Origin of the sequence: Microvirga terricola, assembly GCF_011777495.1 — a bacterium.
In the GTDB taxonomy this organism is placed as follows: domain Bacteria; phylum Pseudomonadota; class Alphaproteobacteria; order Rhizobiales; family Beijerinckiaceae; genus Microvirga; species Microvirga terricola.
The window spans coordinates 286,666-398,650 of sequence record NZ_JAATJS010000004.1 but is presented as its reverse complement, the minus strand read 5'-3'; the positions used below and the strand labels follow the sequence as shown (position 1 = coordinate 398,650).

Genomic DNA, 111,985 nt, shown 5'->3' with positions numbered 1-111,985 from the left:
TCCGAGTCGACCTTGTTCGAAAGCAGACGGAAGCCGCGCGTCTGGCGCAGGCTGTCGTAGACGCTCTGAAGCGAGGTATTGGCGACGAGGTCGAGACTTAGGCGATAGGTGGTCAGCGCCGGACGCCACAATTCGTTCTTCTCGAAGATGCGGCCGAGCACGGCGAGCGACGCCGCCTCGTCGTTGCGACTGGTCGAGCGCTGGTAGGCGAGATAGGCGGCGGCGATGGCGCGCTCGCGCAGTTCCCACCGTTCGCGATAGTCGCGCGGCTCGATCGCGTTGGCGGCACGCGCCATCACGCGCCAACCGGCGGCGTTGGCAGGATCGGCGACGATTGCGGCATTGGCCTCAGGCAGCGCGCCCCGCGCATCGCCACGCGCCAGCGCGCCTTCAGCAGCCTTGAGGGAATCGACGGCGGAGCGAGGCCCTGCGGGGACTTCGCGCTTTAGCCTTTCTTCCAACCTTTGCCCGTCGGCCGCGAGATCGGTGCGGACATAAGCCTTCTGGGCGAGGGCAGGGGCGGCGGCGAAGGTCAGGCAGAGGGCGAGCGCGAGACGGGAGAGCAGGGGCATTGTCGAGTCTCTTAGGCGGCTGGGCCCCGTCGATGATGCACGCGGGACGGGAGCCGGCAGGCTATCACCCGGCAAGGGAGGTGCAAGTCGCCGTTGCAGTCGGAGGGATCGCAGCAGGGATATGGCCAGCCGGACAAGGGTTGCGGGCCGCTGCGTTCTGGCGCTCAATGCTGCTGCTTCGCTTGAGTTCGGAGACCTGATCATGCTGCCCTTGAACCGAAACCGCTTTGCGAGATGGGCTTTTGGCCGGCTTTCGTTTGCGCTTCCGGCACTGGGGATCATGTTATCTGTGGCGCTCGCCCAGGCCCCGAACCCTGCCGCCGATTCGCTGATGGTGGCCGCGCAGGCGAGCTTCGAGGCACTGCCTGAGGCCGAGCGGAAGGCGATCCAGGTCGACCTGATTTGGACCGGCCATTTCAACGGCGTGGTCAGCGGCTCATTTGGCCCGCTGACCTTCCGGGCGATCAATGCACTAAAGGACGGGCGCGGGCCGGCGGACGGTCTGCTCCCGTCGGCCGAGCGCAGCGCATTGGCGAAGGCTGCGCAGGCGGCGCGAGATGATGCCGGCTTTCGGCTCATCACCGACGATAAGACGGGTGTTGGTATCGGCATCCCGACGAAACTCTTGTCGAGGCGGGACACGACGCCCTCCGGCGGCAGCCGCTGGCAGAGCGAGGACGGCAAGGTCACGCTCGACACCTCGACCTCGCCGCCAGGCGACGAGTTGGGGCCTCTGTTCGAGAAAGCGACGGCCGGCAACGTTCAGGGGCGCAAGATCACCTACAAGCTGCTGCGGCCGGATTTCTTCGTGGTCACCGGCGAGACGGCGGCAGGCCGATACTATCGGCGCCTTGCGGCTGGTCCCGCCGGGCTGCGGGGCTTCTCGATCGGCTACGACAAAGCACTGGCCGCGAGTGTCGACAAACTCGTCATCGCCATCGCGGCGAGCTTCGAACCATTCCCGACCGGCCCTGCGCCCGGCGCGGGGGCCGCGATCGCCGACGGCGCGAGCCCGTCGCAGCTGCCCCGAGCCGCCTCGCGGAGCAACGAGCGTTACGGCGTCGGACTCGTTCTCGGCGACAAGGTCGCGCTCAGCGCGGCTGCGGCGGTTGACGGCTGCCGGAGTCTGCGTGTCGGGGGGCAGGCTGCGAAGCTGCGCGCGAAGGACGAGGCCAGCGGGCTTGTGCTGCTCGATCTCGACGGCACGGTTGCCGGCAAGCCGCCGGCCCTGCGGGGCGAGGCTTTGGGCGTGGGGGACGCTCTCGTGCTCATCGCCTATGGCGATGATGGTGGCAAACGGGCGGCGATGGCATTGCCGGGGGAGAATCGGCCGACCGCGGGCAAGGCGGCCGTCCTGGCGCCGCTGCAGCCGGGCCAAGCCGGAAGTCCGGCGTTCGATCGGCAGGGCCGCCTCGCTGGAATGGTGACGGCCAACCCGTCCGACCGGCTGCTGGTCGCCGGGGTCGCGCCCCTGCGTAGCCATGCGCTGGCCGACGGAGCGGCGATCCAGGCTGCCCTTGCCAAGATGGGCCTCGCGCTTTCCCCTGCTTCCGCTTCCACCGGCTCCGCCCTCAGCACGGGTGCGGTGGTGGAGAAAGTGTCGGGCTCCGTTTTGCCCGTCGAATGCGGTTTGTAGAGCCCTTTCCGGAACAGGGCGGCTAGCCGCTGTTGGGAAGCCGCTCGTGGGGTAGGGCGTTCTAGTCGCCTCGAAACGTTACCCTGATGTTGCCCCAAACGAAAAAACCGCCCCGAATCGGGGCGGTTTTCGAAGTAAAATCAAGCACTTAAGTGCTTGGTGATTACTTGATCTTGGCTTCCTTGAACTCGACGTGCTTCTTCGCGACCGGGTCGTACTTCTTGAACGACAGCTTGTCGGTCATCGTGCGCGAGTTCTTCTTGGTGACGTAGAAATAGCCCGTATCGGCGGTGGAGACGAGCTTCACTTTGATGGTTGCGGCTTTGGCCATGGTCAAACCTCTTGGTTCGGTGCCCCGGCTTCTTGGTTATCTTGGCCGAAACACAAAGGCCGGGCGAACCCGGCCGAGAAATTCTGCGGTTCCCTTGCCCGATTATGCCCGGGCCGTCAAGGGTTCCGGCAGGGGCATAACGCCTTTGGTCATACGCGAAGGACTTCCGCCCCCTCACACCTGCACTTGCTCCGCCATCGGCTAAAGCAATTCCCGCACAAACCGGCCGCGCACCTGGTGGTAAAACGGAACCGGCAATTCGTGGATGAAGCCACTTGCGATCCGGGATTCGAGGTCGGTCAGGACCGCATCGGTAATGTGGTGCAGATCGAGGTCGCGGGCCTCGGCGAAGGAGACCCAAACCAGATCCACCAGCTCGGAATCAGGCCCCACGACGCCGTCGACCTGATCAGCGACGGCGCTTCGGTCGATGGCGAAGAAACGGGTGTCGAAACGCTTGATCTGGCGCGGTGGGGTGATGGCCCGGCCGATCAGCTGAAGGCCCTCGAGATCGGGAAACACCCCGTGCTCCCCGAACGATTCCCAAGCACCCTTCGGGGTGCTTTCGGGGCTGCCATAGTCCTTGCTGCCAAGCAGAAGCCCGGTCTCTTCGAAGGTCTCGCGGATGGCGGCGAGCGCCAGGGTCCGGCAGCGCTGGAGGGACGGCTTCGTGACCCGCGCCATCAACGCCTGTTCCGCACGCGGATGGAGCGCACCTGCGACCGGCATAGCCCGATCCTCAGCCTCGATCCGACCTCCGGGGAAGACATATTTCCCCGGCATGAATTTGTGCCCGGCGTGGCGCTTGCCCATCAGAACCTTGGGCTTTTTCGCCTTGCGGTCGAGGATGATGAGGGTCGCGGCGTCAGCGGGCCGTAAAACCGGCGCCTTGGCGGGAGGTGGAGTGGTTTCAACCTGCGTCACGGCTTATCTCCCCACCTCGGTTCCTTGGCACGCAGAGCGGCGAAGCCATGCATGCCCAAGGCATATTGCAGGCCGACGACAGCGCCTTTGACCGGCTGGAGGAGGGCGAGGCAGAGCACGAGGGTCAGGGCAGGCCAGATGGCGAGATGCGCCCACATGGGCATCTCGAGCCGCGTCTCGGTCATCAGAATGCCGTAGCCGATGATGTGACCGACGATGAAGATGACGAGATAGGGCGGCAAGTCATCGGCCCGGTGATGATGAAGCTCGGTGCTGCACGTCTCGCACTGGGGCACGACTTTCAGGAAGCGACCGAACAGGCGTCCTTTGCCGCAGGCGGGGCAATGGTTGAGAAACCCGCGCTTCATGGCCGTGACGGCGGAGGGGGGCGGGGTGGCCTCCCATCGGCTCTGCTCGGTTGTCGGGGACATCATGCTTCCTTAACGGGTGCGGCTCTTGCGCTTGACCTTCACCTTTGGCGGCCCGCGGCGAGTCTGTCGAGACGACTTAGGCGCGCGCCCACCTTTCCCGCCTTGCGGCTTGCGGCTGTAGCGGCCCTCTGAGAGCAGCTCGAACCGCAGCGCACCGGCGACGGGCGCGACCTCGACGAGCTTCACATGCACCCGGTCGCCCAGCCGATAGGTTTCGCCCGTTCGCTCGCCGCGCAGCGAATGGGTTCTTTCGTCATAGCGATAATAGTCGGCGCCGATGGTTCCCGCCGGGACAAAACCGTCCGCGCCTGTCTCGTCGAGCTTGATGAACAGGCCGGACTTCGTCACGCCGGAAATCTGTCCGTCGAACGATGCGCCGATGCGGTCGGCGAGGAAATGGGCGATCAGGCGGTCGTTGGTTTCCCGCTCCGCTGCCATGGCACGCCGCTCAGCGCCGGAAATCTTGGCGCTGACCTCGATCAGTTCTGCGCGGGTGGTGTGGGGCGCCAGCCCGTCCTTGCCGAATTTCATCGCGGCGATGAGCGCACGATGCACGATGAGGTCGGCGTAGCGCCGGATGGGCGAGGTGAAATGCGCGTAGCGGCGCAGATTGAGGCCAAAGTGGCCGTAATTCTCGGCGGAGTACTCGGCCTGCGATTGCGTGCGCAGCACCACCTCGTTGATGAAAAGCTGATGCTCCGAACCTTCGACGCTGCGCAGGATGCGATTGAATAATTCCGGCTTGATCGGCCCTTGCGTCGGCAGCTTGAGACCGATGGAGGCGAGCACTTCGCTCAACGCCCGCATCTTTTCGAGCGAGGGCTCGTCGTGGACGCGGTAGATCAGGTCCGTATCCGCTTTCTCCAGGCTCTCCGCCGCCGCGACATTCGCGAGGATCATGAACTCTTCGATGAGCTTATGCGCCTCCAGTCGCTCGGGGACATAAACCCGGTCCACCGTGCCGTCGTGCTTGAGCTCGATCTTGCGCTCGGGCAGGTCGAGGAAGAGCGGTTCGCGGATGTCGCGGGCCTTCTTCACGCAGGCATAGGCCGCCCAAAGAGGTTTTAGGATCGAGTCGAGGATCGGCTCGGTAACCTCGTCGGGATGCCCGTCGATGGCGGCCTGGGCTTGTTGGTAGGAGAGCTTCGCGGCCGAGCGCATCATGACCCGGTGGAAGGCGTGGCTCTTCTTGCGTCCGTCCGGGCCGATGACAAGACGCACGGCAAGCGCCGGGCGCGGCTGGTGAGGGCGCAATGAGCACAGGTCGTTGGAAATCCGCTCCGGCAGCATCGGCACGACGCGGTCGGGGAAATAGACTGAGTTGCCGCGCTCCAGCGCCTCGCGGTCGAGGGCTGAAGCAGGGCGCACATAGCCCGCTACGTCCGCAATCGCGACGGTGACGATGAAGCCGCCGGCGTTGCTCTCGTCCTCGTCGCGCACCGCATGGACCGCATCGTCGTGGTCCTTGGCATCGGGCGGGTCGATGGTGACGAGAGGCACATGACGCCAGTCCTCGCGCCCGCTCAGCGAGGCGTGTTCCGCGCGCTCCGCCTCCGCCAGCGTGTCAGCGGCGAAGACGTTCGGGATGTTGTGGGTATGGACCGCGATCAGGCTCACGGCCTTCTCGGATTTGACCGAGCCGAGGCGTTCCTTGACCTTGGCGTGGGGCAGGGCGAAGTGGCCGTGCCTGACATGCGCCGCCGCGACGAGATCGCCATCCTGCGCGCCTTCCTCGTCGCCGGGACGGATCAGGAGTTCGCGCTCGCGTGATTTCTTGTCGACGCGGATCAGCCGCCCGCCGCCTTCCGGAATGGCCTTGAAGATACCAAGCAGCTGCGCGCGCTGCTTGGCGATGATCTTGGTCACGCGGCCGGAATAGTGGTGGATGTCGCCGGGCTTCAGGGGCTCGACGCGCAGAAGCGCCCGGTCGCCGACGCCCGCCACCGGCATTCCGGGGCGTGGCTTGCGCGAGGGCATGATGACGATGGTGGGCGCGGGGCCGTGCTCCTCGGTGTCCCACTCTGTCGGCTCGGCGATCAATTCGCCATCCCGGTCCCGCTTCTTGATGTCGGCCAGCACGACTGCGGACAACTGGCCCGCCTTGTGGACATTCCTGCCGCGCCGGTCGACCACGCCTTCGATCTCCAGACCTCTGAGCATCTGCTTGAGCCAGATCCGGTCGCCGCCCTTGATGCCGAATGCCTGCGCGATCTCACGCTTGCCGACCTTGCCGGAAGCCTTGGCGATGAAGGCGACGATGTCCTCACGGGAGGGAAGAGCGGGGGAGGCTTGTTTCGTTCGTTTGGCCAAGGTCACATCTTTTTGCAGCGCGCCGATGGGAACGCTCTCATATCGCGGCTTTGTCGCATGCACGCGAGGTCGCCGCTAGTGGGCGTCATGCAGGAGCAATATAGGAATGGGATAGGGCTTGCGTGAGCTTGTCAGTGAGCATCAAATTGACCGCAGCTAGCGCTGCCCAGGAGGACCCCATGCGTCTCAGTTACTCCCTCTGCCTGCCTTTTGTGCTGACTCTGTTGGCGGGGCCTGCGACGGCGCAGGATTTCGACGTGAAGGCGTTCTTTGCCAAGGCGGCGGAAGGGGGCCGTGCGGGCGTGGCACAGAAGACCAAAATCGTGGACGCCAAGCCGGCAACGTCCGGCGAGGTGGTGGTGACGATCATCCGGTCGGAGGGAATCGAGACCAAGAGCAAGCCCGCCGAGAGCGGCGATATGGTCGTGCGCAACCGCTGCCCCGAGACCGGCAACGAGCAATATCTCGTCAAGGCGGCTTCCTTTGCTAAGCGGTATGGGACTCCCCAAAGCGAGGCGGATGCGGATGGGTGGCGCGCCTACCGCCCGAACGGTGTGCCAATGCGCTATGTGATCCTCTCTGCCTCGGAAGGGCCGTTCAGCTTCATGGCTCCATGGGGCGAGGCTATGGTCGCGAAACCCGGCGACGCCATCGTGCAGGACCCCACGAACCCCACCGATACCTACCGGGTCGCTGCTGCGGCTTTTGCCTGCACCTATGACATCACCGAGAAGCCGAAGGCGGGCTCTTAGGGCCTAGCCTCCCTTCCGGCAGGAAAAGGGCGGGAAGGTGCTCGCCGTTCCCGCGTTCATGGCGGCGACGACCATCATGTTGGCGAGGGCGAATTCTTCGTCTGTCTGCGGGCAGACCGGGGGACGGTCCGTGCAGCCCGACGCCAAGAAGGTCTCGTGATTGTCGAGGAATTCTCGGCCGAGCCCTTTCGTGCCGCGCACCGCGAGAGCGTCCGTCCATGCTTTCTTGTAGCGGGCGCACTTCACCTCGGGCCAGCTTGGGGACTTGCTTTCCTGGGCGGTGGCGAGCGGGAACCCGCTCGCAATCGCGGTGACGGTCAGGGCGGCGAGGGCAGCGACCAATTTCGGAGGACGGCTCATGGCCCCGGCATAGGCGAGGATGGAGGGCCTCATCAAGCCGTCCTTGAATACGGGATAAAAAAAAGGCTCCTCGCGGAGCCTTTGTAGGGACCGGCCCGTGGGGGCAGAATGAGCCGGTGATGCCTATTAACGTAGGAGTTGAGAGAAAGGTTCCAAGGGGGATTCAAAAAATTTTACGAAAATTTTCTGCAGACAAAAAAGCCAAGAATTCGAAAGGGTTTGAGTGCATTTTCAAACGAAAAGGCGCGGAAAAATGTTTCCGCGCCTTCGCAATTTTTCAGATATCCAGCGCCGCCTCGTCGGCAAAGGCGGCGCGTTCCTGGATGAAAGTGAAACGCGCTTCCGGCTTGTTGCCCATCAGGCGTTCCACCGTTTCGCCGGTTTCGGGTCGCTCGTCGGGATCGACCGAGACCTTGAGCAGCAGCCGCTTCTTCGGGTCCATGGTGGTTTCCTTCAACTGACCCGGTAGCATCTCGCCGAGACCTTTGAAGCGCCCGATCTCGACCTTGCTGTTAGCCTTGAACGTGGTCTTGAGGTGCTTGTCCCGATCCGCGTCGTCGCGCGCATAGACAGTCTTGCCGCTGTGGGAGAGGCGATAGAGGGGCGGGACCGCCAGATAGAGATGCCCGGCATCGATGAGGCGCGGCATCTGGCGATAGAAGAAGGTGATGAGAAGCGAGGCGATGTGCGCGCCGTCCACGTCTGCGTCGGTCATGATGATGACCTTCTCGTAGCGCAGATCCGCATCGCGATATTGGGAGCCCATGCCGCAGCCGAGCGCCTGGACGAGATCGGACAATTGCTGGTTCTGGTGCAGCTTGTCCCGGCCTGCCGAGGCGACGTTCAGGATCTTGCCGCGCAGGGGCAGGATCGCCTGGGTCTTGCGGTCGCGCGCCTGCTTGGCCGAACCGCCTGCCGAGTCGCCCTCGACGATGAAAAGTTCCGAGCCCGCCGCGCCCGCATTGGAGCAATCGGCAAGCTTGCCGGGCAGGCGTAGCTTGCGGGTCGCGGTCTTGCGCGCGACTTCCTTTTCCTGCCGGCGGCGCAGGCGCTCTTCGGCCCGGTCGATCACCCAGTCGAGCAGCTTGTTGGCCTGCTGGGGCGAGGCGGCAAGCCAATGGTCGAACGCGTCGCGGATTGCGGCCTCGACGATGCGACCCGCCTCCAGCGTTGCCAGCTTGTCCTTGGTCTGGCCCTGGAATTCCGGCTCGCGGATGAAGACCGAGAGCATGGAGGCGCAGGTCGCCATCACGTCGTCGGTGGTTGCCGGGGCGATGCGCTTCTGCTGGCCGACGCGTTCCGCATGATCGCGCAGGCCGCGCAGGAGCGCGATACGCAGGCCGTTTTCGTGCGTGCCGCCTTCCGGCGTCGGCACGGTGTTACAATAGGAAGACGAGAAGCCATCCTCGTCCGCCATCCAGGCGACCGCCCATTCGAGCGAACCGTGGCCGCCCTGCTTGGTGATCTTGCCCGAGAAGATCTGGTCCGTGACCAGTTCCTTGCCGTCGATGTCGTGGACAAGATAGTCCTTCAACCCGTTGGGGAAGCGGAACGTGGCCTCCGCCGGCACGCCATCGACGCCTTCGAGCAGCGAGGAGGCGCATTTCCAACGGATCTCGACGCCGCCGAAGAGATAGGCCTTCGAGCGCGCCATCTTGAACAGGCGGCGGGGTAGGAAATGAGCGCCTTTGCCGAAAATCTGCTCGTCGGGCAGGAAGCGCACCTTGGTGCCGCGTCGATTGTGGACCTTGCCCAGGGTTTCCAGCTTGGTCTGCGGGACGCCGCGCGAAAAGACCTGGCGATAGAGCGTCTGTCCGCGCGCGACCTCAACCTCCAGCGTTTCGGAGAGCGCGTTCACCACCGACACGCCGACGCCGTGCAGGCCGCCCGAGGTCTCATAGACCTTCGAATCGAACTTACCGCCCGCGTGAAGCGTGGTCATGATGACTTCGAGGGCCGATTTCTTTGGGAATTTTGGGTGCGGGTCAACGGGGATGCCGCGCCCGTTATCCATCACGGAGAGCCAGCCGCCTTCCTCAAGCTCGACCTCGATGAAGGTTGCGTGGCCCGCGACCGCCTCGTCCATCGAGTTGTCGATCACCTCGGCGAAGAGGTGGTGCAGGGCCTTCTCGTCCGTGCCACCGATATACATACCGGGGCGGCGGCGCACGGGCTCCAGGCCTTCCAGCACCTCAATGGCTGAAGCGTCATAGCCGCTTTCGCCCGGCGTGCCTTGCGGCGCGGTGGCGCGGGCGGCCTTGGCGGTAGCAGCTTTTGCGGGGGTGGCGGCGCGCTTCACGGGCGCAGCTTCGCCGTCTCCGAAGAGATCGTCATTATCAGTCATTGGGACCTTGGTCCGGGATGATTCGCGTTTCTTTGCACTATAACCCATCCTGAAACTCATACGTGAACGAAACGGAAACGAAAAGAGCGTCGTCCAGTCACAAGCTTTTTAGGCAATTCAGGGGCTCATAACGCAAGAAGCCCGACGGCCAAAACGGCACGTCGGGCTCTTAGGCATTTCCCGGAGGAAAGCCTTGTGAAAAAAGGCGGATGCGACGAGGATCAGCGGGCCGTCGCGACGACCGCCGGCTTCGAGGCCGCAACCGACTTGGTTGTCGCGAAGACGTTCCAGACAAAGATCAGCATCGAGGCGAGGGTCAGGAGCGAACCGACGCCTGCCAGAGGCTCCATCTCCGGCTTGCCGAGGTGGATGCCTGTGACGCCAGCGATCATCACCAGGAAGCCGGGCAGGGCGACGTAGTAGTGGATCTTCGCCAGTTTCGAATCCGCCGCCGGGACGACGTGATAGTAAAGCCCGAAGAGGAACATCGATGCCCAGCCCACGAGATTGATGTGGGCGTGGACGCTGTGCAGGGTGTGGTCCTGCGCGATGGCCATCGAGATGCCGAGGGCTATGCCGCAAAGGGCTGCGAGAGCGCCTGTTCGTAGGAAGAGTGAACTTGCCTTCATAATGATCCCCCTGTGCCAACTTGGCAGTGAATTCTATAGCACGCATCGTGTGCTGTAGAAACGTTACGCAAGGTTAGAGCTTTGCAATGTGCGCTTGCGCATACTCTCGTCGGCGGGCTCACAGGAACCGTTTGGTTATCGTTCACGTTTCGCCTTTAAGCTTGAGGCTAGCAAAAGGGAGATTCGGCGTTGACGACACGGATCATCGGTACCGCACGGAACCTGCACCTTGCTCGCGCAGCCCGCGGGGCCGGAGAGGCCTTTGCTTTCAACGAGCCGGATGCCAGGCCGGCGGCCGAGAGCCGTTCGCTTTCCTCAAATGCATTATGGCTGATTGTGGCCTTGGTCGCTGCCGGCGCTCTTTGGGTCGCCTTCTGATCCGGCCTGATCCGGACCCCCGAGCATCCGTATCAGGGCGTATTCAAGCGGCTTGCCCACGGTCAAAAGCAGCAGGGCGATGATGATTCCCGTAAAGGTGATGAACCAGGCGCCGAGCCCGGACGTAATGCCGAGCGCCGCGGCGATCCAGACGGTGGAAGCGGTCGTGAGACCGTGGACCTCAAAAGTGTCCTTGCCACGCATGATCACGCCCGCGCCGAGAAAGCCCACACCGGTGAGAATGCCCTGCATCACGCGGCTGGCTGCATCCTGCTGGAAGTGCTCGCCGAAGACTGTGCCGGAGAGCACGACCGCTGCGGCACTGAGCGAGACAAGCGCTAGCGTCCGCATTCCGACAGGCTTGTTGTGCCGGTCGCGGTTCAGGCCAATGACCATTCCCGCGAACGTCGCGACCAGGAGGCGTAGCAGAATGGTGATGTCGCTTTCATAGGCAGCAAGCTTCGGTAAAAGCCATTCCATCGGTTCGCTCGTGTGAGGCAAGGTGCGTCTTGCGACATCATACGAGACGGTTGGGCATCCTGACAAAGATCGAAAGACGGGGAGAGATATGACCGAGGTTGCACTGCGCCGAGCGCAACAGGGCGACGCGGAGGCAATTGCGCGATTGCATGCCCAAGTGTGGCGCGAAACCTACCGCCATCTTGCTCCGGAAGCGGCCTTTCAGGCGCTCGATGAAGCTGCACGGCTTTCTCGTTGGCGGGACATTCTGGCGATGCCGTCGAGCGAGAAATCGGTGCTGCTGGCTGAAATACGGGGGCGTATTGCCGGTTTCGGATTGGCGGGCGCACCGTCGAGCGAGGCCTTTGGATCGCGCGGCGAGATCAAGTTTCTCTACGTGGATAGCGCCTGTAAAAGACAAGGCATCGGCCGACGGCTTCTCGCCGCGCTGGCGCGCGACCTGCGCAGCTTCGGTTATGCGAGCGCGGCTCTCGGTGTCGTGGTCGGAAACGATCCGGCCATCGCGTTTTACGAGGCATTGGGAGGCAGGCCGATGGACCGGTACACAGACCCCGGACCTCTGTGGCGCTCGGAAAACATCATCTATGCCTGGGATGATCTCGAGCGTTTGATCGCCGCGTGAGCAGCGGGGGCGCCGAGCGCCCCCGAAACTGCAACATCAATCGGCAGCACTTGCCTTTGCCGCGGTCTTCTTTGCTGCGGCCTTCTTGGTGGCAGTCTTCTTCGCCGGCGCTTTTTTCGCGGGAGCCTTCTTGGCCGCAGCCTTCTTAGCAGGAGCCTTGGCGGCCGCCTTCTTGGCTGGAGCCTTGCGGCCTCGCGCCTTCTTGCTCGGGCCAGCTGCGCGACGCGCGGCGAGAAGGGCGATAGCCTCCTCGAGCGTCACGGCCTCCGCCGTCACGGCCTTCGGCAGCGTGGCGTTGGTTTCGCCATCGGTGACATAAGGACCGAAGCGCCCAGCCTTCACTACGATGGACTTGCCGGAAGTCGGGTCCTCGCCCACCGGACGGCCCGGATCAGCTGCGCCGCGACGGAAACCGCCCGCGCCGCTTTCCTTGGCGATGATGAGGTCAATGGCCCGGTTCGCGCCGATCTCCAACACGTCATCGTCCTTGCCGATATTGGCGTAGGTCTTGCCGTGCTGAACATACGGCCCGTAGCGGCCGATATTGGCGAGGATCGGCTCGCCCGTTTCCGGGTGCATCGCGACCGTACGGGGCAGTGCCAGAAGCTTGAGCGCCTTTTCCAGATCGACGGAAGCGGGCGAGGTGCCACGAGGCACGGACGAGCGCTTCGGCTTGTCGCCTTCGCCAAGTTGGACGAAGGGGCCGAAGCGGCCATCGCGGAGCGTGACCTGAAGGCCCGTTTCCGGATCATCACCCAACACCTTCACGCCCGGCGTGCCGCCGTTCTCAGACGATCCTTCGCCTTCGCCGCTCACGCCGGCAGCGGCGAGTTGGCGGGTGTATTTGCATTCGGGATAGTTCGAGCAGCCGATGAAGGCGCCGAACTTGCCGAGTTTGAGCGAGAGCTGGCCCGTGCCGCAGGTCGGGCAGGTGCGCGGATTGGAGCCGTCGCCCTTGTCAGGGAAGATGTGCGGACCCAAAAGCTCGTTGAGCGCATCGAGCACCTCCGTCGTGCGCAGCTCCTTCGTCCCGCCGATGGCGGCGGAGAAGTCGCGCCAGAAGTCGCGCAGCACCTGCTTCCAATCGATCTCGTGATTGGAGATGCGGTCGAGCTGCTCCTCCAGATCCGCCGTGAAGTCATATTCCACATAGCGGCGGAAGAAGCTTTCCAGGAACGCGATGACGATGCGGCCCTTGTCCTCGGGGACGAGGCGCTTCTTGTCGATGCGCACATATTCGCGGTCGCGCAGAACCTGCAACACGGCGGCGTAGGTCGAAGGCCGTCCGATGCCGAGTTCTTCCATGCGCTTGACGAGGCTCGCCTCGGAGTAACGCGGCGGCGGCTCGGTGAAATGCTGGTTGGCGAGAATGCGGCGGCGCTCGAGCGGGTCGCCGGCCTTCATCGGCGGCAGGCGGCCTTCCTCCTCGTCCGTCTCGTCATCCTTGCTCTCGTTGTAGAGCGTGAGGAAGCCATCGAACTTCACGACCTGGCCGGTGGCGCGGAGATCGAGCTTGCGCGGGCCGACCTGCGCCGTGATGTCAGCGGTGGTGCGTTCAAGCTCCGCCGATTCCATCTGGCTTGCGATCATGCGGGTCCAGATGAGGTCGTAGAGCTTCGCCTGCTCGGGCTCGAGATATTTCGCGACATACTTTGGCAGGCGAGACATGTCCGTCGGGCGGATGGCCTCGTGTGCTTCCTGCGCGTTCTTGGCCTTCGTCGTGTATTTGCGCGGTACGCCTGGCACGTACTTTTCGCCGTATTCCTTGCCGATCACACGGCGAGTGGCCTGCACGGCCTCCGGAGCGACGTCGACACCGTCGGTACGCATATAAGTAATGAGGCCAACCGTCTCGCCGCCGATATCGACGCCCTCATAAAGCCGCTGCGCAATACGCATGGTCTGTGCGGGAGCGAGCCCGAGCTTGCGCGAGGCCTCCTGCTGCAGGGTCGAGGTGGTGAAAGGCGGGTAGGGGTGGCGCTTGGCGGGCTTGGCCTCGACATTCGCCACCGAAAAGGTCGCGAGTTCCAGATCGCGCTTGAAGGCTTCGGCCTGTTCGCCGTTGCCGATATCGAGGCGCTGGATCTTCTTGCCGTCCGCGCCGACGAGGCGGGCGTCGAACACGCCGCCGTCCTTCGTGGCAAGCGTCGCCAGGATCGACCAGTATTCCTGCGTCTTGAAGGTCTCGATCTCGAACTCGCGGTCGCAGACGAGGCGCAAAGCCACCGACTGCACACGCCCGGCCGAGCGCGCGCCCGGCAGCTTGCGCCACAGAACCGGCGAGAGATTGAAGCCGACCAGATAGTCCAGAGCACGGCGGGCGAGATAGGCATCGACCAGGGCCTGGTCGATCTCGCGCGGCTGGCGAAGGGCGGTCTGCACCGCGTCCTTGGTGATGGCATTGAAGGTCACGCGCTCGACGGGGATGTCCTTGAGCACTTTCTTTTCGCGCAGCGCTTCAAGAACGTGCCAGGAAATCGCTTCGCCTTCGCGATCCGGGTCAGTGGCGAGGATGAGCTTTTCGGCCCCCTTGACCGCCTTGGCGATGTCGGAGACGCGCTTCGCGCCCCGATCCTCGAGGGTCCAGATCATGCGGAAATCGGCGTCCGGGTCGACCGAGCCATCCTTCGCGGGCAGGTCGCGGATATGCCCGAAGGACGCCAGGACCTCGTAGTCCTTGCCGAGATATTTGTTGATCGTCTTGGCCTTGGCAGGCGACTCGACGACGAGGACCTTCATGGAACGACTTCCTAAAAGCGGCCCCGAGCGGATGCTCGATGGTCACGGGAAAACCGGCGGTCAACCCTGACCGCCAAGAGGCGGGATAAGTGGGTATGATGGCCAACGAGTCAAATCGACTCGCCGCGCAACGCGGTTATATGGCTGCAAAAACCCGGTCCAGCAAGGGTTTGGTCGCGGAGCCCAAGTCGTTCGCGCCCGGCAACCGGGCCGGAGAGGCCAGCCGGGTGAGGGCGTAGGCTTCCGCAATGTCGGCCGGGGCCGAGCGCGCGAGCGCGGCGGTTGCGGCCAAAGTGAAGAGCCGGTCGGCGATCAACCGGGCTTTGGCCTCCGCCTCCGGCGAATGGAGCGCCATCACGATGTCCCGCGCGGCGTCGGACGCGCCCGGCAGCGTTCCAACCTCGCTCATGAGACGGTCGAGAACCGAGGTCGCAACCTCCGGCTCTCGGTTTTCCGCGCGCAGAATGTCGAGTGCGATGACATTGCCCGAGCCTTCCCAGATCGCGTTCACCGGGGCCTCGCGGTAGAGACGGGGCAGGGGGCTTTCTTCCACATAGCCGTTGCCGCCAAGGCTCTCCATGGTCTCGTAGAGCAGGCGCGGAGCCGCCTTGCAGATGCCGAACTTGGCCGCGGGCGTCATCAGGCGGGCATAGGCCGCCTCGTGCGGGTCGCTTTGGGTAAGGTCGAAGCTGCGCGCCAGTCGCAGGGCCAAAGCCGTCGTGGCCTCGCTTTCCAAAGCGAGATCCGCCAGCACCGCACGCATCGCCGGCTGGTCGATGAGCTTCTTCTGGAAGACGCTGCGATGCTGCGCGTGGTGATGGGCGAGCGCCAGCCCCATCCGCACAAGCCCGGCGGAGGCGACGGCACAATCGAGGCGGGTCAGCTGCACCATATTGATGATGGTGCGCACCCCGCGTCCCTCCTCACCGACGCGCCATCCGAAGGCGCGCTCGAACTCGACTTCCGAAGATGCGTTCGAGCGGTTGCCGAGCTTGTCCTTCAGCCTTTGCAGGTGAAGGCCGTTGAGCGACCCATCGGGGCGGAAGCGCGGAACGAGAAAGCATGTCAGTCCGCCCGGTGCCTGCGCGAGCACCAGAAAGGCGTCGCACATCGGGGCGGACATGAACCATTTATGGCCGGTCAGCTCATATTCGTCGCCGTTGAGAAGATCGGCGCGGGTGGTGTTGGCGCGGACATCCGTGCCGCCTTGCTTCTCGGTCATCCCCATGCCGAGGGTGGCGGATTTTTTCTCCCAGAAGGGGATGAAGCGCGGGTCGTATTCCCGCGTGCGGATTTTCGGCAGCCATTCCTTCAGATGGTTCGGAGCCTCGCCGAGCGCGGCGACGGAAGCGTGGGTCATGGTGAGCGGGCAGACATGGCCGGCCTCGACGCCGGACACCGTGTAAATCCGCGCGGCACGCGCCGCGTGGCCCTGGCTGACAAGATTGGTGGGCTCGGCCTCGTCCCAGGTCGATGCGTGAAGGCCGTCCTCCATGCTCGCCTGCATGAGCACATGATAGGCCGGGTGAAATTCGACTATGTCGAGCCGGTAGCCACGTGCATCGTGCGTGTGCAGTTTCGGCGGGTTCTCGTTGGCAAGCCGCCCGAAATCGAAGCGCTCCGCCGCCCCCCAGTGCTGACCGAAGACGGACAGTCCTTCCTCATCGAGATCGACCCCGTTCGCCAGCAAAGCATCGAGCAGGGGCCGGTCGGTTGCGATCAGGTTGATGTCCACGAAGGGCGGCGTCTGGTTGAAGACGTCGTCGGTACCATGGGGCTGCGAGACGTTCATGGGGCGGCTCCGCGTTCGCCGCCGGATTATGCCACATCTCGGGAGTGGATCAGAGCCCGAGTGCCTTCCTCAAGGCGGGCGCGACATCATCAAGTCGCTTCGTGAAGGTCGGATCTTTCAAAAGCGCCTCGGCGACGAGACGACCACCCTTCCGCCCAGCTTCGATGTCGGACGGGTAGTGGAAGCCGCAAACCACGCGGCTCCAGCCGTAATCGAGGCCCCGCGCCTCCAGCTCTGCCTTTCGCTCAGGCGCCACATGGGCGAGGAGGGCGGCGAACAGTGTGCCGGTTCCAGCATGGGTGGAGGGGAAGGAGCTGCTCGGCGGCAGCTTGTTGGTCGCGCAGGTTTTGATCTCGGCGCTGGCACGGAACGGGCGAGGGCGCTCGAAGTGGCTTTTGACTGGCGCCAACGCCTCTTCGAGCGCGGCTGTCGCTTCCTTGAACAGGCGGCTCGCTTTCTTCAGCTCACGCTTGTCGACATCGGTGTTCATGCCTTTGAGAAAGCCCGCCAGGGTCTGCTTGGCGTCGCGAATGGCGCGCTCCTCGCGGTCGGGTGTCCGCTCGGACTGGGTTGCGAGGACGGTCGCGAGATCGCGCGCGGTCGCGGCCTGATCCGGCGGCTGGCCGATTTGCGTCGCGTCGATTCTGACCGAAAGATGCGGCTTGTCCTTGGCCTTGGCAACTGCGGACAGGGCAAGGGCGACGAATCCGGCAAGGAGGAAAGCGTGGCGTTTCATGTCTCCTGCATCGGTCGGAATGAGGAACGCGTCAAGGAAGCGCTTAGCGTGTCAATATCGCAGTCCCGCGAGAGCGCTCTTCGCGGATAAGGGGCTCTAAGCCTAAGACCCCGCTTGCCGCTATCTCCATCTGCGCCTATAGCGATCTCTTTAAGATGAAAGACGCGCACCCCATCGCCTTCCCCCATCGTCACCTCCTCGGGATCGAGGGGCTTTCGCCTTTGGATATCAAGGCGTTGCTCGATCTGGCTGACGAGAAAGTCGAGGTCAGCCGGCAGGTCGAGAAGAAGAAAACGACCCTCCGGGGCCGGACTCAGATCAACCTCTTCTTCGAACCGTCCACCCGCACGCAATCCTCGTTCGAGATCGCCGGCAAGCGCCTCGGGGCGGATGTGATGAACATGTCGGTGGCGTCCTCCTCCGTGAAGAAGGGCGAAACGCTGATCGACACCGCGGCGACGCTCAACGCCATGCGGCCCGATCTCATCATCGTGCGCCACCATGCGGCGGGGGCGGTGCATCTCTTGGCCCAAAAGGTCGATTGCTCTGTCGTGAATGCCGGCGACGGTGCGCATGAGCACCCGACGCAGGCGCTCCTCGACGCGCTCACCATCCGCCGGAACAAGGGCCGCATCGCGGGCCTGACGGTGGCGATCTGCGGCGACATCCTGCATTCGCGCGTCGCCCGCTCCAACATGATCCTGCTTGCCGCGATGGGCGCGCACGTGCGCCTCGTCGCGCCCTCAACGCTTCTCCCGCCCGGCATCGAGCGTCTCGGTTTCGAGATGCACCGGGACATGAAGACAGGCCTGAAAGACGCCGACATCGTCATGATGCTGCGCCTCCAGCGCGAGCGCATGAACGGTTCTTTCGTGCCGTCCGTGAAGGAATACTTCCGCTTCTATGGGCTCGATCAGGAAAAGCTCAACTATGCGAAACCGGATGCGCTGGTGATGCATCCGGGCCCGATGAATCGCGGCGTCGAGATTTCGTCCGAAGTCGCGGATGGCGCGCAATCGCTTATCCGCGAACAGGTCGAAATGGGTGTCGCCGTGCGCATGGCGGTGCTCGAGGCTCTCGCGAGCCATCTGCCGAATAGATGATGCTTGAAATCCTCTCCGGTGAAGGAGAGGGAAAGGTTCAGGGCATGACGCCGCTTCAGATCCTCGTCGCCGGTCCCTATCGGTCCGGCACCGGTGACGATCCGCAAAAGATCCAGGCGAATGTGGATGCCATGATGGAGATGGCGCTTCGTCTTTTCCGCGCTGGGCACCTGCCAGTCCTGGGCGAGTGGTATGCCCTGCCTCTGATTGAATTCGCCGGGTCCGAGAGGATCGGTGACACAATTTTCGACGAGATTTTCCACGCCATCGCGCGCCGCCTTGTCGCAAAGTGCGACGCCTGCTTGCGCATCGGCGGTCCTTCGACCGGAGCGGACGAGATGGTCGCTTTGGCGAGGGAGAATGGAAAGCTCGTTTTCCATCGCTTTGAAGACATTCCGGGTTGCGCATGATCACGACCAACCGCCCCATCTTGTTCAAGAACGCGCGCCTGATCGACCCAGACAGCGGCCGCGAGGAGCGCGGTGGCTTGCTCGTCCGGGACGGCATCATTGCCGATGTTGGCCCGCAGGTCGCGGCGGCGGCTGATGCCGAGATCATCGACTGCGGCGGTCAGGTCCTCGCGCCTGGTCTGATCGACATGCGTGCCTTCATCGGCGAGCCGGGGGCGGCGCATCGGGAGACGTTGAAGAGCGCGGGCGAGGCCGCTGCGGCGGGCGGTGTCACGACCATCGTGTCGATGCCCGATACGAACCCGGTGCTGGACGATCCGGCGATCATCGATTTCGTCATGCGCCGCGCGCGCGACACCTCCATCGTCAACATCCGCCCGGCTGCGGCTCTGACCAAAGGACTCAAAGGCGAGGAAATGGCCGAGATCGGCCTGCTGCAGGATGCCGGCGCCATCGCCTTCACGGACGGCGCGCGCTCGGTCACCAATGCCCAGGTGATGCGCCGCGCGCTCACCTATGCGCGCGATTTCGATGCGCTCATCGTCCATCACGTGGAAGATCCGGACCTCGTCGGCCAGGGCGTGATGAACGAGGGCGAGTTCGCCGCCCGTCTCGGACTGCCGGGCATTCCGCGCGAGGCGGAAACGGTGATGTTGGAGCGCGACATCCGCCTCGTTCGCCTAACGGGCGGGCGCTACCACGCGGCCATGATTTCCTGTGGGGACTCGGCCGAGATCGTCCGGGCAGCGAAGGCGAGTGGACTTCCCGTCACCTGCGGCGTCTCCATCAGTAATCTCGCGCTCAACGAGAACGACATCGGCCACTACCGCACGTTCTTCAAACTCTCGCCGCCGCTCCGGCACGAGGATGATCGGCAGGCGGTGATCGACGCGCTGGCTAATGGCACCATCGACGTGATTGTCTCGGACCACAATCCACAGGATGTCGAGACCAAGCGGCTGCCTTTCGCGGAGGCCGAGGACGGCGCGGTGGGGCTGGAAACGCTGCTCTCGGCCGCGTTGCGGCTCGTGCAGGCCGAGCGCATTTCGTTGCCGAAGCTGCTGCGAGCCATGTCGACCCGGCCGGCTGAAATCCTTGGCCTGCCGGGCGGACGGCTCCAGCGCGGCGCGCCGGCTGACCTCATTCTGTTCGACCCCGAGACGCCTTATGTACTCGACAAGCGCCAGCTCCGTTCGCTGTCCAAGAATACGCCTTTCGACGAAGCCCGTCTGGAAGGGCAGGTGACGGTGACGATGGTTGCAGGCAGGATCGTCTTCGACCGCCGCACGGCTTCATGAGAATCGAATGTCCGATACCGCTTTTCTACCTGCCCTCGTTGCCCTGGCCTTCGGCTACCTTCTCGGCTCCATTCCCTTCGGCGTGATCTTCACCCGCATGGCGGGTTTGGGAGACATCCGTAACGTCGGCTCCGGCAATATCGGCGCGACCAACGTGCTGCGCACAGGCCGCAAGGGTCTCGCGGCGGCGACCTTGATCGGCGATGCCCTGAAGGGCACGGCCGCCGTCGTCATCGCCGGGCGCTGGGGTACGGATCTCGCGGTCATCGCGGCGCTCGGCGCTTTTCTGGGCCACCTGTTCCCGGTCTGGCTCGGCTTCAAGGGGGGCAAGGGCGTCGCCACCTTCATCGGCATTCTCATCGGCCTCAAGCCGCTCGCCGCGCTGATCTTCGCCGTGATCTGGCTCGGGTTGGCCTTTACGACGCGCTACTCGTCGCTCTCAGCGCTTATCGCAAGCGCTCTTTCTCCGGTCGCGCTTTGGCTCCTTGGGGAGCCGAAAATGGCCGTTGTTGCGGTGATCCTGGTGGTGCTTCTGTGGTGGAAGCATAGCGAGAACATTAAGCGCCTACTCGCCGGAACCGAAGGCAAGATCGGACAGAAGGGATGAGCGGCGTGCGCCTGACCGATGAGCAGCGTCTCGATTGGCTGCGGCTCATCCGCTCGGAGAATGTTGGGCCTCGCACCTTTCGCGCGCTGATCAACCAGTTCGGCGGAGCCTCCGCCGCGCTCGATGCGCTGCCGGGTCTCGCTCGGCGGGGCGGGCGTCTTGTCTTGAAAGTCGCAAGCCGCGCGGAAGCCGAGAAGGAAATGGCGGCGGCTGCGCGCCTCGGTGTCCGCTTCGTCGCCATGGGCGAGCCGAACTATCCCAAGACGCTTCAGGCCGTTGATACGGCTCCGCCTTTGATCGCGGTGCGCGGTTCGGTGGAGGTGTTGGCGAAGCCATCGGTCGCCATCGTCGGGTCGCGCAATGCTTCGGCGGCCGGGCTGACGTTTGCGGAACGCTTGTCGCGCCAGCTCGGCGAGGCGGGTTATGTGGTGGTGTCGGGTCTCGCGCGCGGCATCGACACGCGGGCACACAAGGCGACGCTCGCGACCGGCACGGTCGCGGTGCTCGCTGGCGGTCATGACCGCATCTATCCGTCAGAGAACGAACCGCTGCTCCACGCCATTGTGGACCAGGGCGGAGCAATCGTTTCCGAAATGCCCTTCGGCTGGGAGCCACGCGGGCGCGACTTCCCGCGCCGCAATCGGATCGTCTCAGGGCTGTCCTATGGCGTCGTGGTGGTGGAGGCTGCGCGCCGCTCCGGCTCGCTCATCACCGCCCGCTTCGCGCTTGAACAGGGGCGGGAGGTTTTTGCGGTGCCGGGATCGCCGCTCGATCCGCGTGCGGAGGGGACCAACGACCTGATCCGCGACGGCGCGACCCTCTGTGCTGGGCTCGAACACGTGACGAGCGTACTCGAACCGCTGATCGCGGTAGGTCCGAAGGATGGGCCTCACCTGTCCGAGCCGCACCACGCGGGGGTAGCTGAGGAGTTGTGGGACGAACTGGGCCTGCCCGATGTGGCCCGCGCCCCTATCGCTCCGGTTACGCTGGACGGCCTCTTCGAGGATCAGGTCGTGACGGCTGATGCCAGCATCATTGATCTGCTCGGCCCGTCGCCGATCTCTATCGACGATCTGGTCCGGCAATCGGGATTACCGATCCGTGCTGTGCAGATGGCTTTGCTCGAGCTGGAGATTGCCGGGCGTCTCGAGCGCCACGGGGGAAATGCGGTTTCGCTCTTGGCTGCTCGCTGAGGCTCAAGCCTTACGGCGGACTGCCTGCGCACCCCGCACCGCCTCCAGCCGCGCCATGTCAAGCAAATAAGCCAAAGGGTCGAACTCCGCCTTACGGGCGAGATAGGCCAGTTAGGCGGTGAAATCGGCGATATATTTGGCGGTTTCGGTGGGGGAGAGCTCCTGGCCCGTGCTCGGGGCGGCGCCCGCGTCCAGAGGGCGCTCCTGCGTTGTCGGGGCTTTCAGGGAACGAGGCGCGGCTTTGGCTTTCATAGGGACGCAATGCTGATTGAGAAAGGTCGATAGGACCTAATACCAGCACAACTAAAAATAAAACAAGTGTGTAATTAAACTTTTAATTGCATGCAACCTGACTGCATTTCCCGAGGAGGGAAATAAGGAAGGGCATGGAAATCAGGGCAACGAGGGTCTGAAGAGTCAGAATTTCGGCCATGAGGGCCGCGTTTCCGCCCATCTGGCGGGCGAGCACATAGGCGGCGCTGGCTGACGGCACGGAGGCGGCGATAACCGTCACGGCGATGTCGGTCCCGGTTACACCGACAGCCTCCGCCAGCGTCACGGCGATGACCGGCATGACCAGAAGCTTCAACGTCGTGGCGATCACATGCGGCACGCCCGGCTTCGCAAGGCGGCGAATGTCGAGGCCAGCGCCCACGATCAACAAGCCGGCGGCAAGCGCCGCGCGGCCCATCATCTCGATATATCCACCGATGGGCTTCGGGAGGGGCGGGGCGAGCAGGTTGAGCGCCAGCCCCACGGCGCAGGACCAGATGAAGGGATTGGTCGCAAACGAGCGTAAGATATCGCGCGGGCTCTGCCGCGGGCGGCCCGCAAAGCGAATGAAGACATAAAATGCCAGCAGATTGAGGAGCGGCACCATGGCGGCGATCGCCACCGCAATCAGGGCGATTCCCCGCTGCCCGAACAGGCTGCCGGCAACCGACAGGCCGACGAAGGTATTCCAGCGTGTCGCGCCCTGAAAGACCGAAGTGAAGCTCGGCCCGTCGATCCCGAAGCGGCGTTCCAAAAGCGGCCTCAGCATCAGGACGGTCGTCGCCATAAGCAGGATTGCACCGATAAGCGCACCGCCGACGCCGAACACCGGCACCGAAGTCAGATCCGCCCGCGCCAACGTATCGATGATGAGGGCAGGGAAGAAGATCACGTAAGTGACCCGCTCCAGCCCCTGCCATTGCGTGTCGCCGACAAAACCCGTCGTCCGGCACAGCCATCCGGTCGCGATGATGAGAAAGGTCGGGACGAGACTGGCGAAGATGGCGGACATGACGAGAACCGGGTGACAGAGGTAGAGCCGCCCACTGAATTTCTCAATCCCGCCGGGCTCGGCTAGAAGAAGGCGCTTAGACCGTCTCCGTCAGGGCGACAAGCGCCGCTTTCCCGTTTTTCGAGGCTCCCATGATCCCGGTGACCGATACCATCGCGCTCGATGAATCCGAGATCGAGGAGAGCTTTATTCGCGGCTCGGGTCCGGGCGGCCAGAACGTCAACAAGGTCGCGACCGCCGTTCAGTTGCGCTTCGACGCCAGACGTTCGCGTTCGCTGCCGGACATGGTCGCCATCCGCCTCATGAAGCTCGCCGGCAGTCGTCTCACCAACGACGGCGTCATCGTCATCACCGCGCAGCGCTTCCGCACCCAGGAGCGCAACCGGCAGGACGCGCTGGAGCGCCTCCTCGACCTGATCCGTCAGGCGACCGAGACGCCCAAACCACGCCGCGCGACCAGGCCGACGCTGGCGTCCAAACAACGGCGGTTGGAGTCGAAGGGGCGTCGCTCGGAGGTCAAGAAGGGACGCAGCGCTAAGCCGGGATTCGATTGAGTTTCTGCAACCGAAGGTTCAGGGCTTTTATCGAACAAATTAACGATATAACATATTTTAAATTTAGGGGCAGGTCGATGATCGATGGGGGCACCCTGATCGCATGGGGGTTCAAACCCGGTAAGTGGTTTCCGGAGGCCTTGGCTGCCGCCAACCAGATGCGGGCCAACGGCAAGTCCGACGATGAAATCTTCGTCGCCCTGCAAGGGATGATGCCGGCCGAAACCTTGATGCGCACGAACTCGCTTTCGTATGCGATGTTCCTCGACGCTGAGAACGATCTGGAACGGGCGAATGCAGCCGCGGTCGCCCAGCACATGGACGCGCTTATGCGGGTTCCAACGATCGTTGCCGGTGCGGTGATGCCCGATGCGTGTCCGGCAGGAAAGGAGATGGGGACGATCCCCGTCGGCGGCGCGGTTGCTGCGCAGGATGCCATTCATCCCGGCTTCCACTCGTCTGACATCTGCTGTTCCGTGGCGATGACGCTGTTCAAGCGCGAGGATGATCCACGGCTGGTTCTCGATGCCATGCAGCAGGTCACGCATTTCGGGCCGGGCGGTCGCGCGAAGATGCTGGAGCCGCCGCGCCTTATCATGGAGGCGGTTTCGCAAAATCGTTTTTTGTCGGGCTTCGAGAATCTCGCTCTCGGCCATTTCGGCTCGCAGGGCGACGGCAACCACTTCGCCTATGTGGGGCGCCTGCGCTCGACGGGGCAGGTGGCTCTCGTCACGCATCATGGATCGCGCGGCCTCGGCGCGCAGCTCTACAAGCGCGGCATGGCAGCGGCGAAGAAGCACACGGCCATCGTCGCTCCCAAGGTCCCTGCGCATAGCGCCTGGATCAAGGCGGCGAGCCATGATGGCGAGGAATACTGGAGAGCGCTGCAGATCGTGCGCAATTGGACCAAGGCGAGCCACTACGCCTTGCATGACCTCGTCGCGCAGAAGATCGGAAACTCCATCGCCGACCGGTTCTGGAACGAGCACAACTTCGTCTTCCAGCGTTCGGACGGGCTTTTCTATCACGGCAAGGGAGCGACGCCCTCTTGGGACGACTTCTCGCCGGATGATGACGGGCGCACGCTCATTCCGCTCAATATGGCCGAGCCAATTCTCATCGTCGGACACCGGAACAAAAAGGAATCCCTCGGCTTCGCACCGCATGGGGCGGGCCGAAATATGAGCCGCACAGCGTTTCTGCGGATGGGCCAGCCGGAGATGCCGGCCGGTATCGACGTTCGCTTCTTCTGCGGAAAGCCGGACTTTGCCGAGCTGCCGTCAGCGTACAAGAACGCTGCCTCCGTTCGGGCGCAGATCGAGAAATACGATCTCGCCACGATTTCCGACGTAATCGATCCTTACGGATCTATCATGGCCGGCGATTGGGAGCAGGATGCGCCCTGGCGCAAGAAGCGAAACGAGGCGGTCGAGCCGGCTCAACTCTCCGGCGGGTAGCGATGCTTGCCGCCGCGATAGTCGGACACTGAAACGGCCCCATCCTCATCCATCTCGACAAAGCTTGGTGCGAGCGGCGCCTTTCCGTATCCGCCCGGAACATCGAGAATGTAGGTCGGCTGGCACAGGCCTGAGATGCGTCCGCGCAAAGCGGCCACGAGTGCCTGGCCTTCTGCGATGGAGAGGCGGAAATGGCTGGTGCCGGGGGCGAGGTCGGGGTGATGCAGGTAATAGGGCTTGATCCGCGTTTCGACGAAGGCACGCATCAGCTCGGCCAAAGTGTCTACATCGTCGTTGACGCCTTTCAGGAGCACCGACTGGCTCACCATCACGATGCCGGAATCGACAAGGCGGGCGCAGGCCGCGCGCGCGTCTTGCGTCAACTCGCGTGGATGGTTGGCGTGGAGGGCGACGTAGGTCGTCTTGCCGCTGGCCTTCAGCGCTGCGATCAGCTCTGCATCGACGCGCTCGGGCTCGACCACCGGCACGCGGCTATGAAACCGCACGATCTTCACGTGTTCGATGGCACTCAGGCGCTGCGTGATCTCCGCGAGACGGCGTGGGGAGAGAACCAGCGGGTCGCCGCCGGTTAGGATCACCTCCCAGATTTCGGGATGCTCCGCGATGTAGGCGAATGCCTTGTCCATGGCTTCGCTCGAGAGCGTTCCAAGGCCCTGCGGCCCCACCATCTCGCGGCGGAAGCAGAAGCGGCAATAGACTGGGCAGACATGGACTGCTTTCAGCAGCACCCGGTCGGGATAGCGATGCACGATGCCCTCAACCGGGCTGTGGGCGAGGTCGCCAATGGGGTCGTCGCGCTCTTCTCGCGTCGTGACGAGTTCGGCTGCATCCGGCACGAATTGAAGCGCAATCGGATCGGCGGGATCGTTCCGGTCGATCAGCGCTGTCATGGCAGGGGTAATCGCGATGGCGTAACGTTCCGCTACGCGCGCGATATCGCCAAGGTGCTCGGCCTCGACGAGGTCGGCCTCCACAAGATCCTTGGGGGTCTTGAGTGGACGGGCGATTGTCATCGCGATGTCTCCGGCACGGGAGCCCACAGGACCTGATCGATACGCGCCGCGCCCGTCGCCAGCATTACGAGACGGTCGAAGCCTAATGCGATGCCGCTTGCCTCGGGCATCTGCGCGAGAGCGGCCAAAAAGTCCTCATCCACCGGATAGCTTTCGCCGTAAACCCGCATCTTCTCCGCCATCTCCGCCTTGAACCGGCGGCGCTGCTCCGCAGCGTCGGTCAATTCGCCGAAGGCGTTAGCGAGCTCGACGCCGCAGGCATAAAGCTCGAACCGCTCCGCCACGCGCGGATCCTGCGCGGTCGGGCGCGCGAGGGCTGCCTCCGCGACGGGGTATTCGTCGAGGATCGTGGCGCGGCCATGACCCAGGTTAGGCTCCACCCGCTCCACGATGACGCGGCTGAAAAGGTCGGACCACGTATCGTCATCCGCAACCCGCAGGCCCGCCTGCCGCAGGCTCGCGGCCAGATGGTCACGGTCTGTCGCGCCGTTCGGCTCGATGGAGGTCAAAAGGTCGATCCCGGCAAAGCGTTCAAACGCCTCCGCGACGCTCAGCCGCTCGGGCTCCAAAAAGGGATCGGTCGTCTGGCCGCGGAAGGTGAGAGTTCGTGTCTTGGCCGTCTCCGCCGCCAGCACCAGGATTTTGGCGCAGTCGCGCATCAGCGTCTCATAGCTTTCGCTTACCCGGTACCATTCGAGCATCGTGAATTCGGGATGGTGCAGGGGGCCGCGCTCGCGGTTGCGATAAACGTGGGCGAAGCAGGCGATGCGCCTCTCACCTGCCGCCAACAGCTTCTTGCAGGCGAATTCGGGGGAGGTGTGGAGGTAAAGCGGTGCCCGCGAGCCATCGAGCCCGATGGCCTCGGTCGCGAAGGCATGAAGATGGGCCTCGTTGCCGGGGGAAACCTGAAGCGTGGCCGTGTCGACCTCCACAAAGTCCTCGCCCGCGAAAAATCCGCGCAACGCGGCCTGAATCCGGTTGCGGGTCAACAGAAACGGGCGGCGGTCCGCATGGACATGCGGCGTCCACCAGGGGGAGGGGGCGGGTGCGGCTTCTTTCCGTTCCAAGGATTTCCTCGGGGTCAGACTGGCGAATTGCGCCAAGATGGGTTAGTGCGGCAGCGAAATTGAATTTCGCGCCACCGGGGTAAGGGCAGCCCAGCCCGACGGCGCGGCTACATTTGTCATAAGGAAAGCTTCTCGTGAAGGTCATCGCCTCTACGCTGCGCAAAGGCAATGTCGTCGACATCGACGGCCGGCTCTATGTCGTGCTCACCGCCCAGAACATCCACCCCGGCAAGGGCACGCCCGTGACCCAGCTCGACATGCGCCGCATCTCGGACGGCGTGAAGGTGTCGGAACGCTACCGCACGACCGAGCAGGTCGAGCGTGCCTTCGTGGAAGACCGCGAACACACCTTCCTCTACGAGGACGGCGAAGGTTTCCACTTCATGAACCCGGAAAGCTATGAGCAGCTCGCGGTTCAGGAAGACATCATCGGCGACCAGAAGGCCTATCTCCAGGAAGGCATGGCGGTGATGCTGAGCGTCCACAACGGCGTTCCGATCGCCATCGAACTGCCGGCCCGTGTGACCCTCGAAATCGCCGAGACCGAGCCGGTCGTGAAGGGCCAGACAGCCTCGTCGTCCTACAAGCCCGCCATTCTCTCGAACGGCGTGCGCACCCTGGTTCCTCCCCACATCACGGCCGGCACCCGCGTCGTGATCATGACGGAAGACGGCTCCTACGTGGAGCGCGCCAAGGACTAAGGCTCCTTGCCTCAGCCTTGGTCGCGGTGGCCTACCGCCGCGATTTGATCTTGAAGGATAGGATTTTCCGGGAGAGCCTGCCGGCTCCGGGGAATTCCTATCCTTTCTCATTTCTGGAGCAGCGGACATCATGACGAGCGGATTTTCGGCCCCTATCAACGCCCTCGTCGCTGATGTCGGAAGCCCGCCGATCCCCGAGGCGCAAAGCTGGACCAAGCGCTATGACGGGGCTTACGGGCCGCTCATCAATCTCTCGCAGGCCGTGCCGGGCAATGCGCCGCATCCCGGGATGCTGGAGCGCATGGCCGCGACGGCCGGTTCCGCTGCCGGTTCGCAATATGGACCGATCAATGGGGATGGGGATTTAAGGCAGGCCTATGCCGCCGACCTGTCCCGGCTCTACGAGGGCCGGATCGCCCCCGAGGACACGGCGATGACGGCGGGCTGCAATCTCGCCTTCTTCGCGGCGATGATGCTGCTCGCCCATCGCGGCGAGGCCGTGCTGCTGCCGACGCCGTGGTACTTCAATCACCAGATGAGCCTTGACATGCTCGGCATCGAGCCGCGTCCGTTGCCCTGCCGCGCGGAGGCCGGCTTCGTGCCTCGGGTCGAGGACGCCGAGCCGCTGATCGACGCGAAGGTCCGGGCCATCGTGCTCGTCACGCCGAACAACCCGACCGGGGCAGTCTATCCCGCGCATGTCATCGAAAGCTTTGCGGAACTGTGCCGTCGGCGGAAAATTTACCTCGTCATTGACGAGACTTACCGGGACTTTTTACCTAATGGCATGAACCGCGCGCACGGCCTTTTCACAAGCGATGAATGGCGTGACACGGTCATCCAGCTCTATTCGTTCTCCAAGTCCTATGCGATCCCCGGTCACCGCATGGGCGCGATCACGGCGGATGCCGATTTGATCGAGCATGTGGCCAAGATCCTCGACTGCATTCAGATCTGCGCGCCGCGTACCGCCCAGGCGGCCTTGCCCTGGGCCATCGACGGCCTCCGGGACTGGCGCGAGGAGAACCGCGCCGAGATCAACAAACGGGCCAGGGTGTTTCGGGAAGCGCTCGCACCCTTACCCGAATGGCGCATTGAATCCGTCGGCGCTTACTTCGCCTATCTGCGGCATCCATTCCCCGGAAAAACGGCGCAGGCCGTCGCGGAAAAACTCGCGACGGAGCGTGGCGTTCTGTGCCTGCCCGGAAGTTATTTCGGTCCGGGGCAGGAGGGGCATCTGCGTGTCGCCATCGCCAATGTCGGCGCGGATATTCTGGTCGGCTTGACCGAGCGTTTGCGCGGCCTGGCGCTCTGATCGCCCACAGCGCATCCCGACAAACTTACCTGCAACGCTTGGCAGGACCACGGGGTGGTTGTTACTCTGGTCGGCAACCAGGCATCCCGCGCTGGGTGCCGAAGGATTTCGTTTTGACCGTGAAGTACGATTCGATCGCCGTTTCTGGTGAGCGACGGACGAGCCCTTCTTCCGGGGGCGCGAACGGTGTGTCGTTGCTTGCGGATCACGTCAGCGCGGCCGCGAGGAAGGACCTGCGGCATAGCGTCTCGCGCAGTTATGCGGCGCTCGATCTCGGCACCAACAATTGCCGCCTTCTCATTGCCGAACCTGCCGCTGTGGGATTTCGCGTCGTCGATGCCTTTTCCCGCATTGTCCGCCTCGGTGAGGGGCTGGGGCGCGGCAACCAGTTGAGCGAGGACGCCATCGAGCGGACCTTGGAGGCGCTGCGCGTCTGCCGGGACAAGATGATGGCCAAGGGGGTCGCACGGGCGCGTCTCGTCGCGACGGAAGCCTGCCGTCTTGCCGAGAACGGGCCGTCCTTCATCGAGCGGGTTCGAGCCGATCTCGACATGGAGCTGGAGGTCGTCGACCGCCAGACCGAGGCCTATCTCGCCGTCACGGGCTGCGCGTCCCTGGCCGATCCGAGGGCACGGTCGGTGATCGTGTTCGACATCGGCGGCGGCTCGACGGAGGTTGCCTGGCTTGATGGCCTTGCACCTCACGCCATGGCCGACCCCTGCAAGCGCATCCGTGCCTGGGATTCGCTTCCCGTCGGCGTGGTGACGCTGGCCGAGCGGCATGGCGGCGTTCATGTCACGCCTGAGAGCTTCGAGGACATGGTCGAGGAAGTGTCGGAGCGGCTTGTCGACTTCGCTGCGATGGCCGCGGGGGCGGAAGAGGGATCGAACTTCCATCTTCTCGGCACGTCGGGCACGGTCACGACGGTCGGCGGGATTCATCTGGGTCTGCCGCGTTACGACCGCCGCCGCGTCGACGGCATGTGGATGCGCAGCGACGACATCTCGGCTGTCATTCGGCAATTGCTGCGTTGCAATTTCGATCAAAGAGCCGCAAATCCCTGCGTCGGCAAAGACCGCGCCGATCTGGTTCTGGCCGGCTGCGCGATTTTGGAAGCAATCCGCCGGGCTTTTCCCTCGGATCGCCTGCGCATCGCCGACCGGGGGCTCCGCGAAGGAATTTTGATGAACATGATGAGAGAGGACAGCGTGTGGCAGGAGGGCCATCGGTGACGACCAAAACCGGCTCCGGCACGCGAAACCTCAAGCAGCGGGTGAAGACGGCGAACAAGCGCTCGCTCTCCTCGCAAAAATGGCTTGAGCGCCAGCTCAACGATCCCTACGTCGCCCGCGCCAAGCGCGAAGGTTATCGCTCGCGTGCGGCTTTCAAGCTGCTGGAGATCGACGAGAAGTATCACGTCCTCAAATCCGGCCAGCGCGTGGTCGATCTGGGCGCAGCCCCCGGCGGCTGGGCGCAGATCGCGGCGAAAAAGGTGGGTGCAAAGGGCAAGGTGGTCGGCATCGATTTGCTGCCCATCGATCCTCTACCGGGTGTCGAATTCATCCAGCTCGACTTTCTGGACGAAAGCGCCCCGGGCAAGCTGATCGAGATGCTGGGCGGGCCTGCGGACATCGTCATGTCCGACATGGCCGCCAACACGACCGGGCACAAGAAGACGGACCACTTACGCATCATGGGGCTCGCGGAGGCGGCGATCTATTTCGCGCGCGAGATTTTGGCGCCGGGCGGCGTCTTCATCGCCAAGGTGTTCCAGGGCGGTACCGAGGGCCAGCTTCTCGCCGACCTCAAGCGCGACTTTGCGGTTGTGCGCCACGTGAAGCCCGCCGCGAGCCGCGCTGACTCGGCGGAACTCTATGTGATGGCGACCGGTTTCCGGGGTGCAGCGGGCGAGACGCCGTCCTCCTGACGGCTGTCGGCCACCGCTTCGGAGACAAGCGATGGCACCTCATACAATCGGAATTATCGGCCTGGGCAAGATCGCCCAGGACCAACATCTGCCAACCATCCGCGCCAATCCTGATTTCAAGCTGCTCGCGGTCTCAAGCCTGCGCGGATTATCGACTGACGACGCAAAATACACCTTCACGGATTATCGCAAGATGCTCTCCGGCGTGCCGGAACTCGAGGCCGTTGCCATCTGCACGCCGCCTCAGGTGCGCCACCGGATTGCGCGCGATGCTCTGCTTGCCGGAAAGAGCGTGCTCCTCGAAAAACCGCCCGCTGCTACTTTGAGCGAACTCGCCGACCTGGAGCAACTCGCCGACAAGGTCGGAAAAACGCTCTTCACCACCTGGCATGCGCAGTACAACAAGGGCGTGGACGAAGCGGCGAGGGCGCTTGCAGGCCAGACCGTCAAGACGCTGCACGTGACTTGGAAAGAGGATGTCCGGCGCTGGCATCCGGGCCAGCAATGGATCTGGCAGGCCGGAGGCTTCGGCATTTTCGATCCCGGCATCAACGCCTTTTCCATCGTCACCCGCATCATGCCGCAGCCGGTGTTCATCAGCCGGGCAGACCTGAAGTTCCCGGCCAATCGGGACGCGCCGATTGCCGCCGAGGTCACCCTGTCGACAGGCCAGCCGGGTGTCGATCTGACCGCTTCACTCGACTGGCGTCAGACAGGTCCGCAGACCTGGGAGATCGACGTCCAGACCGAGGCTGGGTCGCAGCTCAAGCTCTCGGACGGCGGGTGCCGTCTCGAGATCGACGGGCGCGTGGTGGTAGATGAGAAGCCCGCCGAATACGAGGGGATCTACAAGCGCTTCGACGAGCTTCTGACGGAAGGCCGCTCGGCCGTCGACGTCGCGCCGTTCCGCCTCGTCGCGGATGCCTTCATGGTCGGGCGCAGGCTGCAGGTGGAGCCGTTCGAGGAAGCCTCCACTACCGCAGGTGCAACAAAGGCCGCTTGAGCGTCATTCCGGCCAGGGTGCCACGACAAGTTCGGGCCATACCTTACGCCAACGCCCTGTTTTGGCGCCATAAACGTCCGGGATCGGCAAAGCGGGATTGGGGATCAACTCGCCGCCAAGCAGGAGGGCGAGGCCAAACGGCGCGTGAATTCTCAAGCTGTCACCGTCTCGCCGGACTCCCACCGCGACGGTCGCGCAGGGAAACTGGCCGATTCCATCGCTCGCGGCTTCCACCGGCGGAAACGGCGTGCCGAATTTCTCCTCGTACCACAGGGGGACGCGCGCCTGATTGCGGATCTGAACGCTGATCGGCAGATCGGCAAAGATTTTCGCCGCTGCTCGAATGACCTTATCCTCGGCGGCCCAGCTTGTATCCGGATCGAAATAGAAAATGTCGTAATCGAGGATGCCGTGATCGGGTTGCCGGCCGTACAGGCCGTTCCAGACCGATTGGGCAATGCAACCGGCGGTCAGCCACCAGTCCGTGACCCCGAGCTGAGCGGTGCGCTCCAGAACGATAGCGTTCCACCTGTTCGCAAGGACGAGGGCGAGAAAGCGATCCCGTTCATTATGAGACGCCAACGTTGTTTCTTCCGCCATTTCGCCCATCGATTCCTTCAGGGATTCTTGCCGCCAAGCTACGCCCCTCTGCATGGGAACGAAACAAGAATATCGGGCCACGCCCAGCAAACCGTGACGGAACCTATCCCCTCCCTCCCGCATAGTCCCGAGGTACTCGCGTGCCGCGAAGGCATTGAGAGAAAGGTTCGACCATGCAACGGTATCTCATCCTGTCCGCTATCCTCGCTGGCGCCGCCGGGCTCGCCATGGCGCAGGTCACGCCGGCGTCCGCTCTCACCATGAAGGAATGCAGCACGAAGTATAAAGCGGCTCAGACGGCTGGAACGCTGGGGACGAAGACCTGGAACGATTTCCGCAAGGCGGAATGCGGTCCCTCGGCGACCGGAGCCGTTACCGCGCCGCCGTCGCGCCAGCCGACCACGGCGCCTACCACGCCGATGGCGAAGGGCAATTTGACGCTCCCGTCGGCGGTCTCATCGAAATACTCCAGCGAATCCGCGGGCAAGGCCCGGATGCACACCTGTCTCGACCAGTACAAGGCCAATCAGGCTGCGGGCGGAAGCGGCAATGGCGGCCTGAAGTGGATCCAGAAGGGCGGCGGCTATTACTCGCAGTGCAACGCCCGCCTGAAGGGCTGAGTGCGTTTCTCTTGATCATGTCATCACCGGGCTTGACCCCGGTGATCTCGCTTGGTTGCGCTCTTCAAAACGAGATGGCCGGGACGAGCCCGGCCATGACGACTGATGGAATGTGAGCGCAATCAGCTCAGGTATTTCTTCAGGAACGCGACCGTCCGGCTCCAGGCGAGCTCTGCGGCGGATTTGTCGTAGCGCGCTTCGTTAGTATTGTTGTTGAAGGCGTGGTTCGCACCCTCGTAAACATAGATCTCGTATGTCTTGCCTGCCTGCTTGAGCGCGACCTCATAGGCCGGAATGCCTGCGTTGATGCGCTCGTCGAGACCCCCGTAATGCAGAAGCATCGCGGCGTGAATCTTCGGCACATCCTCAGCCTTCGGCTGGCCGCCGTAATAGGCGACGCCTGCTGAGAGGTTAGGCTCGGCGATCGCCAGGTTGTTGACCGCGCCGCCGCCCCAGCAGAAGCCGACAGCGCCGACCTTGCCGTTGCCGTCCGGATGACTCTTCAGATAGGCCACCGCCGCCTTGCCATAGGCGACCACGTCAGGCTGCTTCAGCTGGCCGATCATGTCGCGGCCCTTGTCCTCATCCTCGGGCGTCCCGCCCATCAGCGAGAGATAGTCGAGGCCGAGCGCGATGAAGCCCTGCGTCGCCAGACGGCGCGTGACGTCCTTGATGTGCGGATTCAGGCCCCGGTTCTCGTGGATGACGAGAACGGTCGGCAGCTTGTCGCCGGTCTTCGGCTTGGCGAGATAACCCTTGAGGCCCGGCACGCCGGGAATATCGACTGTCTCGGTCGTGATCCGCGGATCGGTGTCGGCGACGGTCTGCGCTTGAGCGTAGTTGTTCTGCAGGATCGGCAGGAGGGCGGTTGCTCCCGCGGCGCTGCCTACAAGGGCGGCGAGGCGGTCGAGAAAACTGCGGCGGTTCATGCCGCCATGGGTGAAGTCGTCGTAGAGGTCGATGATACGCTGGTCCATGAGGGCCTCCGCGAGAATGGGACCCTCAACATAGCGTCATCAGCTCAACCTTCCATCCCGTCACCCATACCTGTGGATGGCACATGGCGCTTGGCCGCGCGGTGGCCCGACATCTCTGCGCCCGCAGTCGGAGCAAGCCGCCAGAAGATGAAAGCGGACAGGGCGGAGACCACTGCCACCGCCCAGAAAGCGGGGCCGAAATCGGCCGCGATGATCGTCGTGCCGCCGCGCCATTCGGCGGCGGTCTCGAGCGCGAAAGCGCCGAAGGCAACGCCCATGCTGAGCGCAAGCTGTTGGGCCACGGCCGAGAGGCTCGTGGCATAGCTCATGTCGCGGTTGGAGATTTCCGCATAGCCGATGGCGTTGAGGCTCGTGAACTGGAGCGAGCGGAAGCATCCACCGGCCAGCAGGAACGCCATCATGAGCCAATGCGAGGTATCGGGCGTGAAGAACCCGTTGATGGCAATGAAGGCGGCACCAACAATCGCATTGATCGTGAGCAGCATGCGAAAGCCCGTGTGCTCCAGAATGCGCTTGGCCATTGTTTTCATGAACAGCGCGCCGACGGCTGCCACGAAGGTGAGCGAGCCCGAGGCCATGGCCGACAGGCCGAAGCCGATCTGCAGCATCAGCGGCAGCAGGAACGGGATCGCCCCGATGCCGATGCGAAACAGTGAGCCGCCGACGACGCTCACGCGGAAGGTCGGGATTTTCAGCAGGTTGAGTTGAAGCACCGGGTAGGGTGTGCGTTTCGCGTGCCGGACGTAGAGAAGAAGGCAGATCGCGCCGATCACGGTGAGGGCGACGGAAACCTCGATGGGGATCATGTGCCGCCCGCCTGTGGCAAAGCCGAGCATCGTGAGCGCGAGACCGATGCCTGAAAGCAGAAAGCCCGCCACGTCGAGCGGAGGCATGTCCTCTTCCTTGACGTTCGGAATGTAGATCGAGGACAGCACCATCCCCAGAATGCCGATGGGGATGTTGATGAAGAAGATCCAGCGCCAGTTCCAGTTGGTGGTGATGAAGCCGCCGAGCAGCGGGCCGACGATGGGGCCGACGAGGGCCGGAATGGTCAAGGTTGCCAGCGCTTGCACCACCTCGTTGCGCGGCACGCTTCTGAGCAGCACCAGTCGACCGACAGGCACCATCATTGCGCCGCCCATGCCCTGGATGAAGCGGGCTATGACGAAGCCTTCCAGCGACTGCGCGGCGGCGCAGGCGAGCGACCCAGCCATGAACACCGCAAGCGAGGCGCGAAAGATTGTCCGCGCGCCGAAGCGGTCGGCCATCCAGCCCGAGATGGGGATGAAAATGGCTAGGCTCACCAGATAGGAGGTCAGCGCAAGCTTGAGCGCGATGGGGTCGGCGCCGAGGTCCGTCGCGATCATGGGAAGCGAGGTCGCGATGACCGTCGAATCCGTGTTCTCCATAAACAAAGCGGTGGCGATGATGAGGGGGAGAAGACGGGTCTGCTGCATAACCCCCCGCACTTAACCCTAAGGCGAGCGGTTGCATAGAGCTTTGGTGCACGCCTGCCCCCATGAAGATGCGGGGCTTTGAGCCCTTTCCTCAACGATGCGCCCGTGCTACGGACCCTCGCCAACTCATCGCTGCATTTTCGCACCCGCACACTTGATCTTTAGGAGTTGGCCATGGCCCGCATTCTCGCCGATCAGATCATCGAGGGATTGACCTTCGATGACGTTCTCCTCCGGCCCGGCCGCTCGGAGGTCATGCCCGGCGAAGTCGACGTGGCGACCCGGCTCACCCGCTCGATCCGCCTCAACATGCCCATCGCTGCATCGGCCATGGATACCGTGACCGAGGCGCAGATGGCGATCACCATGGCGCAGAACGGCGGCATCGGCGTCATCCACCGCAATCTCGACCCCGAGGAACAGGCCGAGCAGGTCCGTCTCGTCAAGAAATACGAGTCCGGCATGGTGATGAACCCCATCACCATCTTCCCCGACGAGACGCTGGCCGATGCTTTCGCCGTCATGAAGCGCCATGGCATCTCCGGCATCCCCGTGGTGGAGCGGGGACCAAGCGGATCGAAGGGCAAGTTGGTCGGCATCCTGACCAACCGCGATGTGCGCTTCGCCAACAACACGGCCCAGCAAGTCTCCGAGCTGATGACCAAGGACCGGCTCATCACCGTCCGCGAGGGCGTGACGCAGGATGAGGCCAAGCGCCTGCTGCACCAATTCCGCATCGAGAAGCTTTTGGTCGTCGACGATCACTATCGCTGCATCGGCCTCATCACGGTCAAGGACATCGAGAAGCAGGTCGCCTATCCCAACGCCGCCAAGGACACGCAGGGTCGCCTTCTGGTCGCCGCCGCCACCACCACGGGCGAACAGGGCTTCGCGCGCTCCGAGCATCTGATCGCAGCGGGCTGCGACGTGATCGTGGTCGACACCGCTCACGGCCATTCCGTGCGCGTGCTGGAAAGCGTGACGCGGGTGAAGAAGCTCTCCAACGCAGTGCAGGTGATCGCCGGTAACGTCGCGACCCGCGAAGGCGCGAAGGCGCTCATCGACGCGGGTGCGGATGCGGTCAAGGTCGGCATCGGTCCCGGATCGATCTGCACCACGCGTATCGTGGCGGGCGTTGGCGTGCCGCAGCTCACCGCGATCATGGAGGCGGTGGAAGCCGCTTCCGAAGCGGACGTTCCGGTCATCGCCGATGGCGGCATCAAGGTGTCGGGCGATCTGGCGAAGGCGCTCGCCGCTGGTGCGTCCTGCGCCATGGTCGGCTCGCTGCTTGCTGGTACGGACGAGACCCCCGGCGAGGTGTTTCTCTATCAGGGCCGTTCCTACAAGGCCTATCGCGGCATGGGCTCGGTCGGAGCCATGGCGCGCGGCTCGGCGGATCGCTACTTCCAGGCGGAAGTGCGCGACACGCTCAAGCTCGTGCCAGAAGGCGTCGAGGGGCAGGTGGCCTATAAGGGCCCGGCTTCGGCGGTGCTGCACCAGCTCACCGGCGGCCTGCGCGCTGCGATGGGTTATGTGGGCGCGGCGACGCTGCCGGAGTTCCGCGAGAAGGCTCAGTTCATCCGCATCACCAATGCCGGCCTGCGCGAAAGCCACGTGCATGACGTGACGATCACGCGGGAAAGCCCGAACTATCCGTCCCGTAACTGAGGCGTTTCATGAGCGTTCCCGCCATTCTCGCACCGGTCTTCGCCCAGGTCGCGTTGACCTTCGTCCTCATGTTCTGGATGGGGCGTTCGCGTGTCGCCCACATCCGGGCGGGGGACGTCAAGATCAAGGAGATTGCGCTTGGCGAGCGCAATTGGCCGACGCAGGCGCAGCAGGTTACGAATGCCTACGGCAATCAGTTCGAGACGCCGGTGCTGTTCTATGTGCTGGTGATCCTGGCGCTGGTCACCCGCAAGGCCGATCTCGCCTTCGTCGTCATGTCTTGGGTTTATGTCGTAAGCCGCATGGCTCACGCGTATATCCACACCACCTCGAACCGGGTGACGAAGCGCTTCCAGGTCTTTCTGGTCGGCGCGCTGATCCTGGTGCTGATGTGGGTTCTCTTTGCGGTACGGGTCTTCTTTGCCGAGGTGGGCGTCTAGGCTGCTTCAATCATCATGGCCGGGTTAGCCCGGCCATGATGAGGAACGTGGATCAGTACTTTTTGCCGCTCTCGAGCTGCGTCTTGGCATCGGTCGCCTTGCGCGGCGGCGGGGTCAGGTCCGGCGTCGCGGTGGCAGCGCAAGCGGCGATGGAGAGGGCAAGGCCAAGGGCAACGAGGCGGGCCAGGTTCGTCATCATGGAAGAAAGCTCCGAAAAGGCAGAGTGCGGAATGCACCCGGTCGCTTTAGTACGAGTCGGATTACGGTTGAAGCTTAGCCATATTGTGGCAACTTTGTTTCTCCAGTGGAGTGTTGTTTTCCTATGACACCAGCAGCCCGCATCTCGGCCGCTATTGAGGTTCTCGGCGACATCGAAGCGCGCCGACGCCCGGCGACCGACGCTCTCAAGGATTGGGGGCTGTCGCACCGTTTCGCAGGCTCGAAGGACCGCGCCGCCATCGCGAGCCTCGTCTATGACGCTCTGCGCCGGAAGGCGTCGGCGGCCTGGATCATGGGTGAGAACACGCCCCGCGCGGTCGTACTCGGGATGTTGCGCCTTCAGCGTGGGCTGAACGCCGATGCGATTGCGGCTTTGTGCTCGGGAGATCGTTTCGCGCCGGAGCCGCTCACGGGTACCGAACGTGAAAAGCTCGACGCCGCGAAGCTCGATGACGCGCCTGCTCATGTCGCCGCCGACTTTCCTGAATGGATCGAGCCTTCTCTCACCCGGCTCTTCGGCGATGACCTTGTCGCCGAGATGCAAGCGCTCACCACCCGCGCGCCGCTCGATCTGCGCGTGAACACGCTGAAGGTCTCTTCTCGCGAAGAGGCGCACGACGCGCTGCCGCATCTGGCCGCCATCGAGACGTCTTTGTCGCCGCTGGGGCTTCGTATTATGCCGGGCGAAGACGGCCGCGGCCCGGCTGTGCAGGTAGAGCCCGAGTTCATCAAGGGCTGGATCGAGATTCAGGACGAGGGCTCGCAGCTCGCGGCCTTGCTCTCCGGTGTGAAGCCCGGTGAGCAAGTGGTCGATCTCTGCGCTGGCGGCGGTGGCAAGACGCTCGCGCTTGCCGCCATGATGGAGAACCACGGCCAGATCTACGCCACCGACGGTGACGCCCGCCGCCTCGCGCCCATCCACGACCGCCTGACGCGGGCCGGTGTGCGCAACGTCCAGGTCCGCACGCCGCGCGGTGGCGCCGATGCAGTGTCCGATCTGAATGGCAAAATCGACTGCGTCCTCGTCGACGCGCCCTGCACGGGCGTCGGCACTTGGCGGCGCAACCCGGACGCCAAGTGGCGTCTGCGCCCCGGCAGCCTTGAGGTCCGTCGCAAGGAGCAGGCAACCGTGTTGGACCGCGCCGCTTCGCTCGTGAAGCCGGGCGGGCGGATCGTCTATATCACCTGCTCGATTTTGGCCGAAGAGAACGACGAGGCGATTGAGGGCTTACTCGAACGGAAGAGCGGCGAGTTCGAGATTGTTTCCATGCCGCGTGTGCTTGAGGCCGCCGGCTTTGGCCGCTTGGCCGGCTCAATGCGTGCCACGGCTCACGGCCTCCAGATGACGCCTCTGCGGACCGGAACGGACGGCTTCTTCGTCGCGGTCCTCAAGAAGAGATGAACCCCATCGGCCAACCACAAAGCTTGAGAATACAATAGTTTCTCGCCATTGCGCCCATCGAATTAAGGCCCTAAAGACCTCGCCATGACCCAGACCCACGACAAAATCCTCATCGTCGATTTCGGCTCCCAAGTGACCCAGCTCATCGCGCGACGCGTGCGCGAGGAGGGGGTCTATTCGGAGGTCGTGCCGTTCCAGAAGGCGGCGCAGGCCTTCCATGAGATGAAGCCGAAGGGCGTGATCCTCTCGGGCGGGCCGGAATCGGTGACGATCGATACCTCGCCCCGTGCGCCGCAGGACCTGTTTGACGGCGAGGTGCCGGTGTTCGGCATCTGCTACGGCCAGCAGACCATGGCGGCCCAGCTCGGCGGGCAGGTCGAGGGCGGACACCACTCCGAATTCGGTCGCGCCGAGGTCGAGGTGCTGAAGCCGAGCGCACTGTTCACGGGCGTCTGGACGCAAGGCGAGAAGTATCCGGTCTGGATGAGCCATGGCGACCGCGTCACAAAACTGCCCGATGGGTTTGAGGTTTTGGCCGCGTCGCAGAACGCGCCCTTCGCCGTGGTGGCGGATGAAAGCCGTAAGTTCTACGGCGTGCAGTTCCATCCGGAAGTGGTGCACACGCCCCAGGGCGCTCAGCTGATCCGCAATTTCGTGCGCGAGATCGCCGGCTGCAATGGCGACTGGACCATGAAGGCCTTCCGCGACGAGGCCATCGCGCGCATCCGTGCACAGGTCGGCTCGGGCCGCGTGATCTGCGGCCTTTCCGGCGGTGTCGACTCGGCGGTGGCAGCCGTGCTGATCCACGAAGCCATTGGCGACCAGCTCACCTGCGTTTTCGTCGACCACGGCCTGCTGCGCGCGGGCGAGGCGGATTGGGTCGTCAGCCTGTTCCGCGATTCCTACAACATCCCGCTCGTCCACGTTCAGGCGCAGGATCTTTTTGTCGGCGCGCTTGAGGGCGTCTCCGACCCCGAGGTCAAGCGCAAGACCATCGGCAAGCTCTTCATCGACGTGTTCGAGGCCGAGGCCAAGAAGATCGGCGGAGCGGAGTTCTTGGCACAAGGAACGCTCTATCCCGACGTGATCGAAAGCGTGTCCTTCACGGGCGGGCCGTCCGTCACCATCAAGAGCCACCACAATGTCGGCGGTCTGCCTGAGCGCATGAACATGAAGCTCGTGGAGCCGCTGCGCGAGTTGTTCAAGGACGAGGTGAGGGCGCTCGGGCGCGAACTCGGCCTGCCGCAGGCCTTCGTCGGCCGCCATCCGTTCCCGGGGCCCGGCCTCGCCATCCGCGTCCCCGGCACGATCACCCGCGAAAAGCTCGACATCCTGCGTAAAGCCGATGCGATCTATCTCGAAGAGATCCGCAATGCCGGCCTCTACGACCACATCTGGCAGGCCTTCGCCGTGCTGCTGCCGGTCAAAACCGTCGGCGTGATGGGCGATGGGCGCACCTACGACCACGTTTGCGCGCTACGCGCCGTGACCTCGGTCGATGGCATGACGGCGGATTTCTACCCCTTCGACATGCAGTTCCTCGGCCAGGTCGCGACCCGCATCATCAATGAGGTCAAGGGCATCAACCGCGTGACCTACGACATTACGTCGAAGCCGCCCGGCACGATTGAGTGGGAGTGAGAACGGAGAAAGCCGCGCTTCGCGCGGCTTTTTAGTTTTTGGGCAGCAGGCCGAACCTGCTCATGCAGCTATACGATGCTTGATCTCCGGCGTAACGCTCGGGCGGTGGGGTCAGGTGTTCCGACGCAAAGAATGTCTTCGCTGGGGTGGAAAGCAGATACTCGGCGCGCGTCTCAACCACACAATCAGACGTTGGCGTTATCCAGCGTATGCAAAGTAAACTTTCCCTCTGATAGGGTCGACGATTGTGACGCTTCCGCCTCGGCCGTATGAATAGAACGAACCCTCCGACTGGATTGACTGGTCGGCTTCAGAGTCGCGGCCGCTCTCAATGGGTATCGTGAAGCCATACTTCTCAAGATACTCCGCAATCGTAGGGAGATGTTGCTCAGCCCGCTGTGCGGACATCATCTGCGGGTCATGGTCGTAGGGGTGCCAGCCGTTGTCGTGAGCGTTTTTAACGGGTGTCGGGTGCCATCTGGATGCACCGCCTGGGAGCATGTCACCGAGCCGGCTCCCCTGATTGCGCGCCCATTCTGCGCTTGCATTGGTGAGACGGTAGACAACAAAGCCCGTCTCGTTGTCGCCTGGCATGAAACCGACACCCCACGATTCCTCAAGTTGATATTCTACCGAAGCGACTTCAAGCGGCGCGGGGACGCGGGCGAGCAGCAATTGGTGCTCGTAGCGTTGGACGAGAAGATAAGGAACACCCACCAGAAGCAGGCCCGCTATGACGATCATCGTTCGCCTTACGGCTCTGCCCGGCTGAGGCCTTCGCCAAAGTCGATAGATGAAGTGCAAAAGGAATATAACGAAGCAAACTAGCAGCAGGGCCAGCAGAGCAAGTATCGCCAGGACTGTCAGCAACGGCAGAGTTTTCCCTATGATCGAACCGCAATACTACTACACACGGGGTGACGTTGCAGCCAAGCTTCAAATTGTGATCATTGGAGAAAATGGAGCCCTAAACGTCGCCTTTTCATGCATGGTATTTCCAATGGAATCGACAAAAAGGGATGGGCATAAGCCAAGGAAATCGTTAGTTGTTTTTGTCTTATTGACGAATGAATGGTGGAGAGGTTGAGTTGATCCAACTCGGCCAAGCCGCCAAATTGCTTCGGGAAACGGGACGACTTCTCCATGCCAGCCAGCAACCGCATCGTCCTTTCCAGCGACCACGCCGCCATTCAGCTCCGACCGGCCATTGCCGCTCATATCGCGGCGCACGGCTGGGTGGTGGTCGACATCGGACCGACGACGCATGAGAGCACACACTATCCTAAGCACGGCGAAGCGGCGGCGCGGCTCGTCGCCTCCGGCGATTGCCGGTTTGGCATCATCCTATGCGGCACCGGCCAGGGCATCATGATGGCGGCGAACAAGGTAAAGGGCATCCGTTGCGGCGTCTGCGCCGACACATTCTCAGCCCGCATGATCCGCCAGCACAACGATGCCAACATGCTGTCGATTGGCGCGCGCGTGGTGGGCGAAGGGCTGGCGCTCGATATCGTGGATGCGTTCCTGACCGCCCAGTTCGAGGGCGGCCGACATGCGACGCGGGTGGAGATGATTGGGGCGCTGGAGGGGTAAACAGTGCCAGCGAACCAAGCGACCCTCTACGGCATCAAGAATTGCGACACGATGAAGAAGGCGCGCGCCTGGCTCGATGAGCGCGGCGTCGCTTATGAGTTCCATGACTACAAGGCTGCCGGCATCGACCGCACGCGGCTCAAGGGCTGGGTGCGGTCGGTCGGTTGGGAAACGCTGCTCAATCGCGCGGGGACGACGTTTCGCAAATTGCCGGATGGCGATAAGGCCGGGCTCGATGAGGGTAGGGCCATTGCGCTGATGCTCGATCAACCCTCCATGATCAAGCGTCCGGTGCTGGAGGTTGCGGGAGGTCTCCTCGTCGGTTTCAACGTCGAGACTTACGCAAAGACCTTTGCCGGTCGTTGATCGAGGAGCGGGAAGGCTAGCGACTAGTCTTTCACGACAGCATCGCGATCCAGACGGCTGTTGCAGCGAGCAACTCTTCCATCACTTCTGCGTCCTTGCGGCCTGTCTTGGCCGGAACGTGGAAGCTGTGATCCGCGTGGTCGAGGAGTTTGAGCGTCGCTTGTGAACCAAGCTTGCGTATCACCGGCTCAAGTAGCTCGGGCTGCGCTAGCTCATCGCGTGTGCCTTGCAAGAACAGCATCGGGATCGTGACCTTCGACAAATGCCCCGCCCGATCATCGGATGGTTTGCCAGCCGGATGAAGCGGGAAGGCGAAGAAGATGAGGCCGCGTACACCAGGCAGAGGCGTGAGAGCCTGCGCTTGCGAAGTCATGCGTCCACCGAACGATCGGCCTCCCGCGAAGAGTGGCAGACTTGGTGCCAGCCGCGCCGCCTCGGCGACAGCGGCCCGCACCGCTGCGTGAGCGACTGCCGGGCTGTCCGGACGGCGTGAGCCGCGCTCCATGTAAGGAAATTGATAGCGCAACGTCGCGATGCTCCGCGCGGCGAGACCATCGGCGAGCGCCGTCATACCCTTATGCGTCATGCCAGCGCCGGCGCCGTGGGCGAGAACGAGGCACGCGCGCGTGTCGGGCGGTTCTTGCCAGAGCCCGGAGACACTCGTGCCGTCGGCGAGGGTGATCGTGATCGGTTCCGCTGGGATCATGGCGGCATCATAGCTTTGCAAATTTCATGCGATAGCCGGCCTTGGAAAGAAAAAGGGCAGGTCCGTGAGAACCTGCCCCCTTCCTGGCGGATGTTTTTATGCCGCCCCCCTGTTGAGGTCTTGATCGGAGGCCGAATGGCCGGCCTCCCGAGAAATTCTGTAATCCTTATTGAATCTTCGGCGGTTCGTCGAAGTTCAGGCCGGGCAGTCCGCCGCCGGGGGCGCCGAGGCCGGGCAGGAGCAGCTCGTCGAGCTTCTTCTGGACCGCGGCAGGATCGACCTGCGGTCCGGCGGCTTTGTAGTGCATCACGATCTGCGGGAACGTCACGACGATGGCCACCATGATCAGCTGAATGATCACGAACGGCACCGCGCCCCAGTAGATCTGTCCGGTCGTGACAGGCTCCATGCGCTTGCCGGTGACGCGGTCGATATAAGGCACCTTCGGCGCGACCGAGCGCAGGAAGAACAGGGCGAAGCCGAAGGGCGGGTGCATGAACGAGGTCTGCATGTTCACGCCCAGCATCACGCCGAACCAGATCAGGTCGATGCCGAGCTTCTCCGCTGCCGGTCCCAGGAGCGGAACGATGATGAAGGCCAGCTCGAAGAAGTCGAGGAAGAAGGCCAGGAAGAACACCAGCACGTTGGTGAAGACCAGGAAGCCGACCTGACCACCTGGCAACGAGGTAAGCAGATGCTCGACCCAGACGTGTCCGTTGACGCCGTAGAAGGTCAGCGAGAACACGCGTGCGCCGATGAGGATGAACAACACGAAGGCCGAGAGTTTCGCCGTCGCATCCGTCGCCTGGCGCACGAGGGCGAAGTTGAAGCGCTTCGGGTTGTTGTCGAGCTTGCGCTTGATGGCGGCGAGGATCACCGAGCCGAGCGCGCCCATCGCGCCGCCTTCCGTCGGCGTGGCGACGCCGATGAAGATGGTGCCGAGCACGAGGAAGATCAGCAGCAGCGGCGGCACCATGACGAAGGTGACCTGCTGCGCCATGTTGGACATCAGGCGGAAGCCGGTGAAGCGTTCCGTCGCGCCGACGACGATGGCGTAGATCACGCCGGCGAGCATCATCTCGACGAGCAGGCCGAGCGAGTCCCTGCCTTGCTGGTGAAGGAAGACGTAAGCGGCGGCGAGGAGGCCGGCCAGGATCACCGATCCGACGATCCGCCGGGCGCCGAGCATCTTGTTCATCAGCGCACAGATGAGCGCAACGACGGTGGCGACGCAGATCGTGAGGATCACGAAATCCGCACCGGCCTTGGTATTGGTCTGCGACAGCACGTAATAGCCGACGACGCCGGAGAAGGCGACGAGGATGCCGAGCTGCCAGACGCCGCGCGATCCATTGGGCTCGCGGAAGCCGATAGCCTCCGGCGGCAAGCCGGGAGCCGACTTCGGATACACGATGGACATCAGGAGGACGTAGACGGCGTAGAGGCCCGCGAGGATGATGCCCGGCAGGAACGCGCCCTCGTACATGTCACCGACCGAGCGGCCGAGCTGGTCGGCCATCACGATCAGAACGAGCGAGGGCGGGATGATCTGCGCCAGCGTGCCGGAGGCCGCGATCACGCCCGAGGCGAGGCGGCGGTCATAGCCGTAGCGCAGCATGATCGGCAGCGAGATCAGGCCCATGGAGATCACCGAAGCCGCGACGACGCCGGTGGTGGCCGCCAGCAGCGCGCCCACGAAGATCACCGCATAGGCCAGACCGCCGCGAACCGGGCCAAAAAGCTGGCCGATGGTGTCCAGCAGGTCCTCCGCCATGCCGGAGCGTTCAAGGATCAAGCCCATGAACGTGAAGAACGGAATCGCCAGCAGCACCTCGTTCGACATGGTCGCATAGACCCTGTCCGGTAGGGCCTGGAGGAGGGGCCAGGAGAGGTTGATGGTCTCAGGAGCCAGCGGTGCGAGTTCGACCGCGACGAAGAAGAACAGTAGGCCGTTGGCCGCGAGAGAGAACGCAACCGGGTAGCCGAGCAGGAGAAAGATGACGAGCGCCGCGAACATGATCGGCGCGAGGTTCTGGGCAATCAGCACAGCCATGGGAGGAAGCTCCGGGAAACGAGGTCAGGTCGCGGTCGGGGTCAGCGGATGCCGTCCCCCGGAGGTTCGGCGGTGGCCGGTGCGTTCGGATCGGCCAGTTCGGTGAGAAGGCGCTCGGCCTCGGCCTCGGCGCTGTTGCCCTCGGCGTGCTCGTCGACCAACTGGCCGCGCATGATCGCGATGCGCTTGATGACCTCGCTCACCCACTGCAAGGAGAGCGAAATGAAGCCGAGAAGGATCAAGCCTTTGGCCGGCCAGATCGGCAGGCCGCCCGCGTTGGACGAAACTTCGCCCGAGACGAATGACTTGATGAAATAGGGGAAGGAGAGCCACGTCAGCACGGCCAGAAACGGCAGCAGGAAGAAGATGTGGCCGAACATGTCGATCCAATCGCGGGAGCGCTTGGAGAGCTTGCCCGAGATGATGTCGATGCGGATATGCTCGTTCGACTTCAGGGTCCAGGCCGCGCAGAGCATGAAGACCGCGCCGAACAGGTACCATTGCAGCTCCAGCCACGCATTCGATGAGACGCCGAAGATGCGCCGGATGATCGCGTTGACCGCCGAAACGACGATCGCCACCACGATGGCCCAGGCGGCCACTTTGCCGATGCGCTCATTGATGGAGTCGATGATGCGGGATAGCTGAAGGAGCCCTGCCACCGGTTTCTTCCCTAATTTAGGCTTATGGTTTCTCAAGAGCCTAGCTAGCGAACTCGAAAGTCCAGCGCTAGGGTCGGATAAGCGCAACCATACTCGACTTAAGGCGAGTATCTGGAACGCTTTTGTGTCGCAAGCAGCCAAGTCGTTAAAAGTTTCGGTCCGTGCAACGCTTTCCAAGGCAAGGAAAAGTCGTTGTGGATGCCGAAGTTGTAGGCATTAAATCAAATCGGTTAGGATCGGCCGTCGGCTGGCAAATGGCTATAATTTGAGCACATCGGGAGATCGTCGTGACGCTGCTGATCGTTGGGCTGATTGTCTTTTTCAGCGTCCATGCCTTGACCATGGCTCGCACCTGGCGGGCGGGGATCATCGCGAAGATCGGGGAGGGGCCTTATAAGGGGCTCTATTCCCTTGTGTCGCTGGCTGGCCTCGTGCTGATCATCATCGGCTACGGCCAATACCGGCAGGCGGGGTACATCCCGGTTTGGGACCCGCCGGTCTGGACCCGGCATCTGGCTCTGCCCCTCGTGTGGATCGCCTTCGTCCTCTTTCCCGCCGCCTATCTGCCGGGGCGGATCAAGGCCGCCGTCAAGCATCCGATGATGGCGGGCGTGAAGATCTGGGCTTTCGCGCATTTGCTCGCCAATGGCGACCTGGGCTCGATCTTGCTTTTCGGCTCGTTCCTCGTCTGGGCCGTGACGGCACGGATCAGCGTGAAGTATCGCGGTGAGCCGGCGCCGGTCGCCCCTCCGGCAGGCATCCGTAACGACGTGCTGGTCGTGCTCATCGGAACGGCTGCCTATGCCATTTTCGTGATATGGCTCCATCCCCTGCTGATCGGGGTTCCCGTCTTGCCGGGCCAAAGCTAAGGCACCTATTCAGAGAAAACGCCTGCGACGCGATCAGCCCCTCGCCATAGGCGGGGCTCTATGCTAGGCGACCCAATTCGATAATGGAGGCGGTCTTTCAAGGCCGCAGAGGAAGTATGGCTCCGAACGACGAGTTCATCCGCGAGGTCGACGAGGAATATCGCCGCGACCAGATCGCCCAAATCTGGAAGCGCTACAACGGCGTCATCGTCGGCGTCGCCGTTCTTGTCGTGGCCTTGGTGGGCGGCTGGCGTTTTTGGGAGCATACCCAGGAAACCCGCGCTCAGGCTGCCGCCGTTCGCTATGAGGAAGCCCTCAAGCTTTCCCGTGAGGACAAGAGCAAGGACGCGGAGGCGGTTCTGGAATCGCTCGCCAAGGAAGACGGCTCGGGCTACGGCCAGCTGGCGAAATTCCGCCTTGCCGCCGAGCTTGGCAGCCAGAACGCGGAAAACGGCGCCTCGGCCTATGACGCTCTGTCGAACGACGCCAAGCTCAGCCCGCTCTGGCAGGATCTGGCCCGCCTTCGCGCGGCCTGGCTGCGCCTGGACACGGCGGAGCCCGCGAAGATCCGCCCGGCGCTCGAGCGCATCGCAGTTCCCGGCAACCCGTGGCGGCATTCTGCGCGCGAGCTTCTGGGCCTGTCGGGCCTGAAGGCCGGCGACATGGATTATGCCGGACGCTGGTTTGACCAGATCGCGGCGGATCGCGACACGCCTCCGGCTCTCAAGCAGCGCCTTGCCGTTTACACCGCCCTCGTGGCGGGCGGCCCGGTGCAGGTCACTCAATAAGCGAGGCATGACATGACGCCTACCGTCGCCATTGTCGGGCGGCCGAATGTCGGCAAATCGACTCTGTTCAACCGCCTCGTCGGCAAGAAGCTCGCGCTCGTAGACGACCGGCCGGGCGTGACCCGCGACCGGCGCGAGGGCGAGGCGCGTCTCGGCGATCTTGAATTCCGCATCATCGACACGGCGGGCCTGGAAGAGGCGACCGAAGAATCGCTTCTCGGCCGTATGCGCGCCCAGACCGAGGCCGCAATCGGCGACGCCGATCTGATCCTTTTCGTCGTCGACGCCCGCGTCGGCATTCTGCCCGCCGACCGGCCCTTCGCCGAAATGGTCCGCCGGTCCGGCAAGCCCGTCGTTCTCGTCGCCAACAAGGCCGAGGGCGGGGCGGGTTTGGCGGGCGCCTACGAGGCGTTCTCCCTCGGCCTCGGCGACCCGGTGCCCCTATCCGCCGAGCACGGCGAGGGCATGGCCGATCTCTTCGAGGCGCTGATGCCCTTCTTCCCCGAACCGGGCGACGAGGAGGAAGAGGAAGACACGAATAAGCCGCTTCAGGTCGCCATCGTCGGACGGCCGAATGCGGGCAAGTCCACCCTCATCAATCGCATGGTCGGCGAGGATCGTCTGCTCACCGGCCCGGAAGCGGGGATCACCCGCGATTCCATCTCGCTCGATTGGGAATGGCGCGGTCGTGCCATCAAGCTGTTCGACACAGCCGGCCTGCGCAAGCGCGCCCGCGTCGAGGACAAGCTCGAAAAGCTCTCCGTCGCCGATGCGCTTCGCGCCGTGCGCTTCGCGGAAGTCGTCGTGGTGCTTCTCGACGCGACCATTCCGTTCGAAAAGCAGGATCTCTCCATCGTCGATCTGGTGGAGCAGGAGGGTCGCGCCCTCGTGATCGGCCTTAACAAGTGGGACTTGGTCGCCGATCAGCCGGGCCTGCTGAAGGACCTGAAAGAAAAGGCGGCACGTCTCCTGCCGCAGGTGAAGGGCGCGCCGGTTGTGCCGCTCTCAGGGCTCGCAGGCAGCGGCATCGATCCGCTGATGAAAGCCATTCTTCAGGTCTATGAGACCTGGAACCGTCGCGTCTCGACGGCGCGTATCAATCAATGGCTAAGCGAGGCGCTGGAGGCAAACCCGCCGCCGGCCGTGTCGGGGCGACGCATCAAGATCCGCTACATGACGCAGATCAAATCCCGCCCACCGACCTTCGCGCTCTTCGGCAACCAGCTCGACGCTCTGCCGAAGAGCTACACGCGCTATCTCGTCAACAGCCTGCGCGAATCCTTCGACCTGCCCGGGGTGCCAGTCCGCATGTTGCTGCGCATGGGCAAGAACCCGTTCGACAAGGGGCGGGAGTAAGGGCCGCGGCCGATCGCAGGGCAACTCAGTCGCCGCGGCCGGCGCACGTCCTGCTATTATGAACATGCCACCACGGCTTGCGCGCTCTTCGACTTGTGGGAAATAGTCCTACATTTATAGTTGGCGCCCGCGGCCCGGTCTTGTCGCAGCGGGTTTCGGTCCAACCCGGGAGCGATGACCGATGGGTGAAGTGCTGTCGCATCGTAGGCTGTCGGAGTTGATCGGAGCGATCTATGACTGCGCCCTCGATCCGGGCCGCTGGGAGGCGGCCCTTGCGGATGTCGCCGATGCCTTCGATTGCACCGTCGCTTCATTGACCCTGAGTGACCTTCACAACAACCGCTTCCTGCTCAACAAGGCCGCCGGCTGGGAGCCCGCCCTGCTTCGTCTTAAGTCGGAACGGCACGTGCCTGAGATCAATGCCCGCCTGACGGAGTGGCTAGCCCTGCAAGCATCCGCCGACGAGATGTTCGTGACCTCCGTTCATCTCAGTCCCGACTATATTCAGACGTCGCTCTACGTGGAGGAGTGCCTCAAGCCGCAGGGCATCGTGGACATCATGCATATGTTTCTAATGTCCACGCACAGGCAATTCGCGGAGATCGGCCTTGGGCGGCATGCACGGCAAGGCGCCATCACGGGCCGTGAGATCGAACTGGGTCGGCTGCTCCTGCCGCACCTGAGAAAGACGGTTGCGATTAGCGATCTCCTTGATGTGCGGGCCATCGAACGCACACACATGGCCGAGGCCCTCGATGCGCTTCGTTGTGGGGTCGTCCTGACCGATGAGCGCGGAGGGATTCTGCACGCGAACCGTTCGGCGGAGCAGATGATGCGCAACGGCGGGCCGATCAGAAATGCCAATCGCTCCCTGGCTGCAGGCACGCCATCGGCAAGCCGGGAGCTCCGAAGCGCGATTGCGCTGGCGGCGCGGGACGAGACGCGGTTGGGTGAGATGCCTAGCGCTATCTGTCTCACGGATGGCAGCTTCCCCCCCGCCTACGCCCATGTGCTTCCCATGACAGTGGGGGACCTGCGCACACGTCTGCAACCCGAAGCCGTCGCCGCCGTCTTCGTCGGCAGGACCGATGAACGGAGTGGAGCCGCCCTAGTGGCCAAAGCCTTCGACCTTACCCCCGCTGAAGAGCGAATATTGGAAAGCCTTGTGGCAGGTCAGACCCTGGCGAAGGCGGCCAACCATTTCGGCATCGCTCAATCAACTGCAAAGACCCATCTGGATCACATCTTTGCCAAGACTGGCGTCTCCCGCCAGACGGAGCTGATCCGGCTTACGATGCAATTAGTCGAGCCGGTCCATTCTCAGTCTCCTGGAGACGCCTGAATTGGCCGCGCCGGGTCGACCGCTCCAAGTAGAGACGCCGGTCAAAAGCATTCGGCGGCCATTAGGATGCCCAGCGCACCCAGCACCAACCCGGATGCTTTGTTGATAAGGTTTAGGACCGTCACGCTCAGACTCGAGCGTAGGGCAGCCACACTCCCACTCACGACCAGCCACCAAGTCACCGACGCCGCAAAGACAGCTGCGACCATGGTGGAAGCGGCGCGGGGTTCTGGGAGCGCCACCGTCGGGAGGACAGCAGCTAGCAGAACGGGTGTCAGGGGATTGAACAACGCACATGCAACGGCGCTGCAATAGGAGGATATGGCACTGTGTCCATCGGCGGTAGGACCTGCAAGCGATACGGTTCGCCCAAGAATGCGGGCGCTGAACCAGAGAAGGAGACAGGCCGAGACTGCTGGGACAATTGCTTTGCTATACACGAGAGCCGAAATGATGGCGGGCCCCAAGCCGAGCACAGCGCAGGCGGTATAGATGGCGAGAACGGTTGCTGCTCCGAGACCGGTGGTAAAGCCGGCGAGGGCGCCGAACACCAGAGCGCGCTGAATGCAGAGCAAGCTCATCGGGCCTACGGGCATCGTAACGACGAGCCCTACCGTTACTCCGGACATGAATGCCGATATGCCACTCACGACCAAGCCTCGCGCAGTTGTTTTCGCCCGGTTTTTCCGCAGCTGATAAGGAAGGAAAAGCGACGGTAGCTTTTCAGGCGCTGCGCCGCGTCCACCGTTTGGTGGAGAGGGATAAATGAGGGAGCATGGAGACCGGAAAACAAAATGCCCGGCAATGAGCCGGGCATAGCTGATTAATGTAAAGCCACTTCTCTTGGCGATTTCACGCCGGCATCTGCGGCGTCAGCACTTTCCCGTCTTGCGTGAAGTCATAGATCTTGCCCGTCTGACCCCAAGAGGGCAGGGCGAGCTTCACGATGTGGGGGGCGAGGTCCTCCGGCGTCTTCAGCGTGAGCGGGTCCTCGCCCGGCATGGCGGCGCGGCGCATGGAGGTGCGCAAGGGGCCGGGATTGATGAGCATCGCCTTGACTGGCGTGGTCACCGTCTCAGCGGCGTAGGTGTAAACCAGCGCGTTCAGGGCGGCCTTCGAGATCGAATAGACACCCCAATAGGCGTTGCACTTGTTGGCCGCGCCCGAGGTCACGAAGATCGCGCGTCCCGCATCAGATGCGCGCAGCAGCGGGTCGAGGGAGCGGATCAGACGGTAATTGGCGGTGACGTTGATCGCCATCACCTCGTCCCAGACGGGCTGGTCGACGTGGGTGATGGGAGCGAGTTCGCCCAAAATGCCTGCATTGCCGAGCAGGATGTCGAGCTTGCCCCAGCGCTCGTAGATGGCTGCGCCCAGCCGGTCGAGGGCATCGAGGTCCTTCAGGTTGACCGGGACCAGCGTGGCGGACGAGCCCTTGGCACGGATCTCATCGTCGAGCGATTCCAGCGCTCCTTGCGTACGAGCGAGCGCAATGATATGCGCGCCCGCTTCCGCGAGCGCGAGCGCAGCGGCGCGGCCGATGCCGCGCGACGCGCCGGTAACAACCGCGACGCGGTTTTCGAGAGGCTTGGTCATTGAAGAAACTCAGTCGGCTTCGGCGAGAAGAGAGACGCGGCGCGGAGTGGCGACCGCGAGATCGGTGAGAGGGGTCGGATAATCGCCGGTGAAGCAATGGTCCGTGAACTGCGGCAGCGCCGCATTGCGGCCCTTCTCGCCCATAGCGCGATAAATGCCCTCGATGGACAGGAAGGCGAGCGAATCCGCGCCGATATAGGCGCGCATCTGCTCCAGATCATGGGTCGCGGCGAGCAGCTTTTCCTTCTCCGGCGTGTCGATGCCGTAGAAGTCGGGATGCGTGATCGGCGGGCTGGCGATCCGGAAGTGCACTTCCTTCGCGCCCGCTTCGCGCATCATGCGCACAATCTTCACCGAGGTGGTGCCGCGCACAAGGCTGTCGTCGACGAGCACGATGCGCTTGCCTTCGATGGCCGCGCGGTTGGCGGAGTGCTTCATACGCACGCCGAGCTCACGCACGGACTGCGTTGGCTGAATGAAGGTGCGGCCCACATAGTGGTTGCGGATGATGCCGAGCTCGTAAGGCAGGCCCGATGTCTGCGCGAAACCGAGTGCGGCGGGAACACCGGAATCCGGCACCGGGATCACGACATCGGCGTTGGCGGGAGATTCGAGCGCGAGTTCGCGGCCCATGCCCTTGCGGACCTGATAGACGTTGCGGCCGTTCACGACCGAATCCGGGCGCGCGAAGTAGATGTACTCGAAGATGCAGGGGCGGGCCGGCTGTTTCGGCGCGAAACGAATGGACTCGATACCCTCGTCGGAGATCACGACGATCTCTCCGTTCTCGATATCGCGCACGAAGCGCGCGCCGATGATGTCGAGGGCGCAGGTTTCGGACGCGAGGATATAGCGACCGTCAAGTTCACCCAGCACCAGCGGGCGGATGCCGAGCGGATCGCGCGCGCCGATCAGCTTCTTGTTGGTCAGCGCGACAAGAGAGTAGGCGCCTTCGATCTGCTGGATAGCCTCGACGAAGCGGTCGATGAAGGGCTGGCGGCGGCTGCGGGCGACGAGGTGGACGATCACCTCCGTGTCGGTGGTGGACTGGCAGATCGCACCGTCGCGGATGAGGTTGCGGCGAAGGGTCAGGCCGTTGGTGAGGTTGCCGTTATGGGCGACCGCGAAACCGCCACCGTCGAGCTCAGCGAAGAGAGGCTGCACGTTGCGCAAGATTGTCTCGCCGGTCGTCGAGTAGCGCACGTGGCCGATGGCGGAATGGCCCTCGAGCCGCTCAATGACGGAGCGATCCGAGAAGCCGTCGCCGACGAGGCCGAGCTTGCGTTCCAGGTGAAAGACGTGGCCGTCGAAGGAGACGATGCCCGCCGCTTCCTGTCCGCGATGCTGAAGGGCGTGGAGCCCCAGCGCTGTGATGGCGGCGGCATCGGGATGTCCGTAGATGCCGAAGACGCCACATTCCTCGCGCAGAGTGTCGCCATCGAGGTCGAGGTCTACCGCCTTGGGTTGGACCTGCCACGTCTCAGACCATGCAGACATCATCATTTCCCTGGATGCACGCCGCCCGGTGGCGTGAAGCCCCTATGTAAGCGGCCAAGCGCCTGCCGCCAATGCCTATTCGTGTCGCTCCCCCCGGCACACACGTGCCGAATGGATCAGCTGCGCCGCTGCGGCGAGGTCGGCGCGCCGGGAGCCGTCTGACGCTGCGGGTCGGGTTCGGCAGGCGCGCCCTGGTCTTCCGGTGCAGCGCCCTTGTTACGCAGCTTTTGCAGCAAAGTCTCGACGTTGTCCGGCAGCATGGCGATGATGTTGTCGCGGGTGTTTTCCATGGCGGGCCGGGTGCGCGAGGTCGTGGCCCAATCCGGGTTTTTGCCCTGGAGCAGCCAGCCCATGAAGGCCCAGCCGATGACACAAATCAGGAAGCCGCGCGCCGCCCCGAAGAGAAGGCCGAGCGTCCGGTCGATGGCGCCGATGCGGGAATCGAGGATCATGTCCGAGATCTGCACCGTGACGATCGACACGATGATGAGCGTCACGATGAAGATCCCGCCGATCGCAGCGATCAGCGCGACCGTATTGCTGTGAATATATTGCTGCGCAATCGGCAGCGCCGCCGGGTGCACGTACCAGGCGGCGGCTGCGGCCGCGACCCAGGCGACAATGGCCAGAACCTCACGCGTGAAACCGCGCACCGCGGCCAGAAGGGCCGAAATCAGAACGACGCCGATAACGACGAGATCAAGGACAGAAAAGGGCATGAGCCAAGCCTAACGCAATCGCAAACAATAGGGTGGGGGCCGCATTCGCGGGTTCAAGGCGCCGGCTGTATAACCTGAAGAGTGGCGCTCGTCACCTTTGGAGTGGGCTTTACTTGCTAAGCCTCTCTTGTGAACGGGAAATTCGGGCAAAATCAGGCGGATGGGCGGCGCGGCGAGACGGTAGCCCAGGCGGTCGCGTCCATTTTTTCAGGCCCGGCCCGCTTTTCACGGGCGGCGGTTATTTCCCTAACGCAAAGAGCCCCGGAGGTTCTTCTCCGGGGCTCTTCTTGCAACGGTTGGCTCTTATCTCAGACGATGAAAGGGTCGTACGCGGCGAAATTGACGAACAGGAAGTCGTCCGCGGTGAGGGTCGAACCGGGCTTCACCTTGAGAATCTGGATGCCCTTATGGCCGTGGCCGGCGCCATCAACGTCGAGGTAAACGGCGCCGTTCTTCTTGTTGTAATAGACGTAGTCGTTGCTGTCCTTGGCCTTGTCGCCGACGGTGAAGAACTTCTTGTTCAGCTTGCCGGACTTGAAGACCTTTTCGGCGCTCATGAACTTCTTGCCGTACTTGATCTTGAACGACTTCAGCGCGGTGAGATCGAACAGGAGGGTGTCGTCGGCGGAGTTGAAGTCGACAACGTGGTCGAAGTGGCCCGGCTTGACCGGGGTGTCGAACACGAAGGTGTCCTTGCCGGTACCGCCATAGAGCATGTCCTTACCCAGGCCACCGTGGATGGTGTCGTCGCCCGCCAAGCCGTACAGCTTGTCGTTTCCGGCGCCGCCATTGATGACGTCATTGCCGACCGTGCCGCTCAGCCGATCGTTCTTCGATCCGCCATTGAAGGTATCGACGACATCGGCAACGGTGATTGCAAACGTCTTTTCGAGGCTCAGCCCATCGGCGTCTTCGACAAGGACCTTAACGTTGTAGGGGCCCGACTTGCCGTATTCGAGCTTGGAGCCATCCACCAGGATCTTGGTGCCGGTGACATCGAGCTTGAACAGGCCGCCAACATCATCCGTCAGCGTAAAGGTATGCGTGTCGCCAGCATCCGGGTCGATCGCAGACAGCTGACCGACTTCCGCATCCTTGCCCGAGTGCTCATCGACAGTCAGCTTGGAGAGGCTGATATCGGTGGGGTTTTCGTTCTTGTCGGTGACGTCAATCCGGAACTCAGTCGCCGCGACCTCCGTGCCCTTGTCGCCCTTGGCGCTGATCGAAAGCAGGAAATGATTCAGTGCTTCGTCTTCGAAGTTGAAGAGGCTGACGCCGCCGGCTGCGCCCTTTTTCACATAGAGCGTGGAACCGATGATCTCAAAGCGGGCGCTGAAGCTGCTGGCCAGGGTGTAGGTGAAGACCTCACCGACCTGGCCGTCGACGCTGAGCGCGCCGATTTCCGTGTTATCGTCCGGGTTCTCGGCAACGGTATGGGCCGAGAGTGTGATTGCAGCCATTGTGGTCCCCCAGCGCGGAGCGAATCCCGCCTAGATTGCTGTCCTTTTCCGGCGTCGCTCGCCGGGCCAGATACCTATAGGGAGCTGTAATTTTGTGTCAATAAAAGACAGCGGTGGGACCTGATTGACAAGCCCTAGGCGCCCTTGCGCCGCCGCATGGCAATGCCCGCGACCAGGTCGCTGATGTGATCGAGCGAGGCCGTCGCAAGCGGGAGATTTTCCTTCTTGGCCTTCTCGGCACGCGCTGCCGGGGAAACGGCATTGGCGAAGCCGAGTTTGGCCGCTTCCTTCAGCCGCGCCTGCTCTTGGGCCACGGGCCGGATGGCCCCGGAGAGGCCCATTTCACCGAAATAGACCGTATCCGGCGGCAGGGGCGTGCCGGAGAGGGAGGACACCAGCGCCGCCGCCGCGGCGAGATCGGCGGCGGGTTCGGTGATCCGCAGGCCGCCAGCGACGTTGAGATAGACGTCGTGCATACCGAGCTTCAGGCCGCCATGGGCCTCAAGCACCGCCAGCACCATGGAAAGGCGGTTCTGGTCCCAGCCGACGACGGCGCGGCGCGGATTGCCGAAGGAGGTCGGTGCGACGAGTGCTTGAATTTCCACCAGAAGCGGGCGGGTGCCCTCCATGCCTGCAAAGACGGCCGTGCCGGGGGTCGCGAGATCGCGCCCGGCCAGGAAAAGCTCGGAGGGATTGAGCACCTCACGCAGGCCCTGATCCGACATCTCGAACACGCCGATCTCGTCGGTGGGGCCGAAGCGGTTTTTCACCGTGCGCAGGATGCGGAAATGGTGGCCCGTGTCGCCTTCGAACGAGGCGACCGCATCGACCATGTGCTCGACGACGCGCGGCCCCGCGATCTGCCCGTCCTTGGTGACGTGGCCCACGAGAATGACCGACGTGCCGGTGGTCTTGGCGAAACGGATCAGGGATTGGGCGCTGCCGCGGACCTGCGTCACCGTGCCGGGCGCCGATTCCACCGTCTCGGTCCACATGGTCTGGATCGAATCGATGATCGCGAGCGCGGGAGGTCGGCCTTGCGTCAGTGTCGCGATGATGTCCTCAACATTGGTCTCGGACGCGAGTTCGACCGGCGCATCGGAGAGACCCAGCCGCTCCGCGCGCAGACGCACCTGCGCGACCGCTTCTTCGCCCGAGATATAGGCGACGCGATGTCCCCGTTTCGCGAGCGCCGCAGAGGCTTGCATCAAAAGGGTCGATTTGCCGATGCCCGGGTCGCCACCGAGCAGGATGACGGAGCCGTGCACAAAGCCGCCGCCCGTCACCCGGTCGAGTTCCGCGATGCCGGAGGGTGTGCGCGGCGCTTCCTTGGCCTCGCCCGACAAGCCTTCGAGCGGGAAGATGCGTCCCTTGGCGCGCGCAGGGCGCGTGGCGACGGGGCCGACCATGGGGTTGGACGAGCCCGTTTCTTCGACAATGGTGTTCCATCCGCCGCAGGCCTCGCACTTGCCTTTCCAGCGATTGTAGACCGCGCCGCAACTCTGGCAGGCGAAAGAGGCTTGGCGCTTCGCCATCAGAATTCCGCTTCACGATGTGTGCGGGCGTAGCGGCGACCGAGGCTCGTCAGAATCTCGTAGCCGATGGTGCCCGCGCGGCGGCCGACCTCGTCGATCGTTAGCTCGCCGCCAATAAGCGTCACGAGATCGCCGCGCTTCACATCGTTTTCGGGAACGTCGGTGACATCGACGATGATGAGATCCATCGAGACGGTGCCTGCGAATGGGCAGAGCCGATCGGCGACGATAGCCATTCCACGCGTGGTCGCTTCACCGCTCACGCCGATGCTGCTCGCGGAGCGCGGATAGCCATCCGCATAGCCGATGGACAGCGTGGCGAGGCGACGTTTGCCGCGTGCGGTCCAGCGCGAGTTATAGCCGACGCCTTCGCCTTCCTCGACTGTCCGCAACTGGATGATGCGGCTTTGCAGGCTGACGACGGGGCGCATCGGGTTGGCCTGATCCGGCGTCGGGTTGCCGCCATAAAGCGCGTAGCCGGGGCGCACGAGTTCGAAATGCGGCTTTTCCTCGCGAAGAATGCCGGAGGAGTTCGCGAGCGAGCACGGGATGCCTGGGAGGCTCTGGCGGATCGCCGAAAAGGCTTCGATCTGGCGGCGGTTGAGCGGGTTGTCCCGCTCCTCGGCGCTGGCGAAATGGCTCATCAGCAGCGCGGGCTCAAAATCCTTCAGGCGCGAGTCGTTCTTGAGGTTCAGCCCCTGCGCGACCGTGAGGCCCAAGCGGTGCATGCCTGTGTCGAAATGCACGGCGGCCTTGAGCTTTTGACCCTGCGCCCGGCAGAACGCGGCCCATTCCTCAAACTCGTCGAGAGAGCCGAGAACAGGGCGAAGCTCGAACTCGCGATAGACCTCGCAGGTGCCCGGGGGCAGGCCATTGAGAACATAGATCGTTGCTTCAGGCGCGACTGTTCGCGCCCGGACCGCTTCACTGAGATGCGCGACGAAGAAGGTGCGGCATCCGGCCCGATAAAGCGCTGGCACCGTCGTCTCGATGCCGGTGCCGTAGGCATCCGCCTTCACCACCGCCGAAGCTTCTGCATCGCCCGCGCGGTCGCGCATAAACCGCCAGTTGGAAACAAGCGCGCCGAGGTCGATGTGGAGCAGGGAGCCAGCCTCGGCATCTGCGATGAAGCGGGCCTGTGAGGCTTTCATGATGTGGTTCAATCGCCGATCCGTTCGGGAAGTTTGTCCTCGTCCGCGAGGTCCGTGAAGCGAGTGATATCAGCCTGGAACGCCAATTGCACGGTTCCCGTAGGACCGTGACGCTGCTTGCCGATAATGACTTCTGCCTTGCCGTGGACCTGATCCATCTCAGCCTGCCACTTGAAGTATTCCTCAGTGCCGGGCTTCGGCTCCTTGTTCTTCAGGTAGTATTCTTCGCGGTAAACGAACATCACCACGTCGGCGTCCTGCTCGATGGAGCCCGATTCACGAAGGTCGGAAAGCTGCGGTCGCTTGTCGTCGCGCGATTCCACCTGACGCGAGAGCTGGGAGAGGGCGATGAGCGGCACCGAGAGCTCCTTGGCCAGCGCCTTCAGGCCGGTGGTGATCTCGGTCAATTCCTGCACGCGGTTTTCGCCCTTCTTGGCCGAGCCGGAGAGAAGTTGAAGGTAGTCGACGATCAGCACGTCGAGGCCGCGCTGCCGCTTGAGACGCCGCGCGCGCGCTGCAAGCTGCGCAATCGAGATGCCGCCGGTCTGGTCGATGTAGAACGGGATCGACTGCATCTCGCGCGCGGCTTCGGTGATCTTGTAAAAGTCGTCCTCGCGCATGTCGCCGCGGCGGATCTTGTAGGAGGGCACGCCCGATTGTTCCGCGATGATACGCGTCGCCAATTGCTCGGCGGACATTTCGAGGGAGAAGAAGCCGACGATGCCGCCGTTGACGGTCTTCATCGAGCCGTCCTGCTGCTTCTCCGCCCGATAGGCCTTGGCGATGTTGAAGGCGATGTTGGTGACGAGCGAGGTTTTGCCCATCGCCGGGCGGCCCGCGAGGATCACGAGGTCGGAGGGCTGAAGGCCGCCGAGGGAGCGGTCCATGTCAATCAGACCCGTCGAGACGCCCGACAGGCTGCCCTCGCGCTTGTAGGCTGCCGCCGCCATGTCGATGGCGGCGGTCAGTGCGTCCGAGAATTTTTGGAAGCCGCCGTCGTAGCGGCCGGTTTCCGCCAGTTCGTACAGCCGGCGCTCGGCTTCCTCGATCTGGTCGCGGGGCGAGGTTTCAACCGGCGCGTCATAAGCGACGTTCACCAGATCCTCGCCGATGCCGATGAGGTTGCGGCGCACCGCGAGGTCATAGATCGTGCGGCCGTAATCCTCGGCGTTGATGACGGTCGTCGCCTCCGCCGCGAGGCGTGCGAGGTATTGAGAAACCGTGAGGCCGCCGAGATCCTGATCACCCAAAAAGGTCTTCATGGTGATCGGGGTCGCGACCTTGCCCGCCTTGATGAGGCTCGTCGCCACCTCGAAGATGCGCCGGTGCAGATCCTCGAAGAAATGCGCGGCCTCCAGGAAGTCGGACACCCGGTAATAGGCGTCGTTATTGACCAGGATTGCGCCCAAGAGCGCCTGCTCGGCGTCGAGATTGTTGGGGGCCGCGCGAAATTGCGGCTCAGCTGCTTCGAGACGGGCGATCAGGGCTTGGGCTGAGGCCATCTGGCGCTCCGGAAAAGGGGTGAGGTGTCAGATCCCTCTTATAATCGCGTGTTCGATTCGACGGTGACCCGCGGGACACAGACGAAAATTCCCATGCGCTGACGGCAACCTTTCCTCATTCTCCCGACTATCCACACCGTCGATATTTCGGCGGCGAAGGAGCTTGACTCAGTGCCGGTTCTCAGTGCCGCGACGAAGGTTATAGGCCGTCGACCACTCTATCGAATCGATGATCAACGGCGACTGTGAACAAAATAAGAACTTTGTGCAAGTGGCGCCTCCGCCGCCATGGCCGGGACAAGCCCGGCCATGGCACATTGAAGAAGGCACTGTGGCGCCCAAAAGGAAACGCCGCCCATCGGAACCCGATGAGCGGCGCTTGATGAAAGAGAGCGGGCGGTTGCCCGCCAGCAGAAGCTTAGAGCTCCACGTCGCCAGCCTCGGCGAGGGCAGCGCCGACTTCGAGGCCGAGATCGTCGAGGTTGGTCTCTTCGCGGGTCGTGACCGACTCGCCGCGCGCCTGACGCTCGGCTTCCTCGGGGCTGCGGGCGATGTTGACCGTCACCGCGACCTCGACCTCCGGATGGAGCGAGACCGGAGCCGTGTGCAGGCCAAGAGTCTTGATCGGGGCGTTGAGAACGATCTGGTCGCGGCCGATTGAGAAGCCGTCCTTCGTGATGACCTCGGCGAGGTCGCGGGTCGAGACCGAGCCGTAGAGCACGCCGGTTTCGCCGGCCTGGCGGATGATGACGAAGCTCTTGCCGTTCAGCTTCTCACCGACGGCCTCGGCATCCTTGCGGCGCTCGAGGTTGCGGGCCTCAAGCTGGGCGCGCTGCTTCTCGAAGTGCTCCTTGTTGGCGTTGGTGGCGCGGAGCGCCTTGCCACGGGGGAGCAGGAAGTTACGGGCATAGCCGTCGCGGACCTTAACGGTTTCGCCCATCTGGCCAAGCTTGGCGACGCGCTCGAGAAGGATCACTTCCATCGGTTTTCTCCTTTGACGATTGTGATCAGGTTGAAAGAGTCGGGGGTTGCTTCGGATCCGTCTTAGTGGATCCGAAGCGGTAGCGGAGGCCGAACACCGTGTCGGCGAGGCCGAAGAGCGCCAGGGCGACGACAAGGACGCCCTGGGTGATGAGAATGAGGACGTAAAGGCCCATCAGCAGTGCAAAGCGCCCCGGCTTGCCGCGGGTCCGGTCATGGATTGCTGCCAGGCCCTGCAAGGCAAAGGCCATGAAAAGGCCGCCCGACAGCGCCATGCCGAAGACGCCGATGAAGCCGTTGAACGCTGCCAGCGCAATTCCGACAACGACGCCAAGCGCTGCCGTGCGGGGCATCATGATTTCGCAAACATTCGGCCACGGGCGCGGCAGGCGCTTCGACGCCGACACGATCTTGGCGGCGGCCCAGAGATAGAGCGCGAGAACCACCGTGAAGCCCTGCGTGGACAGGAAGGGCGTGAGCCCCGCGATCAGATCGATCAGCTCGTCGCGGAGTTCCGGAGCGAGGCTTCGCGGGCTGTTCGCCGGGAATTGCAGGTTGACGAAAACCTCCGCCGTTTGCCGAGCGGATTGATGGAAAGTCTCGAAGTTCCCGTGGGCTGAAATGACCGAGGCTGCGGCGATGGTCAGCGCGGCGGTGGCGGCGACCCAGGCCAGCAGGCGTCCGAGGGGATACCACTCGATGGCGCCGTTGCTATCCGCGCGGCCGAGGAGGGCGAGATAGGCGAGCCACCAGGCGGGTAGGCCGGTGATCAGCGCGAATCCGAGGCCGCTCATCGGCGACAGGAACAGGGCAATCGCAAGCCCGCCGACGACGGTGGCGACGAGGCCGGAGCGATGGTTCCAGCCAAGCGAGACGATCAGGACGGGGATGGGAGCGAGGAGATAGAGCAGGCCTGCCAGCAGGGTCGCCTTGAGGACCACTACCGTCAAAAGGGCCGAAACGAGGCCCGCGCCAATGCCTGTCACAATAAAGTTCATGGTCTCGCTGTCCCGCTGCTCTTCGCAGGGTTAGGGGCTTTGGCCCCAACTGACCCGGTGGGTTTTCACCGCCGGGCGACGTGGTCGAAAGCGGGCCGCGTGAAGCGGCCCGCCGAAGTCTCAATAAGTTTTAGCGGATCACGTAGGGCAGCAGGCCCATGAAGCGGGCGCGCTTGATCGCCTGGGCGAGTTCACGCTGCTTCTTGGCCGACACGGCCGTGATGCGCGAAGGCACGATCTTGCCGCGCTCGGAGATGTAGCGCGAAAGGAGCTTCGTGTCCTTGTAATCGATCTTCGGAGCGTTCGGGCCCGAGAACGGGCAGGTCTTACGCCGACGGAAGAAAGGACGACGGCCACCGCCGCCACCAGTAGCACCAAATGCCATGATTAAGCCTCCTCGCCTTCGTTGGACCCGAACCCGCCATCGCCATCGCGCTCGCGGCGCTCGCGGTCCTTGCGCTCGTCGCGGTCACGCTTCTGCATCATCACCGACGGCTCGGTCTCGAGCTCTTCGACGCGGATGGTCATGAAGCGCAGGATGTCTTCGCTGATGCGCATCTGGCGCTCCATCTCGGCAACCGCCGGGGCGGGAGCGTCGATGTTGAAGAGGGTGAAGTGCGCCTTGCGGTTCTTCTTGATGCGGTAGGCGAGGGACTTCACGCCCCACATCTCGGTCTTCTCGACCTTGCCGCCGTTCTGCTCGATGACGGACTTGTAGGTCTCAGCCATCGCTTCGACCTGCTGGGACGTCACGTCCTGGCGAGCCAAAAAGATATGCTCGTAGAGAGGCATAGTGGGCCTTTCTCAGGTTTGAGTTCAAGCCTTGGCACTGTTTTGAAGAGTGTCTTGGCCGGTTTCGCGCGTCCGATCGGCGCCAAGCCCTTCGAGCCTGCAAGGCCCGAGCGGTTGTCGAAGGCGGAGACACGGGACGACGGGTCCAAGGACCCTGTGCAGCAAGCCACACCGTCCGTTCAGCCCCCGGCCGGAGCGAACGCGAAGCGGGGTCTATAGTGGTTTGAGGGAGGAAAGGCAAGCTCGTGTTGGCGGAACCTTTAGCGATTGATGGCATAGAAGGCCTCCCTGCGGCCACTAGCTAAAATTCCTCTCTCAGCTAAAAACGGACCTATGAAAGCTCCTCCTCTTCGCCTTGGCGTCAATATCGACCACGTTGCTACCGTCAGGAACGCCCGTGGCGGGCCGCATCCGGACCCGATCCGGGCGGCGCATCTGGCGGTTCTGGCCGGGGCGGATGGCATCACGGCGCATCTGCGCGAGGATCGTCGGCATATCCGCGATCAGGATATGGAGCGGCTCAAGCGACAGCTTTTCGTGCCACTGAATTTCGAGATGGCGGCGACCTCGGAAATGATCGCGCTCGCGACCGCGCTTCGCCCGCACGCCTCCTGCCTCGTGCCGGAAAAGCGGGAGGAGCGCACGACCGAGGGCGGGCTCGACATCATCGGCGGGCACGCGCATCTGCGCCCGGCGATCCAGGAATTGAAGGCAGCCGGTATTCGCGTCTCGCTCTTCGTGGAGCCAGAGACCGAAGTCATGGACGCCGCGCGCGATCTCGGCGCTCCTGTCGTCGAGCTGCACACGGGCACCTATTGCGAGGCCGTCGCCGCAGGCGATCAGGCCCATGTCGAGCACGAGCTGGAGCGCCTGCGCCGGGCCGCTGCCCATGGGGGTGGGATCGGCCTCGAAATCCACGCGGGCCACGGCCTTGCCCTCGACTCGGTTCGTCCCGTGGCCGCCATTCCGCAGATCGTCGAGTTGAATATCGGCCATTTCCTGATCGGCGAGGCGATTTTCCTAGGATTGGATGAGGCCGTTCGCGCCATGCGGTCCGCCATGGACGAGGGGCGGGCGCAGACGGAGTAGGCCATGATCATCGGCATCGGCTCGGACCTCTGCGACATCCGCCGCATCGAAAAATCTATCGAGCGCTTCGGCGACCGCTTTACCCATCGCATCTTCACCGACGGCGAGAGGGCCCGGAGCGACCGCCGCGCCGCCCGCGCGCCGTCCTATGCCCGCCGCTTTGCCGCCAAGGAGGCGTGTTCCAAGGCCCTCGGCACCGGCTTGAGCCAAGGGGTCTTTTGGCGTGACATGGAGGTCATCAACCTACCGAGCGGGAAACCGACGATGCGCTTGACGGGAGGAGCTTTGGAACGGCTGAACGCCATGGTGCCGGCGGGTCACGAAGCTGTGATTCATGTGTCCCTGACGGACGATCCGCCGCTGGCGCAGGCCTTCGTTATTATCGAGGCCCTCCCCATAAAGTAAACGGGCCGCGTTGCGGCCTGCCTCGCCTTGGGCTAGACCGCCCACGACGACTTGGGACACTTCACATTCTCCAAGCATGGATCGATTTACGTGAACGAAAACGCCAATAAAGTCGAAGGCGACAAGGTTAAGAGCGAGGAAGGCGGCCTTTGGGAGACCATTAAGGTCGTCCTCCAGGCGCTTCTGATCGCCGTTGTCGTCCGCACAATTCTATTTCAGCCCTTCAACATCCCCTCGGGCTCCCTGATCCCGACGCTGCTGATCGGCGATTATCTGTTTGCTTCAAAGTATTCCTACGGCTACTCGCGCTATTCGATTCCCTTCGGGCCGCCGGTCTTCTCCGGCCGGATCTTCGGTTCGGAGCCGAAGCGGGGCGATATCGTGGTGTTCAAACTGCCGAAGGATAATTCGACGGATTACATCAAGCGCGTGGTCGGCCTGCCCGGTGACAAAATCCAGGTGATCGGCGGCGTGTTGCAGATCAACGGCAAGCCAGTCCAGCGCGAGCGGGTGGAGGACTACAAGACCACCGACCTCTACGGCCGCACCATCGCCGTGCCGCAGTACAAGGAGACCTTCCCTGAAGGGACCTCGCACTATGTCATCGAGCGTGACGGCGACCGCGGCTACTGGGATAACACCAACATCTACACGGTCCAGCCCGGCCATTATTTCATGATGGGCGACAACCGGGACAACTCGACGGATTCTCGCGACGAGGCGAATGTCGGCCAGGTGCCCTTTGAAAATCTCGTCGGCCGGGCGGAGATCATCTTCTTCTCCATCGATGAGGATGCGTCCTGGTTGCGTCCCTGGGAATGGCCGCAGCATATCCGTTGGAACCGTATGTTCGAACGGATCAAGTAAACCGTGGCCCGCCGTAAGCCTGATCTGGACGCATTGCTCGACAAGCTCGGCTATCGCTTCGAGAAGCCGGAGCTGTTGGAGCGCGCGCTGACGCATGTCAGCGCTCCCGGAGCGGGCGGGCAGAGCTATCAGCGGCTCGAATTTCTGGGCGACCGGGTGCTTGGTCTCTCCATCGCCGAAATGCTTTACGCCGCCTTTTCTGATGCGCCCGAAGGCGAACTCTCACGCCGTCTGGCTGAACTGGTGCGCCGCGAAACCTGCGCTGAGGTCGCTATCGCATGGGATGTCGGCCCTTATGTGAAACTCGGCGCGGGCGAGGCGCATTCGGGCGAGCGGCGGAACCTGACGATCCTCGCGGACGTCTGCGAGGCGATCATAGGCGCGGTTTTCATCGATGGTGGTTATGCGGCGGCCAAGGAGTTGGTCGAACGGTCCTTCGGCGGGCTGCTGAATGCGCCCCGCCGCGCGTTGCGCGATCCCAAGAGCGCGCTGCAGGAATGGGCTCAAGGGAAAGGGCTTCCGACGCCGATCTATGCCGTCGTCGAGCAGACCGGGCCGGATCACGCGCCGCGCTTCCGCATTGTGGTCAAGGTGAAGGGCGTCGAGAACGAATTTGGAACCGGCACATCCAAGCGCATTGCGGAACAGGCTGCCGCGCGGGGGCTTCTCCTTCGCGAGGGCGTTTGGACAGAGGAAGAACATGGCGTTGCCTGAAGAAACAAAAACAAAAGCGGGCTTTGTTGCCCTGATCGGGGCGCCGAACGCGGGCAAGTCGACGCTGCTCAACTCGCTCGTCGGCTCGAAGGTTTCGATTGTGTCGCGCAAGGTGCAGACCACGCGCGCGCTCGTGCGCGGCATCGCCATCGAGGGCGACGCGCAGATCGTGTTCGTCGACACGCCCGGCATCTTCAAGCCGAAGCGCCGTCTCGACCGGGCGATGGTGACCTCAGCCTGGGGCGGCGCGGCCGATGCCGATGCAGTGGCTTTGCTGATCGATGCCAGGAAGGGCGTTGATGAGGAGGCCGAGGCCATTCTCGAAAGGCTGCCAGAATTCAAACGACCCAAAATCCTGATCCTCAATAAGATCGACCTGATCGAGCGCTCAAGACTTTTGGAGCTGGCGGCGAGGCTGAACGAGAAGGTGCCGTTCGCGCAGACCTTTATGATTTCCGCGCTCAAGGGTGACGGCATCGATACGCTGAAGCGCCAGCTTGCCGGTCTGATGCCCGAAGGCCCGTGGCTCTATCCCGAAGACCAGATTTCGGATGCGCCTCTGCGCATGCTCGCCGCCGAGATCACCCGCGAGAAGATCTACGAGCGCCTGCACGAAGAACTGCCTTATCAATCCACCGTCGAGACTGATCAGTGGCAGCAGCGGCCGGACGGTTCTGTTCGCATCGAGCAGACGGTGTTCGTGGAGCGCGACAGCCAGCGCAAGATCGTGCTCGGCAAAGGTGGCCAGACCATCAAGGCCATCGGCCAGGCGGCGCGCAAGGAAATCTCCGAGATCGCGGAAGCGCCGGTACACCTCTTTATCTTCGTGAAAGTGCGCGAGAACTGGAGCGACGATCCCGAGCGCTACCGCGAGATGGGACTGGAATTCCCGCGCGGATAATCAACGACGGACAATAAAAATGCCCGGACATGTCCGGGCATTTTCTATTTCGATCTACGGCGAGCTTAGCGCTGCTGCCCCTGTAGGAGCGGCGTGATCCTGCGGATCGTCACGCGGCGGTTCCGGCGTTCGGGACCTTGCGTGTTGATCTTTAGATACTGCTCGCCATAGCCCTGCGTGGTGAGGTTTTCGGCGGGAATGCCGAAGCGCTGGGTCAGGATGGTCGCCACCGTTTCCGCGCGCCGGTCCGAGAGGCTGAGATTGTCCTCGTCCGCGCCGACGGCATCGGTGTAGCCCTCGACGAGGAAAATCTCGTTCGGGTTCTGCTGCAAGACGCGCTGGATCGCAGTTCCGATGCCGGTCAATGCGCCCCACTGATCGGGCGCGAGCGTCCAGGAGCCGGAGTCGAACGTCACGGTGTCGACGTCGACGCGGCGGACACGTTCGCGGAGCATCTGGCTCTGCCGGATCTCGTCGAGCGTGTAGGCGCGCGTGATCGGCATGACGGGCGGTGCGGAGAACGCCTCGTACAGATCGTCCTCTGATGCACTCTCGACATCGACAATGTAGCGCTCACGCGGGATGGCGATGACCGGAGGCGGCAGTTCCATCACGTCCCGAGGCAGGTAGCCATAGGGGAAGCGGGGGCGGCCCGGCATCTCGTTTTGGATCAGGATCACCTCGCGGCCATAAGGGTCGCGGCGAATGCGGCGGATGAGATTGCCGTTCACATCGCGCTCGGTGACGATTTCCTCGCCGTTCGGCTGGCGTATGATGGTGACCTGATTGGCGCCGCGCTGCTGCACCCGGAAATCCGCGCCGCCATAGCTCTGGCGGAAACGATCCGTCTCGTCGTGGCGGATGATGAGGCGATTACCCTCACGGATGATGGTGCGGTCGCCCGGCTCCTGAATGATCACGCGACGCCCGCCATCCTCAGCACGCTCACGCCGCTGCCGGCGCAGATCGTCGATGTTCCCACCCGGGAACATGCTGGGAACCGGAGCGCCCGCCACGGGAGGACGCTGATACTCGCCGCCCTGCGGGGGCGGATAAGCGCCCGAGGGCGGCATCGGGGCGCCGGGGCGCTGATATTCGCCGGGACGGCCCTGATAGCCGCCCTGGGGCGGGACGGGATAGCCAGGCTGCGGACCACCTGCGGGCGGGCGCTGATACTCGCCCGGACGACCGGGATATCCTCCCTGCGGAGGCATCTGCCCATTTGGGGGCGGTCCACCCGCCGGCGGCTGTTGATACTCGCCGGGACGACCGGGGTAGCTGCCCTGCGTGGGGACCTGTCCACCGGCCGGAGGCGGCGTCTGGGGCTGTTGCGCGCCGGGCGGAATGGGGCGGCCCGGCAAGGGCTGCGGCGCACCCGGCTGCGGGGCGCTCGGCTGTGATGGGGCGGTTTGCGGCGGCGAGGCCGGAGGCGTACGAGGCGCTTCCGGGGTCACCGGAGGAACTGTTGGACGCTGACCAGAGCCGTTCGGTGGCACTGGGCGCGGGCCGCCCGGAACCGGCTGGGGCTCCACCGGGCGCGGCTGGGTTGCCGGGGCCGTCGGAGCCGGAGGTGCCGGCGGACGTTCCATGCCTGGGGGACGCGGACGTTCGGGCTGCTGCACCGGGGCCGTGATCGGCGGCGCGGATGGGGCAGGCCGCTGAGGCTGCGGCTGGACTTGCGGCTCAGGCCGGTGCGGACGGGGCATCTCTACGGGTGCGCTCGGGTGATGCGGAGCTTCCATGCCGGGACGTGGTCCACGCTCTCCAGGGCCTTGCGGTCCCGGGCCCCGTTCTCCTGGGCCGCGCTGCGGCCCGCCTTCAGGGTGGCGAGGACCCTGGCCCGGATGCTGCTGGGGCCGATGTTCTTCGGAGCCCTGTTCGCCATTCCGGCGCGGCTTGCGTGGGTTGTTATCGTCGGGGGAGGCCTGCGCGACCATGAAGGAGGAGGGCTGACCGGGCGCGCTCTGGGCCGAAGCGATCGGAGCGAAGCCGATCAGGGAAAGAGCGGTCGTAGTCAGCAACAGGGAGTGAATTCGCATGGTATCCCCAGTTTTGATGTTATGAATTCTTGGTGCGTCCGAGCTCTTCGGCGCGGCTCTGGCGAGAACTCGTCCCCAACCATGGCAATTAAGTGTCGAAGCACTTTGCTCCCTGCTTGATGAACGATGGCAAAACGTTTCGGCGGTGCTTACATTCACCTCTGAATTAACGCGCCCCTCAGGCCATTTTTGATGCATTGGACCGACGAAGGCATTGTTCTCGGCGCCCGCAAGCATGGCGAAACGAGCGTCATCCTTGAGGTGATGACGCGCGAGCACGGCCGGCATCTGGGCCTTGTCCATGGCGGACGCTCCAAAACCCAGCAGCCGGTGCTGCAGCCCGGAAACAGCGTGCAGGTGACCTGGCGCGCACGGCTCGACGAACATCTGGGTGTCTTCCTTGTGGAGGGCATCGATTTGCGCGCCTCGCGCCTCATGGCGGCGCCTTTCGCCCTTTATGGCCTCGCGACCCTCTCGCATCTTTTACGCGTGCTGCCGGAGCGGGACCCGCACCAGAACCTCTATGACGCCGTGGAGCTGCTGGTGGACCACCTCGACGACGCCGACCTCGCGCCGGGGTTTTTCGTGCGCTTCGAACTCGCCTTCCTCGCCGATCTCGGTTTCGGACTCGATCTCGCCTCCTGCGCCGCGACGGGGCGCAGCGACGATCTGGCTTACGTTTCACCGAAGAGCGGCCGGGCCGTCAGCACGGCGGCCGGCGAGCCCTACAAGGATCGGCTGCTCAAGCTGCCCGGTTTCCTCATCGGTCGCCCCACAGGGAACCGGCCCTCCGTCGCCGACCTGAAGGCCGGATTTGCACTGACCGATTTCTTCCTGCATCAGAACGTGTTCGAACCGCGCGGGCAGGCGATGCCAGCGGAGCGGGCGCGTCTTATCGCCTTGGCGACGGCGGAAGACGCATAAATTCGTTTCTGATATGTTCTCGCTTCAAATGAAGATGACTGATTCGCTTTTGAGGAATTCCGTTCATGGGTAAGCCGGTCAATCCGCCCTCCGGCGGAGAGATTGAAAACGTCAATCTCAAGGACGCGCTGGAAGAGCGCTACCTTGCCTATGCGCTCTCCACCATCATGCACCGGGCGCTTCCGGACGCGCGCGACGGCTTGAAGCCCGTCCACCGCCGCATCCTGCACGCCATGCGCCTGTTGCGCCTCGATCCGCGCTCCGCACCGAAGAAATGCGCCCGCATCGTCGGCGACGTCATGGGTCAATATCACCCGCACGGCGACCAATCGATCTATGACGCTCTCGTGCGCATGGCGCAGGATTTCGCACAGCGCTATCCGCTGGCGGAGGGGCAGGGCAATTTTGGCAATATCGACGGCGATAACGCCGCCGCCATGCGCTACACCGAGGCGCGCCTGACGGAAGTCGCGCGGCTTCTGCTCGATGGCATCGATGAGGATTCCGTCGATTTCCGCGAGACCTACGATCAGGCGAACGAGGAGCCGATCGTGCTCCCGGCGGCGTTCCCGAACCTGCTCGCCAATGGATCGCAGGGCATCGCGGTCGGTATGGCGACCTCGATCCCGCCGCACAACGCGGCGGAACTCTGTGATGCGGCGCTGCATCTCATTAGCCACCCCACGGCGGCGTCCGATCAATTGCTGAAATTCGTGCCGGGGCCGGATCTGCCGACCGGCGGCATTATCGTCGATACGCCTTCTTCCATTGCCGACACCTATCTCACCGGTCGCGGCTCCTTCCGCGTCCGCGCGCGCTGGCACAAGGAAGAGGCGGGCAGGGGCCTGTGGAACATCGTTGTCACCGAAATTCCCTATTCGGTGCCGAAGTCGCGGCTGATCGAAAAGATCGCCGAGCTTCTGCAAGACAAGAAGCTGCCGCTTCTCGCCGACGTGCGCGATGAATCCGCAGAGGACATCCGCGTCGTCCTGGAGCCGCGCTCGCGCACGGTCGATCCCATCATCCTCATGGAATCGCTGTTCAAGCTGACTGAGCTTGAAAGCCGCATTCCGATGAACGTGAACGTGCTCGCCGGCGGCAAGGTGCCGAAGGTGCTGGGCCTCGCCGAGTGCCTGCGCGAATGGCTCGATCATCGCCGCGACGTGCTGCTGCGCCGCTCGCAGTTCCGCCTCAACGCCATCGACAAGCGCCTCGAAATCTTGGGCGGCTTGCTCATCGTCTATCTCGATCTCGACCGGGTGATCAAAATCATCCGGGAGGAGGACGAGCCAAAGGTCGAGCTGATGCGCGTCTTCAAGCTCACCGAGGTTCAGGCCAACGCCATCCTCGACACGCGTTTGCGTAGCTTACGCAAGCTCGAGGAGATGGAGTTGAAGCGCGAGCAGAAGAGCTTGCAAGACGAGAAAGCGACCATCGAAGACCTGCTCGGCTCCGAAAAGGTGCAGTGGAAGACGGTCGCGTGGGAGATCAAGGAAGTCCGCAAGACCTTCGGGCCGGAGACAGCTCTCGGCAAACGCCGCACCACCTTCGCGGAAGCGCCGGACACCTCCGACATCGACTTTGCGGAAGCCATGGTCGAGCGCGAGCCGATCACCGTGATCGTGTCCGAAAAGGGCTGGATCCGCGCCATGAAGGGCCACGTCGCGGATACTTCCAGCGTGCAATTCAAGGGCGACGACAGCCTCAAGACCGCGTTCTTCGCGGAGACGACCTCGAAGATCATCGTGGTGGCGACGAACGGGCGCTTCTTCACGCTCGACGCGTCCAAGCTTCCGGGCGGCCGTGGCTTCGGCGATCCGATCCGCCTCATGGTCGATCTGGAAGAGGGCGAGGATTTCATCGCCGCGTTCCCGTACAAGGCGGGCACGAAGCTTTTGGTCGCCGGTACTGACGGACGCGGGTTCATTGTTCCTTCCGACGATGTCATCGCCAATACCCGCAAGGGCAAGCAGATCCTCAATCTCGATGCGCCCGCCAAGGCGGTCATCTGTGCGGAGGCATCAGGCGACCATGTCGCCATTGTCGGCGAGAACCGGAAGCTTCTGGTCTTCCCGCTCAACCAGATGCCCGAGATGACACGCGGCAAGGGCGTGCGGCTCCAGCGCTACAAGGACGGCGGCATTTCCGACGCGAAGGTTTTCGCGATGAGCGATGGCCTGACCTGGAAGGACACTTCGGGCCGGACCTGGACCGTGGAGAAGGCCGACCTGACCGAATGGATCGGCAACCGCGCCGAGGCCGGACGCCTGCCGCCGAAGGGGTTCCCGCGCTCGAACAAGTTCGAGTGAGGCAATAACTCATCCGGCAGAAGGGGCAAGTCAGGCATGTTGGTGCAGATCGCCTTCAAGATGACACTTGTGTTGGCGGTCTGCGGATGGATCGGGACGCTGATCGGCGCGGCCCTGTCGGTTATGGCCTTCGATGCGCCAGGCTCGCAGAGCCGGTGGCAGGCGTGGGCGTTCGTGGGCGGAATGATCTTGCTCACGCTCGCGAGCCTTGCGGCGATCATCGCGGCAAAAACTGTGTTTCAGAATGACCGCGTCATGTTGGCCTTTGTCCTGCTTGCGGTCCCCGCGCTCGCAGGAGCCGTCTTCGTGGCGATGCGCTTTCTGACTTGATGGCAGATCGTGCCGAGGCTCAGGCAGCCGCTTCCCGCGTGTGTGCCGGTCCGAAATGGACACCCTTTGCCTCGAATCCGAACCCGGCAAGAAGGGCGACAATGACGCCGACGATTCCGGCGACGAGAGCCAGCGCATAGGCGTAGTCGCCGTTGTTGTGCACGGCGATGCTCGCCTGCATGGTGGCATTCGCCGAGGCGAGCAGATTGCCGAGCTGATAGACCACGCCGGGGAACGTGCCGCGCACCTCATCGGGCGACAGCTCGTTGAGATGAACCGGCACGACGCCCCACGCACCCTGCACGAAAAACTGGATCAGGAATGCGCCGATGGCGAGCACGACCGGCGTTGAGCCGTAGGCCCAGGGCCAGATCATCGGAATGGCGCAGAGCGCCGCAATCACGATGGCGGTGCGTCTCCCGATCAAATCGGACAGGTGACCGAATGTCAGACCGCCGATGATCGCGCCGATGTTGAACACGATGGCGATGAGCCCGACGGTATGGGTGTCGAAGCCGCGCTGCACCTGCAGGAAGGTCGGATAAAGGTCCTGGGTGCCGTGACTGAAGAGGTTGAAGGCGGTCATCAGCAGGATCGCCCAGATCGCGAGGCGCAGATTGCTGCGCACGACCTGCCACAGGTTCGGCCGTGCTTCTTCCATTTGCCTCGCCAGGAAGACTGGCGATTCCTCCACATGACTGCGGATGTAGAGGACGAGCAGAGCAGGGGCCGCGCCGACGAAGAACATGCCGCGCCAGCCGATGGTGGAGAAGAGCAGGAAGAACACGAGCGAGGCGATGAGATAGCCCGATGGGTAGCCGGCCTGAAGAACACCCGAGATCAGGCCCCGGATCTTGACCGGAATGGTTTCCATCGCGAGCGATGCACCGACGCCCCATTCGCCGCCCATGGCGATGCCGTAGATCGCCCGCAGGATGATGAGGACTGTCAGGTTGGGCGAAAGACCGGAGGCGAATTCGACGCCGGAATAAAGCAGGATGTTCGCCATCAGGGTGGGCCGACGCCCCCAGCGATCGGCCGCGAGCCCGAACAGGAGAGCGCCGACCGGACGCATCGCCAGAGTCAGCAGAATGGCGATGGTCACGCCCTCGATGGTGGTGGAGAATTCCGCCGCGATATCCTTGATGACGAAGACGAGGAGGAAGAAGTCGAAGGCGTCGAGGGTCCATCCCAGGTAGCTTGCGACGATGACTTTCCGCTGCTGAGGGGTCAGTTCACCCAAATCCGAGCGCAACGACATGGCCGCCTCCTTGGCAGGCATCACGCATCGACGAATGCGTAGGCTCAACCATGGGAATGAAAGCCAGTTCCAACACGACGCGGTGATGCCGCGCGATCAATCGTCCTGTGTTCCGACTGCGGCACTGGCATCTGGCGCCGCGTTTAGTCCACCCGTACCCAGCCCTCGGCCAGAAGCCGCTCCTGCGGCTTGAAACGGGCCTTGTAGGCCATCTTCTTCGAGCCCTCGACCCAATAACCGAGATAGAGGAAGGGCAGCCCCATTGTCCGCGCGCGGCGGATGTGGTCGAGGATCATGAAGGTGCCGAGGCTGCGATCATGCATATCGGGATCGTAGAACGAATAGACCATCGACAGGCCATCGCTCATCACATCGGTCAGACAGGCGGCGATGAGGTCTCCGGCGCCCTTGCCGGTGATGCCACTATCGATGCCGCGGCGGCGGTATTCGATAAGCTGCGTGTCGACGTGGCTGTCCTCGATCATCATCGAATAGTCGAGCACGGTCATGTCGGCCATGCCGCCGTCAGTGTGACGCGCGTCGAGATAGCGGCGGAAGAGCGAGTATTGTTCGGAGGTCGGTCGGTTGGGGAGAGCGACGCCCATCAGGTCCTCATTGGCCTTCAACACCCGCTTGAGATTCTCCGACGGTTCGAACTCGTCGGTCAGCACGCGCACGGAAACGCAGGCGCGGCAGGCGTCGCAGGCTGGGCGATAGGCAATGGTCTGGGAGCGGCGAAACCCGCCCTGGGTCAGAATCTCGTTCAGCTCCCGGCTGCGGCGGCCGACGATGTGCGTGAACACCTTCCGCTCCTCCCGACCGGGCAGGTAGGGGCAGGCGGAGGGGGATGTCAGATAGAACTGCGGTGCATCGCGCGGCTGGCTCGTCACGCTTAATCGCCCTGTGGTGGAACCTTGAGCGTCGACTCAACGCCCAAGGATAACATTGGTGCCGGGCTCGTCCAGAAAAAGAGGCCCCGGATGCCGCAGGCGGGTCTCACGGGCGGATGACCGTGAGGCCCGTCAGGAGATCGCGCGCGAAGCGCCGGTCGTCGCGAAACAGACCGACGAGAATGTCGCCTGCCCACAGGAGGAAAGTCGAAGCGGCCACGTAGAACAGCAGCGCATGGACCGCTGCCGCGAGCATGGAAGGACGGCCTCCGCTGTAGGCATCGATCACGCGCAGGCCCACCATCCGCATCCCGACCGTCGCCTGCGAAGGGCCGCCGATGGTAACCGCGTTGTAGATCACAAAGGTCAGGGCCACGACGGGTAAGCCGATCAGCATCAGCAGCCACGTCAATCCAAGCGTAAAGGGTCCGAGGATCACCAGCGCGAAGAACAGGAAGAGCACCCAAAGCGCGATGACCACCAGATCAACCAGGTAAGCCCAGAACCGGCGGCTTACGACGCCGCGCGTCAGGCGCCAGTCCAGCACTTCAGGCCGATAGTACATGCTCGGTACGGTGGGCCCATTGGTCATCGTCGTCTCCTCAATACGCGCTCTCGGACAGGCACCGCTGGTCGATCCGCTGGGGGGCCAGTCCGTCAGCCGCCAGGGCTTCGAACACCTCCAATGTATGCTTTCTGTCGCGCGTTTCGATGGTGATGTCGATGGAAACGCCCTTGGCCGGAACGTCGAGGAAAAGACGCCCATGCGACACTTCCAGAATGTTCGCGCCAAGCTCGCCGAGGCGGCTTGCGACGCGGCCAAGAAGGCCGGGGCGGTCCTGCGAGGTGATGCGGAATGAGGTGATACGGTCGTCGCGCTCCAGCTCGCGCACCATCACCGAGGCGAGAATGCGCGCGTCGATATTGCCGCCGCAAAGCACCACGCCGACCCGCTTGCCGGTGAAGCGCTCAGGTTTCGCGAGCATGGCGGCAAGACCGGCGGCGCCCGCACCCTCGGCCATGGTCCGCTGCAGAGTGGCGAACGCGTTGACTGCGCGCTCGATCAGCGGCTCCTCCACCAAGATGATCTCGGAGACGAGATCCTTGACAATGGGAAGCGGGAGCTGGCCGACCGCCTTGACTGCAATGCCCTCGGCCAGCGTCGCGCCGCCGATAGGGCGGTCCTCGTGCTTGATCACGTTCTGGAACGACGGGTAGAGCGCCGCCTCGACCCCGATGATCTCGATGGAGGGCTTGAGCGCCTTGGCGGCAACCGTGATGCCGGCAATGAGGCCGCCACCGCCGATAGGGACGATGATCTGATCGAGGTCCGGCACGTCGGTGAGCATTTCGAGGCCGATAGTGCCCTGGCCGGCCATGATCTTCGGATCATCATAGGGGTGGACGAAGACGAGGCCTTCCTCTGCCGCGATCTGCCGGGCGCGGTCGGCAGATTCATAGAGGGTCTCGCCGTAAAGGATCACGCGCGCGCCATAGGCGCGGGTGTTCTCCGCCTTCACCAGCGGAGCGGTTTCCGGCATGACGATGGTGGAGGGGATGCCAAGGCGCGTCGCGTGATAGGCGACTGCCTGGGCGTGGTTGCCGGCCGACATGGCGATGACGCCGCGTTTGCGCTCTTCCGGCGTCAGGCTCTCCAGCTTCGAGACGGCTCCGCGCTCCTTGAAGGAACCGGTCGGCTGCATGTTCTCATGCTTCACAAAGACGGTCGCGCCGGTGAGCTGCGAGAGGCGGGGAGCCGGGACGAGAGGCGTCCGCAGGACTTGCCCCTGGATCGTGCTCGCAGCGCGTTTAACGTCGTCGATGGTGATGGCGTAGTTTGCCAAGATTGGCCTCCGGTTGCAGTCGCCGCCCTTAGACGGGCCGTGGTGTTGGATCCTTCAAGCCGAGCAGGCCGCCCGGACGAAAGATCAGGAAAACGATCAACGCGGCGTAAAGAGCCATGTCGCGCGCTTCTATGGGTAGATAAGCCGACCACACTGTTTCAAACAATCCCACCGCCACGCCGCCGAGCAATGCGCCGGGGATAGAGCCGATGCCGCCGATGACGGCGGCGATCAGCGCCTTGAGGCCGTATTGGAACCCGCCCGCGAAGCCCAGCCCCCCATATTGGGCGACGACCAGCATGCCGGAGAGGGCCGCCATTGCCCCTGCGAGTGCGAGGGTTTGGATGAGCAGGCGAGGCGCGTTGACGCCAAAGAGCGCCGCGGCCTTGGCATCGTCCGCATAGGCCCGCCAGGATCGTCCGAACGATGTGGAGCGCATGAGCCAGAGAAGGCCGAGGGCCACCAAAAGGCCGATGCCGGATGAGATGACGGTGATCGGCGTGAGGCTGACGAGAAAATCACCCGACCGTGCCAGAGGCCAGGCCGTGGACCAGATCGGCGGCAGCCAGACGGTGACGGGGCTCTGCACGAGCCTTAAGTATTCCATAAGAAAGAGCGACAGGCCGACCGTCGCGATCAGGCTTGGCTGAGTGCTTGCGGCCTTCACGCGGGCGATGGTGAAATATCCGCCGACGGCGCTGTGGATGGCGCCTGCAGAAAGTGCGGCTGCCAGACCGACCGCAAGGCCGAGGAGGGGAGAGCTTCCGCCCGATGCGAGCACGATGGAAGCTCCTGCAACTGTTGCCGCCGATCCGACGGCGGCGAGTTCACCGAAGGCGAGGTTGATGCGCCCGCTCAGGCCGAAGATCAGCGCATAGGCCACCGCGAGCAGGGCGTAGATGGCGGTGCGGGGCAGGCTGACGAGAAGCTGCTGCGCGGAATAGGCGACGCTTTCGGGGATCTCCAGAACGTTGGCGTCGGGTTTGCTGCCGGGATCGTTCGCGACGCCCTCGGGGCTGTCGATGTAGTAGTGCTTGAGGAAGTAGAGGTTCGCCCCTGAAATCGGCCCTTCCTCGGTCGCGATGTCAGTGAGTTCCGCCTTGTTCGGGGAAAGACCAGCCGCGGCGAAGCGGCAGATGACGTATCGGTCCAGCGGCGGGCGGTGCGGGTATTCGGCCACGTAAATGACGCGCAGGCTGCGCGGAACCGGGCCTTCCTGTACGCGCTCCACGGTGATCCGCGCGCCGGGGTTCAGGGCGGGCAGGGCGGTGCGGCAGACCCGCGTCTGCTCCGCATCGGTGGAAAACCCACACCCGGCCAGAAGAGCCAAACCCAAAAGCATCGCGGTGAAGCGCCATGCTCGGAAAGGGTTGAAGCGGCTCACGGAGGCCCTGAGGTTGGTTATGCCTTCAGCTTCTCGGCGACCCGAGGCGCGAAGTAGGTGAGAATGCCGTCGGCGCCTGCGCGCTTGAAGGCCAAAAGGCTCTCCATCATCGCCCGCTCGCCATCGATCCAGCCATTGGCCGCGGCGGCTTCGATCATCGCGTATTCGCCCGACACCTGATAGGCGAAGGTCGGAACGGCGAAGGTTTCCTTCACGCGCTGGACGATGTCGAGATAGGGCAGGCCCGGCTTGACCATGACCATGTCCGCGCCTTCCTCCAGATCAAGCGCGACCTCGCGCAGCGCTTCGTCCGTGTTGGCCGGGTCCATCTGGTAGGTCCGCTTGTCGCCGATCAGGGTCGCGTTGGTGCCGATGGCGTCGCGGAACGGGCCGTAGAAGGCAGAGGCGTATTTCGCCGCATAGGCCATGACCTGCACGTCTTGGAAGCCATTCGCGTCGAGCGCCATACGGATTGCGCCGACGCGTCCGTCCATCATGTCGGAGGGGGCGATGACGTCGGCGCCCGCTTCGGCGTGGAGAAGCGCCTGCCGCACAAGCACATCGACCGTCTCGTCGTTGACGATCCGGTCTCCCACCATCAGCCCGTCATGGCCATGGCTGGTATAGGGATCAAGCGCAACGTCGGTGATGATGCCGACTTCCGGCACGGCACGCTTCATCTCGCGCACCGCGCGGCAGATGAGGTTGCGAGCGTTCAATGCCTCGGACGCGCTCTCATCGCGCAGTGAGGGATCAGTATTCGGAAACAGGGCGATGGCCGGAATGCGCAGGGCCGCCGCCTGCTCGGCGGCTTTCACCGCTTCCGTGATAGTCAGGCGCTCGACGCCCGGCATGGAGCCGATTGCTTGGCGGCCGCTCGCGCCCTCGATGATAAAAATTGGCCAGATCAGGTCATCAGCGGTGAGCACATTCTCCCGCACCAGACGGCGCGACCACTCGGCCTTGCGGTTGCGGCGCGGGCGGTGGGTCAAAGCCAGCGAAGAAGAGTTGGCGGCCTCAATGGCGGGGCGGGGGAAGGGGGTGAGCTTGGTCATGAATCCTGATCCGACGCCGGCTGGTCCGCGCCGGCGGCTGCCGATTGGGTTAGCACATTTAAATAGGTCTAAAAAAGGGTTCGAGGTCGCAGGACAGCCCTGCTTTTGTGAAATCCCTCCCAACCCCTTGTTGCATTGACCTGAATAGCCGGGCTTGTTTAAGCCCATGGGTGAACCGGGAGACGGCATGGACGAGGATGCGGAAATCGTCTGCGAGAGGCAGGGAGCGGCGGGACTCGTCACCCTCAGCCGACCGCACGCCCTCAATGCGCTGACCCTCACCATGGTCCGCAAGATGCGCCGCGCGCTCGACGCCTGGGCGGACGACGCCGCCGTGACGCGAATCGTGGTGCAGGGAGCCGGCGAAAAGGCCTTTTGCGCCGGGGGCGATATCCGGCGGCTGCACGAACTCGGCCTCGCGGGAGAGAAACAGGAGGCACTGACCTTCTGGCGCGAGGAATACCAGCTGAACGCCCGCATCAAGCGCTATCCCAAGCCGTACATTTCCCTCATCGACGGCATCGTGATGGGCGGCGGGGTCGGTGTTTCACTGCATGGCGGCTACCGGATCGCGGGGGAGCGCTATCTCTTCGCGATGCCGGAAGTCGGAATCGGCTTCTTTCCCGACGTGGGCGCAACCTATGCGCTGCCCCGGCTGCCGGGCTGCACCGGCATGTATCTTGCGCTGACGGGCGAACGGGTGAAGCGGGCCGATGCGATGATGCTGGGGCTCGCGACCCACGCGGTCGATGGCGATCTGGACAAGTTGCGCGAAGCGCTTGCCGCAGGCGAGCCCGTCGAAGCCCTCCTGGCCGCAGCAGTTGTCGATCCCGGTCCCGCGCCCCTCGCTACGCAGCGCGACATCATCGACGCCTGTTTTTCCGCCGAGAGCGTCCCCGCAATCCTTAAGCGGTTGGATGAGGCTGCCGCGAAAGGGTCCGATTTCGCGGCGAAGACCGCCGCGACCATGCGCACGAAATCCCCGACGAGTATGAGCATCGCCTTCGAGCAGATTCGCCGCGGCGGTGCGGTCACGTTCGAGGAGGCCATGAAGACGGAGTTCCGGATCGTCTCGCGGATCGTCGACGGCCACGACTTTTATGAGGGCGTTCGGGCAGTGATCATCGACAAGGACGGCCAACCGCAATGGCGGCCTGTGACCTTGGAAGAGATCGATCCGGCGGCTATTGAAGGTCACTTCGCCAGCCTCGGGGCGAATGAATTGGAGATCGCCTGATGGCAAAGTCCCCCATCCAGTCGCCTGCCTTCGACGCCGCGCGGGACTATCCGTCCGACCGGATCGAGGAGCGCCCGGCCGCCCCCAACGCCATGCGCTGGAGCTTTCTGCTCACCTGGTTCATGCGTCTCTTATCGATTTTGTGGATCATGAAGGGGTTGAGCGCCTGGTCCACGATTCTTGGCGTGTGGACCCCTCCGGGCGCTTTCGAAGCCCGGTCCACGGGCTATCAGGCCACCATCATCTATTTCGCGCTCATCGACCTGATTGCCGCCGTCGGCCTCTGGATGGCGGGTACCTGGGGCGGAATCATGTGGCTTCTGGCAGTGATGAGCCACCTCATCCTGGCGGCTTTCTTTCCCGGCATCGTCTCCAGTGGCATCATGACGATGCTGTTCTTTTTGACCCTCGTCGCAGTCTATCTCGCGGTGTCCTGGCTCGCTGCTCAGGAAGAGCAGCCATAGGAAACGATCCCGCTCTGCTCACAAAGAAGTGTATCCCCAAACACACACTCGTCGCTTAGAGATTGAAGCTGAGCGGTTGTGAGGGCCGGAAGCGGGGAGGGCGTCATTTTTGCCATAAAATGGCCCCGATGTTCCCGGTTTTCGATACCGTTCCTTAATCGTATCCCGGCATTTTCGGCCGGGTGCGAGGCCGGTTCAACGAAGAATTGTCCTGCGCCCGCGTTATTGCTCCACGTCTAACCTGAAGAAAAGCCTGCGCCCATGTTGTCTCGCCGTTCCCTTCTGACAGGATCGCTCACCCTGGTCTTTACCCCGGCGGCGGCCCTGGCCCAGCAATTCGCCCAGAACCAGAGCCAGGCGGAGTGGTCGCAGAACTACGAGGCGGTGTCCCGCACCCGCGTGCAGCGCACCTCCACGCCGATGCTGTCGCACGAGGCTCTCGCTGCGACGGAGGAGATGATCCAGCGCTATCGCGATATCGCGGCGCGCGGCGGCTGGCCGATGGTGCGGGGCGTCGACGGTCTGCGCGTCGGCTCGAAGAGCGCTGCCGTCACGGGGCTTCGTCAGCGCCTCATCGTCACCGGCGATCTCGATCCGGCGGCGGGCGAATCGCCCGTTTACGATTCTTACGTAGAGGCAGGCGTGCGCCGCTTCCAGGCTCGCCACGGCCTCAGCTCCACCGGCACCATGACGAGCGCGACCGTCGCGGCCATGAACGTGCCGGCCGACATCCGCATCCGTCAGCTCGAGATCAATCTCGTCCGCCTCCGCAGCTTCGGCAATCTCGGCCGCCGCTATGTGGTCGCGAATATTCCCGCAGCCCTCGTCGAGACGGTGGAAGACGGCGTCGTTCACACGCGCCATGCAGCGGGTGTCGGCAAGATCGACCGTCAGTCGCCGCTGATCAATTCCAAGGTCGTCGAGATCAATTTCAACCCCTTCTGGACCGTCCCGGCTTCGATCATCCGCAAGGATCTGATCCCCAAGATGCAGAAGGAGCCGAACTACCTCACCGACAACAAGATCCGCATCTTCAATGGTGCGGGGCAGGAGCTTAGCCCGAGCCAGGTCAACTGGTTCTCGGATGAGGCGACCCGCTACCGCTTCCGTCAGGACTCGGGCGGCGAGCTCAACTCCATGGGCTTCGTGCGCATCAACATTCCGAACCCGCACGGCGTGTACATGCACGACACCCCGTCGAAGGGCATTTTCGGCGACGATTTCCGCTTCGTGTCCTCGGGCTGCATCCGCGTGCAGAACGTGCGCGACTACATCGAGTGGCTGTTGAAGGACACGCCCGGCTGGAGCCGCGAGCAGATCGACGCGACCTTCAAGGCCGGTTCGCGCACCGACGCGCGCCTTGCCGTGCCGGTCAATATCTACTGGGTCTACATCACCGCCTGGGCGACGCCTGACGGCCTCGTGCAGTTCCGTGACGACATCTACAACAAGGACGGCCTCGGTAGCGCGGTCCCGGTCGCAAGCCGCGTCCCGAACGAGCCCGATCAGGAAATGTTCCTGCAGAATTGATCGCGATATGATCCGACGAGCGGCCCGCCCGAAAGGCGGGCCGTTTTGTTTTTGCGGTGCGGCGCGCTAAGGAGCCTCATCGCAGATTTCAGAATGAGGACCAACCATGGACGTGAGAGACAGCAATGGTACGCCGCTCAAGGACGGCGATTCCGTCACCCTCATCAAGGATTTGAAGGTGAAGGGAACCTCCGTAACCCTGAAGCGGGGTACCTTGATCAAGAACATCCGGCTGACGGGCAACGAAGATGAAGTCGAGTGCCGGGCCGAGAAGGTCAAGGATCTCGTTCTCAGGACGGAATTTCTGAAGAAAGCATAGCGCCTGGCCCCCGCCTCGGAGCCCTGTAAATCCAAGCCGCTACAAGCCATTTAAGCCGGGATAGCCGGCTGCGGGTGACAATGGGCGGCTTGGCGCGCTCCTTGCGGGCGTGATAAAGCCGTGAGCGCAGTCGAAGGTCCATTCTCCGCGTAGGCGGCAAAGGGTTAAGCATGAGCATGAACGAAGCGGCGCAAGGTCATCTTTCCAATAGCTTTTTCTCGGCGGGCCTCGCCGACAGCGATCCCGAAATTGCCCGCGCCATTCAGCTTGAACTTGGCCGTCAGCGCGACGAAATCGAGCTGATCGCGTCGGAGAACATCGTCTCCCGCGCCGTGCTGGAAGCTCAAGGCTCCATCATGACCAACAAGTATGCGGAGGGCTATCCGGGCCGCCGCTACTATGGCGGCTGCCAATTCGTTGATATCGCCGAAGAGCTGGCGATCGACCGCGCCAAGCGCCTCTTCGACTGCAAGTTCGCCAACGTTCAGCCGAATTCCGGCAGCCAGGCCAACCAGGCCGTGTTCATGGCATTGATGAAGCCGGGCGACACCTTCATGGGCCTGGACCTCGCCTGCGGCGGCCACCTGACGCACGGTTCGCCGGTCAACATGTCCGGCAAGTGGTTCAACGTGGTCAGCTACAAGGTCCGCGAGAGCGACCAGATCATCGATATGGACGAAGTTGCGCGTCTCGCTCGCGAGCATAAGCCCAAGGTCATCGTGGCCGGCGGCTCGGCCTATTCCCGCTTCTGGGACTTCGCCCGCTTCCGCGAAATCGCGGATGAGGTCGGCGCATTCTTCATGGTGGACATCGCGCACTTCGCCGGTCTGGTGGCGGGCGGCGCGCATCCGTCGCCGTTCCCTCACGCTCATGTGGTCACCACTACGACCCACAAAACCCTGCGCGGCCCGCGCGGCGGCATGATCCTCACCAATGACGAGGACATCGCCAAGAAGGTCAATTCGGCGATCTTCCCCGGCCTCCAGGGCGGCCCGCTCATGCACGTCATTGCGGCGAAGGCGGTGGCCTTCGGCGAGGCGCTGCGCCCCGATTTCAAGGTCTATGCCCGCTCCGTCGTCGAGAACGCCAAGGCGCTCGCCGACACCATGCTGTCGAACGGCTACGCCATCGTCGCTGGCGGCACGGACAACCACCTGATGCTGGTCGATCTGCGTCCCAAGAAGCTCACCGGTAAGGCCGCCGAGCTGGCGCTCGGCCGCGCGCACATCACCTGCAACAAGAACGGCGTGCCCTTCGACCCCGAGAAGCCGATGGTCACTTCGGGTATCCGCCTCGGCACCCCCGCCGCCACCTCGCGCGGCTTCGGCGTGGCGGAATTCCGTAAGGTGGGTGAACTGATCGTCGAGACCCTCGACGGCCTCGCCAAGCATGGCGAAGAGGCCAACAAGGCGGTCGAGGAATCGGTCAAGACGCGTGTTCACGAGCTGACCAAACGCTTCCCGATCTACAGCTGAGGCGTGAGCTGACACATGCGCTGCCCCTATTGCGGGAGCCTGGATACGCAGGTGAAGGATTCTCGGCCGACGGATGATGCTTCGGCCATCCGCCGCCGCCGCGTCTGTCCGGATTGCGGAGGTCGGTTCACGACCTTCGAGCGTGTCCAGTTGCGCGAGCTGTTCGTGCTCAAGCGTTCCGGTCGGCGCGTGCCGTTCGACCGGGACAAGCTCCAGCAATCGGTTGATGTCGCGCTACGCAAACGCTCCGTGGACCCCGACAGGGTCGAGCGGATGATCAACGGCATCGTCCGGCAATTGGAGAGCATGGGCGAGCCCGAGGTGCCGAGCGAGACGGTCGGCGAACTCGTCATGGAAGGGCTGAAAGGCCTCGACGACGTCGCCTATGTCCGGTTCGCTTCGGTGTACAAGGACTTCAGCGAGGCGAAGGACTTCAGGGAGATTCTTGGCGAACTCGCGGACGATGCGGCCGCAAAGGCCGCCTCGAAGGCCAAGCGCAAGCCCGTGCAGTCCGAGTGATGACGGCCTCCGACCCGCAGGACGCATCCCCCGACAAGCCCCACCAGGACGAGCGCTTCATGCGTCTCGCCATCGCGCTTGGGCAGCGCAACCTCGGCCTGACCTGGCCCAATCCTTCCGTCGGTTGCGTGGTGGTGGACGAGAGCGGCGATGTGCCTTTCATCATCTCGCAGGGAGTGACCCAACTGGGCGGGCGGCCCCATGCGGAGCGTGTGGCGCTTGCCGAGGCAGGCGAGCGTGCGCGGGGCGCAACCCTCTATGTTTCGCTCGAACCGTGCTCTCATCACGGCAAGTCGCCGCCTTGCACCGATGCGGTGATCGCATCGGGCGTCGCGCGTGTCGTCTCGGCGCTTGAAGATCCGGATGATCGAGTCGCGGGACTAGGTCATACGCTCCTGCGGGACGCGGGCATTGCGGTGACGACGGGATGTCTCCGCGAGCCGGCCTTCCGCATCCATCGCGGCCACATCACCCGTGTCACGAAGGGCAGACCTGCCGTCACGGTAAAACTGGCGCGCACGACCGAAGGATTTGCCGGAAGCAGCCGGGGCGCGCGGTTGATGATTACGGGTGAGGGTGCAAATGCGCGGGTGCATATGATGCGCGCGCATGCGGACGCTATCATGGTCGGCATCGGCACAGCGTTGGCGGACGATCCGCTTCTCACCGTGCGTCTGCCCGGAATGGAAGCGCGCTCGCCAATCCGTATCGTCATCGACAGCCATTTGCGCACGCCGTTGACGGCGCGCGTCGTGGCGGGTGCGCGAGAGGTGCCGACCTGGGTCGTCACGACTATCGCTGCGCCTGTGGAGGCTGAGCGGGCGCTTGTACAGCGCGGCGTCGAGGTGATGCGCGTGTCCGCCGATGCGGCCGGTCATGTTGCATTGCCGGAGGCTCTGCACCTTCTCGGCACGCGGGGACTGACGCGCGTATTTTGTGAGGGTGGTCCCGGTCTCGCCGACGCCTTGGCGCGGGCCGATCTCATCGACGAGCTGGTGCTCATTACCGGCCGCTCCGCGCGTGGGGAAGGGGACATCCCAGCTCTCGGCATGGCTCTTCAGGAAAGAATAGACGAGCTGGCTTTTATGGGTGATGACCAGGCCGAATCCGATCTGTTCATGTTCTGGGAGAGGCCCTGATGTTCACCGGCATAGTCACCGATATTGGCGAGGTCGTCGCGGAAGAGGGTTTCCAGGGCACGTTGAAGCGCCTGCGCATTCGATCGTCCTATGACGCGGAAACTATCGCGCTTGGCGCATCCATCGCCTGCGGCGGTCCGTGCCTGACGGTGGTGGCTGTGGGCGCACGTGAGGGCGGCTGCTGGTTCGATGTGGATGCTGCCGCCGAGACGCTGGAGCGTACGACCGTGCCGGATTGGGTTGCAGGCACCCGCATCAATCTGGAGCGCTCGCTGAAGATCGGCGACGAACTCGGCGGCCATATCGTCACGGGGCACGTGGACGGCGTTGCGACCATCGTGGCGGTGGAAGCGATTACCGCGACCGACAATCCCTGGGGACCGACGGCCCGTTTCGTCATCAAGGCACCGGCGGCGCTCGCCCCCTTCATCGCGGAAAAGGGCTCGGTCTGCCTCGACGGCACGTCGCTGACCGTCAATTCGGTCGAGGGTGACCTGTTTTCCGTTCTCATCATCCCCCACACGCTCGCGGTCACCACCTGGGGTGAGCGCAAGGCCGGCGACAAGCTCAATCTCGAGGTCGATTTGATGGCGCGCTATGCCGCACGTCTTGCGGATGCCCGCGGGGCGGGGTAGGGGAACGCCAACCTCATTCACGTTGGCACTGCCACCCAACCCGACGCGGCTCTGGCAGCGTCGAAAGACTTCGTATGGTTTCGCATTCTTCAAAACCCGCCGCTGCCCGCCCGCCCGTTCCCGGCGCGCGCATCCTGATCGTGGAAGCCCGCTTCTATGACGATATCGCCGATGAACTTCTGCGCGGTGCGCGCGGGGTAGCGGATGCGGCGCAGGCGAAGGTCGATGTGCTGACCGTCGATGGCGCGCTCGAAATCCCGTCGACGGTTGCCATCGCGCTCGACGGTGCCGAAAGGGCCGGAAAGCCCTATGATGCCGTCGTGACGCTCGGCTGCGTGATCCGGGGCGAGACCGGACATTACGACATTGTCGCGGGCGAGAGCGCACGGGCGCTGATGGACCTGTCGGTTGAGCGGCGCATTCCGCTCGCCAACGGCATTCTCACCGTCGAGAATGACGCGCAGGCCTGGACCCGCGCCCGCGTGAATGAATTGAACAAGGGCGGCGGCGCGGTGGACGCGGCCTTGGCCGTTCTGCGCATCAAGCGCAAGCTTGAGGAGGCCTGATCATGGCAAAGCCCGCCGAGCGCTCTGCTGCTCGCCTTGCGGCCGTTCAGGCCCTCTATCAGATGGATCTGTCCGGCAAGACGGTCGTCGACGCGCTGGCCGAGTTCGAGGCGTTCTGGATCGGCCGCGAGGTCGAAGGCATCGAGTTCCAGCCATCCGATAACGCCTTCTTCAGCAACATCCTCTCGGGCGTCGTCTCGAACCAGCGTGAGATCGACGTGAAGGTCGACAAGGCGCTGGCCGAAGGCTGGCCGCTGGCCCGCGTCGAGGCCGTGCTGCGCGCCATCCTGCGCGCGGGCTGCTACGAGCTGATCTACCGCAAGGATGTTCCGGCGCGTGTCGTGATCACCGAGTATGTGGACGTGACGCACAGCTTCTATGACGGTGACGAACCCGGCCTCGTGAACGCGGTGCTGGATGCCCTGACGAGAGAGGTCCGGGCAGGGGAACTGGAAAAGAAAGCCGCTCCAGCCAAGAGGTAGGGCGAGGCATGACCTCACGTCCCGGCGAAGACAGCCTGATTGCCCGGTTTTTCGCGCCGCTGGCCGCGCCGGGCGGGCTGGGGCTGAAGGATGACGCCGCCTGCCTGTCGCCGACGCCTGGCCACGACCTCGTCCTGACGACCGATGCGCTTGTCGAGACCGTGCATTTCCTGCCCGGCGATCCGCCGGGCTCCGTCGCGCGCAAGGCGCTCGGCGTGAATGTCTCCGATCTCGCCGCGAAAGGTGCCGATCCGGCGGGTTTCCTGTTGAGCCTCGCGCTGCCCGAGGACTGGACCGAGGCCTGGCTGACAGAATTCGCGAGAGGCCTTGGCGAAGCCGCCCGCGAGTTTTCCTGTCCGCTGCTCGGTGGCGACACGGTGAAGGCGAGGGGAGCTTTGACCCTTTCCGTCACCGCCATCGGCGAGGTGCCGGCGGGCCGCATGGTTCAGCGTGCGACCGCGAAAGCGGGCCATGCGATCTGCGTGACGGGCACGATCGGCGATGGCGCTTTGGGACTACTCGTCAGGCGCTCCCCGGCATGGGTGGAGAACCTATCGTCCGACCAAAGAGCGTTTCTCACAGACCGCTACCTCAACCCCCAGCCCCGGTATCGTCTGGCGGCCGCCCTCCGGGCCTATGCCAGCGCCGCCATGGACGTGTCCGATGGCCTTGCCGGGGATCTCGCCAAGATGCTCCGGGCGAGCGGCGTCTCCGGTGTCGTGGGGGCGGATCGGGTTCCATTGTCGGCGGCAGCTCGCAAGTCCGTGGAGGCTCAGCCGGATCTGATTGACCGGGTGCTGACCGGCGGCGACGACTACGAAATTCTCTGCACTGTGCCCGAAAACAAGCTCGACAGCTTCGCAAAAGAGGCAGATAGCGTCGGCATTGCCCTGTCCGTCATCGGCCATGTCGTCCCAGGACATGAAACGCCGGTCTTTCGGATGAAGGATTTCGAGAGACGCTACGATGTCGGTTCATTCTCGCACTTTTGACGCCACGCAGACCGTCGGGGGCGATGGCCTTGCCAAGCGTAACGCGCTGGTTCTGGCCTGCGCACAGGCCTTAGGCGGTGCAAGCCCCGCAATCGTGGTCTCGTTGGGCGGACTGGTTGGGCAGACGCTCGCGACGAACAAGGAGCTCGCAACCCTTCCCGTCAGCCTGCTCAATCTGGGCCTTGCCCTCGGCACGATTCCCGCCGCCATGCTGATGCGCCGCGCAGGACGCCGCACTGGTTACATGGTCGGGGCAGGGATCGGTGTATTGGGCGGATGCATCGCCGCCTTCGGCATCGCCTCCGCGAACTTTTTGACCTTCTGCTTGGGGACCCTGATCGCGGGCCTCTACGGCTCTTTCGTTCAGAGCTATCGCTTCGGCGCGACCGATGCGGCCTCCGAGGCGTTCAAGCCTCGCGCGATCTCCTGGGTCATGACTGGCGGCCTTGTTGCGGGGGTTATCGGCCCGCAAACGGTCATCTGGACCAGGGATATGATCGCGACGGCCCCGTTTGCCGGTGCTTTCGTTGGACATGCCTCCCTCGCGCTTCTCTCCATGATGGTCGTGTCGTTCCTGCGGCCGACGCCGTCGGTAAGCGCAGCCGGTCCCACCTCGGGCGGTCGGCCGTTGCGTGAGATCATGAGCCAGCCACGGTTCATCGTCGCCGTCGTGGCGGGGCTCGTCTCCTACGGACTCATGAGCTTTCTCATGACGGCAGCGCCTTTGGCGATGATCGGCTGCGGCCATCCCGTCGGCATGGCTGCGCTTGGGATTCAATGGCACATCCTGGCCATGTTCGGCCCGAGCTTCTTCACGGGCCGGCTCATCGGCCGTTTCGGCAAAGAGGCCGTTACAGCAGCAGGGCTTGGCTTGATCGCACTCTCCGCCGCCATCGGGCTCTCGGGTACCAGCGTAGCGCATTTCTGGGCGACACTGATTCTCTTAGGAATTGGCTGGAATTTCGGTTTTATCGGCGCAACCGCCCTCGTCACCGACTGCTACCGTCCCGAAGAGCGCACAAAAGTGCAGGCGGCTAACGATTTTCTGGTCTTCGGATCGGTCGCCATCGCATCGTTTTCTTCCGGCAAACTGCTCAATGCAGGCGGCTGGGAAAGTGTGAATTGGCTTGTATTTCCGCCGGTTTTGATCGCTCTGGCGCTGCTGGGCTGGCGGCGGCGTGTTGCTACGGTGTCCGCCTAAAGTCTTGTTCCGACATCCCTTGAAGTCACATTGCAGGGTGCCTGGTTTTTTGGCACCAAATAAGGACTTCGCTGGGGGTGGAGGCCGTTCAAGGCCAAAATTCAGGCTTTGAGCACGGCATTCTGCCTTCCCATTACAAGGATGGCACAATGGCACTTACCCTTATTATTTTGGGCGGCCTTCTTTCGGTAGCGTATGGCCTCTGGGCCATTAATGACGTCATGAAGCGCGATGCCGGCTCACAGCGCATGCAGGAAATTGCTGGCGCAATCGCCGAGGGCGCACAGGCCTATCTCCGGCGGCAATACACCACCATCGCGGTCGTGGGCGTGGTGCTGTTCCTCATCATTACCTATTTCCTCGGCCTTCGCGTCGGCATCGGCTTCCTGATCGGCGCCATCCTCTCTGGCGTGGCCGGGTTCATCGGCATGAACGTGTCCGTTCGCGCCAATGTCCGCACGGCCCAGGCGGCGACGCGGTCCCTCGGGGACGGTCTCGATGTCGCCTTCAAGTCGGGCGCGGTGACGGGCATGCTCGTCGCGGGCCTCGCGCTTTTGGGCGTCGCGCTTTACTTCACTTACCTCACCAAGATCGCAGGTCTCGCGCTGTCCGACCGCCAGGTTATCGACAGCCTCGTGGCACTTGGTTTCGGTGCTTCGCTGATTTCCATCTTCGCCCGTCTCGGCGGCGGCATCTTCACCAAGGGTGCTGACGTGGGCGGCGACCTCGTGGGCAAGGTCGAAGCCGGTATTCCAGAGGACGATCCGCGCAACCCGGCGACCATCGCCGACAACGTGGGCGACAATGTCGGCGACTGCGCCGGCATGGCGGCGGACCTGTTCGAGACTTATGCGGTGACGGTGGTCGCCACCATGGTTCTTGCGGCGATCTTCTTCGCGGGTCAGCCGATCCTCGAAACCATGCTGCTCTATCCGCTCGCCATCGGCGCGGCCTGTATCGTGACTTCCATCATCGGCACGTTCTTCGTGAAGCTCGGCCAGAACGAGTCCATCATGGGCGCGCTCTACAAGGGGCTGATCGCGACCGGCGTCTTCTCCGCCGCCGCGATTGCCGCTTTGACCTATGGCATGATCGGCTTCGGCCCTGTTGCCGGAACCACGTTCACCGGGCAGGCGCTGTTCTGGTGTGCGATCACCGGCCTCGCGGTGACGGCGCTCATCGTCGTCATCACCGAGTACTATACCGGCGTCGGCTTCAAGCCCGTTCGCTCCATCGCCCAGGCTTCGGTAACGGGGCATGGTACGAACGTGATCCAGGGCCTTGCGGTATCGCTGGAATCCACGGCGCTTCCGGCCATCGTCATCATCGCGGGCATCATCTTGTCCTTCAAGCTGGCGGGTCTCTTCGGCATTGCGATTGCGGTGACGGCGATGCTGGCGCTGGCGGGCATGATCGTCGCTCTCGACGCGTTCGGTCCGGTAACTGACAACGCTGGCGGCATCGCCGAGATGGCGGGACTGCCGAAAGAGGTCCGCAAGTCCACGGACGCTCTCGACGCGGTTGGCAACACTACAAAGGCCGTGACCAAGGGCTATGCCATCGGTTCGGCGGGCCTTGGTGCGCTGGTGTTGTTCGCGGCCTACACGTCCGACCTCAACTTCTTCACGCAGAATGCGGCGCAGTATCCGTACTTCCAGGGCGTGAAGCCGGACTTCTCGCTCACCAACCCCTACGTGGTGGTGGGCCTGCTGTTCGGCGGCCTTATCCCGTTCCTCTTCGGCGGCATCGCCATGACGGCGGTAGGCCGCGCGGCGGGTTCCGTCGTGGAGGAGGTACGGCGTCAGTTCCGCGAAAAGCCGGGCATCATGGCGGGTACGGATCGTCCCGATTACGGCCGGGCCGTTGACATGCTGACCCGCGCCGCGATCAAGGAAATGATCGTGCCCTCGCTCCTGCCGGTTCTGGCGCCCATCGTGACCTACTTCGTGATCTACTGGATCGCCGGTAAGTCGCAGGCTTTCTCGGCTGTGGGCGCGATGTTGCTCGGCGTCATCGTCACCGGTCTCTTCGTCGCCATCTCCATGACCTCGGGCGGCGGTGCCTGGGACAACGCGAAGAAGTCCTTCGAGGACGGCTTCACGGATTTCTCCGGCAACACCCACCACAAGGGTTCTGACGCGCATAAGGCGTCCGTGACGGGCGACACCGTCGGCGACCCCTACAAGGACACGGCGGGCCCCGCCGTGAACCCGGCGATCAAGATCACCAACATCATCGCACTGCTGCTCCTGGCGATCCTTGCGCACTCGTAACAAGCGGCGATATCGAAAAAACAGAGCCCCGCAGGTCACACTGCGGGGCTTTTTGCAGCCTGAAAAGCGCCGATGCTTGATCGCGGCGCGGGAAGGGACTAGGTGAGGGCAACGGTCAGCAGTTCACCGAGGCATCGCCGCCCTGACGGGCACGCTAAACCTGCATCTCGAAGATCGACGGACACCACTCATTTCGTGCCGCGTCGGAAAGGCGATCACCGGACATCCCACGTCGGATAGAGGCACGACATCGAGGATAGGTCATGTCGAGAACAGCCTTACCATTTCACGCCAAAGATATTTCCGCACTCGCGCGCTCCTTGAGATACCAACTCGCCGAGCGGGAGGCGATGCCGGGACATGTCGAACTGCTCAACATGCTTGCCCGCTCCATCGGGCATCGCAACTTTCAGCAGCTTCGCGCGCAGGCCAGGGCGGCTCAGCGCTTGAACACGCTGCCCGCAGAGCCGGAACCTGTCGATTTTCGAAGAGTCGCGCGCCTTGCACGGTGCTACGATGCGACGGGTTGCTTGCAACGGTGGCCGGGCAAGCAAAGTGAGCGGATCATCGCCCTCTGGGTCCTGTGGTCGCGTCTGCCGGCGAAGGAGGATCTTTCGGAGCCTGAAGTGAACATGCGTCTGCAAGCCATGCACAGCTTTGGGGATCACGCCCTGTTGCGGCGCGAGCTCTGCGATTTCGGCCTCATGGGGCGTACCCGCGACTGTCGGACCTACTGGCGTGTGGAGCAGCGGATGCCCGCCGAGGCGGTCGCGACGTTGCAGCATCTGAAGCTGCGCTCGGAGCGTGCGGCCAAGGCGTAGCGCTTCTTCGGCACAAAAGAAAAAGGCCGGGCGAGAGCCCGGCCATCGTAATCTTGTAAAATTCGGTCCGGCTTAGACGCCGAACGGGTTGAAGTTGTTCGTGCCGCGGAAGAGCGCTCCGAGGAAGCTCGATTCCTGACCGCCCGACGGGGTGGTGCGGCTGATGAAGTCGAACACCTTACCGTCCTGCAGACCGTAGAGAGCCACGCGCTCGACTTTCAGGTTGTTGTCGAAATAGACGGCGGTCACCCGCTGATCCACCACCTGTTCGCCAAGGAACTGGAGGGTCCGTTGCGAGGTCTGGCTGATGTAGTACCAGTTCTTGTTGCCGACTGTGGACACAGTCGAAGGCGTTCCGAGGGTCTGGAGGACCTGCTCGGCGTTCATGCCCTTCTTGACCTGGTTGACGGCGCGCTCATCCACGAGATATCCGCGATGGAACTCCTCACCGCCCAGGCATCCGGCGACGGACGTGGCGATAAAGGTCGCAGTGGCCAAGCGTACGAACAATGTTTGATATCGACGCATCGTATGGTTCTTCCAGGAATGCGGCGCGGATAAGCTTGCGCCTTCGGATCGTGATGGCGTACCTCGGAGGGATGGTTTTGACAAGGCAGGAAGGGTCCGGGCGATGATCTTCAGTCTCTTCCGCAAGAATCCGCGGCGCACCGCCATTGCGGTTCTTTACACGCGGATTGCTACCGCCTCCCGCGCGCCGGCGCTTTATACGGCGCTTGGCATTCCCGATACGTTGGAAGGCCGGTTTGAGGCCTTGTCCCTGCATGTGATTCTTGTCCTGCGAGCCTTGCGCAGCCTCCCGGCCCCGGCCGGAGACGTCGCCAGCGACCTCACGGACGCCTTTTTTCAGGATCTCGACGCGGCGCATCGGGAAATGGGGATCGGCGACACGACGGTCCCTAAGCGCATGAAAAAGCTCGCTGGCTCCTTTTATGGCCACGCCGATGCCTACGAGGCGCCGCTCAATGCATCGGACGAGGCGGCTCTGGCGGCGGTTCTAGGGCGCAATGCCTGCGGCACCGAGGCACCGGCGACCGGACTGGCGCGTTATGCCTTGGCCGCGGAACGTGGCCTCAAAGAACAAGATTTAACGGCGATCCTGGAGACGGGGCCCGTTTTTCCGAAACCCGAAGACTTTGCTTGAAGGAGGGGAGCCGATGACACCCGAAGCCGTGGGGCCGCTGTCTCGCCCGGTCGAAGTCATGAATCTGCCGCCTCAGGGCACGCAAATCCACGTCGAGGCGACGACGGAGGAATGCGCTGCGCTTGCGAAGGATTTCGGGTTGCCCGGCATCCAGGCCCTTTCCGGTGACTTCAAGCTGGTGAATTCCGCCAAGGGCGTTCACGTGATCGGCGTGGTGAAGGCCAGCATCACGCAGATCTGCGTGGTCAGCCTCGATCCGTTCGATTCCCAGGTGGAGGAGGAGGTCGAGGTGGATTTCGCGGAATCTTCCGGTATGCCGCCGGAGCCTCCGACCGAGATGCACGAATACGAACCGCCGGATGAGATCGTGAACGGTGAGGTCGACCTCGGCGCGCTGACCGCCGAGTTCCTGGCATTGGGCCTCGACCCTTATCCGCGCAAGCCGGGCGTCGATTTTGCCTACAAGGACCCGGCAGCTGAAGAGGATTCCCCCTTTGCGGCGCTGAAGACCTTGAAAAATAAGGAATAACCACACCATCCTTTTGTGGTTGTGATAACATTCCTTTGATGTCGAGGTCGTCGCGGGGCACAGGGCGCGGCGGCTGGGGCGTGCCCGATAGAATTCGGTTGCGGCGGCATGGCAAACCGCTATTTTCCGCCACCTGTCGAAGAACCAGAAGAAAGAACCGATCGTCTATGCCAAAGGCTGTGCGTATTTCGCTTGATGCGATGGGCGGGGATCATGGCCCGTCGGTCGTGATTCCGGGCGCGGCCTTGGCTTTGGAGCGCCACCCCGACATTCGTTTCCTGATGTTCGGTAACGAGGCGACATTGGCGCCGCTTCTGAACGCCTATCCGAAGCTCAAAGAGGCGACGGAAATTCGCCACTCCGAGATCGCGATCAGCATGGACGAGAAGCCGAGCCAGGCCATTCGCATGGGCCGGGGCAAGTCCTCCATGTGGAAGGCCGTGCAGGCTGTCCGCGACAATGAGGCCGACGCGGCAGTTTCCGCCGGCAATACCGGCGCCCTCATGGCGACCGCCAAGATCTGTCTGAAGACCATGGCTCATATCGAACGGCCGGCCATCGCCTGCATGTGGCCGACCCTGCGTGGCGAGAGCATCGTGCTCGATGTCGGCGCGACCATCGGCGCCGATGCGGGTCACTTGGTCGATATGGCCATTATGGGCGCCGCCATGGCGCGCATCGTGTTCGACCTCGACCGCCCGACTGTCGGTCTGTTGAACGTCGGCACGGAAGAAATCAAAGGTATCGAAACCGTCAAGGAAGCGGCCCGCATCCTGAAGGAATCGAGCCTGCCGAACCTGGATTATCGGGGTTTCGTCGAGGGCGACGATCTCGGCAAGGGCACGGTCGATGTGGTCGTGACCGAAGGCTTCACCGGCAACATTGCTCTGAAGACCGCGGAAGGCACGGCCAAGCAGATCGGCGAATATCTCCGCTCCGCCATGAGCCGGACGCTGATGGCCAAGATTGGCTATCTCTTTGCGAAGCAGGCCTTCGACGCGCTGAAGGACAAGATGGACCCGCGCAAGGTCAATGGTGGCGTCTTCTTGGGGCTCGAGGGCGTGGTGGTGAAGAGCCACGGCGGCACGGACGCCCTCGGCTTCGCCAGCGCCATCGACGTCGCTTACGACATGGCGCATTTCGAACTCATGAACACGATCCGGACGATGCTTGAGCACGGTCCGCTCGATCAACCGGCCTGAGGAAGGCGAAGAAGCTTGAAACCAATCCGTTCCATCGTGCGCGGCGTCGGCTCCTACCTGCCGAAGCGCTTGGTCACGAACCGAGATCTCGAGAAGCTGGTGGAGACCTCGCACGATTGGATCGTGCAGCGCACCGGCATCGAGCAGCGTCACATCGCCGATGAGAGCGAGACGACCTCGGTGCTCGGCATCAAGGCGGCGGAAGCGGCCCTTGCTGATGCGGGCCTGACGCCCGCCGATATCGACCTCATCATCTGCGCCACGTCGACGCCGGACCTCACGTTCCCGTCCACCGCGACGATGATCCAGGCAGGCCTCGGCATGAGCCACGGGGCGGCTTTCGATCTCCAGGCAGTCTGCACCGGCTTCGTCTATGGCGTGGCGACGGCGGACAAGTTTCTTCAATCCGGCTCGCACAAGCGCGCTCTCGTCATCGGCGCGGAGACCTTCTCGCGCATCCTCGACTGGAAGGACCGCACCACCTGCGTCCTCTTCGGCGACGGCGCGGGAGCGATCGTGCTCGAGGCGCAGGAAGGCGAGGGGACCTCGGCGGACCGCGGCGTTTTGACCTCGCAGTTGCGCTCCGACGGCCGCTATCGCGACAAGCTCTACGTCAGCGGCGGGCCCGGCTCGACCAAGACGACGGGTGTCCTCAAGATGGAGGGCAAGGAAGTCTTCCGCTTCGCGGTCGGCTCTGTGACCGACGTGATTCAGGACGCGTTCAACGCCACCGGCACCACCGCGGAAGAGCTGAAGTGGTTCGTGCCGCACCAGGCCAACAAGCGTATCATCACGGCAAGCGCCGACAAGCTCGGCATTGCCCCCGAAAAGGTGGTCATCACGGTCGACCGGCACGGCAACACCTCTGCCGCATCGATCCCTCTGGCGCTCGACGTGGCCTGCAAGGATGGCCGCATCAAGCGGGGCGATCTCGTGATGATCGAGGCCATCGGCGGCGGCTTCACCTGGGGCAGCGCCCTGATCCGGTGGTGAGGCCAAACCGGCATTGAACTCTTGTTTTCGACTGGGCGGCAACCTGAAAGGTTGACCATAGGGAGGCATCTGCATAGCGTCTCGGGTCGGGACCAAGCAGAGCACATCTCACCGCCGGGGGATCTTATGGCTGGCAAAACTGTAACCAGAGCTGATTTGAGCGAGGCCGTTTACCAGAAAGTGGGCCTGTCGCGCACCGAATCGGCTGAGCTGGTCGAGCGGGTGCTGGCCGAGATCTGCGACAGCTTGGCCGAGGGTGAGACCGTGAAACTCTCCTCGTTCGGGTCGTTCGTCGTGCGCAGCAAGGGCGAACGCATTGGCCGCAATCCGAAAACCGGCGTCGAGGTGCCCATCGACCCGCGCCGCGTGATGGTTTTCAAGCCTTCGAACGTTCTCAAGGCCTACATCAACGGCGAAGTCGTCGAGGGCGACGACTGATCGCAGACGGGCGAGCGGTGCCATGGACAAAAGCCCCGATGCTTTCCGCACCATCAGCGAGGTTGCCGAGGATCTCGACCTGCCTCAGCACGTGCTGCGCTTCTGGGAAACCCGCTTCGCCCATATCAAGCCGCTGAAGCGCGGCGGCGGCCGCCGCTATTACCGTCCCGACGACATCGATCTTCTCAAGGGCATCCGCCATCTCCTGTATGGCGAGGGCTACACGATCAAGGGCGTCCAGCGCATCCTGAAAGAGGAGGGCGTCCGCTTCGTCCACGCCATCGGCCGGGGAGAGCAGGTCGTGGCGGCGCCGCGGCCCGAGGCCGCAGACGACGATGGGGAGTACGGCGATGCTCCGCTTCCTCGCGAGGCGCAGCCCGCGCGCATGGCGTCGGCGGCAGCGTTTTCGGGGCAAGCTTTGGGACGCCTGCAGGCGGCGCTCGATGAGCTCCTGGAATGCGACCGCGTTCTCAGCTCGCTGCGCACGCCCGTCGAGACCGCCGTCAGCGAATAAGATCGACTTTCTCTCTTTGAGAGATTGCGTCCGGAAGCGTCTGGGCCTATATGGGCCGCTCAGTCGGAGCGTAGCGCAGCCCGGTTAGCGCACTAGTCTGGGGGACTAGGGGTCGGAGGTTCAAATCCTCTCGCTCCGACCATTTATTTCCCAACAATTCGATCTTCGTTCGCCGAATGCCGGCACCAAATTGTGCGGCAGGCGTGAGGCGTCTTCCAAAAAGTCCGCAAAAAAGAAAAACCCCGCCACAGATGCTGCAGCGGGGCGATCTCTTGTCGTCGAGAAGGCGGGGCTACGGATAGGTGCAGACGTACCGCATACCGTTATGGGCCAGGAAGGTGCCCGTGGCGGGATCGTAGGACCGATATTTACGGGCACAGTAGGCCGCGACGGAGGGGCTCACGGTGCCGGGAGGGGGCGGTGCGGCGGGCGCAGCTGCGGCCTGATTCGCGATTGCGCCGGCAATAAGCGCGCCTGCGGCGACCCCGGCGACGCCTGCGGCGACAGCCGCTCCGTTGTCGCGGCGATAGTAATAGTGTCGCGGATAATAATAGCCACGACGATAATAATACTGCGCATAGCTCTCGGACGGATAAGCCTTTTGCACGTCGGGAAGGCGACGGCTCGGGATCGTCTCTGCATTGGCGGGCATTGCCGAAGCGAGAGTGGTCGCGCCGATCAAAGCTGCAACGAACCTGCGCATGTCTAACTCCTCATTCGAAGGGCAGCTGAAAATTCCAACTGCCCGAGATCAAGCACGGCAGTATAGCGTCCACGGAAAGCGTGGCAAATACAGGTCGCGGGGTTGTGTGCTGGCGTACTAAAGAAAAAGGGACGCTCATTGTTCGCCCGAGACAGGAAATATGTCCGAAAACAACCGTCTGTGTGAGATGCTGCAACGGGTGGTTTCGTTCCGTTTTAAATTCATGGGCTCAATACTCTCCGAGTGTCGGAAGTGTCCGAGAGTGAGCCACCCGCTTCACACCCTTCGAAAGAAGTTGTTTAGAAAAAACGCGTCAGGATCTCTGCGGCAGATGCTAGCTTTCCCTCAAAAAATTCTTACAAGTAAACGTACATTATTATATCGCTCCGAGGGGCCCCTGATGCGCATGGCCTTATATCTCTTTTTGGTCGCACTGATGGGGGTGGGAGAGGCGGCGCTCGCTTCCGAGCCGTTGCCGGCTCCGACCGGGCCGGTCATCCTCACGATTTCAGGAAAGATCGAGCAAACGAACGCGCCGGGTGAGGCACGGTTCGACAAGGCGATGCTCGAAGCGCTCGGGAGCGCATCAATCACCACTTCCTCGGAAGTGTCTGACAAGGCGCAGTTTTTTGAGGGAGTCCCCTTAAGGGCCGTGATCGAGCGGATCGGCGGGAAAGGGGCGACGATGAAAGCCACGGCGCTGAACGATTATACGGTCGACATCCCCTTGGAGGATCTGAAATATGAGCCTCTCCTTGCTTTACGTGTCGATGGGCAGGTTCTGAAGGTTCGGGACAAGGGGCCGATATGGATCATTTATCCGCGCGACTCTGTCGCCATCCTGAAAGACGTGCGGTTCAACTCGCGGTGGGTCTGGCAATTGTCTCGGCTGCATATTGAATAGAGATGAAGCCTGCTCCGCAAAATTACAGGGTGGCCCTTGTCACGCTGCTCGCGATCGCAAGTTTGGTGGCCTGCCTCGTCCTTACTGTTGCGCGGCTGCTTTCCGTCGAGAGCGATCTGCGCAGTGAAGATACGCATGCGAAACTGTGGCAGATCACGCAGGCCCAGTTCGAGGCCGAGTTGCTGGCCGAGAGTCTCGCCCGCAAGGCGGCGAACGATCTCTTTTCCAAGCGGGACGAAGAGCCGAGCTTCAGGCTCGCCATTCTCATCAGCCGAAGCGCGATCCTGTTGGAAGGTCCGATTGGCGAACTGGTCGAGAAATTCGGCGCAATGGCCGGTCTCAAGCAGGCCTATCTCCAACTGACGCTCGCCGAGCAATTCTTCAATGAGGATCTTTCTCCCGAAAGCGCCTTGCAATTGCGAGCGCAGGCGCGGGACTTTGCCTATCAACTGCGCGACGTTGCGAACAAGATCATGCAACTCAACCGCGAGTACGGCGCCGAAACGCGACTGAAATATATGCGCGTCGTGTTCGAGAGTATGGCGTTCATCGTTGGCATCGTCATCAGCGCGGCGTTCCTGCTTGTTCGTCTCTTCAGGGGGGTGCGTGAGGCGAAGCAGGCGCGGCGTCTTCTGCGAGAGGAGCAGGAGCTGTCCGATCTGGTGATCAACAACATCAGCAATCAGGGCATCGTCATATTCGACGAGTCTCTAAGCTGCCTGCTGTGGAATCCGGGAATGCAGGGGCTTTTGGGTCTGGGGCCCGACAGTGCAGTTGGGCACCAACTCCAAGAACTCGACGCGCTTTTCCGGAAGCCCGACATCGCGAAGTCATTGGCTCTGGCGGTTCGCGGAACAAGCTCAATCTTCGAAGACGAAAACTTTTCGGAGGTTGGGCAGGAGCGCTGCCTCGAGATCAATAGCTTCCCCCTCAGCATGGCTGAGCGCAAGCTCGGCATCGCCTTCGTCCGGGACGTGACGCACCAATGGCGGGCGCGCAAACAGGCCGAACGGGAGAACTTTGACCTCGAAATCAAGGTCCAGCAGCGCACCGCCGCTCTGCGACGCGCTGAGCGCCGCTTGATCGCTGCCATCGAGGTGGCACCCGACGGTTTCGCGGCCTTCGACACGTCCGGCAAGTTGCTGTTCGCCAACGAGCAGATCTGGGCCGCCGACCCCATCGCGATCTGGTGCTGGGAAGAGATGACTTTGCAGACCTTCCTGCGCTGCTTCTCCATGTGCGAGGGCGCCGACGCTTGCCTGCTGACGACAGGGGTGCCGTCGGAGCCGATTGAACTCGACCTGTTGATCAGAAAAGAAGTCTGGGCCCGCCTTTCCGTGACCCGTGCGGATGACGGCACGATCTTCGTGCGGTTGACGGATATCTCGGACTACAAGGAGTCTGCGAGAGTCCTTCAGAACGCCCTCGACCGCGAGCGCGAGATGACGAGCGCCTATCGCAGCTTCGTCTCGATGGTCTCGCACCAATTCCGGACACCATTGGCAATTTTGGACTCGAGCGCCCAGCGCATTCTTCGGCGCGGGTCGAACCTGACACAGGATGAACTTGCGACCCGCGTGCAGCGGATCAGAAACGCGACTAGCCGACTGACGCGCCTTGTGGATAGCGTTTTGAATGCTGCAAAGCTGGATGCTGGACGCATCGAGGTGAACCCCACATCCTGCAATCTTGAGGGGCTTGTGCTGGATATCTGTGAGCGGCAAAGCGAGCTGAGTTCTCACGCGGATATCCGCTTCACGGCGACGGACACGCCGATTCAGGTTTACTGCGACCCCATCCTCGTCGAGCAGGTTGTCATCAATCTTCTCTCGAATGCCGTGAAGTATTCCGGCGACAACCCCGTCGTGGAGGTCAAGCTCTGGATGGATGGATCTCGTGCCTTCTGCTCGGTTCGGGATTGGGGAATAGGCATTCCGCCGGACGAGCTATCGAAGATCTTCGACCGCTTTTACCGTGCTCGGACGGCTTCTGGCATCGCGGGTACGGGAATCGGCTTGAATTTCGCTCAAAAAATAATGCATCTACACGGGGGAGAGATACAGGTGGAAAGTTACGAGGCGTCAGGGTCTTTGTTTACGTTCGACTTACCTGTATCGAATGCGGATCAGGCGCAGCAGGCTGCTTAATTGGCTAAATCAAGATGAAGACCCAAAAGACGATTTTGTGCATCGAGGACGAGGAAGACCTGCGGATCGACCTCGCTGAAGAATTGGCCACCGCCAACTACCACGTACTTCAGGCCTCAAACGGCACTGAGGCGCTCGCGCTTTTGGAGAAACATCGGCCCGATCTCGTGCTGTGCGACATCACCATGCCGGGCCTCGGGGGCTATGGCGTGCTCAAGGCCATGCGCGAGCAGGGTGGCCTTGCAGACGTACCCTTCATTTTTCTGACGGCTCTGGCCGGCCGCAACGACGTGCTGGTGGGCAAGCAAGCGGGCGCAGACGATTATCTCGTCAAGCCGATCGATTATGAGATTCTCCTGGCCTCGATCGAGGCGCGCCTCAACCAGGTGGAGCGCGTAAAATCCGGTGCGGTGCAGCGTGCGGAAGAGGCCTGGCAGGCGATTCTCCAGTCTTCCCGCGGGCGGACCGTTGAGGCGCTTTACAAGGCGACCTTTGCATTCGATCGCTTTCTTGTTGGTGTCGCAATTGTCGACGAGAAGGGTGCCGTTCGTCTGATGAACAAGGAGGCCGAACGCATCCTTGCGGAGGATGACGGCCTCGGCGTCTCGCAGGGCATTCTGAAGGGCTCCGTGCCGAAGCTGAACACGAAGCTGTATGACAGCATCGCGAAGGCGTTCGAGGAGGAAGTCCTGGACGAGATCGTCTCCTATCCACGCCTGTCTGGTGGGCGGCCTTATCTTGTGCTGGTTCCCGGTCAGCGTTTCTCTCAGGAGGAGAGGCCTGAAGCCGTGGTGCTGTTGCTGATCGATACGGAGCAAAGAACGAAAGTCTCGGGAGATACGCTGGTCAGGCTCTATAACCTGACACCGTCCGAAACGCGTGTTGCCCTGATGCTCATCGATGGAAAGCGACTGGATCAGATCGCCGAGGAGTTGGAAGTCGCGCAGACCACGGTGGTGTTCCACCTCAAGAACCTGTTCCGCAAGACCGAGACGAACCGCCAAGCGGATTTGATCCGCGTGCTGCTCTCGGTGCCTTTGAGGTCGGCCGACTGATATCAGGAATGTAATCTTGTTTTACGTTTCGGTGACTATGCCGACCGAAACGACTCGCAGCCTTGGCTTTGCCATGGTTCGTTCAGCTTCCAGTGAGGTTTGAGGCGCTATCCCTTTTGGAGAAAGGGAGGCGAATCGGAACCTCCTCAGGAATCAAGGTGGCGACCATGAAGATCATCCAATTCGCTTCCGGCACGCTGGCGGCTCTGGCCGTCGTGACCGGCCTGTCCGCGGCGACACCCGCCGCGGCTGCAGACCGCTTGTCGCCGGGTGCAGCGGCGGCTCTCGGCGTTTTGGGAGGTCTCGCAGTCGGCGGCGCAATCGCCGCGTCGCAGAGCCCGGTTTATGCTGCTCCGGCTCCGGTCTATGTGGCTCCGCCTCCGCCAGTCTATGTCGAGTCCGCGCCCGTCTATTACGCGCCTCCGCCGCCTCAGCCGGTTTATGTCGAGCGCTGCGTGACCGAGCGCTACAGCGAGTGGGTTCCTGGCTGGGGCTGGGAGCAGCGCCGCCGCAGGGTTTGCCGCTAAGAACACGAAAGGCCCGCTTCGCGCGGGCCTTTTCTTTATGCGCGGCTGGGATGGCTCAAACTTTGTCGGGTTTCGCCATCCAGCGAATCAATGGCAGCAGCGGGAGGACCCAGGCGAGGCCGAGGACAATATAGCCCAATGTCTGCAGGGGCTTCGGCGCATCAGTAATGCGGCCCTCGGCAACGACCATGGCGAACAGCACGTAGAAGCCGATAAAAGCCAGCATCACCACCGTGCCGATCAGCTTGCGGGTGCGCATACGCATCGCGGTCGTCCTCTCCATTCTCAAGGTTTCACGAAGCCGCCACGGTGCGTCACCGGCATTGATTGCCTCGCGAAGATGCTGCCTCTATGTGACAAGCCGCATCCGGGGTTCAAGCCCTAATCGACGACGAGAGTGAGCATGGCTGTCGCAGCCCTAGCCGAAAACGCGCCATCGGCCCGCCGCCCCGAGATCCGCTCCCTAAAGGCAGTCCGCATTTGGCTTTACATTCTGGCGGCCTTGGTCGTCGCCATGGTGGCGGTTGGCGGAGCCACCCGGCTGACCGGCTCCGGCTTGTCCATCACGGAGTGGAAGCCGGTCACCGGGGCGATCCCGCCGCTGACCGAACAGGCCTGGACGGCCGAGTTCGAGAAGTACCGGCAGATCCCGCAATACGAACTCGTCAACAAGGGCATGAGCCTGTCCGAGTTCAAGTTCATCTATGCGTGGGAGTGGGGCCACCGGCAGTTGGGGCGTCTCATTGGCTTCGTATTTTTCCTGCCGCTCCTGTGGTTCTGGGGGCGCGGCGCCATCAGGGGCAAACTGGTGCTGACGCTCGTCGGCATCGGCGCGCTCGGCGGCCTGCAAGGTGCCATCGGCTGGATCATGGTGGCCTCGGGCCTGGAGCCCGGTATGACCGCCGTCGCGCCGATCAAGTTGGCGCTTCATCTCACCGTCGCGAGTGTGATCCTGGCCTGTCTCGTCTGGGTTGCTGCGGGGCTGAAGGACCCCTCCGAGATCGCGAATGAACGCGATATCGGCCGGTTCGCGCCGCGCTTTCTGGTGGGCCTCGTCCTGCTCCAGATCGCGCTCGGCGGACTCGTTGCCGGGTCGAAGGCGGGGTTCACCTACAATACATGGCCGTTGATGGATGGGACGTTGATCCCGCCGGGTTCCGCGCTGTTCGTCGTCAAACCCTGGATCGAGAACTTCGTCGACAACGTCCTTCTCGTTCAATTCAACCACCGCATCGTGGCCTATGTCATCGTGGCCTTCGCGCTGTGGCACGCCTGGGACTTACGCCGCAAAGCGCCGGGGTCGAAGGCCGGGCGGCGCGCCCATGCGCTGGCAGGGCTGACTCTGGCGCAGATGGTGCTCGGCATCGTGACGCTGCTGCTTGTCGTGCCGCTCTGGGCCGGGTTGGCGCATCAGGTCTTCGCAATGGCCGTGCTCGGCATGGCGGTGGCGCATGCACGGGTGAGCGGGCTTAGGCCCGCTTCGGCATGAACAGGCCCGGCGCCGAGTGAAAGAGCGCGTTTAGCGCGAAGCCGATGAACATGAGGCCCGAAATGCGAGTGATCGGAATCTCATAGCGCCGGTAGGTCCTGCGCACGGCACTCGCACCGATGATGGCGACGAGAATAGCATAAGCCAGGATGCCGCCGACACAGCTCGCCACCAGAAGCGCAGGCAACATGCCCCAGGTAAGGGAGCTGGCCTTGGCCGACAGAAGCGCGGTCAGGGTCGCAACTGCGACCGGGTAGGCCTTCGGGTTCGTCATGCCGAAGGTCAGGCCATGGAGCAGGGGGCGTCGGACCGGGATGTCGATCCTGCCATCAGCGTTCCTTTTGACACGAATCGCTCTCCAGCCGAGCCAGAACAGGTAGAGGCCGCTGACCGCTCCAAGGAGGTCGAATACGAAGGAGCCGATGGTCGTCACGCCAATGATGGCGACGAGCGCGAGGGCCGACCAAAGGACATCGCCCGCCAAATGGCCTGTCAGGAATGCGGCTCCGGCCTTACGGCCACGATCCGCGCCGATGCCAAGCACCGCGAGCACACCGGGACCGGGCGTGATGCCATAGACGAAACCGGCGATACCCGCCGACAGAAGAAGTGAGAGATCCATGCGAGATACAAAAGGGCGTTGAAGGAAAAACAGCTTGCGTCAAATCTAGTCGAAGACTGGCCAGTTGCAGAAGCCCTGCTTTGAGAGAATGGGCCCCTGCGGCGCGAAGCGCGGCAGACGGGAAGAGGCCGGCCTCTTACAGTGCCAAGCGGAACCGCGCCGTCAGGGCCGCTTGGGCGGAGATATGCACAGCGTTTGGCGGCGGAGTCGCGGGCTAAAGGGTTGCTCTGCTACATAGAAGCAATGTTAATGTATGCTTCACTCAACTGCGCAGGGTCGTAGGAACAGGGTTATTGGGAGTCGGGCATGAACGTGCTGGTCTTTGCTTCGCGAAAAGGTGGCTCCGGCAAGAGCACACTCGCGGCTCATCTTGCGAGCTATATCGCTAATCCTTCCCGCCCGACGATGCTGATCGATGCCGACCCCCAGGGCTCGCTGTCGCTCTGGCATGAGCTTCGGGGTCAGGCCGATCTGGCGCTGAGGCACGGAACGCGGTCTCTCGACGACACCTTGAAAGAAGCCAAGCGCGATGGGTACCAGTGGGTGCTCATCGATACTCCGCCGAACAAATCTCACGTCGTCGTCGAGGCGATCAAGCACGCGACGCTGGTCATCATCCCGACCCGGCCGAGCCTCTTCGACATCGCGGCGCTTCAGGACACCGTTCAGATTGCCCGCGAACTGCGCAAGCCCTACGCCGCGGTCATCAACGGCGCGCCGGCCAAGCGTCATGACTCGGAAGTCGCCATCGTGTCGGACGCCCGTGGCGCGCTGAATGCGCTCAAGGTTCCCGTCTGGTCGGGGCAGATCACCCACCGGGCCGATTTCTCCCTGGCGCTGGCCGCCGGCGAGGGCGCGAAGGAGTTCGAGCCGGACTCTCACGCCGCCGAAGAAATTCAGCGCCTCTGGAACGCACTCGACCGTTCGCTCAGCGCTATCCACACCGCCTACAAGAAGGCCGGCTCGGGACGCGCGGCGGCCTGATCCAGATTCTTGCTACTCGAAATGTTTAAGGGCCCGGTCATGCCGGGCCCTTTCATTTTGGGTCGTCGATTGCTGCGGCCCTTAGAGCATTTCCGCGTTTCCCTGAAATTGCCGAAATGCTCCATCTCTTTGTTTGATTGCATTTTCTTCACGCGAACCGGTACCCACTTCACTCGAAAATGCTCTAGAAGAGCAGCTGAACGGCGCTCCGGCGCCTGCCCTCGCGCTCAGTCAAAGAGGCAAGTTCCGCCCATGTCCGATTATCTGCCTCTTCACGAAGCCGTCATCCCAGAGCTGCCGAACTATTATCGCGGCAAGGTGCGCGAGAACTACGACCTGCCCGATGGCAAGCGCATCCTGATCTCGACCGATCGGCTTTCCGCCTTCGACCGTGCGATCGCCTCGATCCCCCTGAAGGGCCAGGTGCTGACCCAGACGGCGCGCTACTGGTTCGAGCAGACCGCCGACATCTGCCCCAACCATGTCGTCGAATATCCCGATCCCAACGTCGTGGTCGGCAAGCGCCTCGAGATCCTGCCGGTCGAGATCGTTGTGCGCGGCTATCTGGCCGGCACGACCGGAACCTCGATCCTGACGCTCTACAAGCAGGGCCAGCGCGAGATGTACGGCATCACCCTGCCGGACGGCCTGCGCGACAATCAGGAGCTGCCGCAGGCCATCATCACGCCGACGAGCAAGGCCTTCGACGGCGGCCATGACGAGCCGCTCTCCGAACGCCAGATCGTCGAGGGCGGCCTGCTGACGCAGGAGCAATGGGACATTGTCTCGGCTTATGCGCTCGCGCTCTTCGCTCGTGGCCAGAAGCTCGCCCGCGAGCGCGGCCTCATCCTCGCCGACACCAAATACGAGTTCGGCACCGACGCCGAGGGCCGCATCTTCCTCGCCGACGAAATCCACACGCCGGATTCGAGCCGTTACTGGTTCGCCGAGAGCTTTTCCGAGCGCTTCGCCGCCGGCGAGAAGCCTGAATCCTTCGACAAGGATTTCGTGCGCAACTGGGTGGTCGCCCGCTGCGACCCCTATAAGGAGGCGCTGCCGCCGATCCCGCAGGACCTGATCGATCAGACCTCGGCCGTCTATGTCCGCGCCTTCGAGACGATCACCGGGCAGCCCTTCGCCTATCCCCCGAAGGGGGAGGACCCGCTGCCGCGGATCAGACGCAACCTGGCGCGGTATTTTCCATAAAGAGATTTTACGGGGAACTTCTCCGTCTTTCCGGGCTCAAGTGCAAAGCGTTGAGCCCGGACGAAGTCCCGAGGCCTTGTCCACCGCCCTAAAGCTCGGACCGAAAAGTGGAATCCACTTTTCGGAGAAATCCGATGCTCAAACAAGGGGCTAGTCTAGGCCGCGTCGAGAGCCTGATTGAGATCGTCGATCAGGTCTTCCTTGTCCTCGAGTCCGACGGACAGGCGCACCACTTCGGGGCCCGCGCCGGCCTGCTTCTTCTGCTCGTCGGTCAACTGGCGATGCGTGGTGGAGGCGGGGTGGATCACCAGCGAGCGGGTGTCGCCGATATTGGCCAAGTGCGAAAACAGCTTGAGGTTCGACACCAGTTGCACGCCCGCCTCGTAGCCGCCCTTTAGACCGAAGGTGAACACCGCGCCCGCGCCCTTGGGGCAATATTGCTTGGCGAGGTTGTGATAGCGGTCGGAACGCAGGCCCGGATAGCTGACCCACGAGACCTTGCTGTGGGATGCCAGATGTTCCGCCACCGCCAGCGCGTTGTCCGAGTGGCGCTGCATGCGGAGCGGCAGCGTTTCGATGCCGTTGAGGATCAGGAAAGCATTGAAGGGCGATAGCGCCGGTCCAAGGTCGCGCAGGCCGAGCACGCGCGCGGCAATAGCGAAACCAAAATTGCCGAAGGTCTCGCCCAAGACCATGCCGTTATATTCCGGACGCGGCTTCGAGAGCATCGGATAGCGGTCGTCACCCGCGAAATTGAACGTGCCGCCATCGACGATCAGGCCGCCGATGGAGTTGCCGTGGCCGCCCAAGAACTTGGTCGCCGAATGCACGATGATGTCCGCACCGTGCTCGAAGGGCCGGATCAGGTATGGCGTCGCCATGGTGTTGTCGACGATGAACGGGATGCGGTGCTTTTTCGCGATGGCGGCAATGGCCTTCAGATCGACGATCACGCCGCCCGGATTCGCGATGGACTCGATGAAGATCGCCTTGGTCTTCGGCGTGATCGCGGCCTCAAAGCTCGCAGGATCATCCGCATTGGCCCAGACGACGTTCCAGCCGAAGTTCTTGTAGGAATGATTGAACTGGTTGATCGAGCCGCCATAGAGCTGCTTGGCGGCAACGAATTCATCGCCTGGCTGAAGCAGCGTGTGGAACACGAGGAACTCGGCAGCGTGGCCCGAGGCGACCGCGAGTGCCGCGGTGCCGCCCTCAAGAGCTGCGATGCGCTCTTCCAGCACGGCGTTGGTGGGGTTGCCGATACGGGAATAGATGTTGCCGAAAGCCTGGAGCCCGAACAGAGAGGCGGCGTGATCCACGTCGTCGAAAACGAAAGATGTCGTTTGATAGATCGGTGTGGCCCGCGCGCCGGTCGCGGCGTCCGGGGCCGCTCCTGCATGAATGGCAAGCGTGTTGAAACCGGGCAAACGATCGGTCATTGCGGGCGCCTCTCCCAAGGAAATATTCGGATCGTTCTATTTAAAGAACGAAACGTTCGCCCGTCAAGGGAGCTATCGCGGCCGGTTGAGGCTCAGCTTCTGAAAGCCCTTGCCTGACAAAATCGGCTTCTTGGCGCTGATCATCCGAGAATTGACGCCCTGCCAGGAGATTTCCCCGGAGAGACGTCCGAACTCGATCTTCGGGCAGCGGTCCATGACGACCTGTAAGCCCTTGGCCTCGGCCCGCTTGGCGGCCTCGTCGTTGCGGACCGAAAGCTGCATCCAGATCACCTTCGGCAGCGGGTTCAGCGCCAGCGCCTCGTCGGTGATGGGCCCAGCAGCCTCCGAGTTGCGGAAGATTTCGACCATGTCGATAGGGCCGGGGACTTCGGCGAGGCTTCCATAGACCCGCTTGCCCAAAAGTTCCTGGCCCGCGAGACCCGGATTGATAGGGATGACGTCATATCCACGCTCCAGCAGATACTTCATCACGATCCAGCTCGGTCGCGCGGAATTCTGTGAGGCCCCCACCAGCGCTATGGTCTTCACGCTTTGCAAGATGCCGCGGATATAATCGTTCGGGTAATTGTCGTGGTTCATGATGGAAACGTATGGGATAAGGCAGGGCAATTCAATGAGCGCCGCCTGCTGATGACATCGCACCAACCGATCATGACCCTCGAGGAATTGCGGGCCTTCTTCGACCGGGAGTTCCCGCAGATCCACGAAGGTGGCCGGACCTATCACATCGAGGCCATCGGACCGCTCTCCGCGACCATGCGGATGGACTATCACGACCGCCATTTGCGTCCTGGCGGCACGATCTCAGGCCCCGCGATGATGGGCCTCGCGGACCTCGCGCTCTACGCCGCGATCCTCGCCCAAATCGGCCCGGTCGCTCTCACCGTGACTACGAACCTGAACTTCAACTTCATGAGGAAGCCGGACCAGCGGGCGCTGATCGCGGAATGCCGCCTGCTGAAACTTGGCAGGCGGCTGGCGGTGGGCGAGGTGTCGATCTTCTCCGAAGGTAGCTCCGATATCGTCTGCCACGCGACGGGGACCTATTCGATCCCCGACCGGCGTTAGGGCGCCGGCTGACGTAAGGCGTCGTCAATCTCTCGTGCGCGGATGGCTGCAGGGCGGCTGCTGATCCTCTGCCAATACGCCTCGAAGGCAGGCCGCTTTTCCAACGCTCCGAACATCATGCCCCAGCCGATCTGCGAACCGGCATAGACATCGGCGGCGGTGAACTGGTCTCCGGCCAGGTACTCGGACTGCGAGACGGCGTATTCCAACGCGTTGAGGACGTCTTCCATCGCGCCATAGCCTATCGTTCCGCGCCGCTCCTTCGGCACTTCGAAGCCGAGCGCCTTGTTGCTGACGGACGCCTCGACCGGCCCCGCTGCGAAAAACATCCAGCGGTAATAGGGGCCGCGCCGAGGATCCCCATGGGGCGGCGCAAGTCCCGCCTCGGGAAAGACATCCGCCAGATAGGCACAGATCGCCCCGGCCTCGGTCACGACCGTATCGCCATGTTTGATCGCCGGAACCTTCCCCATGGGATTGATCGCGAGATAGGCCGGAGCCTTCATAGTTGTCCCGAAGTCTAGAAGCTCGGTCCGATAGGGCCGCCCGACCTCCTCAAGCATCCAGCGCACGATGCGTCCGCGCGACACGGGATTGGTATAGAAGACAAGTTCGTCGGCCATAAGAATCCCTTCCAATCAGAGAGCGTGATGATGTTGCCGTCACGGCGGTTTGTGATGCAATGTTTACGGTAGAGGTTTTAGCGGAATATAGGCCAACGAACTTCCTATGAAATCTGTCCTTTCGTCCGCGTCTGCTCTTTTGGCGTCGTTTCTCGCCGCGCAGGCGGCCATGGCTGATGGTTATCAGTGGCACGCGGTAACCTTCCAAAAGAATCGCATCGAATACGGCGAGCCGGACGGCTCGGATGACCGCGCCCTCATGATTGTTTGCCATGCCCGGAAGGGAGTTGAGTTGATCGGGTCTATTCCCGGCAACGACTACGACTTCGTCGAGGGCGGCAAGATCGAGGTGACCGTTCACGCTGGTGCCTTATCGGAGCGGATCACCGGCATCGTGGTGGAATTGGGGAACGGTCTTAATTTCGACATTACGCTCCCCGTCGACAGCCCGTTCCTCGTCCATCTTGGATCAGGGCAGCCGATCGGGTTCTCCCGCGCGGATGGCGGCTTCGAGGTGCCTGGGCGGGGAGGGGAAGGGATGATCAAGGGGGGCGTCAGCGCGTGTCGGAAATGATCTGAAGGTATTTGCGGTATTTTGATACCGCAAATACGGTATTTACATACCATATCGGTCGAGATCGTTGATTTATAAGGGATTCAAAGCCCTAATACGTTTCTCTGGTTGTTGACTTGTACGTATAAACCCACTATCCACCCCTCACTCGCCGCCGCATTTCGCGGCGGTTATCGTTTTCAAAACCTGAGCCCATAGGGGCTCCAACGGGAAGCAGCGCGATGAATACGACTTCGCTGAAGCCCGCCGAGGTCGAGAAGAAGTGGGTGTTGATCGATGCAAGCGGCCTCGTGGTTGGCCGTCTCGCTACGATCGTTGCCATGCGCCTGCGTGGCAAGCACAAGGCGAATTACACGCCCCACGTCGACTGCGGCGATAACGTTATCATCATCAACGCCGACAAGGTGGTGTTCACCGGCCGCAAGCGCGAGCAGAAGGTGTATTACCATCACACCGGCTATCCGGGCGGCATCAAGGAGCGCACTGCGCGCTTCATCCTCGAAGGCCGTTTCCCCGAGCGCGTGGTCGAGAAGGCTGTGGAGCGCATGCTCCCCCGCGGCCCGCTTTTCCGCCAGATCCTGGGCAACCTGCGCGTCTACGGTGGCGCTGAGCATCCGCATGCGGCTCAGCAGCCGGAAGCGCTCGACGTGGGTGCCCTCAACAGCAAGAATGTGAGAGCCTAACCATGGCGACCCTCCAGTCTCTCGCCGATCTGGGCCAGAATGCCCAGGCCGCCGCTCCGGAAGCTCCGAAGCACGTCCAGAAGCTCGATGCGCAGGGCCGCGCCTACGCGACCGGCAAGCGTAAGGACGCCGTTGCCCGCGTGTGGATCAAGCCCGGTTCGGGCAAGATCGTGATCAACGACCGTCCGGTCGAGGTCTACTTCGCGCGCCCCGTGCTGCGCATGATCCTCGCCCAGCCGCTCCAGGTTGCGAGCCGCGATGGCCAGTACGACATCGTCGTGAATGTCGCCGGCGGCGGCCTCTCCGGTCAGGCCGGTGCGGTCCGTCACGGCCTCGCCAAGGCGCTGACCCACTATGAGCCGGAGCTTCGCGGCCCGCTCAAGAAGGAAGGCTTCCTGACCCGCGACTCGCGCGTCGTCGAGCGTAAGAAGTACGG

At 63.1% G+C, this 111,985-nt stretch carries 114 protein-coding genes and 1 tRNA gene (2 of these 115 running past the window's edge); 66 read left to right on the top strand and 49 right to left on the bottom strand.

All coding sequences use genetic code 11. The features are described 5' to 3' along the window. Positions 1-572: the 5' portion of an alpha-2-macroglobulin family protein gene (locus HB375_RS14005; RefSeq protein ID WP_167673605.1), read on the bottom strand. It extends 4,684 nt beyond the left edge of the window; 572 of the gene's 5,256 nt are visible here — the first part of the coding sequence; it begins with the start codon at positions 570-572; its stop codon lies beyond the left edge, outside the window. Positions 573-693: 121 nt separating this feature from the next. Here HB375_RS14005 and HB375_RS14000 point away from each other — a divergent pair, with 121 nt between their 5' ends. Beyond that, positions 694-2,208 carry a trypsin-like peptidase domain-containing protein gene (locus HB375_RS14000; RefSeq protein WP_167673604.1) on the top strand — a complete coding sequence of 505 codons (1,515 nt, stop codon included), beginning with the start codon at positions 694-696 and terminating at the stop codon, positions 2,206-2,208. Positions 2,209-2,371: 163 nt separating this feature from the next. Here HB375_RS14000 and rpmG read toward each other — a convergent pair whose 3' ends face one another. The 4 genes from rpmG to rnr all read right to left on the bottom strand — a co-directional run bounded on the left by rpmG (position 2,372) and on the right by rnr (position 6,204). Further along, the gene (gene rpmG / locus HB375_RS13995) at positions 2,372-2,539 is read right to left on the bottom strand and encodes a 50S ribosomal protein L33 (RefSeq protein ID WP_167673603.1); all 168 of its coding nucleotides are present in this window, start codon (positions 2,537-2,539) and stop codon (positions 2,372-2,374) included. Positions 2,540-2,740: 201 nt separating this feature from the next. Further along, a complete protein-coding gene (locus HB375_RS13990; RefSeq protein WP_167673602.1) occupies positions 2,741-3,463 on the bottom strand; it encodes an NUDIX hydrolase in 723 nt (240 codons plus the stop codon). Next, on the bottom strand, positions 3,460-3,894 hold the full coding sequence (locus tag HB375_RS13985; protein WP_167673601.1) for a DUF983 domain-containing protein: 435 nt from the start codon (positions 3,892-3,894) through the stop codon (positions 3,460-3,462). The genes HB375_RS13990 and HB375_RS13985 overlap by 4 nt, the downstream gene beginning before the upstream one ends. Before the next feature lie 9 nt (positions 3,895-3,903). Beyond that, positions 3,904-6,204: a ribonuclease R gene (gene rnr, locus HB375_RS13980; protein WP_167673600.1), complete on the bottom strand. Its 2,301-nt coding sequence runs from the start codon at positions 6,202-6,204 to the stop codon at positions 3,904-3,906. 179 nt (positions 6,205-6,383) lie between these two features. Between rnr and HB375_RS13975 the strand changes: the two genes are divergently transcribed. Continuing rightward, a complete protein-coding gene (locus HB375_RS13975; RefSeq protein WP_167673599.1) occupies positions 6,384-6,956 on the top strand; it encodes a hypothetical protein in 573 nt (190 codons plus the stop codon). A gap of 3 nt (positions 6,957-6,959) precedes the next feature. Here HB375_RS13975 and HB375_RS13970 read toward each other — a convergent pair whose 3' ends face one another. The 4 genes from HB375_RS13970 to HB375_RS13955 all read right to left on the bottom strand — a co-directional run bounded on the left by HB375_RS13970 (position 6,960) and on the right by HB375_RS13955 (position 11,147). Beyond that, a complete protein-coding gene (locus tag HB375_RS13970) occupies positions 6,960-7,349 on the bottom strand; it encodes a hypothetical protein (protein WP_167673598.1) in 390 nt (129 codons plus the stop codon). A 244-nt stretch (positions 7,350-7,593) separates the two neighbouring features. Beyond that, positions 7,594-9,660: a DNA topoisomerase IV subunit B gene (gene parE, locus HB375_RS13965; protein WP_167673597.1), complete on the bottom strand. Its 2,067-nt coding sequence runs from the start codon at positions 9,658-9,660 to the stop codon at positions 7,594-7,596. Between the two features lie 221 nt (positions 9,661-9,881). Further along, positions 9,882-10,289: a heme-copper oxidase family protein gene (locus HB375_RS13960; protein ID WP_167673596.1), complete on the bottom strand. Its 408-nt coding sequence runs from the start codon at positions 10,287-10,289 to the stop codon at positions 9,882-9,884. Between the two features lie 324 nt (positions 10,290-10,613). After that, a complete protein-coding gene (locus HB375_RS13955; protein ID WP_167673595.1) occupies positions 10,614-11,147 on the bottom strand; it encodes an MgtC/SapB family protein in 534 nt (177 codons plus the stop codon). Positions 11,148-11,235: 88 nt separating this feature from the next. On the opposite strand from HB375_RS13955, the gene HB375_RS13950 reads away from it, so the two are divergent. Further along, positions 11,236-11,769, top strand: coding sequence for a GNAT family N-acetyltransferase (locus HB375_RS13950; protein WP_167673594.1), 534 nt, complete (start codon positions 11,236-11,238; stop codon positions 11,767-11,769). Between the two features lie 36 nt (positions 11,770-11,805). Here HB375_RS13950 and topA read toward each other — a convergent pair whose 3' ends face one another. From topA to HB375_RS13935, 3 genes are all read right to left on the bottom strand, one after another. After that, positions 11,806-14,508: a type I DNA topoisomerase gene (topA, locus tag HB375_RS13945; RefSeq protein ID WP_167673593.1), complete on the bottom strand. Its 2,703-nt coding sequence runs from the start codon at positions 14,506-14,508 to the stop codon at positions 11,806-11,808. Between the two features lie 136 nt (positions 14,509-14,644). Further along, positions 14,645-16,300 (bottom strand): isovaleryl-CoA dehydrogenase, encoded by a 1,656-nt coding sequence (locus HB375_RS13940; RefSeq protein WP_167673592.1) that lies wholly within the window; start codon positions 16,298-16,300, stop codon positions 14,645-14,647. A 49-nt stretch (positions 16,301-16,349) separates the two neighbouring features. Beyond that, positions 16,350-17,036: a phosphatase PAP2 family protein gene (locus tag HB375_RS13935; RefSeq protein WP_167673591.1), complete on the bottom strand. Its 687-nt coding sequence runs from the start codon at positions 17,034-17,036 to the stop codon at positions 16,350-16,352. A 155-nt stretch (positions 17,037-17,191) separates the two neighbouring features. Between HB375_RS13935 and HB375_RS13930 the strand changes: the two genes are divergently transcribed. The 5 genes from HB375_RS13930 to dprA are packed head-to-tail and all read left to right on the top strand — an operon-like array spanning position 17,192 to position 21,647. After that, positions 17,192-18,139: an aspartate carbamoyltransferase catalytic subunit gene (locus HB375_RS13930; RefSeq protein ID WP_167673590.1), complete on the top strand. Its 948-nt coding sequence runs from the start codon at positions 17,192-17,194 to the stop codon at positions 18,137-18,139. Between the two features lie 44 nt (positions 18,140-18,183). Next, positions 18,184-18,549 (top strand): DUF4406 domain-containing protein, encoded by a 366-nt coding sequence (locus HB375_RS13925; RefSeq protein ID WP_167673589.1) that lies wholly within the window; start codon positions 18,184-18,186, stop codon positions 18,547-18,549. Next, positions 18,546-19,847: a dihydroorotase gene (locus tag HB375_RS13920; RefSeq protein WP_167673588.1), complete on the top strand. Its 1,302-nt coding sequence runs from the start codon at positions 18,546-18,548 to the stop codon at positions 19,845-19,847. The genes HB375_RS13925 and HB375_RS13920 overlap by 4 nt, the downstream gene beginning before the upstream one ends. A gap of 7 nt (positions 19,848-19,854) precedes the next feature. Next, positions 19,855-20,454 carry a glycerol-3-phosphate 1-O-acyltransferase PlsY gene (gene plsY / locus HB375_RS13915; protein ID WP_167673587.1) on the top strand — a complete coding sequence of 200 codons (600 nt, stop codon included), beginning with the start codon at positions 19,855-19,857 and terminating at the stop codon, positions 20,452-20,454. A gap of 5 nt (positions 20,455-20,459) precedes the next feature. Then, a complete protein-coding gene (gene dprA, locus HB375_RS13910) occupies positions 20,460-21,647 on the top strand; it encodes a DNA-processing protein DprA (RefSeq protein WP_167673586.1) in 1,188 nt (395 codons plus the stop codon). Between the two features lie 334 nt (positions 21,648-21,981). Here dprA and HB375_RS13905 read toward each other — a convergent pair whose 3' ends face one another. Beyond that, positions 21,982-22,932, bottom strand: a complete 951-nt coding sequence (locus tag HB375_RS13905) for an AEC family transporter (protein ID WP_167673585.1) — start codon at positions 22,930-22,932, stop codon at positions 21,982-21,984. A 131-nt stretch (positions 22,933-23,063) separates the two neighbouring features. Between HB375_RS13905 and arfB the strand changes: the two genes are divergently transcribed. Together arfB and HB375_RS13895 are read left to right on the top strand one after the other, a co-directional pair. Further along, positions 23,064-23,486 carry an alternative ribosome rescue aminoacyl-tRNA hydrolase ArfB gene (arfB, locus tag HB375_RS13900; protein WP_167673584.1) on the top strand — a complete coding sequence of 141 codons (423 nt, stop codon included), beginning with the start codon at positions 23,064-23,066 and terminating at the stop codon, positions 23,484-23,486. A 77-nt stretch (positions 23,487-23,563) separates the two neighbouring features. Next, a complete protein-coding gene (locus HB375_RS13895) occupies positions 23,564-24,943 on the top strand; it encodes an RtcB family protein (protein ID WP_167673583.1) in 1,380 nt (459 codons plus the stop codon). Here HB375_RS13895 and HB375_RS13890 read toward each other — a convergent pair. After that, complete coding sequence (locus HB375_RS13890) at positions 24,925-25,977, bottom strand: lysine-2,3-aminomutase-like protein (RefSeq protein WP_167673582.1); 1,053 nt, start codon at positions 25,975-25,977, stop codon at positions 24,925-24,927. The two genes, HB375_RS13895 and HB375_RS13890, sit on opposite strands and share 19 nt — an antisense overlap. Next, positions 25,974-27,044, bottom strand: a complete 1,071-nt coding sequence (gene epmA / locus HB375_RS13885; RefSeq protein ID WP_167673581.1) for an EF-P lysine aminoacylase EpmA — start codon at positions 27,042-27,044, stop codon at positions 25,974-25,976. The genes HB375_RS13890 and epmA overlap by 4 nt, the downstream gene beginning before the upstream one ends. Positions 27,045-27,178: 134 nt before the next feature. Between epmA and efp the strand changes: the two genes are divergently transcribed. From efp to HB375_RS13860, 5 genes are all read left to right on the top strand, one after another. Continuing rightward, positions 27,179-27,745: an elongation factor P gene (gene efp, locus HB375_RS13880; RefSeq protein WP_167673580.1), complete on the top strand. Its 567-nt coding sequence runs from the start codon at positions 27,179-27,181 to the stop codon at positions 27,743-27,745. A gap of 130 nt (positions 27,746-27,875) precedes the next feature. Then, complete coding sequence (locus HB375_RS13875; protein WP_167673579.1) at positions 27,876-29,060, top strand: aminotransferase; 1,185 nt, start codon at positions 27,876-27,878, stop codon at positions 29,058-29,060. Positions 29,061-29,254: 194 nt separating this feature from the next. After that, entirely contained in the window at positions 29,255-30,292 is a 1,038-nt protein-coding gene (locus HB375_RS13870; protein ID WP_425515184.1) for a Ppx/GppA phosphatase family protein, read from the top strand. Beyond that, entirely contained in the window at positions 30,289-30,987 is a 699-nt protein-coding gene (locus tag HB375_RS13865) for an SAM-dependent methyltransferase (protein WP_167673578.1), read from the top strand. The genes HB375_RS13870 and HB375_RS13865 overlap by 4 nt, the downstream gene beginning before the upstream one ends. Positions 30,988-31,018: 31 nt before the next feature. Continuing rightward, positions 31,019-31,990, top strand: a complete 972-nt coding sequence (locus tag HB375_RS13860; protein WP_167673577.1) for a Gfo/Idh/MocA family protein — start codon at positions 31,019-31,021, stop codon at positions 31,988-31,990. A 3-nt stretch (positions 31,991-31,993) separates the two neighbouring features. Here HB375_RS13860 and HB375_RS13855 read toward each other — a convergent pair whose 3' ends face one another. Then, the gene (locus HB375_RS13855) at positions 31,994-32,572 is read right to left on the bottom strand and encodes a nucleotidyltransferase family protein (protein WP_205800190.1); all 579 of its coding nucleotides are present in this window, start codon (positions 32,570-32,572) and stop codon (positions 31,994-31,996) included. Positions 32,573-32,763: 191 nt separating this feature from the next. Here HB375_RS13855 and HB375_RS13850 point away from each other — a divergent pair, with 191 nt between their 5' ends. Beyond that, positions 32,764-33,210: a hypothetical protein gene (locus HB375_RS13850; protein WP_167673575.1), complete on the top strand. Its 447-nt coding sequence runs from the start codon at positions 32,764-32,766 to the stop codon at positions 33,208-33,210. 122 nt (positions 33,211-33,332) lie between these two features. Here HB375_RS13850 and HB375_RS13845 read toward each other — a convergent pair whose 3' ends face one another. Continuing rightward, positions 33,333-34,187, bottom strand: coding sequence for a dienelactone hydrolase family protein (locus tag HB375_RS13845; RefSeq protein ID WP_167673574.1), 855 nt, complete (start codon positions 34,185-34,187; stop codon positions 33,333-33,335). A gap of 44 nt (positions 34,188-34,231) precedes the next feature. Next, positions 34,232-35,665 carry a DHA2 family efflux MFS transporter permease subunit gene (locus tag HB375_RS13840; protein WP_167673573.1) on the bottom strand — a complete coding sequence of 478 codons (1,434 nt, stop codon included), beginning with the start codon at positions 35,663-35,665 and terminating at the stop codon, positions 34,232-34,234. A 174-nt stretch (positions 35,666-35,839) separates the two neighbouring features. On the opposite strand from HB375_RS13840, the gene guaB reads away from it, so the two are divergent. Further along, a complete protein-coding gene (guaB, locus tag HB375_RS13835; RefSeq protein WP_167673572.1) occupies positions 35,840-37,333 on the top strand; it encodes an IMP dehydrogenase in 1,494 nt (497 codons plus the stop codon). 8 nt (positions 37,334-37,341) lie between these two features. Continuing rightward, a complete protein-coding gene (locus HB375_RS13830; RefSeq protein ID WP_167673571.1) occupies positions 37,342-37,773 on the top strand; it encodes an MAPEG family protein in 432 nt (143 codons plus the stop codon). 52 nt (positions 37,774-37,825) lie between these two features. On the opposite strand, the gene HB375_RS13825 is transcribed toward HB375_RS13830, so the two are convergent. Then, the gene (locus tag HB375_RS13825; protein ID WP_167673283.1) at positions 37,826-37,972 is read right to left on the bottom strand and encodes a hypothetical protein; all 147 of its coding nucleotides are present in this window, start codon (positions 37,970-37,972) and stop codon (positions 37,826-37,828) included. A gap of 123 nt (positions 37,973-38,095) precedes the next feature. On the opposite strand from HB375_RS13825, the gene HB375_RS13820 reads away from it, so the two are divergent. Both HB375_RS13820 and guaA read left to right on the top strand, forming a co-directional pair. Further along, the gene (locus HB375_RS13820; RefSeq protein WP_167673570.1) at positions 38,096-39,394 is read left to right on the top strand and encodes an RsmB/NOP family class I SAM-dependent RNA methyltransferase; all 1,299 of its coding nucleotides are present in this window, start codon (positions 38,096-38,098) and stop codon (positions 39,392-39,394) included. A gap of 84 nt (positions 39,395-39,478) precedes the next feature. Beyond that, positions 39,479-41,035, top strand: a complete 1,557-nt coding sequence (guaA, locus tag HB375_RS13815; protein ID WP_167673569.1) for a glutamine-hydrolyzing GMP synthase — start codon at positions 39,479-39,481, stop codon at positions 41,033-41,035. Positions 41,036-41,233: 198 nt separating this feature from the next. On the opposite strand, the gene HB375_RS13810 is transcribed toward guaA, so the two are convergent. Further along, a complete protein-coding gene (locus HB375_RS13810; RefSeq protein WP_246728497.1) occupies positions 41,234-41,779 on the bottom strand; it encodes a hypothetical protein in 546 nt (181 codons plus the stop codon). A 399-nt stretch (positions 41,780-42,178) separates the two neighbouring features. Between HB375_RS13810 and rpiB the strand changes: the two genes are divergently transcribed. Together rpiB and HB375_RS13800 are read left to right on the top strand one after the other, a co-directional pair. Continuing rightward, entirely contained in the window at positions 42,179-42,628 is a 450-nt protein-coding gene (gene rpiB / locus HB375_RS13805) for a ribose 5-phosphate isomerase B (RefSeq protein WP_167673568.1), read from the top strand. A 3-nt stretch (positions 42,629-42,631) separates the two neighbouring features. Beyond that, complete coding sequence (locus HB375_RS13800) at positions 42,632-42,994, top strand: ArsC family reductase (protein ID WP_167673567.1); 363 nt, start codon at positions 42,632-42,634, stop codon at positions 42,992-42,994. Positions 42,995-43,025: 31 nt separating this feature from the next. Here the strand turns inward: HB375_RS13800 and HB375_RS13795 are convergent, their stop codons facing one another. The 3 genes from HB375_RS13795 to HB375_RS13785 form a co-directional block, all read right to left on the bottom strand. Beyond that, a complete protein-coding gene (locus tag HB375_RS13795) occupies positions 43,026-43,700 on the bottom strand; it encodes an alpha/beta hydrolase family protein (RefSeq protein ID WP_167673566.1) in 675 nt (224 codons plus the stop codon). Positions 43,701-43,866: 166 nt separating this feature from the next. Beyond that, complete coding sequence (locus tag HB375_RS13790; RefSeq protein WP_167673565.1) at positions 43,867-45,753, bottom strand: TRAP transporter large permease; 1,887 nt, start codon at positions 45,751-45,753, stop codon at positions 43,867-43,869. Between the two features lie 41 nt (positions 45,754-45,794). Next, complete coding sequence (locus HB375_RS13785) at positions 45,795-46,415, bottom strand: TRAP transporter small permease subunit (protein WP_167673564.1); 621 nt, start codon at positions 46,413-46,415, stop codon at positions 45,795-45,797. Between the two features lie 287 nt (positions 46,416-46,702). On the opposite strand from HB375_RS13785, the gene HB375_RS13780 reads away from it, so the two are divergent. The 4 genes from HB375_RS13780 (at position 46,703) to HB375_RS13765 (ending at position 50,770) form a co-directional block, all read left to right on the top strand. Beyond that, positions 46,703-47,284, top strand: coding sequence for an NnrU family protein (locus HB375_RS13780; protein ID WP_167673563.1), 582 nt, complete (start codon positions 46,703-46,705; stop codon positions 47,282-47,284). Between the two features lie 116 nt (positions 47,285-47,400). Beyond that, complete coding sequence (locus HB375_RS13775; protein WP_167673562.1) at positions 47,401-48,072, top strand: tetratricopeptide repeat protein; 672 nt, start codon at positions 47,401-47,403, stop codon at positions 48,070-48,072. 12 nt (positions 48,073-48,084) lie between these two features. After that, positions 48,085-49,428 (top strand): ribosome biogenesis GTPase Der, encoded by a 1,344-nt coding sequence (gene der, locus HB375_RS13770; protein WP_167673561.1) that lies wholly within the window; start codon positions 48,085-48,087, stop codon positions 49,426-49,428. A 181-nt stretch (positions 49,429-49,609) separates the two neighbouring features. Beyond that, positions 49,610-50,770, top strand: a complete 1,161-nt coding sequence (locus HB375_RS13765) for a helix-turn-helix transcriptional regulator (RefSeq protein WP_167673560.1) — start codon at positions 49,610-49,612, stop codon at positions 50,768-50,770. A 41-nt stretch (positions 50,771-50,811) separates the two neighbouring features. On the opposite strand, the gene HB375_RS13760 is transcribed toward HB375_RS13765, so the two are convergent. The 12 genes from HB375_RS13760 to rpsF form a co-directional block, all read right to left on the bottom strand. Beyond that, complete coding sequence (locus HB375_RS13760) at positions 50,812-51,366, bottom strand: LysE family translocator (RefSeq protein ID WP_281409354.1); 555 nt, start codon at positions 51,364-51,366, stop codon at positions 50,812-50,814. 256 nt (positions 51,367-51,622) lie between these two features. Then, a complete protein-coding gene (locus tag HB375_RS13755) occupies positions 51,623-52,366 on the bottom strand; it encodes an SDR family NAD(P)-dependent oxidoreductase (protein WP_167673558.1) in 744 nt (247 codons plus the stop codon). Between the two features lie 9 nt (positions 52,367-52,375). Next, the gene (purF, locus tag HB375_RS13750) at positions 52,376-53,863 is read right to left on the bottom strand and encodes an amidophosphoribosyltransferase (protein WP_167673557.1); all 1,488 of its coding nucleotides are present in this window, start codon (positions 53,861-53,863) and stop codon (positions 52,376-52,378) included. A gap of 116 nt (positions 53,864-53,979) precedes the next feature. Further along, a complete protein-coding gene (locus HB375_RS13745) occupies positions 53,980-54,582 on the bottom strand; it encodes a CvpA family protein (protein ID WP_167673556.1) in 603 nt (200 codons plus the stop codon). A gap of 308 nt (positions 54,583-54,890) precedes the next feature. Further along, positions 54,891-56,042, bottom strand: a complete 1,152-nt coding sequence (locus HB375_RS18430) for a calcium-binding protein (RefSeq protein WP_167673555.1) — start codon at positions 56,040-56,042, stop codon at positions 54,891-54,893. Positions 56,043-56,176: 134 nt separating this feature from the next. Continuing rightward, a complete protein-coding gene (gene radA, locus HB375_RS13735; protein WP_167673554.1) occupies positions 56,177-57,577 on the bottom strand; it encodes a DNA repair protein RadA in 1,401 nt (466 codons plus the stop codon). Continuing rightward, positions 57,577-58,728 (bottom strand): alanine racemase, encoded by a 1,152-nt coding sequence (gene alr / locus HB375_RS13730; RefSeq protein WP_167673553.1) that lies wholly within the window; start codon positions 58,726-58,728, stop codon positions 57,577-57,579. Before alr ends, radA begins: the two co-directional genes overlap by 1 nt. A gap of 8 nt (positions 58,729-58,736) precedes the next feature. Further along, positions 58,737-60,230: a replicative DNA helicase gene (locus tag HB375_RS13725; protein ID WP_167673552.1), complete on the bottom strand. Its 1,494-nt coding sequence runs from the start codon at positions 60,228-60,230 to the stop codon at positions 58,737-58,739. Between the two features lie 418 nt (positions 60,231-60,648). Further along, positions 60,649-61,212 carry a 50S ribosomal protein L9 gene (rplI, locus tag HB375_RS13720; RefSeq protein ID WP_167673551.1) on the bottom strand — a complete coding sequence of 188 codons (564 nt, stop codon included), beginning with the start codon at positions 61,210-61,212 and terminating at the stop codon, positions 60,649-60,651. A 25-nt stretch (positions 61,213-61,237) separates the two neighbouring features. Continuing rightward, positions 61,238-62,209 (bottom strand): DUF2232 domain-containing protein, encoded by a 972-nt coding sequence (locus HB375_RS13715; protein ID WP_167673550.1) that lies wholly within the window; start codon positions 62,207-62,209, stop codon positions 61,238-61,240. Between the two features lie 130 nt (positions 62,210-62,339). Continuing rightward, complete coding sequence (gene rpsR, locus HB375_RS13710; RefSeq protein ID WP_167673549.1) at positions 62,340-62,594, bottom strand: 30S ribosomal protein S18; 255 nt, start codon at positions 62,592-62,594, stop codon at positions 62,340-62,342. A 2-nt stretch (positions 62,595-62,596) separates the two neighbouring features. Continuing rightward, positions 62,597-63,001 (bottom strand): 30S ribosomal protein S6, encoded by a 405-nt coding sequence (gene rpsF / locus HB375_RS13705; RefSeq protein ID WP_167673548.1) that lies wholly within the window; start codon positions 62,999-63,001, stop codon positions 62,597-62,599. Positions 63,002-63,334: 333 nt separating this feature from the next. Between rpsF and HB375_RS13700 the strand changes: the two genes are divergently transcribed. The 5 genes from HB375_RS13700 (at position 63,335) to era (ending at position 66,977) form a co-directional block, all read left to right on the top strand. Next, positions 63,335-64,090 carry a pyridoxine 5'-phosphate synthase gene (locus HB375_RS13700; protein ID WP_167673547.1) on the top strand — a complete coding sequence of 252 codons (756 nt, stop codon included), beginning with the start codon at positions 63,335-63,337 and terminating at the stop codon, positions 64,088-64,090. A 3-nt stretch (positions 64,091-64,093) separates the two neighbouring features. After that, on the top strand, positions 64,094-64,495 hold the full coding sequence (gene acpS, locus HB375_RS13695) for a holo-ACP synthase (RefSeq protein WP_167673546.1): 402 nt from the start codon (positions 64,094-64,096) through the stop codon (positions 64,493-64,495). Positions 64,496-64,585: 90 nt separating this feature from the next. Further along, on the top strand, positions 64,586-65,362 hold the full coding sequence (gene lepB, locus HB375_RS13690; RefSeq protein ID WP_167673545.1) for a signal peptidase I: 777 nt from the start codon (positions 64,586-64,588) through the stop codon (positions 65,360-65,362). 3 nt (positions 65,363-65,365) lie between these two features. Beyond that, positions 65,366-66,076, top strand: coding sequence for a ribonuclease III (gene rnc / locus HB375_RS13685; RefSeq protein ID WP_167673544.1), 711 nt, complete (start codon positions 65,366-65,368; stop codon positions 66,074-66,076). Then, positions 66,063-66,977, top strand: a complete 915-nt coding sequence (gene era, locus HB375_RS13680) for a GTPase Era (protein WP_167673543.1) — start codon at positions 66,063-66,065, stop codon at positions 66,975-66,977. Before rnc ends, era begins: the two co-directional genes overlap by 14 nt. A 65-nt stretch (positions 66,978-67,042) precedes the next feature. Here era and HB375_RS18525 read toward each other — a convergent pair whose 3' ends face one another. Then, entirely contained in the window at positions 67,043-68,431 is a 1,389-nt protein-coding gene (locus tag HB375_RS18525; RefSeq protein ID WP_343232420.1) for an OmpA family protein, read from the bottom strand. A 777-nt stretch (positions 68,432-69,208) separates the two neighbouring features. Here HB375_RS18525 and recO point away from each other — a divergent pair. From recO to HB375_RS13660, 3 genes are all read left to right on the top strand, one after another. Next, complete coding sequence (gene recO / locus HB375_RS13670) at positions 69,209-69,940, top strand: DNA repair protein RecO (protein WP_167673541.1); 732 nt, start codon at positions 69,209-69,211, stop codon at positions 69,938-69,940. 65 nt (positions 69,941-70,005) lie between these two features. Next, positions 70,006-72,249, top strand: a complete 2,244-nt coding sequence (gene parC / locus HB375_RS13665) for a DNA topoisomerase IV subunit A (protein ID WP_167673540.1) — start codon at positions 70,006-70,008, stop codon at positions 72,247-72,249. Positions 72,250-72,285: 36 nt separating this feature from the next. Continuing rightward, complete coding sequence (locus tag HB375_RS13660) at positions 72,286-72,579, top strand: hypothetical protein (protein WP_167673539.1); 294 nt, start codon at positions 72,286-72,288, stop codon at positions 72,577-72,579. Positions 72,580-72,598: 19 nt separating this feature from the next. Here the strand turns inward: HB375_RS13660 and HB375_RS13655 are convergent, their stop codons facing one another. The 6 genes from HB375_RS13655 to hemB form a co-directional block, all read right to left on the bottom strand. Continuing rightward, entirely contained in the window at positions 72,599-73,840 is a 1,242-nt protein-coding gene (locus HB375_RS13655) for an MFS transporter (RefSeq protein WP_167673538.1), read from the bottom strand. A 143-nt stretch (positions 73,841-73,983) separates the two neighbouring features. After that, positions 73,984-74,730 carry an arginyltransferase gene (locus HB375_RS13650; RefSeq protein WP_167673537.1) on the bottom strand — a complete coding sequence of 249 codons (747 nt, stop codon included), beginning with the start codon at positions 74,728-74,730 and terminating at the stop codon, positions 73,984-73,986. Between the two features lie 106 nt (positions 74,731-74,836). After that, positions 74,837-75,322 (bottom strand): RDD family protein, encoded by a 486-nt coding sequence (locus HB375_RS13645; RefSeq protein WP_167673536.1) that lies wholly within the window; start codon positions 75,320-75,322, stop codon positions 74,837-74,839. Between the two features lie 10 nt (positions 75,323-75,332). After that, on the bottom strand, positions 75,333-76,574 hold the full coding sequence (locus tag HB375_RS13640) for a threonine ammonia-lyase (RefSeq protein WP_205800186.1): 1,242 nt from the start codon (positions 76,572-76,574) through the stop codon (positions 75,333-75,335). A 28-nt stretch (positions 76,575-76,602) separates the two neighbouring features. Continuing rightward, positions 76,603-77,958 carry an ABC transporter permease subunit gene (locus HB375_RS13635; RefSeq protein ID WP_167673535.1) on the bottom strand — a complete coding sequence of 452 codons (1,356 nt, stop codon included), beginning with the start codon at positions 77,956-77,958 and terminating at the stop codon, positions 76,603-76,605. A 17-nt stretch (positions 77,959-77,975) separates the two neighbouring features. Further along, positions 77,976-79,013 (bottom strand): porphobilinogen synthase, encoded by a 1,038-nt coding sequence (hemB, locus tag HB375_RS13630; RefSeq protein ID WP_167673534.1) that lies wholly within the window; start codon positions 79,011-79,013, stop codon positions 77,976-77,978. A gap of 187 nt (positions 79,014-79,200) precedes the next feature. On the opposite strand from hemB, the gene HB375_RS13625 reads away from it, so the two are divergent. From HB375_RS13625 to HB375_RS13560, 14 genes are all read left to right on the top strand, one after another. After that, a complete protein-coding gene (locus tag HB375_RS13625) occupies positions 79,201-80,250 on the top strand; it encodes an enoyl-CoA hydratase/isomerase family protein (RefSeq protein WP_167673533.1) in 1,050 nt (349 codons plus the stop codon). Beyond that, positions 80,250-80,714 carry a DUF6163 family protein gene (locus HB375_RS13620; protein WP_167673532.1) on the top strand — a complete coding sequence of 155 codons (465 nt, stop codon included), beginning with the start codon at positions 80,250-80,252 and terminating at the stop codon, positions 80,712-80,714. The genes HB375_RS13625 and HB375_RS13620 overlap by 1 nt, the downstream gene beginning before the upstream one ends. Positions 80,715-80,975: 261 nt before the next feature. After that, positions 80,976-82,244, top strand: a complete 1,269-nt coding sequence (locus HB375_RS13615) for a L,D-transpeptidase family protein (RefSeq protein ID WP_167673531.1) — start codon at positions 80,976-80,978, stop codon at positions 82,242-82,244. A gap of 106 nt (positions 82,245-82,350) precedes the next feature. Then, a complete protein-coding gene (locus tag HB375_RS13610) occupies positions 82,351-82,563 on the top strand; it encodes an alkylphosphonate utilization protein (protein ID WP_167673530.1) in 213 nt (70 codons plus the stop codon). Between the two features lie 170 nt (positions 82,564-82,733). Then, a complete protein-coding gene (glyA, locus tag HB375_RS13605) occupies positions 82,734-84,038 on the top strand; it encodes a serine hydroxymethyltransferase (RefSeq protein WP_425515179.1) in 1,305 nt (434 codons plus the stop codon). 15 nt (positions 84,039-84,053) lie between these two features. Then, a complete protein-coding gene (gene nrdR / locus HB375_RS13600; protein ID WP_167673529.1) occupies positions 84,054-84,557 on the top strand; it encodes a transcriptional regulator NrdR in 504 nt (167 codons plus the stop codon). Next, the gene (gene ribD / locus HB375_RS13595; protein WP_246728496.1) at positions 84,557-85,696 is read left to right on the top strand and encodes a bifunctional diaminohydroxyphosphoribosylaminopyrimidine deaminase/5-amino-6-(5-phosphoribosylamino)uracil reductase RibD; all 1,140 of its coding nucleotides are present in this window, start codon (positions 84,557-84,559) and stop codon (positions 85,694-85,696) included. The genes nrdR and ribD overlap by 1 nt, the downstream gene beginning before the upstream one ends. Continuing rightward, positions 85,696-86,331, top strand: a complete 636-nt coding sequence (locus tag HB375_RS13590; RefSeq protein ID WP_167673528.1) for a riboflavin synthase — start codon at positions 85,696-85,698, stop codon at positions 86,329-86,331. The genes ribD and HB375_RS13590 overlap by 1 nt, the downstream gene beginning before the upstream one ends. 74 nt (positions 86,332-86,405) lie before the next feature. Next, complete coding sequence (ribH, locus tag HB375_RS13585) at positions 86,406-86,897, top strand: 6,7-dimethyl-8-ribityllumazine synthase (protein ID WP_167673527.1); 492 nt, start codon at positions 86,406-86,408, stop codon at positions 86,895-86,897. A 2-nt stretch (positions 86,898-86,899) separates the two neighbouring features. Next, positions 86,900-87,379 carry a transcription antitermination factor NusB gene (nusB, locus tag HB375_RS13580; RefSeq protein WP_167673526.1) on the top strand — a complete coding sequence of 160 codons (480 nt, stop codon included), beginning with the start codon at positions 86,900-86,902 and terminating at the stop codon, positions 87,377-87,379. An 8-nt stretch (positions 87,380-87,387) separates the two neighbouring features. Continuing rightward, positions 87,388-88,371 (top strand): thiamine-phosphate kinase, encoded by a 984-nt coding sequence (thiL, locus tag HB375_RS13575; protein ID WP_167673525.1) that lies wholly within the window; start codon positions 87,388-87,390, stop codon positions 88,369-88,371. Further along, positions 88,346-89,572 (top strand): MFS transporter, encoded by a 1,227-nt coding sequence (locus HB375_RS13570; protein ID WP_167673524.1) that lies wholly within the window; start codon positions 88,346-88,348, stop codon positions 89,570-89,572. The genes thiL and HB375_RS13570 overlap by 26 nt, the downstream gene beginning before the upstream one ends. A 149-nt stretch (positions 89,573-89,721) precedes the next feature. Continuing rightward, positions 89,722-91,845, top strand: coding sequence for a sodium-translocating pyrophosphatase (locus tag HB375_RS13565; RefSeq protein WP_167673523.1), 2,124 nt, complete (start codon positions 89,722-89,724; stop codon positions 91,843-91,845). A gap of 263 nt (positions 91,846-92,108) precedes the next feature. Continuing rightward, positions 92,109-92,666, top strand: a complete 558-nt coding sequence (locus HB375_RS13560) for a DUF2087 domain-containing protein (protein WP_167673522.1) — start codon at positions 92,109-92,111, stop codon at positions 92,664-92,666. A gap of 72 nt (positions 92,667-92,738) precedes the next feature. Here HB375_RS13560 and HB375_RS13555 read toward each other — a convergent pair whose 3' ends face one another. Beyond that, positions 92,739-93,194 (bottom strand): outer membrane protein assembly factor BamE, encoded by a 456-nt coding sequence (locus tag HB375_RS13555; protein ID WP_167673521.1) that lies wholly within the window; start codon positions 93,192-93,194, stop codon positions 92,739-92,741. A gap of 103 nt (positions 93,195-93,297) precedes the next feature. Between HB375_RS13555 and HB375_RS13550 the strand changes: the two genes are divergently transcribed. The 7 genes from HB375_RS13550 to HB375_RS13520 all read left to right on the top strand — a co-directional run bounded on the left by HB375_RS13550 (position 93,298) and on the right by HB375_RS13520 (position 97,646). Then, on the top strand, positions 93,298-93,828 hold the full coding sequence (locus HB375_RS13550; RefSeq protein ID WP_167673520.1) for a ubiquinol-cytochrome C chaperone family protein: 531 nt from the start codon (positions 93,298-93,300) through the stop codon (positions 93,826-93,828). Positions 93,829-93,841: 13 nt separating this feature from the next. Further along, positions 93,842-94,357 carry a YceD family protein gene (locus tag HB375_RS13545; RefSeq protein WP_167673519.1) on the top strand — a complete coding sequence of 172 codons (516 nt, stop codon included), beginning with the start codon at positions 93,842-93,844 and terminating at the stop codon, positions 94,355-94,357. A 167-nt stretch (positions 94,358-94,524) separates the two neighbouring features. Then, complete coding sequence (gene plsX / locus HB375_RS13540) at positions 94,525-95,559, top strand: phosphate acyltransferase PlsX (RefSeq protein WP_167673518.1); 1,035 nt, start codon at positions 94,525-94,527, stop codon at positions 95,557-95,559. Between the two features lie 15 nt (positions 95,560-95,574). Then, the gene (locus HB375_RS13535) at positions 95,575-96,552 is read left to right on the top strand and encodes a beta-ketoacyl-ACP synthase III (RefSeq protein WP_167673517.1); all 978 of its coding nucleotides are present in this window, start codon (positions 95,575-95,577) and stop codon (positions 96,550-96,552) included. Between the two features lie 126 nt (positions 96,553-96,678). Beyond that, the gene (locus HB375_RS13530; protein WP_167673516.1) at positions 96,679-96,990 is read left to right on the top strand and encodes an integration host factor subunit alpha; all 312 of its coding nucleotides are present in this window, start codon (positions 96,679-96,681) and stop codon (positions 96,988-96,990) included. Between the two features lie 22 nt (positions 96,991-97,012). After that, complete coding sequence (locus tag HB375_RS13525) at positions 97,013-97,504, top strand: MerR family transcriptional regulator (protein WP_167673515.1); 492 nt, start codon at positions 97,013-97,015, stop codon at positions 97,502-97,504. Positions 97,505-97,568: 64 nt separating this feature from the next. Beyond that, positions 97,569-97,646: transfer RNA gene (locus HB375_RS13520), tRNA-Pro, on the top strand. A gap of 150 nt (positions 97,647-97,796) precedes the next feature. Here the strand turns inward: HB375_RS13520 and HB375_RS13515 are convergent. After that, positions 97,797-98,207, bottom strand: a complete 411-nt coding sequence (locus tag HB375_RS13515; protein WP_167673514.1) for a BA14K family protein — start codon at positions 98,205-98,207, stop codon at positions 97,797-97,799. 331 nt (positions 98,208-98,538) lie between these two features. Here HB375_RS13515 and HB375_RS13510 point away from each other — a divergent pair, with 331 nt between their 5' ends. The 4 genes from HB375_RS13510 (at position 98,539) to HB375_RS13495 (ending at position 102,840) form a co-directional block, all read left to right on the top strand. After that, entirely contained in the window at positions 98,539-99,111 is a 573-nt protein-coding gene (locus HB375_RS13510; RefSeq protein ID WP_167673513.1) for a putative pterin-binding protein, read from the top strand. A gap of 2 nt (positions 99,112-99,113) precedes the next feature. Further along, positions 99,114-101,258 carry a sensor histidine kinase gene (locus tag HB375_RS13505; protein WP_167673512.1) on the top strand — a complete coding sequence of 715 codons (2,145 nt, stop codon included), beginning with the start codon at positions 99,114-99,116 and terminating at the stop codon, positions 101,256-101,258. Positions 101,259-101,272: 14 nt separating this feature from the next. Then, positions 101,273-102,313 (top strand): helix-turn-helix transcriptional regulator, encoded by a 1,041-nt coding sequence (locus tag HB375_RS13500; protein WP_167673511.1) that lies wholly within the window; start codon positions 101,273-101,275, stop codon positions 102,311-102,313. Between the two features lie 167 nt (positions 102,314-102,480). Further along, positions 102,481-102,840 carry a hypothetical protein gene (locus HB375_RS13495; protein ID WP_246728495.1) on the top strand — a complete coding sequence of 120 codons (360 nt, stop codon included), beginning with the start codon at positions 102,481-102,483 and terminating at the stop codon, positions 102,838-102,840. 55 nt (positions 102,841-102,895) lie between these two features. On the opposite strand, the gene HB375_RS13490 is transcribed toward HB375_RS13495, so the two are convergent. Then, positions 102,896-103,105 (bottom strand): DUF2842 domain-containing protein, encoded by a 210-nt coding sequence (locus HB375_RS13490; RefSeq protein ID WP_167673510.1) that lies wholly within the window; start codon positions 103,103-103,105, stop codon positions 102,896-102,898. 138 nt (positions 103,106-103,243) lie between these two features. Between HB375_RS13490 and HB375_RS13485 the strand changes: the two genes are divergently transcribed. Further along, positions 103,244-104,329 (top strand): COX15/CtaA family protein, encoded by a 1,086-nt coding sequence (locus HB375_RS13485; RefSeq protein WP_167673509.1) that lies wholly within the window; start codon positions 103,244-103,246, stop codon positions 104,327-104,329. Here HB375_RS13485 and HB375_RS13480 read toward each other — a convergent pair. Then, positions 104,310-104,951, bottom strand: a complete 642-nt coding sequence (locus HB375_RS13480; protein ID WP_167673508.1) for a LysE family translocator — start codon at positions 104,949-104,951, stop codon at positions 104,310-104,312. The genes HB375_RS13485 and HB375_RS13480 overlap by 20 nt on opposite strands. A 306-nt stretch (positions 104,952-105,257) precedes the next feature. On the opposite strand from HB375_RS13480, the gene HB375_RS13475 reads away from it, so the two are divergent. Both HB375_RS13475 and HB375_RS13470 read left to right on the top strand, forming a co-directional pair. After that, the gene (locus HB375_RS13475) at positions 105,258-105,935 is read left to right on the top strand and encodes a ParA family protein (RefSeq protein WP_167673507.1); all 678 of its coding nucleotides are present in this window, start codon (positions 105,258-105,260) and stop codon (positions 105,933-105,935) included. Positions 105,936-106,187: 252 nt separating this feature from the next. Next, a complete protein-coding gene (locus HB375_RS13470) occupies positions 106,188-107,141 on the top strand; it encodes a phosphoribosylaminoimidazolesuccinocarboxamide synthase (RefSeq protein ID WP_167673506.1) in 954 nt (317 codons plus the stop codon). A 155-nt stretch (positions 107,142-107,296) separates the two neighbouring features. Here HB375_RS13470 and HB375_RS13465 read toward each other — a convergent pair whose 3' ends face one another. After that, on the bottom strand, positions 107,297-108,580 hold the full coding sequence (locus tag HB375_RS13465) for an O-acetylhomoserine aminocarboxypropyltransferase (protein WP_167673505.1): 1,284 nt from the start codon (positions 108,578-108,580) through the stop codon (positions 107,297-107,299). Positions 108,581-108,652: 72 nt separating this feature from the next. Then, positions 108,653-109,180: a CoA-binding protein gene (locus tag HB375_RS13460; protein ID WP_167673504.1), complete on the bottom strand. Its 528-nt coding sequence runs from the start codon at positions 109,178-109,180 to the stop codon at positions 108,653-108,655. Positions 109,181-109,231: 51 nt separating this feature from the next. Between HB375_RS13460 and HB375_RS13455 the strand changes: the two genes are divergently transcribed. Then, positions 109,232-109,669 (top strand): PaaI family thioesterase, encoded by a 438-nt coding sequence (locus HB375_RS13455; protein WP_167673503.1) that lies wholly within the window; start codon positions 109,232-109,234, stop codon positions 109,667-109,669. Here HB375_RS13455 and HB375_RS13450 read toward each other — a convergent pair. Next, complete coding sequence (locus HB375_RS13450; RefSeq protein ID WP_167673502.1) at positions 109,666-110,292, bottom strand: glutathione S-transferase family protein; 627 nt, start codon at positions 110,290-110,292, stop codon at positions 109,666-109,668. The genes HB375_RS13455 and HB375_RS13450 overlap by 4 nt on opposite strands. 139 nt (positions 110,293-110,431) lie before the next feature. On the opposite strand from HB375_RS13450, the gene HB375_RS13445 reads away from it, so the two are divergent. The 3 genes from HB375_RS13445 to rpsI form a co-directional block, all read left to right on the top strand. Beyond that, positions 110,432-110,866, top strand: a complete 435-nt coding sequence (locus HB375_RS13445; RefSeq protein ID WP_167673501.1) for a hypothetical protein — start codon at positions 110,432-110,434, stop codon at positions 110,864-110,866. 221 nt (positions 110,867-111,087) lie between these two features. Beyond that, entirely contained in the window at positions 111,088-111,549 is a 462-nt protein-coding gene (gene rplM, locus HB375_RS13440; protein ID WP_167673500.1) for a 50S ribosomal protein L13, read from the top strand. Between the two features lie 2 nt (positions 111,550-111,551). Beyond that, positions 111,552-111,985: the 5' portion of a 30S ribosomal protein S9 gene (gene rpsI, locus HB375_RS13435; protein ID WP_167673499.1), read on the top strand. It continues 43 nt past the right edge of the window; only the first 434 of its 477 coding nucleotides appear in the window; its start codon is at positions 111,552-111,554; its stop codon lies off the right edge, out of view.

What these genes read in the sequence shown, in the direction of transcription:
- HB375_RS13845 (WP_167673574.1), bottom strand. Translation starts at nt 34,187, where the DNA reads ATGGACCAGCGTATCATCGACCTCTACGACGACTTCACCCATGGCGGC.
- HB375_RS13715 (WP_167673550.1), bottom strand. Translation starts at nt 62,209, where the DNA reads ATGAACTTTATTGTGACAGGCATTGGCGCGGGCCTCGTTTCGGCCCTT.
- HB375_RS13950 (WP_167673594.1), top strand. Translation starts at nt 11,236, where the DNA reads ATGACCGAGGTTGCACTGCGCCGAGCGCAACAGGGCGACGCGGAGGCA.
- radA (WP_167673554.1), bottom strand. Translation starts at nt 57,577, where the DNA reads ATGGCGAAGCGCCAAGCCTCTTTCGCCTGCCAGAGTTGCGGCGCGGTC.
- HB375_RS13465 (WP_167673505.1), bottom strand. Translation starts at nt 108,580, where the DNA reads ATGACCGATCGTTTGCCCGGTTTCAACACGCTTGCCATTCATGCAGGA.
- HB375_RS13775 (WP_167673562.1), top strand. Translation starts at nt 47,401, where the DNA reads ATGGCTCCGAACGACGAGTTCATCCGCGAGGTCGACGAGGAATATCGC.
- HB375_RS13645 (WP_167673536.1), bottom strand. Translation starts at nt 75,322, where the DNA reads ATGACCAATGGGCCCACCGTACCGAGCATGTACTATCGGCCTGAAGTG.
- nrdR (WP_167673529.1), top strand. Translation starts at nt 84,054, where the DNA reads ATGCGCTGCCCCTATTGCGGGAGCCTGGATACGCAGGTGAAGGATTCT.
- HB375_RS13840 (WP_167673573.1), bottom strand. Translation starts at nt 35,665, where the DNA reads ATGCAGCAGACCCGTCTTCTCCCCCTCATCATCGCCACCGCTTTGTTT.
- HB375_RS13610 (WP_167673530.1), top strand. Translation starts at nt 82,351, where the DNA reads ATGGACGTGAGAGACAGCAATGGTACGCCGCTCAAGGACGGCGATTCC.
- HB375_RS13505 (WP_167673512.1), top strand. Translation starts at nt 99,114, where the DNA reads ATGAAGCCTGCTCCGCAAAATTACAGGGTGGCCCTTGTCACGCTGCTC.
- thiL (WP_167673525.1), top strand. Translation starts at nt 87,388, where the DNA reads ATGACCTCACGTCCCGGCGAAGACAGCCTGATTGCCCGGTTTTTCGCG.
- HB375_RS13470 (WP_167673506.1), top strand. Translation starts at nt 106,188, where the DNA reads ATGTCCGATTATCTGCCTCTTCACGAAGCCGTCATCCCAGAGCTGCCG.
- HB375_RS13475 (WP_167673507.1), top strand. Translation starts at nt 105,258, where the DNA reads ATGAACGTGCTGGTCTTTGCTTCGCGAAAAGGTGGCTCCGGCAAGAGC.
- HB375_RS13455 (WP_167673503.1), top strand. Translation starts at nt 109,232, where the DNA reads ATGACATCGCACCAACCGATCATGACCCTCGAGGAATTGCGGGCCTTC.
- HB375_RS13820 (WP_167673570.1), top strand. Translation starts at nt 38,096, where the DNA reads ATGACACCAGCAGCCCGCATCTCGGCCGCTATTGAGGTTCTCGGCGAC.
- HB375_RS13790 (WP_167673565.1), bottom strand. Translation starts at nt 45,753, where the DNA reads ATGGCTGTGCTGATTGCCCAGAACCTCGCGCCGATCATGTTCGCGGCG.
- HB375_RS13975 (WP_167673599.1), top strand. Translation starts at nt 6,384, where the DNA reads ATGCGTCTCAGTTACTCCCTCTGCCTGCCTTTTGTGCTGACTCTGTTG.
- HB375_RS13810 (WP_246728497.1), bottom strand. Translation starts at nt 41,779, where the DNA reads ATGATCGTCATAGCGGGCCTGCTTCTGGTGGGTGTTCCTTATCTTCTC.
- HB375_RS13515 (WP_167673514.1), bottom strand. Translation starts at nt 98,207, where the DNA reads ATGCGCAGGTTCGTTGCAGCTTTGATCGGCGCGACCACTCTCGCTTCG.
- HB375_RS13760 (WP_281409354.1), bottom strand. Translation starts at nt 51,366, where the DNA reads ATGCCCGTAGGCCCGATGAGCTTGCTCTGCATTCAGCGCGCTCTGGTG.
- HB375_RS13555 (WP_167673521.1), bottom strand. Translation starts at nt 93,194, where the DNA reads ATGCGTCGATATCAAACATTGTTCGTACGCTTGGCCACTGCGACCTTT.
- HB375_RS13830 (WP_167673571.1), top strand. Translation starts at nt 37,342, where the DNA reads ATGAGCGTTCCCGCCATTCTCGCACCGGTCTTCGCCCAGGTCGCGTTG.
- rplM (WP_167673500.1), top strand. Translation starts at nt 111,088, where the DNA reads ATGAATACGACTTCGCTGAAGCCCGCCGAGGTCGAGAAGAAGTGGGTG.
- rpsR (WP_167673549.1), bottom strand. Translation starts at nt 62,594, where the DNA reads ATGGCATTTGGTGCTACTGGTGGCGGCGGTGGCCGTCGTCCTTTCTTC.
- HB375_RS13500 (WP_167673511.1), top strand. Translation starts at nt 101,273, where the DNA reads ATGAAGACCCAAAAGACGATTTTGTGCATCGAGGACGAGGAAGACCTG.
- hemB (WP_167673534.1), bottom strand. Translation starts at nt 79,013, where the DNA reads ATGACCAAGCTCACCCCCTTCCCCCGCCCCGCCATTGAGGCCGCCAAC.
- HB375_RS13850 (WP_167673575.1), top strand. Translation starts at nt 32,764, where the DNA reads ATGCAACGGTATCTCATCCTGTCCGCTATCCTCGCTGGCGCCGCCGGG.
- era (WP_167673543.1), top strand. Translation starts at nt 66,063, where the DNA reads ATGGCGTTGCCTGAAGAAACAAAAACAAAAGCGGGCTTTGTTGCCCTG.
- HB375_RS13565 (WP_167673523.1), top strand. Translation starts at nt 89,722, where the DNA reads ATGGCACTTACCCTTATTATTTTGGGCGGCCTTCTTTCGGTAGCGTAT.
- HB375_RS13700 (WP_167673547.1), top strand. Translation starts at nt 63,335, where the DNA reads ATGAAAGCTCCTCCTCTTCGCCTTGGCGTCAATATCGACCACGTTGCT.
- parC (WP_167673540.1), top strand. Translation starts at nt 70,006, where the DNA reads ATGGGTAAGCCGGTCAATCCGCCCTCCGGCGGAGAGATTGAAAACGTC.
- rpmG (WP_167673603.1), bottom strand. Translation starts at nt 2,539, where the DNA reads ATGGCCAAAGCCGCAACCATCAAAGTGAAGCTCGTCTCCACCGCCGAT.
- HB375_RS13905 (WP_167673585.1), bottom strand. Translation starts at nt 22,932, where the DNA reads ATGTCCGCCATCTTCGCCAGTCTCGTCCCGACCTTTCTCATCATCGCG.
- ribD (WP_246728496.1), top strand. Translation starts at nt 84,557, where the DNA reads ATGACGGCCTCCGACCCGCAGGACGCATCCCCCGACAAGCCCCACCAG.
- alr (WP_167673553.1), bottom strand. Translation starts at nt 58,728, where the DNA reads ATGAAAGCCTCACAGGCCCGCTTCATCGCAGATGCCGAGGCTGGCTCC.
- acpS (WP_167673546.1), top strand. Translation starts at nt 64,094, where the DNA reads ATGATCATCGGCATCGGCTCGGACCTCTGCGACATCCGCCGCATCGAA.
- HB375_RS13925 (WP_167673589.1), top strand. Translation starts at nt 18,184, where the DNA reads ATGACGCCGCTTCAGATCCTCGTCGCCGGTCCCTATCGGTCCGGCACC.
- HB375_RS13755 (WP_167673558.1), bottom strand. Translation starts at nt 52,366, where the DNA reads ATGACCAAGCCTCTCGAAAACCGCGTCGCGGTTGTTACCGGCGCGTCG.
- HB375_RS13935 (WP_167673591.1), bottom strand. Translation starts at nt 17,036, where the DNA reads ATGAAACGCCACGCTTTCCTCCTTGCCGGATTCGTCGCCCTTGCCCTG.
- HB375_RS13480 (WP_167673508.1), bottom strand. Translation starts at nt 104,951, where the DNA reads ATGGATCTCTCACTTCTTCTGTCGGCGGGTATCGCCGGTTTCGTCTAT.
- HB375_RS13495 (WP_246728495.1), top strand. Translation starts at nt 102,481, where the DNA reads ATGAAGATCATCCAATTCGCTTCCGGCACGCTGGCGGCTCTGGCCGTC.
- HB375_RS13875 (WP_167673579.1), top strand. Translation starts at nt 27,876, where the DNA reads ATGACGAGCGGATTTTCGGCCCCTATCAACGCCCTCGTCGCTGATGTC.
- HB375_RS13655 (WP_167673538.1), bottom strand. Translation starts at nt 73,840, where the DNA reads ATGTCGTTGCGCTCGGATTTGGGTGAACTGACCCCTCAGCAGCGGAAA.
- HB375_RS13620 (WP_167673532.1), top strand. Translation starts at nt 80,250, where the DNA reads ATGGCAAAGTCCCCCATCCAGTCGCCTGCCTTCGACGCCGCGCGGGAC.
- HB375_RS13450 (WP_167673502.1), bottom strand. Translation starts at nt 110,292, where the DNA reads ATGGCCGACGAACTTGTCTTCTATACCAATCCCGTGTCGCGCGGACGC.
- HB375_RS13530 (WP_167673516.1), top strand. Translation starts at nt 96,679, where the DNA reads ATGGCTGGCAAAACTGTAACCAGAGCTGATTTGAGCGAGGCCGTTTAC.
- recO (WP_167673541.1), top strand. Translation starts at nt 69,209, where the DNA reads ATGCATTGGACCGACGAAGGCATTGTTCTCGGCGCCCGCAAGCATGGC.
- HB375_RS13460 (WP_167673504.1), bottom strand. Translation starts at nt 109,180, where the DNA reads ATGAACCACGACAATTACCCGAACGATTATATCCGCGGCATCTTGCAA.
- HB375_RS13895 (WP_167673583.1), top strand. Translation starts at nt 23,564, where the DNA reads ATGATCGATGGGGGCACCCTGATCGCATGGGGGTTCAAACCCGGTAAG.
- plsY (WP_167673587.1), top strand. Translation starts at nt 19,855, where the DNA reads ATGTCCGATACCGCTTTTCTACCTGCCCTCGTTGCCCTGGCCTTCGGC.
- HB375_RS13745 (WP_167673556.1), bottom strand. Translation starts at nt 54,582, where the DNA reads ATGCCCTTTTCTGTCCTTGATCTCGTCGTTATCGGCGTCGTTCTGATT.
- topA (WP_167673593.1), bottom strand. Translation starts at nt 14,508, where the DNA reads ATGAAGGTCCTCGTCGTCGAGTCGCCTGCCAAGGCCAAGACGATCAAC.
- rpsF (WP_167673548.1), bottom strand. Translation starts at nt 63,001, where the DNA reads ATGCCTCTCTACGAGCATATCTTTTTGGCTCGCCAGGACGTGACGTCC.
- HB375_RS14000 (WP_167673604.1), top strand. Translation starts at nt 694, where the DNA reads ATGGCCAGCCGGACAAGGGTTGCGGGCCGCTGCGTTCTGGCGCTCAAT.
- guaA (WP_167673569.1), top strand. Translation starts at nt 39,479, where the DNA reads ATGACCCAGACCCACGACAAAATCCTCATCGTCGATTTCGGCTCCCAA.
- HB375_RS13985 (WP_167673601.1), bottom strand. Translation starts at nt 3,894, where the DNA reads ATGTCCCCGACAACCGAGCAGAGCCGATGGGAGGCCACCCCGCCCCCC.
- HB375_RS13590 (WP_167673528.1), top strand. Translation starts at nt 85,696, where the DNA reads ATGTTCACCGGCATAGTCACCGATATTGGCGAGGTCGTCGCGGAAGAG.
- parE (WP_167673597.1), bottom strand. Translation starts at nt 9,660, where the DNA reads ATGACTGATAATGACGATCTCTTCGGAGACGGCGAAGCTGCGCCCGTG.
- arfB (WP_167673584.1), top strand. Translation starts at nt 23,064, where the DNA reads ATGATCCCGGTGACCGATACCATCGCGCTCGATGAATCCGAGATCGAG.
- HB375_RS13510 (WP_167673513.1), top strand. Translation starts at nt 98,539, where the DNA reads ATGCTAGCTTTCCCTCAAAAAATTCTTACAAGTAAACGTACATTATTA.
- glyA (WP_425515179.1), top strand. Translation starts at nt 82,734, where the DNA reads ATGAGCATGAACGAAGCGGCGCAAGGTCATCTTTCCAATAGCTTTTTC.
- HB375_RS13725 (WP_167673552.1), bottom strand. Translation starts at nt 60,230, where the DNA reads ATGGCCTCAGCCCAAGCCCTGATCGCCCGTCTCGAAGCAGCTGAGCCG.
- rplI (WP_167673551.1), bottom strand. Translation starts at nt 61,212, where the DNA reads ATGGAAGTGATCCTTCTCGAGCGCGTCGCCAAGCTTGGCCAGATGGGC.
- HB375_RS13615 (WP_167673531.1), top strand. Translation starts at nt 80,976, where the DNA reads ATGTTGTCTCGCCGTTCCCTTCTGACAGGATCGCTCACCCTGGTCTTT.
- HB375_RS13625 (WP_167673533.1), top strand. Translation starts at nt 79,201, where the DNA reads ATGGACGAGGATGCGGAAATCGTCTGCGAGAGGCAGGGAGCGGCGGGA.
- HB375_RS13960 (WP_167673596.1), bottom strand. Translation starts at nt 10,289, where the DNA reads ATGAAGGCAAGTTCACTCTTCCTACGAACAGGCGCTCTCGCAGCCCTT.
- HB375_RS13490 (WP_167673510.1), bottom strand. Translation starts at nt 103,105, where the DNA reads ATGCGTATGCGCACCCGCAAGCTGATCGGCACGGTGGTGATGCTGGCT.
- purF (WP_167673557.1), bottom strand. Translation starts at nt 53,863, where the DNA reads ATGTCTGCATGGTCTGAGACGTGGCAGGTCCAACCCAAGGCGGTAGAC.
- HB375_RS13660 (WP_167673539.1), top strand. Translation starts at nt 72,286, where the DNA reads ATGTTGGTGCAGATCGCCTTCAAGATGACACTTGTGTTGGCGGTCTGC.
- HB375_RS13765 (WP_167673560.1), top strand. Translation starts at nt 49,610, where the DNA reads ATGGGTGAAGTGCTGTCGCATCGTAGGCTGTCGGAGTTGATCGGAGCG.
- ribH (WP_167673527.1), top strand. Translation starts at nt 86,406, where the DNA reads ATGGTTTCGCATTCTTCAAAACCCGCCGCTGCCCGCCCGCCCGTTCCC.
- HB375_RS13560 (WP_167673522.1), top strand. Translation starts at nt 92,109, where the DNA reads ATGTCGAGAACAGCCTTACCATTTCACGCCAAAGATATTTCCGCACTC.
- HB375_RS13825 (WP_167673283.1), bottom strand. Translation starts at nt 37,972, where the DNA reads ATGATGACGAACCTGGCCCGCCTCGTTGCCCTTGGCCTTGCCCTCTCC.
- HB375_RS13970 (WP_167673598.1), bottom strand. Translation starts at nt 7,349, where the DNA reads ATGAGGCCCTCCATCCTCGCCTATGCCGGGGCCATGAGCCGTCCTCCG.
- der (WP_167673561.1), top strand. Translation starts at nt 48,085, where the DNA reads ATGACGCCTACCGTCGCCATTGTCGGGCGGCCGAATGTCGGCAAATCG.
- HB375_RS13550 (WP_167673520.1), top strand. Translation starts at nt 93,298, where the DNA reads ATGATCTTCAGTCTCTTCCGCAAGAATCCGCGGCGCACCGCCATTGCG.
- HB375_RS13920 (WP_167673588.1), top strand. Translation starts at nt 18,546, where the DNA reads ATGATCACGACCAACCGCCCCATCTTGTTCAAGAACGCGCGCCTGATC.
- HB375_RS13485 (WP_167673509.1), top strand. Translation starts at nt 103,244, where the DNA reads ATGGCTGTCGCAGCCCTAGCCGAAAACGCGCCATCGGCCCGCCGCCCC.
- HB375_RS13890 (WP_167673582.1), bottom strand. Translation starts at nt 25,977, where the DNA reads ATGACAATCGCCCGTCCACTCAAGACCCCCAAGGATCTTGTGGAGGCC.
- HB375_RS13930 (WP_167673590.1), top strand. Translation starts at nt 17,192, where the DNA reads ATGAAAGACGCGCACCCCATCGCCTTCCCCCATCGTCACCTCCTCGGG.
- HB375_RS13955 (WP_167673595.1), bottom strand. Translation starts at nt 11,147, where the DNA reads ATGGAATGGCTTTTACCGAAGCTTGCTGCCTATGAAAGCGACATCACC.
- HB375_RS18430 (WP_167673555.1), bottom strand. Translation starts at nt 56,042, where the DNA reads ATGGCTGCAATCACACTCTCGGCCCATACCGTTGCCGAGAACCCGGAC.
- HB375_RS13545 (WP_167673519.1), top strand. Translation starts at nt 93,842, where the DNA reads ATGACACCCGAAGCCGTGGGGCCGCTGTCTCGCCCGGTCGAAGTCATG.
- HB375_RS13570 (WP_167673524.1), top strand. Translation starts at nt 88,346, where the DNA reads ATGTCGGTTCATTCTCGCACTTTTGACGCCACGCAGACCGTCGGGGGC.
- HB375_RS13860 (WP_167673577.1), top strand. Translation starts at nt 31,019, where the DNA reads ATGGCACCTCATACAATCGGAATTATCGGCCTGGGCAAGATCGCCCAG.
- plsX (WP_167673518.1), top strand. Translation starts at nt 94,525, where the DNA reads ATGCCAAAGGCTGTGCGTATTTCGCTTGATGCGATGGGCGGGGATCAT.
- HB375_RS13940 (WP_167673592.1), bottom strand. Translation starts at nt 16,300, where the DNA reads ATGAACGTCTCGCAGCCCCATGGTACCGACGACGTCTTCAACCAGACG.
- guaB (WP_167673572.1), top strand. Translation starts at nt 35,840, where the DNA reads ATGGCCCGCATTCTCGCCGATCAGATCATCGAGGGATTGACCTTCGAT.
- HB375_RS13525 (WP_167673515.1), top strand. Translation starts at nt 97,013, where the DNA reads ATGGACAAAAGCCCCGATGCTTTCCGCACCATCAGCGAGGTTGCCGAG.
- HB375_RS13795 (WP_167673566.1), bottom strand. Translation starts at nt 43,700, where the DNA reads ATGATCCCAGCGGAACCGATCACGATCACCCTCGCCGACGGCACGAGT.
- rpiB (WP_167673568.1), top strand. Translation starts at nt 42,179, where the DNA reads ATGCCAGCCAGCAACCGCATCGTCCTTTCCAGCGACCACGCCGCCATT.
- nusB (WP_167673526.1), top strand. Translation starts at nt 86,900, where the DNA reads ATGGCAAAGCCCGCCGAGCGCTCTGCTGCTCGCCTTGCGGCCGTTCAG.